Raw genomic sequence first — 115343 nt, 5'->3', positions numbered from 1 at the left:
TATCCCGTACCGGCGGGACATCCGGTTACACATGTATGTGGGGACGCTGTCCTTCGATCTGCTCCTCGGCGATGTCCACTCGCTCAAGGAGAAGCGCTCTCTCGTCCGCCCGATCGTCGCCGAGCTACGGCGGAAGTACGCGGTCAGCGTGGCGGAGACGGGCAACCAGGACCTTCATCGCAGGGCCGAGATCGGCCTCGCGGTGGTCTCCGGAGACACCGAGCACCTCACCGACGTACTGGACCGGTGCGAACGGTTCGTGGCCGCACGGCCGGAGGTGGAACTGCTCTCGGTACGGCGCAGGCTCCACACGGACGAAGACTGACGAAACAAGCAAGGCGAAGAAGGAGACGGACCAGTGGCCGACAACGCGCGTGCCAAGAAGCTGGCGGACCTCATCCGAGAGGTCGTGGCCCAGAAGCTGCAGCGCGGGATCAAGGACCCGCGGCTCGGCACCCATGTCACCATCACGGACACCCGGGTCACCGGGGACCTCCGGGAGGCGACCGTCTTCTACACGGTGTACGGGGACGACGAGGAGCGCGCGGCCGCGGCCGCGGGCCTGGAGAGCGCCAAGGGCGTGCTCCGCTCCGCGGTCGGCGCGGCGGCGGGCGTGAAGTTCACCCCGACCCTGACCTTCGTCGCGGACGCCCTGCCGGACACCGCCAAGACCATCGAGGACCTGCTCGACAAGGCACGGGCCTCCGACGCCAAGGTGCGTGAGGTCTCGGCGGGAGCCACCTTCGCCGGTGACGCGGACCCGTACAAGAAGCCGGGTGAAGAGGACGAGGACGAGGACGAGGGCGACACCGCCGAATGACCCAGAAGCTCCGGACGCCCGACGGGCTTGTCATCGTGGACAAGCCGTCGGGCTTCACTTCGCACGACGTGGTCGCCAAGATGCGGGGCATCGCGAAGACCCGTCGCGTCGGTCACGCCGGCACCCTCGATCCCATGGCGACGGGCGTGCTCGTCCTCGGTGTCGAGAGGGCGACCAAGCTCCTCGGGCACCTCGCGCTCACCGAGAAGGAGTACCTCGGTACGATCCGGCTCGGCCAGAACACGCTGACGGACGACGCCGAGGGCGACCTCACCTCCTCCACCGACGCCTCCCAGGTCACCCGGGAAGCCGTCGACGCCGGGATCGCCAAGCTCAGCGGCGCCATCATGCAGGTGCCGTCCAAGGTCAGCGCCATCAAGATCGACGGCGTGCGCTCCTACAAGCGCGCACGTGAGGGCGAGGAGTTCGAGATCCCGGCCCGTCCGGTGACGATCTCGTCGTTCACCGTGTACGACGTCCGGGACGCCGTGGCCGAGGACGGCACACCCGTCCTGGACCTGGTCGTCTCCGTGGTCTGCTCGTCCGGGACGTACATCCGGGCGCTCGCCCGCGACCTGGGTGCGGACCTGGGCGTCGGCGGGCATCTCACCGCCCTGCGCCGTACCCGTGTCGGCCCGTACAAGCTGGACAGCGCGCGCACCCTCGAACAGCTCCAGGAGGAGCTGACCGTGATGCCGATCGCGGAGGCCGCCACGGCCGCGTTCCCCCGCTGGGACGTGGACGACAGGCGGGCCCGGCTGCTGCTCAACGGCGTACGCCTGGAGATCCCCGAGGAGTACGCGGGGACGGGCGCCGTGGCCGTCTTCGACCCGGCGGGGCAGTTCCTGGCGCTGGTGGAGGAACAGAAGGGGAAGGCCAAGAGCCTCGCCGTGTTCGGCTGAGGCCCCGCGAAGCCCTTCGAAACCTCGCGAAGCCCTCCGAAGCCCGGGAGAGGCCCCTCGGCTTCGCGTGGCCCCTTCGGGTCCGGGGGAGCCCCTCGGCTCCGCGAGGGCCGGCGGGCCGGGCCGGGTGCTCGCTTCCGAGGGGGCCGTTTGCCCGCCTCCGAGGAAGTCGCTCGCCCGTCTCCGAAGTGGCCGCTCGCCCGTGGAGCGGCGGTCACGGGGCTTCGCGCCCGCCGCTCCATGGTCCCCCCTCGGTTCCCCCCACCCAAGGGTGTATCCATCCACCCTGCCCTGTTCACCCCTTCGGGCAGGCGCTCGGAGTGAATCGAGGGAGCGGAAGGGGGCGCGTTCACCACGCGATCTGTCCCGCTGATCACCTCGCGCCTACCGTCGGAGGAACGGAGCACGGCGGGGAGGTTCGAACATGGCGGGACGAGGCCCGCGGACCGGGGACGAGCAGCCACCGGACGCCGCCGACCACGCGCGGGACGAAGGCGTGGTGCGCATCTGCGATCTGGCCGGACGCCCGCGCGGCACCGGTTTCGTCGCCGACCACCACGGCACGGTGATCACCAGCCACGAGGCCGTCGACGGTCTGGCCCGCCTCGTCCTGCACGCTCCCGGCGACCGCAGCTGGGTGGTGGGCGCGGACGCCGTGACCCCGCTGCCCGCCGCCGATCTGGCACTGGTCCGCACCGAGGGTCTCGACCTCGACCCGCTCCCCGTCACCGTGCGGGACCGGGTCGGGACCGGCGCGTACGTCCGGATCGCCGCGGGCGGCTGGCGCGAGGCACGGGTGCTCGGCACCACCGCCGTGACGTACACGGCCACCGACCGTCTCCACCTGCTCGGCGAGGCGCTGGAGCTGGCGATCGGCACGGCGGGCGCGGACGCGCTCCGGCTCGGCGGCGGGGCGGCCGGGGGCCCGGTGCTGGACGTGTCGACCGGGGCGGTGGTCGGCGTCGTGGGCACCGCGCTGCACGGGGAGCACCCGGCGGCGCGGTTCGCCGTACCCCTGCGCACGCCCGGCGCGCGCGGACCGCTCGCCGCGCTGCTGGCCCGCAACGCGGCGACCGTGCCCGCGTACGGCACCGATCTCAATCAGGCCGGGGTGCTGGAGCTCACGGCGACCTCGGTCGGTTCGGACGGACCGGGTGCGCCCCCGTCCGGTGCCCGAGAGGAATCGTCCGCCATTGTCGAACGGACCGCCGTCGTCCGGGAGTTCGAGGCCTTCGCGAGCGGCCCGGCCTCCGTTCTCGGACTGGTCGGCCCGCCCGGCAGCGGTCGTACGACGGAACTGGCGGCCCTCGCCGCCCGCCGCACCGGCGGCGCCGAACCGGCCCCCACACTCTGGTTGCGTGGAGCCGACCTTCTCGCCACGGACACCTCCGTCGCCGACGCGGCGGCACGGGCACTGGAGCGGGCCGGACGGATCGTGGCGGCCTCGCGGGCGGGGGCGCCCGGCGACTCGGAGGTCCTGCCCCCCGGCGGGTACGGCGGAGAACTGGGCGACATCGCCCCGGAGCGCCTCGCCTCGCTGGCGCGGGACGCCGGCCGTCCGCTGCTGCTCCTCCTCGACGGCCCCGAGGAGATGCCGTCGGCCCTCGCCCACCGGCTGTCCGAGTGGACGGCGGGGACGGCCGAGTGGCTGTGCGGGAGCGGTGCGCGCCTCGTCGTCGCCTGCCGGCCGGAGTACTGGGAACAGGCGGGGACACACTTCCCGGCGGCGCTCCTGCACCGGGCCGCCGGTGACGGGCCGCAACCGTCGCCGCCGCCGTGCGTCCGGCTGGGCGATCTCACGGAGGAGGAGGCACGGCGCATCCGGGCGCGGGCCGGGATCCCCGAGGGCACGCTGGGGGGAGCGGACGCGCGGCATCCGCTGACCCTGCGCCTGCTGGCCGAGGTACGGGCCGCGCTGCCGGACGCCCCGGCCGGGCCGCTCGACCGGCACGACGTCCTCGGCGCCCATCTGGACCTGATGTGCCTGCGCGTCGCGGTCCGGCTCGCGGCCGCGAACGGATTGCGCGGCAGTGCCGTACGACGCCTCGCCGCTCAGGTCTCCGGCCGCGTGCACGAGGCCGCGCGGCGCTGTCTGGGGCCGGGGCAGGGCCAGTTGGACCGTGAGTCCTTCGAGGCCGTCTTCCCGTGGGGGCCCGCTCCGGGGCGCCGTTCCGCCCGGACCACCGGCTGGGCCTCCGCCGTCCTCACCGAGCGCCTCCTGGTCCCGGCGGGCAACGGCTACCGCTTCGCCCACGAAGAACTCGCCGACTGGATCCAGGGCACCCACCTGGACCTGGACGCGGCCCTGCACGCCCTGGTCCACCGGAGCCGTGACACGGCCCCGCCCGCCGGGGTCCGGGCACCGTCCCGGACCGGGACGGAAGCCGAGCGGGTACCCGCCCAGCGGACACCGTCGCCGGCCGGTCCGGGACCGGTGACCGGTCCGGGCGCGACGCGCCGTCGCCGGTCCCGTGGCCCCAGGCCCGCCGCCCCCACGCGGCCGCGCCTCGTTCCCGTCCCCCGGCACCGCATCGGACCGGTCGTCGAGGCCCTGCTCCTCCTGGCCCGTCAACAGGGCGTGGCAGCGCTGACCCCTCGACTCGAAGAACTGGTCCACACCCTGGACGCCCTCCTGCCGGACGCGCCGGTCCCACCGGAGGACCCCGTCTGGTGGGCCACGCGGCTCCTGGGCGACGTCATGGCGCGGCTGCCCGACGCGACCCCGTACACAGGGGTCCTCGCGCTGCTCGCCGAGCGGATCGTGCGGTGGCGGGCGGAGGGCCGGGGTGTTCCGGCGGAGTTCGGACCCGCCTTCTGGGAGACGCTGCCGCTGCCGCGGACGGAGCGGTTCGACCTGCTCAGGTGCCTGGTCGTCGCGGACGAGGCGCCGCCTCGGACGGGCCCGTACGACACGACCGCGGACGGCGCCGGAGCGATCGGCGGAGACCTGGCCGACGTGTCTCCTGCCGGTGTGGTTCCGTTCGACGTGGCTTCGGCCGACATGGTGCGGGCCGACGTGTCTCCGTTCGACGTGGCTTCGGCAGGCAGGGTGCGGGTCGGTAGCGCTCTCGTCGGCGCGGGCGCGTCGGACACGGGGTACAGGGGCGCGGCTGCGGGTGGCGCGGGCCCCTTCGACGAGACTCACGCCGACCGGACCGCCGCTCTTCGCCGCCCGTCGCAAGCCGCAGAGCCGCCGCAGGCCGCAGAGCCGCCGGAAGGCGACGGCACGCCGTCCGGCACCCGACCGCCGGTGGGGGCCGACGCGCTGGTGGGCACCACGCCAGGAGACGCCGGCGCACCGGTGGCCGCCGCGTCAGGAGGGGGCCGCACCCCGGCGCGCGCCTGGACGCCGGAAGGCGCCCGCACCCCCCGCTACCTGGACGCCGTGGCCCGGCTCCTCACCGTGGACCCCACCGGCGTGGCACCTCACCTCATCACCTGGTTCGACGACGACCGCCCCCTGCCCGCGACACCCCACGCGACCGTGGCCACGGCGGCGCAGGCCCTGCTGTACGCCCACCGGCGGCGCGCCCTGGACGACCTGGCGGAGGCGCTGGTGGACAGCGCGCACCGCCGGGCCGACGAACTGCTCGCCGCGCTCGCCGAGGAGGAGCCGTCGGCGGTGTGCCGGGCCGTCGACCGGTGGGCGCACGATCCCCGACCGGCCCGGCGGGTGGCGGCGGTGGCGTACGGCCTGCGCGCCGCGCCGCACATCCGCACCGAGGCCGATCGCGCCCTGCTGCGCTACGCGGCGCTCGCCCTGCTGGCCCGCCCCGCCGACTGCACCCTGCACGGCGGAGCGCTCGGCCTGCTCGTACGGGATCCGCGGAGCAGGGCCGCGTATCTGCCGCAGGCGCTGGAGCGGTTCGCCGCGGGCGACGCCCACCTGCCCGCCCGCGCTCTGGTCCCCGCCCTCGCCACGCACGCCGACGCGGTGGTCGCCGCGTTCCGGACCCGGCTGCGGCAGCCCGGCGCCGACCCGGCCGAGGCGCTGCGCACCCTCGCCGACGTCACCACGCCCGAGCTCGCCCACCGTGTCGCCGCGCTCGTGCGGGAGATGGTGGAGCTGCGCCCGGAGGCCGCCACGCACATGGCCGCCTACGTCGACCGCCGTCTCGCCCACGGGCCCGTCGCGCGCACGGCGCTCTTCCCGCTCGTCACGGGGCTGCTGATCGGCTGTCCGGCCCCGGTACGGACGGCCCTGGCGACCGTACTGGCCGCGCCGGGCGGCGCGGCCTCCCGGGAGCTGCGGCGCGAGCTGCTGGATCTGCTGCTCGCGCACGAGCGCGACCCGGCCGTGCTCGCCACCCTGCTGCGGGTCGCCGCGGAGGGCATGGCCCGCCGGGGCGAGGAACCCACCCGGGAGCTGGTGCACCGGACGGGGCGGCTGATGGTGCGCACCCCCGCCGGCGCCACCGGCTTCGACCGCGGCCTGGTCGAGCTGGCCCGCCAGGTGCCGGGATTCGCCCCCGTGGTGGCCCGCTGGCTGGCCGGCGCCCCCGACGAGTGGGCCGGGGTGGTCGGCCCCAGCACCCGCCGCATGATCGAGAATCTGGCCGGTGTGCGGGTCCCCGCCTGAGTCAGGCCTTGGTCAGGTTCTCGTGCTCCGCGTCACAGCTCGATGCCGATGCGAACCGGGAGCACGCGGCATGGCACCCTTAGAGCTGCGAATGAGGCAATCACGGACACGGGTTCGACAAGGAGCGGTCACAGTGCAGCGCTGGCGTGGCTTGGAGGACATCCCCCAGGACTGGGGGCGCAGCGTCGTCACCATCGGTTCCTATGACGGGGTGCACCGCGGGCACCAGCTGATCATCAGGCATGCGGTGGACCGGGCCCGGGAGCTGGGCGTTCCCTCCGTCGTGGTCACGTTCGACCCGCACCCGAGCGAGGTCGTCAGGCCGGGCAGCCATCCGCCGCTGCTCGCCCCGCACCACCGCCGCGCCGAGCTGATGGCCGAGCTGGGCGTCGACGCGCTGCTGATCCTCCCCTTCACGACCGAGTTCTCGAAGCTGTCGCCCGCCGACTTCGTGGCGAAGGTGCTGGTCGACAAGTTGCACGCCAAGGCGGTCGTGGAGGGCCCGAACTTCCGCTTCGGCCACAAGGCCGCCGGCAATGTCGACTTCCTGCGCGAGCAGGGCGAGACGTACGACTTCGAGGTCGAGGTGGTGGAGCTGTACGTGAGCGGCGCCGCCGGCGGCGGTGAGCCCTTCTCCTCGACCATGACCCGGCGGCTGGTCGCCGAGGGTGACGTGGAGGGCGCGCGCGAGATCCTGGGCCGCCCGCACCGCGTCGAGGGCATCGTGGTCCGCGGCGCCCAGCGTGGCCGCGAGCTCGGTTTCCCGACGGCCAACGTCGAGACCCTCCCGCACACCGCCATCCCCGCCGACGGCGTCTACGCCGGCTGGCTGCACGTCGGCGGCGAAGCGATGCCTGCGGCGATCTCCGTCGGCACGAACCCGCAGTTCGACGGGACCGAGCGCACGGTGGAGGCGTACGCCATCGACCGCGTCGGCCTCGACCTGTACGGCCTGCACGTAGCCGTCGACTTCCTCGCCTTCGTCCGCGGCCAGGCCCGATTCGAGTCCATCGAGGCGCTGCTGGAAGCCATCGCCGACGACGTGAAGCGGTCCCGGGAACTGATCGAGGCGTACGGGACGCTGTAGCCGTCCGGCACGCGGCGGCCGTGTGGTCGGCGCCTCGGGGCACCGTCGACCGCTGTTCCGTCGGGCCTCCCGGCCACAGCGCCGCGGCCCGTCACGGACGGGACCGTCCCTCACGTACCGGCCGGCGTCGTCGCCCCCGTCGCAGCCCAGTGGCACGCCACCTGTGCCCCTCCGCCGCCGCCCAGTACCGGCAGGTCCTGCCCGCGGCAGGCGTCCGCGACTCCGGCCCGTTCGGCCTCCCCGCCCGCCAGGATCTGGCAGCGCGCGTGGAAGCGGCAGCCCGAGGGGATCCGTGAGGGGTCCGGGGGCTCGCCCGTGAGTACGACCGGCGCGCCCGGCGCCTCCGGGAGAACGGACAACAGGGCCTGGGTGTACGGGTGTCGGGGCGACGTCAGGACCTCGGCGACCTCGCCCGTCTCCACGATCCGGCCGAGGTACATCACCGCGACCCGGTCGGCGATGTTCCACGCCAGACCCAGGTCGTGGGTGACCACCAGGGCGGACAGGCCGAGTTCGGCGCGCAGCCGCAGGAGCAGGGCGAGGATCTCGCCCCGTACCGACGCGTCGAGGGAGGCCACCGGCTCGTCGGCGACGATGAGTTCGGGCCGCAGGACGAGCGCGCCCGCGATGACGACGCGCTGACGCTGGCCCCCGGACAGTTCGTGCGGGTAGCGCAGGAAGAAACGCTCCGGCGGACGCAGGCCGGCCAGGGAGAGGGCCTCCGCGACCGCCGCCCGTTCGTCGCCCCCGTACCCGTGGATGCGCAGCCCCTCGGCCACCGCGTCGTACACCGTGTGCCGGGGGTTGAGCGAGCCGCTCGGATCCTGGAGGACCAGCTGGACCCGCTTGCGGTAGGCCTTCAGCGCGCGCGAGGAGTAGTCGAGCGGTGCGCCGTCGAAGGTGACACGACCGCCGGTGGGCGGGACCAGACCGAGAAGGGAACGGGCGAGCGTCGTCTTGCCGCAGCCGGACTCGCCGACCAGGGCGACGATCTCACCGCGGCGGATGTCGAGATCGACCCCGTCGACGGCGCGGGCGCGGGCGGCGCCGTGCCGTCCGGGGAACGAGACGCGCAGTCCCTCGGCGCTGAGCAGCGGCGACGCGGGCGCGGGCGAGGGCGCCGGTGTCGTGGCCGGTACGGGGGCCGGCGCGGGCGGGTTCGTCATGGCGTGCTCCTGACTGGCTCTGCCGCTCCGGCGGCCGTGTCCACGTGCACGCAGGCGGCCCACCGTCCCGCGCCCGCGTCCCGCAGCCCCTGGTCCTGGTCGGCGCACGAGTCCAGCGCCACCGCGCACCGGGGGTGGAACGTACAGCCGGAGGGGAGTGCGGACGGGTCCGGGGGATCGCCGGGCAGGCCGCGCGGCGCGAACCGCGAGGCGCTGTCCCCGATGCGCGGGAAGGCCGCGGACAGGGCCTTGCCGTAGGGGTGCCGGGCGTTGTCGTACACCTGCCGTGCGGGGCCCTCCTCGACGACGCGGCCCGCGTACATCACCGCGAGCCGGTCGCAGGTGTCGGCCAGGACCGCGAGGTCGTGACTGATCATGAGGAGGCCCAACTCCTGTTCGCTCACGAGTTGTTCGATCAGGCGGAGGATCTGCGCCTGGATCATCACGTCGAGCGCCGTGGTCGGTTCGTCGGCGATGACGAGCCGGGGGTCGCAGGCCAGCGCCATGGCGATCATGACGCGCTGGCGCTGCCCGCCGGAGAGCTCGTGCGGGTAGGCGTCCGCGCGGGCGGCGGGCAGCCCCACCTGTTCCAGCAGTTCGCCGGTCTTCCTCCTGGCACCCGCCGGGGTCGCCTTCCTGTGCAGCAGGATCGGCTCGGCGATCTGGTCGCCGATGCGGTGCACGGCGTTCAGCGAGTGCATCGCCCCCTGGAAGACGATCGAGGCGCCCGCCCAGCGGACCGCCCGCACCCGGCCCCACTTCATCGTCAGCACGTCCTCGCCGTCGAGCAGGATCTCCCCGCTCGTACGGGTGCCGGCGGGCAGCAGCCGCAGCAGCGCGAGGGCCAGCGTGGACTTGCCGCAGCCGGACTCGCCCGCGATGCCGAGCTTCTGTCCCGCGTCGAGCGAGAGGTCCACACCGCGTACGGCGGCCGCCCCGCCCGCGTACGTCACTTCGAGGTTCCTGACCTCCAGCAGGGGCCGGCGGGCGGGAGCGGTCACGGGAGTGCTCACCGGAGTGTTCAACGGGTCACCCCCAGCTTCGGGTTGAGGACCGACTCGACCGCGCGTCCGCACAGGGTGAACGCGAGCGCGACCACCGCGATCGCGATTCCCGGCGGTACCAGGTACCACCACTTGCCGGCGCTGACGGCGCCCGCCTCCCGCGCGTCCTGGAGCAGCCCGCCCCAGGACACGACCGTGGGATCGCCCAGACCGAGGAACGCCAGCGTTGCCTCGGCGAGGATCGCGGAGGAGATGATCAGGGTCGTCTGCGCCAGGACCAGCGGCATCACGTTGGGCAGCACGTGCCGCGACATGATGTGCCAGTGGCCGCCGCCGAGCGCCTTGGCCCGTTCGATGTAGGGCCGCGATTCGACGGCGAGGGTCTGCGCGCGGACCAGCCGGGCCGTCGTCGGCCAGGTGGTGACGCCGATGGCCAGGATGATCGTGCCGAGCGAGCGGGTCATCACGGTCGCCAGGGCGATCGCGAGGACCAGTGTCGGCATCACCAGGAACCAGTCGGTGATCCGCATCAGCACGGTCGCGTACCAGCCGCGGAAGTGGCCGGCGGTGATCCCGATGACGGCGCCGATCGCGACCGAGAGCACGGCGGCGAGCAGTCCCACCAGCAGGGAGACCCGGGCGCCCCACACCACGAGCCCGAGCAGATTGCGTCCGAACTGGTCGGTTCCCAGGGGGAATTGCGCGCTCGGGCTCTCCATCGGCCGGCCCGGCGCGTCGGTCACGCTCTGCACGTCGGAGCCGACGGTCAGCGGTGCTGTCAGGGCGATGAGGGCGAAGAGCGTGAGCGCGGCGAGCCCGAGGACGCCCGCCCGGTGGGTGCGGTACCGCCGCCAGAAGCGGACGGCCGAGTTGCGGCGGCGCTGCCTGGCGAGTGTGCGGGAGCTCTTCGCGCCCGGGGTGACGGCCTGTTCGGCCGCCGTGGATTCGGTTGTCATCGGCCCGTCCGACTCGGTCGTGGTCATCGGCCCACCCGTGGGTCCAGCAGCGGATAGATCAGGTCGGCCAGCGTGTTCATCACGACCACGGCCGCCGCGAAGACGAAGAACAGCCCCTGGACGAGCGGCAGATCGGGCACGCTCAGTGCCTGGTAGAACAGGCCGCCGAGGCCCGGCCAGGAGAAGACGGTCTCGACGAGGATCACACCCGCGACCGTCCGTCCGAGGTTGATGAAGATCAGCGTGACGGTCGGCAGCAGTGCGTTGGGCACGGCGTGGCGGCGCCGTACGAGATCGTCGCGCAGGCCCTTGGCCCGCGCCGTGGTCAGGTAGTCGCTGCCCATCTCGTCCAGCAGCGCGGAGCGGGTGACCAGCAGCGTCTGCCCGTACTCCACGGCGACCAGGGTCACCACCGGCAGGACCAGGTGGTGGGCGACGTCGAGGACGTACGCGAAGCCCTCCTTGCCCCCCGACTCCATGCCGCCGGTCGGGAACAGGCCGGGGACCGGGCCCATGCCCACCGAGAAGACGATGATGAGCAGCAGCCCGAGCCAGAAGGACGGGATCGAGTACAGCGTCAGCGCCAGACCGGTGTTGAGGCGGTCGCTCGTCCCGCCGTTGCGCCAGGCGGACCGGGTGCCGAGGAAGATGCCGAGCGCGGTGTAGAGGACGAACGCCGTGACGGTCAGGAGCAGGGTGTTCGGCAGCGCCTCGGTGATCTTGTCGATGACGGGCGTGCGGAACTGGTAGGAGGTGCCCAGGTCGCCGGTCAGCGCCTTGCCGCAGTAGTCCGTGAACTGCTCCCAGAGCGGCAGGTCGAGCCCGAACTCGGTTCGGTAGTGGGCCAGTTGCTCGGCCGACACCTGGCGACCGCCGGTCATGTACTTGACCGGGTCGCCGGGGATGAGCCGGAAGAGGAAGAAACTGGTGACGAGGACGGCGAGCAGCGAGACGGCCGCGCCGCCCAACTTGCCCGCCACATAACGCAGATAGGCGGTCGTGGTGCGCGCCCGTGGCCCGCGGACCGACGGTCCGGCGTCGGCCGGACCGTCGGTCGCCTCGACCAGCGAGGGTGTTGCCTCAGCGGTCATGAACTACTCATTCGCTCGTACGTCCATGGAGTGCCCCGGGGGGCGTGGGAGCGCGCTATTCGCGGTCCTCGGCCGTGGCACGGCGACGCATCGCGAAGAACGCCCCGGCGCCCACGAGGACGACCACGCCCGCGACGATGCCGATGATGACGCCCGTCGAGCTCGAACCGTCGGAGGACGCACCGGAGGAGCCCGCCGGAACCGCCGACCACCAGCTCCAGTAGCCGTCCTGGCCGTAGATGTTCCCGGCCGCCTTCGGCATCGTCTCGATCGACTTGATCTGGTCGGTGCGGTAGGCCTCCACCGCGTTCGGGTACGCCATGACGTTCATGTACCCGGTGTCGTACAGCCGCGACTCCATCTGCTTGACGATCTCCGCCCGCTTGGCGGTGTCGTACTCGGTGAGCTGCCGGCCGTACAGATCGTCGTACTTCTTGTCGCAGATGAAGTTGTCCGTCGCGCCGGTGTCCTTGGGGGTGGCGGGCAGCGCGGCACAGGTGTGGATCGACAGCACGAAGTCGGGGTCGGGGTTGACGGACCAGCCGTCGAAGGCCAGGTCGTACTTGCCCGCGAGCCACGGGTCCGTCACGTTGTCCAGGCATTCGAGCGTCACGCCGATGCCCAGCTTGCCGAACCACTCCTTCAGGTACTGTCCGACCGCCTTGTCGTTCGGGTCGGTGGCGTGACACAGCAGCCGGTAGTCGATCGGCCTGCCGTTCTTCTCCACGCGCTTGCCGGCGCCGTTCTTCTTGTATCCGGCCTGGTCGAGGAGCTGGGCCGCCTTCGCCGGGTCGTAGCCGAGGTTCTGGCTCGCCGACGGCTTCCAGTAGTACGTGGAGAAGCGCGGTGGGATGTACCCGGCGCCCTCGACGGCGTGACCCTGGAAGACCTTGTCGACGAGGGTGCTCCGGTCGATCGCCATGAACAGCGCCTGGCGCACCTTCTGGTCGCGCAGGGACTCGGCTCCGTCGCCGAAGTGGTCCCCGTTCGCGGCCTCGGCGCCCGGATTGGTGGCGAGGGCGTAGAAACGGCGGCCGGGGGCGTCGTTGACCTTGATGTTCGACTGGCTCTTGAGAGCGGCCGACTGAGCGGGCGTCAGACCGGAGACGAACGACACCTCGCCCTTCTGCAGGGCCGCGACGGCCGCGTCACCGTCCTTGTAGTACTTGAACACCAGCTCGTCGAACTTGGGTGCGCCTCGCCAGAAGGTCTTGTTGGGCTTCAGCCGCACATAGCTGTCGGGCTTGTAGTCCGTCAGGATGAACGGCCCGTTGCCGACGATCGGGAAGCTCTTGTCGTTGTTGAACTTGGAGAAGTCCCCGACCTTCTCCCAGACGTGCCGGGGCACGATCGGGACGTCGAGGGCGGCCATGGTGGCCTGCGGCTTCTTCAGCTCGATGACCAGCTTGGTGGGGCTCGGGGCGGTGACCTTCTTGAAGTTGCCGACGAAGCTGCCGTTCGCGGTGGCCGCGTTCGGGTCGGTCATCATCTTGGTGAAGGTCCACGCCGCGTCCTCGGCGGTGGCCTGTTTGCCGTCCGACCACTTGGAGTTGGAGCGGATCGTGTAGGTCCAGGTGAGCTTGTCGGCGGACGGCGCCCACTTGGTGGCGAGGCCCGGGATCGCGTGGTTGTCCGCCGGGTCGTAGTTGGTCAGGTACTCGTACATGAGCCGGTGGATGCTCGTGCTGACCAGGCGCGACGCCAGGAAGGGGCTCAGCGAGTCGACGCTCTGCGCGACCGCGACGGTGAGGACGTTCTTGCCCTCCTCGGCCCGGGCCTGCTGCGGGGCCGGATCGAGCGGGCTCGCGAGACCGGCGGTGAGCGTGAGGGCGGCGGCGCCCGCGGCGGCGAGGAGCCTGAGACGCGGGCGTCCTCCGGTGAGCTGATCTTGTCTGTTCATGGGTCGGTGACCTCGCGTCATCGCTCGCACGGGGATGGCTGGTTGAACTACTGGATCAGGGGTGAACAGGGGCGCCGGCGGGGTTGATGTGTGTGTCTATCAGCGGCGGTCTCCGCGAGTCAACGGCAGGTGGACCCCATGTGGCCTGCGGAAATAACGAGTTGGCGCGGATTATTCGCTCATTGGTTCAGACCGGTGAAGCCCCCCTGGCCAGGGGGTGGCGCTCCCTTCGGCCCCTGGACACACGAAGGCCCGCACCGTGGACGGACGGTGCGGGCCCTGGCGGGAACCGGCCCCTCGGAAGGGGCCGATCGGGTGATGGTCTCCGGCTACTGGCGAGGAGACGCGGGAGGCGGCGGGGGCGGTGTGTGGCCCTGATGGGGCGGATAGGGCTGACCGTCGTCGAAGGGCCGGCCCGCGGCGGACTGCCCTGGCTGCGGCTGCGGCTGCGGCTGCGGCGGGGGCGGCGGCGGGTACGCCTGGCCCGGCTGCGGCGGGGGGAGAGGCGGACCGGGCTGCTGGGCGTAGGGATCGCCCTGCTGGTACGGGGAGGGCCGACCGGGGTCCGGCTGCCCGTACTGCGGCGGTCCGGGAACCGGCGGCCCGGGGGGCGCCTGTCCGGGGGGCGTCTGTCCGCCCGGTACGGGTACGTCCAGCGGGTACGAGTACTGCGGCACGCCCGGCATCGGCACGCCCGGCATCGGCGGGGCGGCCACCGGCGGCGGGTTGCCGTCGTTCGTCCACAGGCCGTGCGACTGCTGGTGACGGACGATGTCCTCGGCGACCATCGCGGAGAGGTTGAAGTACGCCTCCCGCACCTTGGGCCGCATCATGTCGAGGTCGACCTCGGCGCCCGCGGCCAGATGCTCGTCGAACGGCACCACCACGACACCCCGGCAACGCGTCTCGAAATGGCTGACAATGTCCTCCACTTTGATCATCTTTCCGGTCTCGCGCACCCCGGAGATGACGGTGAGGGAACGCGAGACGAGATCCGCGTACCCGTGCGCCGACAGCCAGTCCAGCGTCGTGCTCGCGCTGCTCGCACCGTCGACGGACGGCGTGGAGATGATGATGAGCTGGTCGGCGAGGTCGAGCACCCCGCGCATGGCGCTGTAGAGCAGACCCGTGCCGGAGTCGGTCAGGATGATCGGGTACTGCTTGCCCAGCACGTCTATCGCGCGCCGGTAGTCCTCGTCGTTGAACGCCGTGGACACGGCCGGGTCGACGTCGTTGGCGATGATCTCCAGCCCGGACGAGGCCTGGGACGTGAACCGCCGGATGTCCATGTACGAGTTGAGGTAAGGGATCGCCTGCACGAGGTCGCGGATGGTGGCCCCGGTCTCCCGGCGTACCCGGCGCCCGAGCGTGCCCGCGTCCGGGTTGGCGTCGATCGCGAGGATCTTGTCCTGCCGCTCGGTGGCGAGCGTGGAGCCGAGGGCGGTGGTGGTGGTCGTCTTGCCGACACCGCCCTTGAGGCTGATGACCGCGATCCGGTAGCACGACAGGACCGGCGTACGGATCAGCTCCAGTTTCCGCTGGCGCTCGGCCTCCTCCTTCTTGCCGCCCAGCTTGAACCGGGACGAGCCGCCGCCGGGGCGCCCGCTCTTGGCCTTCTGCTTCTTGTTGTTGAGCAGACGGTCGGAGGACAGCTCCACCGCGGCGGTGTACCCGAGAGGCGCCGCCGAGGGATTCGTCGGCTGTCGCTGGTCGTGCCGGACGGGCTGCGGCCAAGCGGTCCCGCTCCGCGGATCCACGGGGGCCTGCTGGGGAGGGTGCTGCTGGTGCGGCTGCTGGTTCTGAGAGGGGTGCGGGGCCTCGGGCGACAGGCCCGGGTGAGGCTGGTACTGAGCCGGGATGTGCGGCTGCGCCGGGTGCGGTTGCTGCGCGGGGACGTGCGGCTGCGGTTGCGCCGGCGGCTGGGCGTGCGGGGGGAAGCCGTAGCCCGGCTGCGGGCCCGGGGCCTGCGGCGCGGGGGCATCCGGTCCCGGCGCCTGGGGTCCTGCCGCCCGGGGTGCCGGCTGCTGGGGAGCCGGGGCGGCCGTCTGGGGGAACCCGTAGCCGTCCTGCGGCACCGGCGGGCCTTGCTGCGGAAAGCCGTAACCGGCCTGAGGGGCCGGGGGGTTGGGCGTGGCGGGGGCCGGGACGCCGGGCTGGGGGAAGCCGTAGCCGTCCTGCGGCGCGGGCGGCTGGGGGACCGGAACACCGGTCTGCGGGACGCCGTAACCGGTCGGCGGAGCCGGTGGTGCCGGGACCGGGGCGGGCGCCGGCGGTACCGGGACCGGCGCGGGCGGTGCGGCCTGCGGGTCCCAGGCCGGGGGCGCGGACTGCGCGGTCGGCGGCTGGAACGGCGCTTGCGGCTGAGCCGGCGGCTGGCTCTGGGCGTGCTGGACCTGGGCGTGCTGGGGCTGGATCCCCGGCTGCCGGGGCGGCGCGGGAGGCTGGGCCCCGGCCACCGAGGGGTGCGGCTGCGCGGGTGGCTGCCCCTGCGCGGCCGGTGACTGCGGCGGCGGGGTCCCGGGCGCGGGCGGTGTCACCGGCCCGGGTGAGGGCCACTGTGGCGCGGGCGCCGGGGCGGCGGGCTGGTACGCGGGCGGCAGCGGCGGCAGCGCGCCCTGCGCCATCGGCGGGGGAGTCCAGGCGGGTGCCGCTTCGGACGCGCCCGCGGGTACGTCCACTCCGGCGTCCGGCGCCGGGCTCCCGGGCGGGGTGTCCGACGGGTCGGCATCCCCGGCCGTCGCGGCGTCCCGCGTTCCCGCGTCCATGTCTCCGGAGTCCCGCGACGGCGGATCCGCGGGCGCGGCGGCGTCGAGGCGCTCGGCCTCCGCGTCGTCGTCGGCCGCTTCGGCGTCGGCATCGGCGTGCGGGGCTCCGGTCGTTTCCGCCGGGGACTGTGGACCCGCGGCGTTCGGTCCGTCGGATCCGTCCCGTCCGTCCGAGTCGACGGCTCGGTCCGTCACGTCGGCCCCGGCTTCCGCGGGCTCGCGCTCCTGCCCGGAGACGGGCTCCACGGCGTCGGTATCGGCGTCGGCATCGGCGTCGGCATCGACACCGGCTTCGACATCGGTACCGGCATCAGCGCTCGCGGAGTCGCCGCTCCCGTCGCCGTCCTGCGCGGCTGCGGTCGCGTCCGTGCTCTCCGGCCGTGAGGGTGCGGCCTCGCTCACCACGGACGCACCGGAAGCCTCGGCCGATCCCGACCCCGACCCCGACCCCGATCCTGACCCCGACTCCGCACCCGGCACCGCCACCGGCGGCACCGGAGCGCTCAACTCGAAGTCGCCGCCCGCCGCGTCACCGCCGACCGGAGCGGCACCGGCCCGCTCCTCCTCGGGGACGGAGACCGCATCGCCACCCGCCCCCACCGCGACCGGGCCCCCGGCAGTGGCGACGTGTTCCCCCGCGGACCGCTCCGCGAACTCACGCTTGAGCGCGGCGGCGGAGAAACGCATCGTCGCGCCGCTCTCGATGTCACCGGTCGCGGCATCCTCCTGGCCGGCCGGTACGACCGGCGGCGACCAGGCGGCCTGCGGCATCGGCGCCGATGGCGCGGGGGGAACCTGGGCCGGCGGTCCCGGCGGTCCCGGCGGCAGCGGTGCTCCCTGCGGATCCGGCGGAGCGGGAACCGGAGCCTGCGACGCCTGTCCCGAACCTGCCGACGCGTTCTGCGTGTACCAGGCGGGCGGCGCGTAGTCGATGGTGAACTCGCCCGTCGCCTCGACTGCGGACTCCGCGTCGGACTGGTCATCGCCGGGTGTGGCCCAGCCCCCGCGGATCCCGTCCCGATCGCTGTTCACAGTTCCTCCTGGTGTGGTCGAGCACCCTTGATACCGAGCTGGGGCGACCGTTCTCTTCATCCGAATCTCTTGGCCGGACGCCGTCCGACGCCGTTCGACGCCGCCCGACGCGCCAGACCGTTCCGCAGGGCGCGGGCGTTTTGCCGGCGGGTCGGTCGACGGCGGGGTGTCGCGTCCAACCCCAGCCTAATCACCACGGGCGCCACGACGGCAGGCCCGTCCACCCCTCCGCACGGGCCCACTTCGTCACACCCTGCCCAGCAGCGGCGTACGCACGCGTCACAGGGCGAAACAAATCGGGCAATCCTGGTGAACAAGTCGGTTGCGAGAGGGGGTAATCGGACGGAAGCGCCCGAGCCCGGACCGGAAGTGCCGCAGCGCGGCCCGGGGTTGGGCCAGGGCCCGCCGAGACCGCGCCCGGTCAGTCCATTCTGCGCGGCGTACCGAACAGTCCGGTCTCGGCGTCCGTGGGCTGCGTCATCACGTACTGCCGGTCGCGGTCGGCGCACCACAGCGTGACACCGTCGGCGAGCGTCGGCAGCGAGTCCACGTCGCCCCGGGGCAGCGCCAGCGCCCGCCCGATCTCCGCGGCCTCGTCCGGCGAGACCCGCTGCACACCGACGAGCCGCGCCTGCCTCAGCAGTCGTGGGGCCACCGGGCTGAGGTACGGCAGCAGCGTCAGAATCGACTGCCAGGGGCCGGCCACCACCCGCCCGCGCGGCGGCCGCATTCCGCAGTCGCGCACCACCAGCACCGGGTTGCCCGCCGAGGCGCCCTGCGGCGGAACGCGCCCCACGTCGTGCACACTCATGCCGTTCTGCCCGCCGCCCATGGCGTGCACCATCTGCATCCAGGCCTGCGCCCGCCCCGTCTCCACGGCGACGCGCGCCCCGGTGGCCGCCGCCCGCAGCGCGAGCACCTGCGCCGTCCACAGCCCGCCGATCAGGACGACGTCGTACGGCGTCGGCCGGTTGAGGCCGAGCACGGCGGGCCCGCCCCCGGCGTCCACGCCGATGACGACCCCGTCGTCCCCGATCGGCAGCGCCAGCGAGTCCACCTGTTCCACGGACAGCACATGCCGTCCGTGCCGCGGCCCGATCAGACCGAACCCGCTGCGCAGCAGGCCGCGCGGACGCTCCGAGGCCGAGGCCCCCGCTACGTCGGGAGAGCCCGACGGGCCGACCCCGGAGGCTCCCGAATTCCCGTACGCCCCCGGTGCGGTGGCTCCGGATGAGGTCATGGACATCAGCGGACACCCCCGAGCGGCAGTGTGGCGAGCACACCCGGAAGCTGCTCGCGGTCGAGCCGGGTCAGTCCCGTGCCCGCCCGTCGCGCGGACTCCTCCAGCGAGCGCCGCGCCGCGACCAGTTCGTCGTCGCTGCGCCCGGTCACCCGTAGGTGTCCACAGAGCGACACGTCCTGACGCTCGCCGCGCCGCAGGGTGAGACTGAAGGTGGTGGCCAGTGCGGGCACGGCCGTGAGAAGGGCGACGAGTTGGGGGAGCGACGGCCCTCCGGAACCGCCCAACTGGGGCCAGCGACGCACCCAGTACGTTGTATGTCTGCGGTTGTCGCAGCGCCAACTGCGGCTGGACTCCTCCGTCCGCCGCGCCGGCAGGTCCGTCCGTCCGGCCTCCGCCGTCACCAGGGGGTTCGCGCACGCCGAGGTCGCCACCGCCGCGGTCAGCTCCTCCTCGTTCAGCAGCGTCGTACGGAATCCGGCTCCCGTGAGCCGGCTCGCGAGGTGGTCCGCCGTGCGAATGACGCACTTCTGCGCGCCGACGAGTCCGCCTCCGCGCGCGGCCACCGCCTCCGGGCACAGCTCCGGATCGAGCTTCAGCGCGATCCAGGTGATGCGCACGGCGGGCGCCCCGGTCTGCTCCTGCAACGGCGCGTAGTTGCTGACGGCCACGGACTGCTGGGGCAGGTGCAGGGCGGGCGCGGGCTGCGTGTGCAGCACGATCTGCGCCGACTCCAGGCGGACGCCGTCCACCTCCAGCGCGTCCCGCACCAGTCCCAGGGGCAGCGGCTGGCGGCTCCGCTCGGCACGCAGCGCGGTCGCGTCGGCCTCCACCTGAAGCACGGCGGTCACGAACGTGCCGTCCCCGATGACACCGACCGGACGCCGGTCGCGCGCGCTGTAGGCCGAGGTGCGCAGGCTGGGGTCGCACTCCACTGCCGGGGCGAGGCCGGGCTCCGTGCCCGGCCGTATCGGCGTACCGGCGGCGCGGCGTCGCCGGACACGCAACGCCCTTGCCGTCGCCAGCCATTCGGGCAGCGAACGACCCCGGCGGCGCACCAGGGCGAGCAGCACCAGCACGACCGCGAGGACGGCCGCGGGGACCAGGGCGAAGGGCGAGACGACCCATCCGACCAGCAGCGCGGCGGCGGCGATCTCCAGCAGGACGACTCGTTGCAACCGGAACGACCCGGACCGTCCGGCACGGACCCTGAGGTGCAACGAGCCGGTGGGGGGCCCGGGTTGCCCGGACCGGTCGGGTGTCCCCGGCGGCTGCGGCCGGGACGCGGAGGAGCCCCGCTCCCGCGACCGGTCGCGCGACCGGAACCGCGCTCCGGAAGCCATCACTTCATCCCCCCGTTTTCCTCACAACTCACTGGAACAACGCCACCGCACAAGGCTCTTGAGGCGCCGATACCCTACCCGCACCACCAGGGCGCTCCCGTACCAGGCATAGTAGGGGGCCGGTTCGGCAACGGAGGGCGGGGGACGGGACCCCCGAGCGCGGGCAGGGCGAGACACGGGGAGACACAGGCACACATGGCATCTCGGCGGGACCAGCTCAACGCCTACACCTTCGCGAAGCGCCGCATGCTCGCGTCCTTCGTCCAGTCGTCCCCGGACGGCTCGGAGGAGGGGGCGCCGCGCCCGTTGCGGGCCGTGCTGCCGGGCACCGTCGTCGGGGTCGTCATCCTGGCCGCGTTCGGGGCGTGGGGGATGTTCAAACCGACGGCCCCGCAGGGCTGGGACACCGTCGGCGAGAAGGTGATCATCGCCAGCGACTCCACCACCCGCTACGTGGTGCTCAGGACGGACGGCAAGGTACAGCTGCATCCGGTCCTCAACATGGCGTCCGCGAAACTCCTCCTCAAGACGGGCAAGGGCGAGGTCGTCACCGTCGACGAGTCCATCCTCGACAAGGGCACCATCCCGCGCGGTGTCACGATCGGCATCCCCTACGCGCCCGACCGCCTGCCCGCGGCCTCGGAGGCGGGCTCCGCGAAACGCTGGGCCGTCTGCGAACGCCCGAGCGCGGGCGGCAGGTCGATCCAGAAGGCCGCCTTCGTCCTCGCCTCCCGTGACACGGGCAGGACCGAGGGCGGCCGGCAGAAGCTGCGCGGCGGCGACCTGCTGTACGTCGTCGGACCGGACAGGACCCGCTACATCGTGGACGCGCACGGCAAGGCGTACGAGGTGGACAGGAACGACGAGTTCCTGCTGCGCACCCTCGTCGGCTCCGGCCGCGAACCCCAACGGGTGTCCAAGGAGTGGCTGGAGACCCTGCACCGCGGTGACCGCATCACCTTCCCGAAGGTCGAGGGGCGGGTCGGTGCCGACGCGGGCGCCGGGAGCGGTCTGCCCGCCGCCGCGGACAAGGTCGGCATGCTGCTCAAGGCTCCGAACGGCGACCGGGACCAGTACTACGTCGTCGAACCGGGCAAAGTGGCGCCCGTCTCGGACTTCACCGAGAAGCTGCTGCTCAGCAGCCCGGACCTGGGAAGCCTCAACCAGACCGACGCGCTCGACGTCCGGATCTCCGACTTCACCCCGGATTCCCGGGAGTTCGCCGCCGACCGCGACTGGCCGGCCGAGTCCCCGTCGGCCGTCAACGAGTCGGGCACCGGCCAGGGCGGCCGCGACACCGTCTGCAACGTCCTGCGCGGAGTCGACGAGGACGACGGCACGACGACCCTCAGCACCTGGGCGGGCACCGACTTCCCGGCTCCCCTCCCGACCGGCTCCACCAGCGCGTACGTCACCCCTGGCTCAGGTCAGCTCTACCGCCAGTTCCAGGGCGAGGAGACGAAGGCCGGCGGCGTCTTCCTGGTGACCGACACCGGCCTGCGCTACGCGATGCAGTCCAACGACGACAGCGCCACCGACGACGCGGGCATCGGCACCACCGCCAAGGAACGCAAGCAGTTGGAGCAGGAAGCCCAGTTGGCCCAGATCCGCCTGGGCTATTCCGGCGTGGATCCGGCGCCGGTCCCCGTCGCGTGGTCCCTGTTCCTGTCCACCGGCCCGCGTCTGTCGACGTCCGCGGCCCGCCAGCCGCAGGGCTCCTAGGACCTCGGGGGTCAGTCCATGACGTACGCGCCCGCCGTGAACCCCCCGCGCGCGGCGGCCCTCGTCGCCGCCACACTGATCGCCTGCACCGCCGCGACGGCTCTCGCGCCGGCCGCGGCCGCCGACTCGTCCACCGACCAGTGCACCTTCCCCAACAAGATGTACGCGGGCCGCCCCTGGGCCCTTCAGCGCGTCCTCCTGGACGAACTGTGGAGCCAGTCGAAGGGCGCGGGCGTGCGCGTGGCCGTCATCGACACGGGCGTGGACGTGCGCAACGAGCAGCTCACCCACGCCGTGGACACGGCCGCCGGCCGCAACTTCCTTCCGAAGAAGCTGAAGGACGACAACGGGGATCCGATCCCGCGCGGCAAGGAGAACGGCACGACGGACACGGTCGGCCACGGCACGCGCGTCGCGGGCATCATCGCGGCCAGGCCCGCCCCGAAGACCGGATTCGTGGGCCTGGCCCCAGAGGCGACGATCATCCCGATCGAACAGAACGACGCCGAGGGGCACGGCACCGCGGCGGAACTGGCGGCGGCCATCCGTTACGCGATCAAGGCCAGGGCCGGCGTCATCAACATCTCCCAGGACACCTCCAACGCCGTGGCCCCCGATCCCGATCTGGACCGGGCCGTGCAGGAGGCGCTGAACGCGCGCGTCGTGGTCGTCGCCTCCGCGGGCAACGACGGCCTGGGGGGCAACGTCAAGGAGACCTACCCGGCGTCGTACGACGGAGTCCTGGCCGTCGCGGCCTCCGACCGCAACAACGAACGTGCCTCCTTCTCGCAGTCCGGCGACTTCGTCGGCGTCGCCGCACCCGGTGTGGACATGATCTCCACCGTCCCCAAGGGCGGCCACTGCTCCGACAACGGCACCAGCTTCTCGGCCCCGTACGTGGCCGGGGTCGCGGCCCTGATCAAGGCCAAACACCCGGACTGGACCCCGCGCGAGATCGTGGCGCAGATCGAGCAGACCGCGGAACGCTCCGTGCCCGGCCGCGACCGGCTGGTCGGCTGGGGTGTCGTCGACCCGGTCCGCGCCCTGACCGAGGACGACCATCCCCCGCAGTCCCCCGATCCCGGGCAGCACCTTTCCCAGGCCGAGGCCCCCGTTCCCGCGGCCCTTCAGCTCGGCGAGACCCCGGACGAGCGCAACGCCCGTCTGGCGACGTACGTGGCGGTGGGCGCGGTCGTGCTGGTCGCGGGCCTGGGCGGAGGCGCGGTGGCCCTGCGGGACGCGCGCCGGCGCGGGCACCGGACGACGGGGACTGAGTAGAAGTACTCATGCCCCCGGGGCCGTTGCACCCATAGCCTCGCGTTGCGGGAGTGATCATCGGGGCGCGCCGGGCATGGTGAAGGAGGAGTGAAGCCTCGCACAGTAGTAGCAGAGCTGCTGCATAAGGCAGTTGGGGCTGTCACACGAATTGACTAGAGTGGTTGCGTTGCAGACAGGAACGCTCGGGGGCGCGGCATCCCGGAGCAGGCGACGACAACGGGGAGGGAAAGCATCGTGCTTCCTGCGGACATGGGTGGCAGTGGGGGCGCTGACCTGAGGCGTGGCATGGAGGCGCTGACGACCTTCAAGAAGCGTGTGGACGGCGTGCTCTCGAACTTCGAGGACTCACCGGGCAGCGCGACGAAGGTCGGGGCCCACAGCATCTCCCAGGCGTCGTTCTGCGGAACGGGCGACTTCGGTGAGGCCAAGGGCCTCCACACGCAGTACGAGCGCGTCCACGAACGTCTCACCTCGCTCTCCAAGTCCCTCGGGTTGCAGATCGAGGCGCTCCGGATCGCCGTGCACGGCGCGGACGTCGGCTTCGACAACCTCGAGGAAGAGCTCCGCCACCGCTTCTGGGAGATCCAGACGCAGGTCCGCCGTGACCAGGAACAGGCACAGCGCGAGAAGGCCGCGGCCGAGGCCGCGAAGCACGGCAAGCCCGAGGAGAAGCGTTCCGACGACACCAAGTCCGAGGCCGGGTACTGATGGGTGACGAGAAGAACAAGCCGGACCACAAGGTCGACCTGGAGCACGTGAACCAGCAGGTCGGCGTCATCGACGCGACCAACGCCGTGTCCGAGATGCTGAACCACACCTTCCTCGGTGGTGGTGTCCGCTTCTTCGGCAAGACCGACTTCGAGGGCCACGAGCTCAACGACATGGTCGACATGGTCGAGTCCGCGAACCCGGAGCACCTGGAGACCGCGGGCAAGGCCCTGTGGGACGCCCGGGACGCCATCAACGACGCCGCCGAGGAACTGAGCGGTCACATCGGCAGGGTCGACTGGGACGGCGAGGCCGGCAGCGCGTTCCGTACGTGGGGCGGCAACCTCGTCACCCACGCGCGTGACCTCGCCGGCTTCGCGGAGGTCGCGGGCACACAGATCACCGCGGCGGCCACGGGACTGGCGTCCGTACGCAAGTCCATGCCACCGCGCGACGCCCGGCCGGCCCCCAAGACGGTCGCCGACATCCCGGCACCCAAGCGGATCGAGGGCAACCACGAGTACACGGCGGCGGTGACGGCCGAGAACCACCGCCAAGAGGCGATCAACCAGATGAACCGGTTGTCGTCGTTCTACGCGGTCTCGGAGGAGACCCTGGCGGCCCAGGAGCCGCCGGTGTTCGAGCCGATGCCGGGGGTGGGGGTGCCGAAGCCGGACCCGCGGTCCATCAGCAGGGGCAGGGCGGACAGGGGTGGGGGAGACAGTTCGCTCCGGACGACGAGCGAGTCCGGCACCGTGCATCACACCGTCCCGGAGACGACGGTGGGCACCCGGCACCCGGCAGAGATCCCGCACTCCACCGGGCACGTGGACGACCCGGTTCCGTACCCGGTTTCGTACCCGGACCGGCCCGTCGGCACGGAGATCGACAGCGTCGGCACGCTGCCGCAGGACACTGCCCACCACGTGGCCGCAGTGCCTCCGTCGGCGACGGGGCCGGGCGGAAGCCCCGCGGGAAACGTCCCCGTCGTCGGTACCGGCGCGGTGGCCCCTCCCCTCGGCGGCCCGGTCGGGCGTGTCCCGGGATCGGGCGGAGGGAACGGAGCCAAGTCACCCCTCTCGGCACAGGGGCGCGTCGGGACGTCCCCCGGCGGGACGGGCAGGGCAGCCGGACGCGGCCCGCTGGGGCAGGTCGGACGTGCTGCGACCACCGGCCAGCCAGGAGCCCGGGGGATCGGCTCGTCCGCGGGCAAGCCGCCGATGGGGCGGAGCGTCACCGGCGGGATTCCGAGGACCGCGGGCACGGCAGGCGGACGAGCCGGCGGCACACCGGGCGGACGTCCGGGTGGCCCGGGAGCCACGAATGCCGGACGTGCCAACGGTGTTGTCGGCGGAAAGCCCAGCACGGGAACGACACCCGGAAAGCCGGGCTCCAGGCTGCCGCGCGGCACGGTCGTCGGTGGCAAGGGGGCGGCTGAATCACCCGTGTCCGAGGGCAGGCTCGGTCAACGTGGAGTGATCGGGGCTCCCGACCAGGCCGGCGCCGTGAGGCCCGGGCAGACACCTCGTAGATCCATGAACAACCCCGAAGGTGTGGTCGGTGCCCCCAAGGGCCGGACCGCTGCGACGAAGAACAAGGGATTCACTTCCGGTGGCACCGGCCTGGTGAGGGGTCCAGGGGGCGGACAAGCTCCCGGAAACGCTCGCGGCAAGGGCACATCGCGTAGTGAACGACCGAACGAGGACGAGGACGAGACCCGTTCGCGTGAGAGGCAGCGGCGCGACGTGCCGCCGACGACAGACTGACCGGATACGAGCGAGGACAGACAGAAGCATGGTGTCAGGGATCAGCCGAGACGGCAGGCGGACGGCTTCCTCCGCGGGGCGCAACGGGAGGCGGGTGTTCTCCGTGTGCGCGGCGCTGGGCGCGGTGGTCGTTGTGCCGGCCGGGCTGGCCCCGGGCGCGGCGGCCGACGACGTCCGGTCGAAGCAGTGGTATCTGGCGCCGATGAAGGCCTCCGAGATGTGGAAGGTGAGCGCGGGCGAGGGTGTGAAGGTCGCCGTGATCGACTCGGGCGTCAACCCCGGGACCCCTTCGCTCAAGGGACAAGTGCTCGTCGACGAAGTGCCGAAAGCCGTCTCGTACCACGTCACCCAGGACTACTCGGGCCACGGCACGAGCATGGCCGAGCTGATCGCCGGTACGGGTGCCGGAGGCGGTCTGAAAGGCCTGGCCCCGGGGGCGAGGATCGTGCCGTACCGGATCGTGACCGGCGACCTGAAGAGCGAGGCCGAGAGGATGAAGACCTCGACCTCGGCCATGGCGATCAGGGCCGCCGCCGACAGCGACGCCAAGATCATCAACATGTCGTACGGCAGTCCGGCCAGTGACCCGGATGAAGAGGCGGCCATCAAATATGCGCATTCCAAGGGCAAGCTGCTGATCGCGGGCACTGGCAACAACGCGGAGAAATTCAACCTGATCGGTTATCCGGCCGCCTATCCGTTCGTCGTCGGGGTCGCCGCCGCGGACAAGACCGGAAAGGTCGGCAAGTTCTCGGAGCACGGCAACTACGTCGATCTGGCGGCGCCGGGCCTCGATCTCCCCGTCTGGTGCGACAAGTCGTTCCGCTCGTACTGCACCGGAGCCGGCACCAGCGCGGCCACCGCCATCACCTCCGCCTCCGCCGCCCTCGTCTGGTCCGCCCACCCCGACTGGACGGCCAACCAGGTCCTCGGCAGTCTGATAGACACCGCGGGACGCGACTGGCCGAAGAACAAGCCGAGCAACTACCTCGGTTACGGCCTCATCCGGCCCCGGAAGGTGCTGGAGGACACCGGCATCGACCCCGGCCCGGCCAAGACCGACCCGCTCAGTTACGAGAACGGCGCGGGCGTCACCGGCGCCTCTCCCTCCGCGACCGCACCCGCCTCGTCCCAGCCCCCGAAATCCACCTCGGGCGACCGGACTTCGGCGGCGGGATCGAACACGGAGTCCTCCGGCGGCACCCCCTGGGGGGCTCTCGCCGGTGTCGCGGCCGTGCTGGTGATCGCGGGCGGCGCCTTCGCGGTGATCCGTTCACGGCGCCGCGCATGACCACCCCCGCACGTCCGGTTCCCGCTCGGGCGGTGACTCCCGGGCGCGAGTGCGGCGATCGGCACCTCACCACTTGGTGACGTGTGCGCAAGGAAGACGAACCACAACCCACGAAAGGGAGTGCGGACATGGCCGACGGCCGCAAGTTCGACGACGACCGGGTACAGAAGCTCCAGACGAACGTCCTGGACCGGTACGAGTCCATCAAGAAGCAACTCGCCGCCCTCCAGGGGACGATCGACATGATCGAGGCCAACTGGACCGGTGTCGGCGCCAACGCCTTCAACAAGAAGCAGACCGAGATCAACGACAACATGGCGCAGATCGGCCGGATGCTCGACCGGTTCCTCGAGAACCTGCACCTCACGAAGTCGGACAAGATCAAGCTCGAGGACGAACTGCACTCGACGATCTCCAACATCCAGGTGGACCTCGGCGGCAAGACCTCGGCGCTCAACAGCTACTGACGGCGCCCAGCCGCACCCTCCCCGGACCGCGAGGTCCGTCCGAAATCGTCAAGGAGATGAGGAAACATGTCCGGCGTCCACTACCAGGACCTTGCCGTCAAGTACGGCACCCTGGACGCGCTCACCACGGAACTCGGCAACCAGGCCAAGAAGCTCGAGGAAGACCTCGGGGCGCTCAAGCAGGCCGTTCTCGACGCGGCGGAAGGCTGGGGCGGCGAGGCCTACGACGCGTTTCAGGCGCAGTCGAAGGAGTGGGACAACCACGCCACCGCCGTGCACCAGGCGCTGCTGTCCATCTCGCAGAAGGTCCACCAGGCCGGCGGTGACTACCGGGGCGGCGACCTCAAGGGAGCCAGCTACTTCCAGTAGGACCCGACGGCAGGGACGACCGGGGTGGGCACGCACGGGAGGTGCCCACCCTGTTCCGTACCCCGGGCCCGGGCCCAGGCACCCGGCGAGGAAGGCGGAACACCCGCCCTCCTCGCCGCCCGCCCCGCCCGTTCAGGTCACCCGCGACCGGTCCGCGCCGCAGGTCAGTACGTCCCCTCAGGCACCAGCCCCGTCTGCACCAACGGCTTCCCCCGCCGGCGTGACACGAAGACGCCCCGCCCCGCGGGCATAGGCCGGGGCCGCACCCCGCCCAGGACGTCGCCCTCGCCCGGATCGCCGGCGAGCACCACACCCTGCGCGCCCAGCTCCTTCATCCGCTGCATGAAGGGCTCGTACGAGGCACGCCCCGCGCCCGCCGTGGAGCGGGCGATGATGAAGCGCACGCCGACGTCCCGCGCGAACGGCAGCAGTTCCGTCAGACCGCTCAGCGGGTTGCCGCTGGACGTGGAGACGAGGTCGTAGTCGTCGATGACGACGTACACCGTCGGCCCCCGCCACCAGCTCCGCTCCCGCAGCTGCTGCGCGGTGACCTCCGCCGTCGGGGTGCGGCGCTGCATCAAATCCACCAGCGCCGCCATGTGGTGATCCATCGCGTTGGACATCGGGATGTACTCGGCGAGATGGGTGGCCGGGGTGACGTCCAGCAGCGAGCGCCGGTTGTCGACGACGAAGAGCTTGCAGTCGTCGCCCGGATAGCGCGCGGTGAGCTGCTTGATCAGCAGCCGCAGCAGGTTCGACTTGCCGGACTCGCTCTCGCCGTAGACGAGGAAGAACGGGTCCTGCTCGAAGTCGACGTAGACGGGTTCGAGGTTGTCCTCGTCGAGCGCGAAGGCGACGCCCCGGCGCGGGAAGCTGTCGCCGGGCGGCAGCTGCTCCGCCGGGAACTCGCGGGGCAGCAGCCGGACTTCGGGCGCGCCGGGCTCCTGCCAGTGCCGGGAGACCTCCGCCGCCAGCGCGGCCGTCGCGTCGGCGAGGTCCGTGTCGGAGGTCAGGCCGTCGATCCGCGGGACGGCCCCCATGAAGTGCAGCTTCTGCGGCGCCTGACCGCGTCCGGGCACCCCGGTGGGGACGTTCGCGGCCACCTTGCGGTCCAGCTCGGAGTCCATGGTGTCACCGAGACGCAGCTCCAGGCGGTTCATCAGGTGGTCCTTGAGGTTCGCCCGGACCTCCATCGACCGGGACGCCGTCAGCACCAGGTGGATGCCGTAGCCGAGACCGCGCGCGGCGATGTCCAGGACGACGCCCTCCGCCGCCTCGTAGTCGCCGCGGAAGTTCCCCCAGCCGTCGATGACCAGGAAGACGTCCCCCCACGGCTGGTCGGTCACGGAGACCTCGCCGCGCGCCCGTTTCGTACGGAACTCCGCGATCGAGGAGATCCCGGAGGAGCGGAAGTACTCCTCGCGCCGGGTCATGACCCCGTACACCTCGGCGACCGTGCGCCGCACCTTCTCCGGGTCCAGACGCGAGGCGACCCCGCCGACGTGCGGGAGCCCGGCGACGGCGGCCAGACCGCCGCCGCCGAAGTCGAGACCGTAGAACTGCACCTCGTGCGGGGTGTGGGTGAGGGCGAAGGAGGCGATCAGCGAGCGCAGCAGCGTCGACTTGCCCGACTGCGGGCCGCCGATGATCTGCAGGTGGCCCGCCGCGCCCGAGAAGTCGACCCACAGCGGGTCGCGGCGCTGCTCGTACGGCTTGTCGACGAGCCCGGCGGGCACGACGAGCCGCCCCGCCCCCTCGTAGCCGGGCTGGGTGAGCCCGCGCCCGGGGACGGCGGCCAGTCCCGGCAGCAGTCCGTCCAGCGACGGCGGGCTGTCCAGCGGCGGCAGCCACACCTGGTGGGCGGCCGGTCCCTGCGCCTCCAGCCGGCGCACGATCACGTCGAGCACCGTGTCGGCGAGGGCGTCGTCCGTCTCCGGCGTCGCCGCCGGGCGCTGCCGGGGCACGGCCACGTACTGCACCGGTACCTCCGCGGCCGTGAACAGCACCGGCCGCCGGTCCACGGGCAGGGCTCCGCCGAGCGCGGCCTGCGCCGGACCCGTGCGGTACACCCCGGAGACGTACGCCGCCTTGAAGCGCACCATCTCGTCCGTGCCGAACTTCAGGAAGCCGGAACCGGGGACGTTCGGCAGTTCGTAGGCGTCGGGGACACCCAGCGCGGCACGGGACTCGGCGGCGGAGAACGTCCGCAGACCGACCCGGTACGAGAGATACGTCTCCAGACCGCGCAGCCGGCCCTCCTCCAGGCGCTGCGAGGCCAGCAGCAGGTGCACGCCGAGCGAGCGGCCGATGCGGCCGATCTGCACGAACATCTCGATGAAGTCGGGCTTGGCGGTGAGCAGTTCGCTGAACTCGTCGATCACCAGGACGAGTGAGGGGATCGGCTGGAGCGGGGCGCCCGCGGCGCGCGCCTTCTCGTAGTCGTGGATGTTCGCGTAGTTGCCCGCGTCGCGCAGCATCTCCTGGCGGCGGTTGAGCTCACCGCGGATGGAGTCGCCCATGCGGTCGACCAGCGTGAGGTCGTCCGCCAGGTTGGTGATGACGGCCGCGACGTGCGGCATCTGCGCCATGCCCGCGAAGGTGGCACCGCCCTTGAAGTCCGCGAGGACGAAGTTCAGCGTCTCGGAGGAGTGCGTCACCGCGAGGCCGAGCACCAGGGTGCGCAGCAGCTCCGACTTGCCGGAACCCGTCGCGCCCACGCACAGCCCGTGCGGACCCATGCCCTCCTGCGCGGCCTCCTTGAGGTCCAGCATCACGGGCCTGCCGTCCTCGCCGACACCGATCGGCACCCGCAGCCGCTCGGCCAGCGAACGCGGCCGCCAGGTGCGCTTGGTGTCCACCGAGGCGGCGTCGCCGAGGCTCAGCAGATCCGTGAACTCCAGGTTGGCGAGCAGCGGTTCGTCGTCGTCACCGCCCGAGGCCATGCGCAGCGGGGCCAGTTGCCGCGCCAGCGCCTCCGCGGACTCGTACGAGAGGGCGTCCGGCGTGCCCTCGTAGACGAGGCCGTGCCCCGACTCCAGGTGCAGCGCGTGCGGTTGCACGACGATGGAGAGGTCGCCGCGGGGTCCCGAGAGCTCGCCGGGCACGACCTCGACGACCGTCACCCCCTGAAGACCCTCCGGGGTGGCGAGGACGGAGTCCGGCGGCAGCGACAGGCCGTCGAGCACGACGACGATGTGCGGCTCGTCGGGGAGCGGGGTGGCGCCCGGGTGGAAGCGCGGACGCCCGGTCAGCCGGGTGGCCAGCAGATCCTCCAGCTCCCGGGTGTCGGTGCCGATCAGCCGGCGGCTGCCCGCGCCGTCCACCGCGCCGGCCGCCTGCGCGTGCGGCAGCCACTTCGCCCACTCCCACCGCGGCAGCTCGTCGCGCCCGGCCGCGACCACGATCATCAGGTCCTCGGGGGAGTGCAGCGAGGCCAGCGAGCCGGTCAGAGCGCGTGCCGAAGCCCGTACGGACCGCGGGTCGCCGCTGACCGTCACGTGGTAGAAGGCGCGCAGCGAGACCGCCATCGGCAGGGCGTCCAGGACACTGTGGGTGGCCACGAAACGCTGCATGGCCCCGGCCGTCAGCGGCTCCAGCTGGTCGACCGGCCCGGTGTCGGGGGAGACCAGCGGAGTCGCCAGCGACTGCGGACCGAGACCGATCCGCACCTGGGCGAAGTCCTCGTCACCCGGCCGCCGTTCCCACACCCGGCTGCCTTCGGCGACCAGCGCCCACAGCTGCTCGGGGGAGGGGTGCTGGTAGTACTGGGCGTCGCGCTGCGCCCGCGCCGTGTCCAGCGCGGCGCGCCGCGTCTGCGACAGATAGCTCAGGTAGTCGCGGCGCATGTCCGCCAACTGCCCCTGGGATCCACGGCGGAAGCGGACCACCATCGCGATGGACATGGCCACCGTCGACGCGATCATCACCATGCCCATGATCTTCATGAACGGCTGGCCGTTGGTGAAGAAGAAGACCACCGAGCCGCCCATGCCGAGCGTCGGCAGCAACTGCATCAGGACGCTCTCCTGGTGCCCGCGCGGAAGTTCCGGCGGTGGTTGCAGGACGACCTCGTCCGTGGGTACTTCGGACGGCAGCGCCCTGGGCGGGCGCTTGACGATGATTTGGCTCACTGCTCACCAATTCCCTTGCCGGCCCCAGGGTCTTCCGCCCGCCGCCCCGTGTCAGGCGGACGCAGGCCGCCGCGCGATCCTACTGACTTCCCGCCGAGGCCACAGGAGACGGGTGGGCGGTAAGGTGCCGGATGTTCGCGTGAGCACACGCGAACAGGGCCGGAGAACAAGGGCATTTCGCACGATGTGGAGGTGTGCGAGGCCTACGGCCCGGTCGCACGGGCCGCTTTCCGCCGCCTCGGCGCGCAGCCGGCCCGCCGCACGGAGCAAAGAGACGCAGGACCTTCACGCGACGGACGCGGAACCATCGCGGACACGGAACCAGCACGGACGCGGAACCATCGCGGACGCAGAGCCGACGCTGCCGCGGGACCACCGCGGAAGCGCGACCGCCGAAGACCCGGAACCGCCGAAGACCCGGAACCGCCGAAGACCCGGAACCACCACAGACGCAGGATCATCACTGAGGGGGAGCAGCAGGTGAGCATGACGGCCTCCGCGACAACCAACGGAGCCGGAGGGCAGGGTCCCGGAGCCCCCCAGGGGGCGGGCACCGGCCCGGGCTTCTGCCGGGTCACCATCGTCGCGCCCGACAGCCGGATCGACGTGGCCCTGCCCGACGACATCCCGGTAGCCGACATCTACCCGGAGATCCTGCGGCTCTCGCAGCAGAGCCCCGCCGAGGGCGCCCCGGTTGGCTACCACCTCGTACGCCGCGACGGAGCCGTCCTCGACAGCTCGCGCTCCTTCGCCGCCCAGCGGATCCTCGACGGCGAACTCCTCACCCTGCGCCCCTTCTCCGAGTCGCTGCCCCCCGCCGTCTTCGACGACGTCTCGGAAGCCGTCGCGTCCGCGGTGACCCGCGAACGCAGCCTGTGGAGCGGCGACCTGACACGGGCCGCGGGCCTCGTCGGCGGCGCCGTCCTGCCGACGCTGCTCGCCTTCGTCGCCTGGACCGCCGATCCCCGCCACGACATGCACAGCCTGCCCGGCGTCCTCGCGGGCGTCACCGGCGTGCTCCTGGTCGTCCTCGCGGCGATCCGGGCCCGGATCTACGACGACCGCGCCTCCGCGGTCGCGCTCGGGCTCGGCGCGCTGTCGAACGTGGGCGTCGCGGGCTCCGGGCTGCTCGCCGTCGCGGCCGGTGAGGGCATCGGCAAACTGCAGTTCCTGCTGGCCTGTGCCGCGGTGCTGGTCGCCTCGGTGATCCTGACGCTGTGCTCGCCGCGCGGTGACGGCCCCTTCGTCGCCTTCGTGTTCGCCTCGGGCATCGGGCTGGTCACCGTGTTCGTGGCCCTGCTCGTGCACTGGACGCCCACCGAGACCGCCGCGCTCTGCGCACCGGTCGCCGTGGGAGCCCTGGCCTTCCTGCCGGGCATGTCCATGCGGTTCGCCCGTATCCCGATCGGCTTCGACCCCCCGAACGCCACCCCGCGCAGCGCGTACGGCGCCGAGCCCGCCCCGCCGGAGCCGGTCGACGCCGACCGCATCGAGGCACAGACCCGCCGCGGCCACGAACTCCTCGTCGGCCTCGTCGGCGGGTGCGCGCTGCTCGCCGTCGGCGCCTGCGCGGTACTCGGTTTCTCCGACGACCTCTGGGGACAGCTGCTCGCCTTCGCGACCGGCGTCGCCCTCCTGATGCGCGCCCACCTCTTCCGCTACACCGCGCAGGTCGCCCCCGTGCTGGGCGCGGGCCTCGGCGCCCTCGTCCTGCTCGGCCTCGGCCTGGCGCTCCACCCGCCGCACGCCCTGGTGCGCGACGCCCTCGCCGGGGACCGCGCGGACCTGGACATCCGTACGATCTGGCTCGTCGCGGCGATCGCGGCGGCGGCCGCGCTGGTGACCGCCCTCGGCCTGATCCTTCCGCGCGGAGGCCTCACGCCGTTCTGGGGCCGCTTCCTGGAGATCGCCGAGAGCTTCGTGCTGCTCACCCTGATCCCGCTGGCACTCGCGGTCTTCGACGTCTACGGCACGGCCCGCTCCATGACGGGCTGACCTCCGGCCGACCGGCCACGCGCCACGGCGGCGACACGAAGAGGGCGGCCGCCCGTCGGCGACCGCCCTCTTCTCCCGTCTCCCGTCCGCCGCGGCCGGGCGGGCTACTCCGCGGTGAGCCCGCCGTCGTGCGGCGCCGGCTCCAGATCGAACTCGCCGTCCCGGGCCCCCAGCACGAAGGCCCGCCACTCCGCCTCCGTATAACGCAGGACCGTGCCCGGGTCGAGCGACGAACGCATGGCCACCGCACCCGCGGGCAGGTACGCGATCTCGACCCGCTCCTCGTGGTCCTCCGTACCGGGCGCGCTCTGCCACTCGGCGTCCGAGATGTCGAGCGCGTAGAGCTCGTCGCGCTCCCGCTCCTTGCGCGCCTTGACGTCCGCGTCCACCGGGGCCCCCGCGTCCACCGCGGCCCCCGCGTCCACCACGTTCACGTCCCTGTCCGCTGCTGCCTCGGCCATGTTCGGACGGCCCCTTCCCCACGTACGGTTGACCACTGCCGTCACCCTAGTGGCCGGACCGGCGCCGCCCGTGAGGTTCCGGGACCTGGCCGGACGCGTCCGGCCAGGCTGGTACGCTGTGTGACGGCCGTTTGTGTACGCACCCCCGGAGCCATCGCTCTGGAGGCCGCGCCCAGCGGATCCCCGCCTCCCGAGTAACGGAAGCTCCCCTGAGATGTGGACCAGGGGCACTCGGTGGCTACTCAGACACTACGAGGAGTACGCGTGTCGCTCGACGCCGCTACGAAGAAGCAGATCATCGGCGAGTTCGGCCAGAAGGAGGGCGACACCGGCTCCCCCGAGGTCCAGGTCGCCATGCTCTCCCGCCGGATCTCGGACCTGACCGAGCACCTCAAGACCCACAAGCACGACCACCACTCCCGTCGTGGTCTGCTGATCCTGGTCGGTCAGCGCCGCCGGCTGCTGCAGTACCTGGCCAAGAAGGACATCCAGCGCTTCCGTGCGCTGGTCGAGCGCCTGGGCATCCGCCGCGGTGCGGCCGGCGCCAAGTAAGACGCCGCGAAGGGAGCGGTTCCCACCTCTTGGGAGCCGCTCCTTTTGCTGTACGTGCCCTCTACGTGCGGAGTGTCACCGACGCTTTGTAGTGTGGTAGCACAACGCAATACGCACGACACGGCACGTACGACACAGCGTGACGACACCCCGCCCGCCGGGTGGGGACCGTCGCACCGCTACGAAAACGAACGAGGAGAAGCGCACCTCGCCGCCGCCGGTCCTCGGTAGTGGCCCCCGGGAGATTGCGACCCCGGGTGCTTCGATCGAAGACCGGCCCGCACCAGAAGGAGCGCTTCTCCGCCACCGTCCCCCTGCCACACGGGCAGGACGGGACGAAGACGAGGAGAAAACGCTAGTGGAGAACGAGACCCACTACGCCGAGGCCGTTATCGACAACGGTTCCTTCGGCACCCGCACCATCCGCTTCGAGACGGGCCGCCTGGCCAAGCAGGCCGCCGGTTCCGCCGTGGCGTACCTGGACGACGACACCATGGTGCTGTCGGCCACCACCGCTTCCAAGAAGCCCAAGGACCAGCTCGACTTCTTCCCCCTCACGGTGGACGTCGAGGAGCGGATGTACGCCGCCGGCAAGATCCCCGGCAGCTTCTTCCGCCGTGAGGGCCGGCCCTCCGAGGACGCGATCCTCACCTGCCGCCTGATCGACCGCCCGCTGCGCCCGTCCTTCAAGAAGGGCCTTCGCAACGAGATCCAGGTCGTCGCCACGATCATGGCGCTCAACCCCGACCACCTGTACGACGTCGTGGCGATCAACGCCGCCTCCGCGTCCACCCAGCTGGCCGGTCTGCCCTTCTCCGGCCCGGTCGGCGGCGTCCGCGTCGCGCTGATCAACGGCCAGTGGGTCGCGTTCCCGACGCACACCGAGCTCGAGGACGCCGTCTTCGACATGGTCGTCGCCGGTCGCGTCCTGGAGGACGGCGACGTCGCGATCATGATGGTCGAGGCCGAGGCCACCGACAAGACGATCACGCTCGTCCAGGGTGGCGCCGAGGCGCCGACCGAGGAGGTCGTGGCCTCCGGCCTCGACGCCGCGAAGCCCTTCATCAAGGTCCTGTGCAAGGCGCAGTCGGACCTCGCCGCGAAGGCCGCCAAGCCGACCGCCGAGTTCCCCGTCTTCCTCGACTACCAGGACGACGTCTTCGAGGCCCTGACCGCCGCGGTCAAGAGCGAGCTCGCCCAGGCGCTCACCATCGCCGGCAAGCAGGACCGCGAGGCCGAGCTGGACCGCGTCAAGGAGATCGCCGCCGAGAAGCTGCTCCCGCAGTTCGAGGGCCGCGAGAAGGAGATCTCCGCCGCGTACCGCGCGCTGACCAAGAAGCTGGTCCGCGAGCGCGTCATCAAGGACAAGGTCCGCATCGACGGCCGCGGCGTCACGGACATCCGTACGCTCGCCGCCGAGGTCGAGGCCATCCCGCGCGTGCACGGCTCGGCGCTGTTCGAGCGTGGCGAGACCCAGATCCTGGGCGTCACCACCCTCAACATGCTCCGTATGGAGCAGCAGCTGGACACCCTCTCCCCGGTGACCCGCAAGCGCTACATGCACAACTACAACTTCCCGCCCTACTCCGTCGGTGAGACGGGCCGCGTCGGCTCCCCGAAGCGCCGCGAGATCGGCCACGGCGCGCTCGCCGAGCGCGCGATCGTGCCGGTCCTGCCGACCCGCGAGGAGTTCCCCTACGCGATCCGTCAGGTGTCCGAGGCCCTCGGCTCCAACGGCTCGACGTCCATGGGCTCGGTCTGCGCCTCCACCATGTCGCTGCTGAACGCCGGTGTGCCGCTGAAGGCCCCCGTCGCCGGTATCGCCATGGGCCTGATCTCCCAGGAGATCGACGGCCAGACGCACTACGTCGCCCTCACCGACATCCTCGGTGCGGAGGACGCCTTCGGCGACATGGACTTCAAGGTCGCCGGCACCAAGGAGTTCGTCACCGCCCTCCAGCTCGACACCAAGCTGGACGGCATCCCGGCCTCCGTCCTGGCCGCGGCCCTCAAGCAGGCCCGCGACGCCCGCCTCCACATCCTCGACGTGATGATGGAAGCGATCGACACGCCGGACGAGATGTCCCCGAACGCCCCGCGGATCATCACCGTCAAGATCCCCGTGGACAAGATCGGTGAGGTCATCGGCCCCAAGGGCAAGATGATCAACCAGATCCAGGAGGACACCGGCGCCGAGATCACGATCGAGGACGACGGCACCATCTACATCGGTGCCGCCGACGGCCCGGCCGCCGAGGCCGCCCGCGCCACGATCAACGGCATCGCCAACCCGACCATGCCGGAGGTCGGCGAGCGCTACCTGGGCACCGTCGTGAAGACGACGACCTTCGGCGCGTTCGTGTCGCTGCTCCCGGGCAAGGACGGTCTGCTGCACATCTCGCAGATCCGCAAGCTCGCCGGCGGCAAGCGCGTGGAGAACGTCGAGGACGTCCTCGGTGTGGGCCAGAAGGTCCAGGTCGAGATCGCCGAGATCGACTCCCGCGGCAAGCTCTCCCTCATCCCCGTGATCGAGGGCGAAAGCGACGACGACAAGAAGGACGACACCGACCAGTGACGTCTCGTAGCTCCACGACGACGGCCCGCACCTCTTCCGAGGCGCGGGCCGTCGCCCGTACCCAAACCCTCATCAAGGGCGAGAACGGCATCGGTACGGTCCGCAAGACCACCCTCCCCGGCGGCCTGCGCATCGTCACCGAGACGCTGCCCTCCGTCCGCTCCGCGACCTTCGGGATCTGGGCCCATGTCGGCTCCCGTGACGAGACGCCGACGCTGAACGGCGCCACGCACTACCTGGAGCACCTGCTCTTCAAGGGCACGAGCCGCAGGTCCGCGCTGGACATCTCGTCCGCCATCGACGCGGTCGGCGGCGAGATGAACGCGTTCACGGCCAAGGAGTACACGTGCTACTACGCACGCGTGCTCGACACCGACCTCCCGCTCGCCATCGACGTGGTCTGTGACATGCTCACCGGCTCGCTGATCGAGCAGGCCGACGTGGACGCCGAGCGCGGTGTGATCCTCGAAGAGATCGCGATGACGGAGGACGACCCGGGCGACTGCGTGCACGACCTGTTCGCGCACACCATGCTCGGCGACACCCCCCTCGGCCGCCCGGTCCTCGGTACGGTCGACACGGTCAACGCCCTCGGCGCCGACCGCATCCGCCGCTTCTACAAGAAGCACTACGACCCGACCCATCTGGTCGTGGCCTGCGCGGGCAACGTCGACCACAACAAGGTCGTACGCCAGGTCCGCGCCGCCTTCGAGAAGGCGGGCGCCCTGCGGGAGACCGCCGCCGAGCCGATCGCCCCGCGCGACGGCCGCCGGGCCATCCGCACCGCCGGCCGCGTCGAACTGCTCGGCCGCAAGACCGAACAGGCCCATGTCGTGCTCGGCATGCCCGGCCTCGCCCGCACCGACGAGCGCCGCTGGGCCCTGGGCGTCCTCAACACCGCCCTCGGCGGCGGCATGTCCTCCCGCCTCTTCCAGGAGGTCCGCGAGAAGCGCGGTCTGGCCTACAGCGTGTACTCGTACACCTCGGGCTTCGCCGACTGCGGCCTCTTCGGGGTGTACGCGGGCTGCCGGCCGAGCCAGGTCCACGACGTGCTCAAGATCTGCCGTGACGAGCTCGACCACGTCGCCGAGCACGGACTGTCGGACGACGAGATCGGCCGCGCCGTCGGCCAGCTCCAGGGCTCCACCGTCCTCGGCCTCGAGGACACCGGCGCGCTGATGAACCGTATCGGCAAGAGCGAGCTGTGCTGGGGCGAGCAGATGTCCGTCGACGACATGCTCGCCCGGATAGCGTCGGTCACCCCGGACGAGGTCCGTGCGATCGCCCACGACATCCTGGGACAGCGGCCCTCGCTGTCGGTCATCGGTCCGCTCAAGGACAAGCAGGCGGCCCGTCTGCACGAAGCGGTCGCGTAAATCCCGTCTCTGTTAGGAACGAAGCAATGAGCAAGCTGCGCGTGGCGGTCCTCGGTGCCAAGGGCCGGATCGGGGCCGAGGCGGTACGAGCCGTCGAGGCCGCCGAGGACATGGAGCTGGTGGCCGCGCTGGGCCGGGGCGACCGGCTGGAGACGCTCGTCGAGGCGGGCGCCCAGGTCGCGGTCGAACTGACCACGCCGGACTCGGTGATGGGCAACCTCGACTTCTGTGTCCGCAACGGCATCCACGCGGTGGTCGGCACCACGGGCTGGACCGACGAACGCCTCGCCCAGCTCACCACGTCACTGGCCGAGTCGCCGGAGACCGGAGTGCTCATCGCCCCGAACTTCTCCATCGGCGCGGTCCTGACCATGAAGTTCGCCGAGATCGCCGCGCCGTACTTCGAGTCCGTCGAGGTCGTCGAGCTGCACCACCCGAACAAGGTGGACGCGCCCAGCGGCACCGCCACGCGCACCGCCCAGCTCGTCGCCGCGGCCCGGGAGCGAGCGGGCAGCGCCCCGCAGCCCGACGCCACGGCGACCGCTCTCGACGGCGCCCGCGGGGCGGACGTCGACGGCGTCCGGGTGCACTCGGTCCGGTTGCGCGGTCTGCTGGCCCACCAGGAGGTCCTGCTCGGCGGCGAGGGCGAGACCCTCACCGTCCGGCACGACTCCCTGCACCACAGCAGCTTCATGCCGGGCATCCTGCTCGGCGCGCGCCGCGTGGTGAGCACGCCGGGCCTCACCTTCGGCCTGGAACACTTCCTGGACCTCGGCTGAGCCGAGGGACGGGCACGGACGGACACGGATACCTGGCAGACATGCGCGCGAAGATCACCTACGCCGTCACGGCGGCCGCCCTGGTCGTCTATTTCGTCCTCGTCGGCAGCCGTGGCGTGCTGCTCATCCAGAACGGCACCCTGATCACCGTCACCTTCGGCATCGCGGTGCTGATCCTGCCGGTGATCGGAATCTGGTTCCTATGGAAGAACACCCAGTTCGTACGCAAGGCCAACCGGCTCGCCGCGGAGCTCGACGCCGAGGGCGGACTGCCGGTCGACGAGCTGCGGCGCACCGAGGGCGGCCGCATCGACCGCGACTCGGCCGACGAGGTCTTCGCCAGGCGCAAGGCCGAGACCGAGGACGCGCCCGACGACTGGCGCAGCTGGTTCCGCCTCGCCGTCGCCTATCACGACGCCCGGGACACCCCGCGCGCCCGCAAGGCGATGCAGCGGGCGATCGCCCTGCGCGAGGGCAGGCCCCCGGCGGAGGCCTGAGCCGCCGCCGCGGGCCCGAGCCAGCGGCCGCCGGGGCCTGGGGCTTCAGCGAGGTCCAGAGGCCGTGTCTCTGGCCTCGACCCGGGTCCGGGACTCCGCGGGTCCGGGACCCAGGCTCCGGCCCGGGTCCGAAACTCCGCGGGTCCGGGTCCGGGTCCGGGTCCGGGCTCGGGTCCGGGACCTCGCCGGTCCGGGCCTCGGCTCGGGTCCGGAACCGCGCTGGTCCTGACCTCGGCTCGGATCCGGAACGCCGACGCCTCCCGTGCGGCCCTCCCGTCGCGGGGATGCGGCGCGGGCGGCCGCGACACACGACGAAGGGGCCGGTCCGCACATGCGGACCGGCCCCTTCGTACGCGTTCGACAGGGGGCTCAGCCCAGCCGGTACTCGTCGGCCCAGACCTCGACGGCGTCCGCCGCCCGGTCGAAGGCCTCCGTGCGCGCCAGGAAATCGGAGTTGTGCGAGGTCAGCAGCGGCGGCAGGGCATCGGCCGCCCGGTCCCTGCGCACCAGGACGAGCGCCTGCCCCTGCACCGTACGGGGAAGCCCGAGCCAGCGCACCGGCTGCTGGACGGTGCGCACGGCCACGACCTGCTGCCAGGGCGCGGTACTGGTGGTCAGGAACCCCACGCGGCGCAGGCCCCGGGCACTCACCCAGACGCCCATCCGCAGCAGCCTCAAGGCGCTCAGGACCACCAGCACGGCGACGAGCAGACAGATCACGGCCGCGGAGCGGCTTCCGGCGAACGCGGTGATCACGGTGGCCACGAGCACATAGGACGCGAGCAGCAGAATCAGCGCGGCGAGGGCCACCCGCCACGGCCCGGGCCGGTAGGGGCGCCGCCATTGGTCGCGGTCGTCGAACGGCAGGGCGACATCGTCCGCCGCCTCGTCAAAGGCACGGTCCGCCGTCAGGAAGGGCAGGGGCACGACTGATCCTCACTCAATCCACGCATGGGCTGTGCCCGGTGAGGCTATCGAGCCGGGTCCCCGCTCACCACCCTCGGGGGTCCGGAAGAGTCAGCGGCCGTCCGACGCCTCGGAGTGCTGCGTGTGGGCGGGCGACGGATCCTGCGACAGGGCGGGCATGCCGAGGATCAGGGACCCGACGAGCCCGGCGACCAGGGTGAGCCCCGTGAGCCACCGTCCGGCTATCTGGCCGGCGGAGGCCCGCTCACGCGGTGGGGGAGTGACATTGCTGCGGAAGTTGTCGGCTTCGGCGATGAAGGCGAAGGGTACGGGCTCGCGCCGACGGAACATGGGAACTGCGTCTCCTCTGGAGCATCGAAGGAATCTCCTTCACCGATACAGACGTACGAACGCCCTCGTTGGTGCCCAGTTTCGCCGAATTCATTGCGGCAAGGACCGAACGCCCCGGTATCGGCGCCCCGTAGAGTGGCGGCGTCAAGAGCTGTGATGGGAAGGACCCCCCGAATCGTGACCGAAACCCCCGCCGACGATCTCAAGATCGACCTCCGCAGCGACGTCACCGTCGAGCTGGTCAAGCACTCCGCGGCCGACTCCGACGTGCTGTTCGCCGCCCGTGTCTCGACCGTCGGGGAGCAGTCCCTGGACGAGATGGGCAAGGACCCGGAGCGTTCGAAGGGGTTGATCAACTACCTGATGAGGGACCGGCACGGCAGCCCCTTCGAGCACAACTCGATGACGTTCTTCATCAGTGCCCCGATCTTCGTCTTCCGCGAGTTCATGCGGCACCGCGTGGGCTGGTCGTACAACGAGGAGTCCGGCCGGTACCGGGAGCTCCAGCCGGTCTTCTACGTCCCGGACACGTCGCGCAAGCTGGTCCAGCAGGGCCGTCCCGGGAAGTACGTGTTCGTCGAGGGCACCGACGAGCAGCGCGAGCTGGTCGCGGGCGCCATGGAGGAGTCGTACCTCGCGTCGTACCGCACCTACCAGGAGATGCTCGCCGCCGGTGTCGCCCGCGAGGTGGCCCGCGCCGTCCTCCCGGTCGGCCTCTTCTCGTCGATGTACGCCACCTGCAACGCGCGCTCCCTGATGCACTTCCTCGGTCTGCGCACGCAGCACGAGCTGGCCAAGGTCCCGTCCTTCCCGCAGCGGGAGATCGAGATGGTCGGCGAGAAGATGGAAGCCGAGTGGGCCGGGCTCATGCCGCTCACGTACGCGGCCTTCAACGCCAACGGTCGTGTGGCGCCGTAGGGCGCTCCCATGCGCCTTCCGGCACAGATGTACGGATCAGCCGAGCGAGGTGTCCGTATTGCGGCATTTCGAGAAGTTCATCTAGCCTGATCAAACGGACCCGGCACTGCTTGAACCCCCGAGCAGGCAGTGCCGGGCTCCGCATTTGTCATAGTTTGTCGTGTCCCCCGAGGGCAGACCCCATCCTGAGCAGCGAGTAGCGTGTTACCCATGGCTCCGACCTCCACTTCGCAGACCCCCTTCGGACGGGTCCTCACCGCCATGGTCACGCCCTTCACGGCGGACGGCGCACTCGACCTCGACGGTGCCCAGCGGCTCGCCACCCACCTGGTGGACGCGGGCAACGACGGCCTGATCGTCAACGGCACCACCGGCGAGTCGCCGACCACCAGCGACGCGGAGAAATCGGACCTCGTACGAGCCGTGCTGGCGGCGGTCGGCGACCGGGCCCACGTCGTCGCGGGCGTCGGGACCAACGACACCCACCACAGCATCGAGCTCGCGCGGGCCGCAGAGAAGGCCGGCGCGCACGGCCTGCTGACCGTCACGCCGTACTACAACAAGCCCCCGCAAGAGGGCCTGTACCGGCACTTCTCAGCCATCGCCGACGCGACCGAACTGCCTGTGATGCTCTACGACATCCCCGGCCGCAGCGGTGTACCGATCAGCACCGAGACGATCGTCCGCCTGGCCGCGCACCCGCGCATCGTCGCGAACAAGGACGCCAAGGGGGACCTCGGCCGGGCCAGCTGGGCCATCGCCCGCTCCGGCCTCGCCTGGTACTCGGGCGACGACATGCTGAACCTGCCGCTGCTCTCCGTGGGCGCGGTCGGCTTCGTCTCGGTCGTCGGCCACGTGGTCACGCCGGAACTGCGCGCCATGCTCGACGCCTATGTCGCGGGCGACGTGCAGAAGGCCACCGAGATCCACCAGAAGCTGCTTCCGGTCTTCACCGGCATGTTCCGCACCCAGGGCGTCATGACGACGAAGGCCGCGCTCACCCTCCAGGGTCTGCCCGCCGGACCGCTGCGCGCCCCGATGGTCGAACTGTCACCCGAGGAGACCGCCCAGCTCAAGATCGATCTTGCTGCCGGCGGGGTACAGCTCTAAGTACGGACTTCACAACTGAATACGCACGACAACGCAGGCCAGGGGCCTGCACCCCACACAAACAACAGCTACTGCACGAACGTCATGCACGCCACGTGCCTTGCCAGGTACGTGGCGTGTGTGGTGAGGAGAGTCTTTTGAGTCATCCGCATCCTGAACTCGGCCCGCCGCCCAAGCTTCCCCAGGGGGGCCTGCGGGTCACCCCGCTCGGCGGCCTCGGTGAAATCGGCCGGAACATGACCGTCTTCGAATACGGCGGCCGTCTGCTGATCGTCGACTGCGGAGTGCTCTTCCCCGAGGAGGAGCAGCCCGGAATCGACCTGATCCTGCCGGACTTCACGTCCATCAGGGACCGCCTCGACGACATCGAGGGCATCGTCCTCACGCATGGCCACGAGGACCACATCGGTGGTGTCCCGTTCCTCCTGCGTGAAAAGCCGGACATCCCGCTGATCGGCTCCAAGCTGACCCTCGCGCTGATCGAGGCGAAGCTCCAGGAGCACCGCATCCGCCCCTACACGCTCGAAGTCGCGGAGGGCCACCGCGAGCGCATCGGCCCCTTCGACTGCGAGTTCGTCGCGGTCAACCACTCCATCCCGGACGCCCTCGCGGTCGCCATCCGCACCCCCGCGGGCATGGCGGTGCACACCGGCGACTTCAAGATGGACCAGCTCCCGCTGGACGGCCGGCTCACGGACCTGCACGCGTTCGCACGCCTGAGCGAGGAAGGTATCGACCTTCTTCTCTCGGACTCCACGAACGCCGAGGTCCCCGGCTTCGTCCCGCCGGAGCGGGACATCTCGAACGTGCTGCGCCAGGTCTTCGCGGGCGCCAGCAAGCGCATCATCGTGGCGAGCTTCGCCAGCCATGTGCACCGCATCCAGCAGATCCTGGACGCGGCCCACGAGTACGGCCGCCGGGTCGCCTTCGTCGGCCGTTCGATGGTCCGCAACATGGGCATCGCCCGGGACCTGGGCTATCTGAAGGTCCCGCCGGGCCTGGTCGTCGACGTCAAGACGCTGGACGACCTGCCGGACCACGAGATCGTCCTCGTCTGCACCGGCTCGCAGGGCGAGCCGATGGCCGCGCTGTCCCGCATGGCCAACCGTGACCACCAGATCCGTATCGTCCAGGGCGACACGGTGATCCTGGCCTCGTCGCTCATCCCGGGCAACGAGAACGCGGTCTACCGCGTCATCAACGGCCTGACCCGCTGGGGCGCCAACGTCGTCCACAAGGGCAACGCCAAGGTGCACGTCTCCGGTCACGCCTCAGCCGGCGAGCTGCTGTACTTCTACAACATCTGCAAGCCGCGGAACCTGATGCCGGTCCACGGCGAATGGCGGCATCTGCGCGCCAACGCCGAGCTGGGCGCGCTCACCGGCGTGCCGCACGACCGCATCGTCATCGCCGAGGACGGCGTCGTCGTCGACCTCATCGGGGGCAAGGCGAAGATCGCCGGCAAGGTGCAGGCGGGTTACGTGTACGTCGACGGCCTCTCGGTCGGGGGCGTCGGCGAGCCCGCGCTCAAGGACCGCAAGATCCTCGGGGACGAGGGCATCATCTCGGTCTTCGTGGTGATGGACTCCAGTACGGGCAAGATCACCGGTGGTCCGCACGTGCACGCCCGCGGTTCGGGCATCGAGGACTCCGCGTTCACCGACGTCGTCCCGAGGGTCACCGAGGTTCTCGAACGCTCGGCCCAGGACGGCGTGGTCGAGCCCCACCAGATGCAGCAGCTCATCCGCCGCACGCTGGGCAAGTGGGTCTCGGACAACTACCGCCGGCGCCCGATGATCCTCCCGGTCGTCGTCGAGGTCTGACCCCCTCGCACACGCCAACCCGGAGCGGGGCGCCTCGATTTGCATCGGGGCGCCCCGCTCCAGTACGTTTACGGCTCCGCCTGAACGGGAACCCGGGGACGATCGTGTGCCTGGACCACCCCGAGCGGGGCGGAAATTCCGACTCAGAATCTCTGATAAAGTCGGAACCGCCGGAAAGGGAAACGCGAAAGCGGAAACCTGGAAAGCACCGAGGAAATCGGATACGGAAACGGTCTGATAGAGTCGGAAACGCAAGACCGAAGGGAAGCGCCCGGAGGAAAGCCCGAGAGGGTGAGTACAAAGGAAGCGTCCGTTCCTTGAGAACTCAACAGCGTGCCAAAAATCAACGCCAGATATGTTGATACCCCGTCTCCGGCCGATCGGCTGGGACGAGGTTCCTTTGAAAAAGTCCTGCCCCTTGGGGTAGGCGCACAGCGAGGACGCTGTGAACCGGGGGATTATTCCTCCCCTTGGTTCCGCTCTCGTGTGTGTCGTCCCGATTACGGGAAAACATTCACGGAGAGTTTGATCCTGGCTCAGGACGAACGCTGGCGGCGTGCTTAACACATGCAAGTCGAACGATGAAGCCCTTCGGGGTGGATTAGTGGCGAACGGGTGAGTAACACGTGGGCAATCTGCCCTTCACTCTGGGACAAGCCCTGGAAACGGGGTCTAATACCGGATAATACCTGCCTGGGCATCTGGGTGGGTTGAAAGCTCCGGCGGTGAAGGATGAGCCCGCGGCCTATCAGCTTGTTGGTGAGGTAGTGGCTCACCAAGGCGACGACGGGTAGCCGGCCTGAGAGGGCGACCGGCCACACTGGGACTGAGACACGGCCCAGACTCCTACGGGAGGCAGCAGTGGGGAATATTGCACAATGGGCGAAAGCCTGATGCAGCGACGCCGCGTGAGGGATGACGGCCTTCGGGTTGTAAACCTCTTTCAGCAGGGAAGAAGCGAAAGTGACGGTACCTGCAGAAGAAGCGCCGGCTAACTACGTGCCAGCAGCCGCGGTAATACGTAGGGCGCAAGCGTTGTCCGGAATTATTGGGCGTAAAGAGCTCGTAGGCGGCTTGTCACGTCGGTTGTGAAAGCCCGGGGCTTAACCCCGGGTCTGCAGTCGATACGGGCAGGCTAGAGTGTGGTAGGGGAGATCGGAATTCCTGGTGTAGCGGTGAAATGCGCAGATATCAGGAGGAACACCGGTGGCGAAGGCGGATCTCTGGGCCATTACTGACGCTGAGGAGCGAAAGCGTGGGGAGCGAACAGGATTAGATACCCTGGTAGTCCACGCCGTAAACGGTGGGAACTAGGTGTTGGCGACATTCCACGTCGTCGGTGCCGCAGCTAACGCATTAAGTTCCCCGCCTGGGGAGTACGGCCGCAAGGCTAAAACTCAAAGGAATTGACGGGGGCCCGCACAAGCAGCGGAGCATGTGGCTTAATTCGACGCAACGCGAAGAACCTTACCAAGGCTTGACATACACCGGAAAGCATTAGAGATAGTGCCCCCCTTGTGGTCGGTGTACAGGTGGTGCATGGCTGTCGTCAGCTCGTGTCGTGAGATGTTGGGTTAAGTCCCGCAACGAGCGCAACCCTTGTTCTGTGTTGCCAGCATGCCCTTCGGGGTGATGGGGACTCACAGGAGACTGCCGGGGTCAACTCGGAGGAAGGTGGGGACGACGTCAAGTCATCATGCCCCTTATGTCTTGGGCTGCACACGTGCTACAATGGCAGGTACAATGAGCTGCGAAGCCGTGAGGCGGAGCGAATCTCAAAAAGCCTGTCTCAGTTCGGATTGGGGTCTGCAACTCGACCCCATGAAGTCGGAGTTGCTAGTAATCGCAGATCAGCATTGCTGCGGTGAATACGTTCCCGGGCCTTGTACACACCGCCCGTCACGTCACGAAAGTCGGTAACACCCGAAGCCGGTGGCCCAACCCCTTGTGGGAGGGAGCTGTCGAAGGTGGGACTGGCGATTGGGACGAAGTCGTAACAAGGTAGCCGTACCGGAAGGTGCGGCTGGATCACCTCCTTTCTAAGGAGCATCTAGGCTGCCAGGCTTGCCTGGTGGTCCAGGGCCATTACGTCGGCAAATGTTCGACGGTGGTTGCTCATGGGTGGAACGTTGATTATTCGGCACTTTCAGTCATCTCAGGCTGCCAGTACTGTCCTTCGGGGCGTGGAAAGCTGATCTGAGTGGCGAGGGTGTCGGGCACGCTGTTGGGTGTCTGAAGGTACGGCCGATTGTTGGCTGCCTTCAGTGCCGGCCCCAGTGAACTCCGGTGTTAGCCGGGGGTGATGGGTGGTTGGTCGTTGTTTGAGAACTGCACAGTGGACGCGAGCATCTGTGGCCAAGTTTTTAAGGGCGCACGGTGGATGCCTTGGCACCAGGAACCGATGAAGGACGTGGGAGGCCACGATAGTCCCCGGGGAGTCGTCAACCAGGCTTTGATCCGGGGGTTTCCGAATGGGGAAACCCGGCAGTCGTCATGGGCTGTCACCCTTGCCTGAACACATAGGGCAAGTGGAGGGAACGCGGGGAAGTGAAACATCTCAGTACCCGCAGGAAGAGAAAACAACCGTGATTCCGGGAGTAGTGGCGAGCGAAACTGGATGAGGCCAAACCATATGCGTGTGAGACCCGGCAGGGGTTGCGTATGTGGGGTTGTGGGATTTCTCTTTCACGGTCTGCCGGCCGTGAGACGAGTCAGAAACCGTTGATGTAGGCGAAGGACATGCGAAAGGTCCGGCGTAGAGGGTAAGACCCCCGTAGTCGAAACATCAACGGCTCGTTTGAGAAACACCCAAGTAGCACGGGGCCCGAGAAATCCCGTGTGAATCTGGCGGGACCACCCGCTAAGCCTAAATATTCCCTGGTGACCGATAGCGGATAGTACCGTGAGGGAATGGTGAAAAGTACCGCGGGAGCGGAGTGAAATAGTACCTGAAACCGTGTGCCTACAAGCCGTGGGAGCGTCGGATACGTGCTTGCACGTATCTCGTGACTGCGTGCCTTTTGAAGAATGAGCCTGCGAGTTTGCGGTGTGTTGCGAGGTTAACCCGTGTGGGGAAGCCGTAGCGAAAGCGAGTCCGAATAGGGCGATTTAGTAGCGCGCTCAAGACCCGAAGCGGAGTGATCTAGCCATGGGCAGGTTGAAGCGGCTGTAAGAGGTCGTGGAGGACCGAACCCACCAGGGTTGAAAACCTGGGGGATGACCTGTGGTTAGGGGTGAAAGGCCAATCAAACTCCGTGATAGCTGGTTCTCCCCGAAATGCATTTAGGTGCAGCGTCGTGTGTTTCTTGCCGGAGGTAGAGCACTGGATAGGCGATGGGCCCTACCGGGTTACTGACCTTAGCCAAACTCCGAATGCCGGTAAGTGAGAGCGCGGCAGTGAGACTGTGGGGGATAAGCTCCATGGTCGAGAGGGAAACAGCCCAGAGCATCGACTAAGGCCCCTAAGCGTACGCTAAGTGGGAAAGGATGTGGAGTCGCACAGACAACCAGGAGGTTGGCTTAGAAGCAGCCACCCTTGAAAGAGTGCGTAATAGCTCACTGGTCTAGTGATTCCGCGCCGACAATGTAGCGGGGCTCAAGCGTACCGCCGAAGTCGTGTCATTGCAGCAATAGGGCCAACGCCTGCTGTGATGGGTAGGGGAGCGTCGTGTGCCGGGTGAAGCCGCGCCGGAAGGCAGTGGTGGACGGTTCACGAGTGAGAATGCAGGCATGAGTAGCGATACACACGTGAGAAACGTGTGCGCCGATTGACTAAGGGTTCCTGGGTCAAGCTGATCTGCCCAGGGTAAGTCGGGACCTAAGGCGAGGCCGACAGGCGTAGTCGATGGATAACCGGTTGATATTCCGGTACCCGCTGTGAAGCGTCAAACATTGAACCAGGCGATGCTAAGTCCGTGAAGCCGCCCTGGAGCCTTCGGGCAAAGGGGAGTGGTGGAGCCGACGGACCAGACCTGCAGTAGGTGAGTGATGGGGTGACGCAGGAAGGTAGTCCATCCCGGGCGGTGGTTGTCCCGGGGTAAGGGTGTAGGCCGTGTGATAGGCAAATCCGTCACACATCAAGGCTGAGACCTGATGCCGAGCCGATTGTGGTGAAGTGGATGATCCTATGCTGTCGAGAAAAGCCTCTAGCGAGTTTCATGGCGGCCCGTACCCTAAACCGACTCAGGTGGTCAGGTAGAGAATACCGAGGCGTTCGGGTGAACTATGGTTAAGGAACTCGGCAAAATGCCCCCGTAACTTCGGGAGAAGGGGGGCCATCTTTGGTGATCCGATTTACTCGGTGAGCTGGGGGTGGCCGCAGAGACCAGCGAGAAGCGACTGTTTACTAAAAACACAGGTCCGTGCGAAGCCGTAAGGCGATGTATACGGACTGACGCCTGCCCGGTGCTGGAACGTTAAGGGGACCGGTTAGTCAAACTTCGGTTTGGCGAAGCTGAGAACTTAAGCGCCAGTAAACGGCGGTGGTAACTATAACCATCCTAAGGTAGCGAAATTCCTTGTCGGGTAAGTTCCGACCTGCACGAATGGCGTAACGACTTCTCGACTGTCTCAACCATAGGCCCGGTGAAATTGCACTACGAGTAAAGATGCTCGTTTCGCGCAGCAGGACGGAAAGACCCCGGGACCTTTACTACAGTTTGATATTGGTGTTCGGTTCGGCTTGTGTAGGATAGGTGGGAGACTTTGAACTCTGAGCGCCAGCTCAGGGGGAGTCGTCGTTGAAATACCACTCTGGTCGTGCTGGATGTCTAACCTGGGTCCGTGATCCGGATCAGGGACAGTGTCTGATGGGTAGTTTAACTGGGGCGGTTGCCTCCTAAAGAGTAACGGAGGCGCCCAAAGGTTCCCTCAGCCTGGTTGGTAATCAGGTGTTGAGTGTAAGTGCACAAGGGAGCTTGACTGTGAGACCGACGGGTCGAGCAGGGACGAAAGTCGGGACTAGTGATCCGGCGGTGGCTTGTGGAAGCGCCGTCGCTCAACGGATAAAAGGTACCCCGGGGATAACAGGCTGATCTTCCCCAAGAGTCCATATCGACGGGATGGTTTGGCACCTCGATGTCGGCTCGTCGCATCCTGGGGCTGGAGTCGGTCCCAAGGGTTGGGCTGTTCGCCCATTAAAGCGGTACGCGAGCTGGGTTTAGAACGTCGTGAGACAGTTCGGTCCCTATCCGCTGTGCGCGTAGGAATATTGAGAAGGGCTGTCCCTAGTACGAGAGGACCGGGACGGACGAACCTCTGGTGTGCCAGTTGTCCTGCCAAGGGCATGGCTGGTTGGCTACGTTCGGGAGGGATAACCGCTGAAAGCATCTAAGCGGGAAGCCTGCTTCGAGATGAGTATTCCCACCCCCTTTGAGGGGTTAAGGCTCCCAGTAGACGACTGGGTTGATAGGCCGGATCTGGAAGGCGGGTAACCGCTGGAGGTGACCGGTACTAATAGGCCGAGGGCTTGTCCTCAGTTGCTCGCGTCCACTGTGTTGGTTCTGAAACCACGAACAACCGTCGTAGCTTTGCCACGGCTCCGGTTGACAGTTTCATAGTGTTTCGGTGGTCATAGCGTGAGGGAAACGCCCGGTTACATTCCGAACCCGGAAGCTAAGCCTCACAGCGCCGATGGTACTGCAGGGGGGACCCTGTGGGAGAGTAGGACGCCGCCGAACAAATTTTGAAAGAGCTGGTCCCCGAACTTCGGTTCAGGGACCAGCTCTTTTTTGTTGTGCGTCACTTTGCGTTCACTTTGCGCGACCAGCATCCGCTTCATGGGTACTGCTGCAATGCTCAGGGCCGCGGGCGTCAAAGCCGGTGACGAGGTCATCGTGTCGGCGTTCGGCAACGTCGAAGTCACGGAGGCCGTGACCCAGACCGGAGCCTCGGCCGTCTTCGCCGACATAGACCCGGCGACCTACTGCCTCGACGCCGGCGCGGTCGAGGCGGCCGTGACCGCACGGACCGCGGCCGTCGTCGTCGTCCACCGCTTCGGGCGGTCGGCCGACATGCCGCGACTGCGGGACGTCGGGCAGCGGCACGGACTCCTCATCCTCGAACTCGGCGAGTCCGAGGCCCCGTACGAGGACATCGCGCAACGCCGGGAACGAGCCGCCTACCTCGACGGGCGGCTGAACGGAGTGCGCACACCGGCCGGCGGCGACGGGCACACGTACCAGCAGTACGTGGTACGGGTGCCGGGCAACGGGCGGCCCGACCGGGACGCCTTCGCACGGGCCGTACGCGCCCGCGGAGTCGAGTGCCGGGTGCCGGTCAAGACACCGGTGCACCGCATGCCCGGATTCCGGCGGGACGTGTACCTCCCGGAGACCGAGCGGGCCGCCGACGAGACGCTGGCACTGCCCGTGGACGCCGCCCTGACGAAGCGGGAGATGCAGCGGATCGTCTCCGCCTGCAACGCGCTCGGCGGTCTCCTGCAGCCCGCCTTCTGATCCGACAGACTCCACACGGGTCAACAGGACTGGTTGGGAGCACGCTTCTGTTCGGGGTATGATCTATTTCGTTGCCGCGAGGGAAACCTCGGAAAAGGCGACCGGCCCCCCTAGCTCAGTCGGCAGAGCGTCTCCATGGTAAGGAGAAGGTCAACGGTTCGATTCCGTTGGGGGGCTCCACAGCAGAAAAGGCCTCGCCCTTCCGGGCGGGGCCTTTTTGCCGTCCCCATCAGGGACGGCACCGGCGAGGATCTCAGTCCACCTGCAGACCCGGCACACGCATCGCCAGAATCGCCATGTCGTCGGACGGGGCGTCGGAGGCGAAGCGTTCCACCGCGCGCATCACCCGCGCGGCCACCGCGCCCGCCGTCAGACCCGTGCACGTGGTGAGGACGTCCGTGAGACCGTCGTCGCCCAACATGCGGGTGCCCTCACGGCGTTCGGTGACGCCGTCCGTCACACACAGCAGGACGTCGCCCGGATCGAGGGTGACCGTCTGCTCGTAGAGCTCCAGGTCCTCCATGACGCCGAGCAGCGGCTGCGGTTCGGCTGCCGCCTCCACCGTGCCGTCCTGGCGCAGGCGGAGCGGGAGCGGATGGCCGGCGCAGACCACCTTCAGTACGGCGCTGCCGTCCTCCTGAGGCCACAACTCGCCGTACAGCAGCGTCAGGAAGCGGCTGCGGGCGCCCTCGTCGAGGATCGCCGAGTTCAGCCGCTCCAGGACCGCCGGGCCGCCGAAGCCCTCGCGGGCCAGCAACCGCAACGCGTGCCGGGCCAGGCCCGTGACCGCCGCCGCCTCCGGTCCCGTACCGCAGACGTCACCGATGGCGAAGCCGTAGGCACCGTCGCGGATGGGGAAGAGGTCGTAGAAGTCGCCGCCGACCTCGTTGCCCTCGCCGGCCGCGCGGTAGATGACCTCGACCTCCACGCCCTCGATGTGGGGGAGTTCCGGGGGCAGGAGGCTGCGCTGGAGGGACTGGCTGATCGCCGTGCGTTCCGAGTACAGGCGGGCGTTGTCGAGGGCCAGGGCGGCCCTGCGGGAGAGGTCCTCGGCCAGCTCCAGGATCTCCTGCCGGAAATGCTCGTCGGACGGCTTGCCGAGCGTCAGCATGCCGATGACCCGGTTGCGGGCCACCAGGGGCAGGACCACGGTCTCGCCGCCGACCGCCGCGGCCGTCGCCAGCGTCGTGCCGATACCGGAACTCACCGGTGAGCGGTCACCGAGGCCCAGACTGCGCATGGACGTGCGCAGCGCCGCCTGGTGGGCGGCCTCGGCGGGGGCCGGCCAGACGCGGGCGCCAGGGGTGGGCACCGGGTCTGGCGGGGCGATCTTCGACAGCAGCGCCTTGAGGCCGTCGATGCGTTCCTCGTCCTCGTGCAGCACGTAGGAGAGGTACGGGTCCGAAGCCTGGTCGGCGATCGTGTAGACGGCACACCAGGTGGCCAGGGTCGGCACGGTCATCTGGGCCATCAGGGCCAGGGTCTGGTCACGGTCGAGGGTTCCGGCGAGGAGGTCGGAGGCCTCCACGAGGAACGAGAGCGAGCCGCGGCGCAGGCGCTCCAGCTCGCCCAGGCGGGCCGACTCCACCGCCAGCGCGATCCGGTCCGCGGCGAACTGGAGGCGCAGCGCCTCCTCGTTGGAGTATCTGGCGGGAGATTCGGCGGCGACACCGAGAGAGCCCGTCAGTCGTCCCTCGACCTTCAGCGGGACCGTGACCACCGAGCGCATGCCGGTGCCGCCCAGCAGGGGTACGGCGCCGGGGACGACCATCAGGTCCTCGTGGACGGCCGGCATCCGGGCCGAACCGTAGCGGCCGGGGCCCGCCTCGACGGGGACACGGGCGAAGCGCTGGCGGGCGGAGGGCAGGCCCGTCGAGGCGCGTACCTCCAACTCCGTCTCGTCGTCGGTGGCGAGGAGCAGGAAGGCGGAGTCCCCGTCGAGCATGTCGCGGGCGCGCTCCACCGTGCGCTGGAGGAGGCCGTCGAGGTCGTCGGGGGCCGGAGAGCCGATGAAGACCTCGAAGGGGTCCGTGGCCTGGCCCTCGGAGCTGGTCGTCGTGTCCGTGGCGGAGGCGCGCAACGGGGTCTGCAGCACGGCGCGTTCGTGGTCGCGCACGAGGAGGCAGACGGTCGACGGCTCACCGCCCGTGTCACGGACCCGGAGGTGGGAGGCGTAGACGGGAGTGACCCGGCCGCTGGCGGCACGGATGCCGTAACTCCCCTCCCAGCGTGAGAGCTGGAGGGCCTCGACGATGCCGGTGCTGGTGCCCGGGGTGTGCGGCCAGGCCGCGAGGTCGGTCAGCGGTTTGCCCGTGACGTGCTCGGCTGCGTACCCGAAGAGGTCTTCCGCGTCCTCGTTCCACGCCGAGATGGAGCCGACGCGGTCGATCTGGACGACCGCGACACGCACCCGGCCGTCGGCGAGCGGAAGGAGTTCGGCGGGGAGCGACGGGCCCGCGGTGCGGGTGCCCACCGGGCGCTCGGGGAGGTCGAGCTGGAACCAGACCTGCTTGTGGGTGGGCGAGTACTCGACGCCCCAGTGGCCGGCCAGCGCCGCGCAGAGCTGGAGTCCGCGGCCGCCCTCGCGGTCGGGGCTGCCCATGTTCACCGCCGACGCCTGGAGTGGAATCTCACGTTCTGGGTAGCGGTCCGCCACCTCGATGCGTACGCCCTCGTCGCTGCGCAGACACAGGACGTCGGCGGAGGTGCCCGCGTGCACGACGGCATTGGTGACCAGCTCGCTGGTCAGGACCACGGCATCGTCGACGATGTCGGCGAAGCCCCAGCCCTGGAGGGTGTCGCGGACGAAGGAACGGGCGGTCGCGACCGAACGTCCCACGGGGTCGAAGCTGGCGGCCGCGCGCGCGGTGATCACAGAACTCCTTGTCCGGTTGTCGGCGTGCAGAGGTGCTGGGCCGGCCTGCGCCCGCTGGGGCAGCGCCTGGTTCCCTGTCGGCCGAGGATCCTGGGGCGATCCCCCAGGATGCAGTCCGGTGGTCATGGTGCGGTGCCCCTCCGATGCCTGCCCGCTCGTTCTCGTGCCACCGCCCAGGCCGGACGGACCGGTGTGGCTGGACAGCCGCATGCAAGGTTACTTACCTTCGCGGTCCATGCGGATGCCGGTCACCAGTGTTTCCGCCCGGAGAGGGCCCATGTTTCCCTCCGGAGGGTCCTGTGGTCCACGTCCGGACCGTGTGCGGACGATGTGCGAAGCTGCCGAACTGTTATGGCCTGGTTCAGCAGGGGTGAAACACTGGGAAGGCTCCAGTGGGGAGGTCCCGGCAGGCCGCGGGTCTTCCGGTTCGCCGAGCAGCAGTATCCCAGTACGCCGAGCAGTAATGGTCGACCCTTGCGGGAGGGACACAGTGGAGTCTGGCGCAGCGACGCGGGGCACTAAGACGCGCGCAAAAGACGGACAGTCCCTGAACAACCAGCGCGCACCGCGCAACGGCACCACCGAGGTGGACTCGGCGGCCCTGAACAGGCTGCTGGCCGCCCTGGTGTCGATGCGGGACGGCAATTTCCGCAAGCGCCTCACGGTCTCCGGTGACGGCGTGATGTCGGAGATCGCCGCGGTCTTCAACGAGGTGGCCGATCGCAACCTGCATCTGACGGGTGAGCTGTCGCGGGTGCGGCGGATGGTCGGGCGTGAGGGCAAACTCACGGAGCGGCTGGAGACAGGCGCCTGCGAGGGTTCCTGGGCGGCGGCGATCGACGCGTCGAACGCGCTCGTCGACGATCTCGTGCGGCCTGTCTCCGAGGTCGGCCGGGTGCTGTCCGCCGTGGCGGAGGGCGACCTGTCGCCCCGCATGGAGCTGCGGGCGCAGGCGGCTGACGGCAACGGTCATCCGCTGCGCGGGGAGTTCCTCAAGGTCGGACGCACGGTCAACAACCTGGTCGACCAGTTGTCGACGTTCACCGACGAGGTCACCCGGGTGGCCAGCGAGGTGGGCACCGAGGGCAAGCTGGGCGGACAGGCCCGGGTGCGCGGTATGTCCGGTTCGTGGAAGGACCTCACGGATTCGGTCAACACGATGGCGTACCGGCTGACGGCTCAGGTGCGTGACATCGCTCTCGTGACGACGGCGGTCGCCAAGGGTGACTTGTCCCGGAAGGTCACGGTTCACGTGGCCGGTGAGATGCTCGAACTGAAGAACACCGTCAACACGATGGTGGACCAGCTCTCGTCGTTCTCCTCCGAGGTGACGAGGGTCGCGCGCGAGGTGGGCACGGAGGGCGAACTCGGCGGTCAGGCGCAGGTGCCCGGTGTGGCCGGCGTGTGGAAGGACCTCACCGATTCGGTGAACCTCATGGCCGGCAACCTCACGGCCCAGGTGCGCGGGATCGCGCAGGTGACGACGGCCGTCGCGAACGGTGACCTGTCGCAGAAGGTGACCGTCTCCGCACGCGGCGAGGTCGCGCAGCTCGCCGAGACGATCAACCAGATGACCGAGACGCTGCGGACGTTCGCGGACGAGGTCACACGCGTGGCCAACGAGGTCGGCGGCGAGGGACGGCTCGGCGGTCAGGCGAACGTGCCGGGCGCGGCGGGTACGTGGAAGGACCTGACGGACTCCGTCAACACGGTCTTCCGGAACCTCACGACCCAGGTGCGGGACATCGCCGCGGTGACCACGGCCGTGGCCAACGGCGACCTGTCGCAGAAGGTCAGTGTCGAGGTCGCGGGCGAGATGCTGGAGCTGAAGAACACCGTCAACACGATGGTGGACCAGCTGTCGTCCTTCGGTGACGAGGTCACGCGCGTGGCGCGGGAGATCGGTGTCGAGGGTGAACTGGGCGGTCAGGCGCAGGTGCCGGGCGCGGCGGGCACGTGGAAGGACCTGACGGACTCGGTCAACACGGCGTTCAGGAACCTGACCGGTCAGGTCCGCAACATCGCGCAGGTGACGACGGCGGTCGCCAGCGGTGACCTGTCGCAGAAGGTCAGTGTCGAGGTCGCGGGCGAGATGCTGGAGCTGAAGAACACCGTCAACACGATGGTGGACCAGCTGTCGTCCTTCGCCGATCAGGTGACGCGGATGGCCCGGGACGTGGGTACCGAGGGCCGGCTCGGCGGTCAGGCCCGGGTGGACGGCGTGTCCGGTACGTGGAAGGAACTGACCGACTCCGTCAACTTCATGGCGGGGAACCTCACCTCGCAGGTGCGGCAGATCGCCCAGGTCACCACGGCGGTGGCGCGGGGTGACCTGTCGCAGAAGATCGACGTGGACGCGCGCGGCGAGATCCTGGAGCTGAAGAACACCATCAACACGATGGTCGACCAGCTCTCCGCCTTCGCGGACCAGGTGACGCGGGTGGCCCGTGAGGTGGGTACGGAGGGCCGGCTCGGCGGGCAGGCCCAGGTGCCGGGTGTCGCGGGCGTGTGGCGCGACCTGACGGACTCCGTGAACGGCATGGCGGGCAACCTGACCGCACAGGTCCGCAACATCGCGCAGGTCGCGACGGCGGTGGCGCGGGGTGACCTGTCGCAGAAGATCGACGTGGACGCGCGCGGCGAGATCCTGGAGCTGAAGAACACCCTCAACACGATGGTGGACCAGCTCTCGAACTTCGCCGAGCAGGTGACGCGGGTGGCCCGTGAGGTGGGTACGGAGGGCCGGCTCGGCGGACAGGCCGAGGTGCAGGGAGTCTCCGGCACCTGGAAGGACCTCACGCAGTCCGTGAACTTCATGGCGAACAACCTGACCATCCAGGTGCGCAACATCGCCGAAGTGACCACGGCCGTCGCCATGGGTGACCTGTCCAAGAAGATCACCGTCGACGCCAAGGGCGAGATCCTCGAACTGGTCACCACTGTCAACACGATGGTCGACCAGCTGTCGTCGTTCGCCGAGCAGGTGACCCGGGTGGCCCGCGAGGTGGGCACCGAGGGCCAGTTGGGCGGTCAGGCGCGGGTGCCCGGGGTCACGGGCATCTGGAAGGACCTGAGCGACAACGTCAACCTGATGGCCTACAACCTGACCATGCAGGTGCGGAACATCTCGCAGGTGGCGGCGGCCGTCGCCAACGGCGACCTGACCCGGACGGTGACGATCAAGGCGAGCGGTGAGGTCGCGCAGCTCGCCGACACCTTCAACACCATGGTGAAGACGCTGAGTTCGTTCGCCGAGCAGGTCACCAAGGTGGCCCGTGAGGTGGGTACGGACGGCATCCTCGGTGGTCAGGCGCACGTTCCGGGAGTCGCCGGTACGTGGAAGGACCTCACCGAGTCGGTGAACGGGATGGCGTCCAACCTGACCGGTCAGGTGCGCAACATCGCGATGGTCACGACCGCCATCGCCAAGGGCGATCTGACCAAGAAGATCGACATCGACGCGCGCGGCGAGATCCTGGAGCTCAAGACCACCATCAACACGATGGTCGACCAGCTGTCGTCCTTCGCGGAGGAGGTCACCCGGGTCGCCCGGGAGGTGGGCACGGAAGGGCAGTTGGGCGGTCAGGCGCGGGTCCGGGACGTCGACGGGACGTGGCGCGACCTCACCGAGTCGGTGAACGAGATGGCCGGGAACCTGACCCGGCAGGTGCGCGCCATCGCGCGCGTGGCGACCGCGGTGACCCGCGGCGACCTGAACCTGAAGATCGACGTGGACGCCTCGGGCGAGATCCAGGAACTCCAGGACTACATCAACAAGATGATCGCCAATCTGCGCGACACCACCATCGCCAACAAGGAACAGGACTGGCTCAAGGGCAACCTGGCGCGTATCTCGGCGCTCATGCAGGGGCGCCGGGACCTCGACGACGTCGCCTCGCTGATCATGAGCGAGCTGACGCCGGTGGTCTCCGCGCAGCACGGCGCGTTCTTCCTGTCGATGCCGCTGGTCGACGGGAGGGACGCGAGCGCCGAGGACGAGGAGGCGTACGAGCTGCGCATGCTCGGGTCGTACGGCTATTCGATGGGCTCGATGCCGACGTCGTTCCGGCCCGGTGAGGCGCTGATCGGGACGGCCGCCCAGGAGAAGCGAACGATCCTGGTGGAGAACGCGCCGAGCGGCTATCTGAAGATCTCCTCCGGGCTCGGTGAGGCGCCTCCGGCGCAGGTCATCGTGCTCCCGGTGCTCTTCGAGGGGACCGTGCTCGGTGTCATCGAGCTGGCCTCCTTCACGCCGTTCACGCAGATCCAGAAGGACTTCCTGAACCAGATCGCCGAGATGATCGCGACGAGCGTCAACACCATCTCCGTCAACACCAAGACGGAGGTGCTGCTCAAGCAGTCGCAGGAGCTGACCGAGCAGCTGCGGGAGCGGTCGGCGGAACTGGAGAACCGGCAGAAGGCCCTTCAGGACTCCAACGCGGAACTGGAGGAGAAGGCCGAGCTGTTGGCCCAGCAGAACCGCGACATCGAGGTCAAGAACACGGAGATCGAGGAGGCACGGCAGGTCCTGGAGGAACGCGCCGAACAGCTCGCGGTCTCCATGCGGTACAAGAGCGAGTTCCTCGCGAACATGTCGCACGAGCTGCGGACGCCGCTCAACTCCCTGCTGATCCTGGCCAAGTTGCTCGCCGACAACGCGGAGTCGAACCTCACCCCGAAGCAGGTCGAGTTCGCCGAGACGATCCACGGCGCGGGTTCCGACCTGCTCCAGCTGATCAACGACATCCTGGACCTGTCGAAGGTCGAGGCCGGGAAGATGGACGTGTCGCCGACACGTATCGCGCTGGTGCAGCTCGTCGACTACGTGGAGGCGACGTTCCGTCCGCTGACCGCGGAGAAGGGCCTCGACTTCTCGGTCCGTGTGTCGCCGGAACTGCCCGCCACGCTGCACACCGACGAACAGCGGCTCCTCCAGGTGCTGCGCAACCTGCTGTCCAACGCGGTGAAGTTCACCGACTCCGGAGCGGTCGAATTGGTGATCCGGCCCGCCGGCGCCGATGTGCCGGTGGCCATCCGGGAGCAGCTGCTGGAAGCGGGTTCGCTGCGGGACGCCGACGCCGATCTGATCGCGTTCTCCGTGACCGACACGGGTATCGGGATCGCCGCCAGCAAGATGCGGGTGATCTTCGAGGCCTTCAAGCAGGCGGACGGCACGACGAGCAGGAAGTACGGCGGTACGGGTCTGGGGCTGTCCATCTCGCGGGAGATCGCGCGTCTGCTGGGCGGTGAGATCCACGCGCAGAGCGAGCCGGGACGCGGTTCGACGTTCACGCTCTACCTGCCGCTGCACCCGAGCGAACTGCCCCCGCAGGGCTACGGGCAGCTGGCGCCCACCCTGGGGGCGGGGGAACTCCTCGCGTCCGAGGCGGAGTTGTCCGGGGCGGGCATCGAGACGCCGGCCGAGGTGAAGTCGTACCAGGAGGCCCAGAACGGGCCCGCGGCGCTCTTCAGGAGGCGCCGCAGGGCGCTGCCGGTGGCCGAGTCGCGTCCCGGGCTGACGGCGCAGCCGAACGGGGCCGGCGGGCCCGCCCAGGAGCAGTGGCCGGTCGCGGCGCAGCAGGAGACGGCGTCGCAGTCGCGCGGAGGCATCCGGTTCGAGGGCGAGAAGGTGCTGATCGTCGACGACGACATCCGCAACGTGTTCGCGCTCACCAGCGTCCTGGAGCAGCACGGTCTCTCGGTGCTCTACGCCGAGAACGGCCGCGAGGGCATCGAGGTCCTGGAGCAGCACGACGATGTGACGGTCGTCCTGATGGACATCATGATGCCCGAGATGGACGGCTACGCGACGACCACGGCGATTCGCCGGATGCCGCAGTTCGCCGGGCTGCCGATCATCGCGCTCACGGCGAAGGCGATGAAGGGCGACCGGGAGAAGGCCATCGAGTCCGGGGCTTCCGACTACGTCACCAAGCCGGTCGATCCCGATCACCTGCTCTCCGTGATGGAGCAGTGGATGCGCGGGGAGTGAACAGGGTGCGGATCGCTGTACGGTGTCCGCGTCCGGGATGCCGCGGTGTGCGCGTCGGCGGCTCGGCGCGGCCCGCCCGACGTCGGACAACCGGCCCTGGGCGAAGCCGTGTAGAAGCGCGGGATTCGGGGAACCTTCTGGTCTCCCGCTACGTTTCTGATAGGTGCACAGTGACATCGCGGTGACAGGGTGTGGCGACAGGCGGGGTGCGGCTACCATGACCGGCACAAGGACGGACGGCGCAAGGGAGCCGTCCCCTGGGGCGGCGCCCGGTGCACTGCCGGGACGAGGAGGGCGGGCCATGGTGCAGAAGGCCAAGATCCTCCTGGTCGATGACCGGCCGGAGAATCTGCTGGCGCTGGAGGCGATTCTCTCCGCGCTCGATCAGACACTGGTGCGGGCATCGTCCGGGGAGGAAGCGCTCAAAGCACTGCTCACGGACGACTTCGCGGTCATTCTGCTGGACGTGCAGATGCCGGGTATGGACGGTTTCGAAACCGCCGCGCACATCAAGCGGCGAGAACGGACCCGGGACATCCCGATCATCTTCCTCACCGCGATCAACCACGGTCCGCATCACACCTTCCGGGGGTACGCGGCGGGTGCGGTGGACTACATCTCGAAGCCGTTCGACCCGTGGGTGCTGCGCGCGAAGGTCTCGGTCTTCGTCGAGCTCTACATGAAGAACTGCCAACTGCGTGAACAGGCCGCGCTGCTGCGGCTCCAGCTGGAGGGCGGGGGCAAGGCGGCGCTCGGCACGGCCAAGGAGCCGGCCGGTCTCCTCGCCGAACTCTCGGCGCGGCTCGCGGCCGTTGAGGAACAGGCCGAGGCACTGTCCAAGCAGCTCGACGACGACTCGGCGGACGCGGCGGCGGTGGCGACCGCCGCTCATCTCGAACGCAAGCTCACCGGACTGCGCCGGGCTCTGGACGCGTTGGAGCCGGGCACGGGCAGCGGGGCACCGTCGGTTCCCTCGCAGAACTGACCTCCGGTCCCGCGCCGGGTGTGTCGCGGACCGGACTCCGGTTCCGCGAAGGGTGACGAGCGATGAGCCGGCCGCGGAGCAGCCGTCCCGGGCGTGATCGTTCCGGGGCAGCCGCGCGCGGTGATCCGGCGTCAGTTCCGGGCCCCGGCAAGGGCGACACGATCGGGTGAAGCTGTGGGCACACGTGTCCCTTGTCGTCTCCACCGGTAACCTCACACACATGGCCTCACGTCAGTCCGCAGCCAAGAAGCCGCCCGCGAAGAAGGCGGCCGCTCCGACGAAGGCTGCGGTGGGGAAGGCCCCCGCGAAAAAGGCGGTCGCCAGGAAGGCGCCCGCCAAGAAGGCCGCGGCGAAGAAGCCCGTACCCGCGCCGGCGCCCAGTCCGACCGCGGGTGTGTACCGGCTCGTACGGGCCGTGTGGCTGGGCCTCGCGCACGCCGTCGGGGCGATGTTCCGTGGCATAGGGCGGGGCGCGAAGGGGCTCGACCCGGCGCATCGCAAGGACGGTCTCGCGCTCCTGCTGCTCGCCCTCGCGCTGATCGTCGCGGCGGGCACGTGGTCGAATCTGCGCGGGCCCGTCGGCGACCTCGTCGAGATGCTGGTGACCGGTGCCTTCGGCCGGCTCGACCTGCTCGTCCCGATACTCCTCGCCGTCATCGCCGTCCGTTTCATCCGGCACCCCGAGAGGCCCGAGGCCAACGGGCGCATCGTGATCGGGCTGTCCGCGCTCGTCATCGGCGTGCTCGGACAGGTCCACATCGCCTGCGGGTCGCCCGCCCGCAGCGACGGCATGCAGGCGATAAGGGACGCCGGCGGCCTCATCGGCTGGGGTGCCTCCACCCCGCTCACCTACACCATGGGCGACGTCCTCGCCGTACCGCTCCTGGTCCTGCTCACGGTCTTCGGCCTGCTGGTCGTCACGGCCACGCCCGTCAACGCGATCCCGCAGCGTCTTCGGCTGCTCGGACAGCGGCTCGGCCTCGTCCCGGGAGACCCCGACGAGGCGCTCCTCGGCGACGACGACGAGCGCTACGACGAACAGTGGCGCGAGGCACTCCCCGCGCGCTCCCGCAGACGCCCGGGCGGCCCCGACGAGTACGACCCCGAGAGCGCCGAGGAAGAGGCGCTCACCAAGCGCCGCGGCCGCCCCCGGCGGGCTGCCGCGCGGCAGTACGACCCGAACCGGCCGATGGACGCCGTGGACGTCGCCGCGGCGGCCGCCGCCGCGCTCGACGGTGCCGTGATGCACGGCATGCCGCCCTCTCCACTGGTCGCCGACCTGACACAGGGCGTCACCGCGGAACGCGACGGGTACGAGGAGACGACCCCGGTTCCCGCCGCCCGCGCCAAGGCCGTCCCGGGAGCCAAGCGGCCCAGGCAGGAGTCCCTGGCCGTCGACTCCGTCGTGCCCGACCTCACCAAGGCCGCGCCCGACGCGCCGCGAGACCTGCCCCCGCGCGCCGAGCAGCTCCAGCTCTCCGGCGACATCACGTACTCCCTGCCCTCGCTCGACCTCCTGGAGCGCGGCGGCCCCGGCAAGACCCGCAGCGCCGCCAACGACGCGGTGGTCGCCTCGCTCCAGAACGTGTTCATGGAGTTCAAGGTCGACGCGGCCGTCACCGGCTTCACCCGCGGCCCGACGGTCACCCGCTACGAGGTGGAACTCGGTCCGGCCGTGAAGGTCGAGCGGATCACCGCGCTCACCAAGAACATCGCGTACGCCGTCGCCAGCCCCGACGTCCGGATCATCAGCCCGATCCCCGGCAAGTCGGCGGTCGGCATCGAGATCCCGAACACCGACCGCGAGATGGTCAACCTCGGCGACGTGCTGCGCCTCGCGGACGCTGCCGAGGACGACCATCCGATGCTGGTCGCGCTCGGCAAGGACGTCGAGGGCGGCTATGTCATGGCCAACCTGGCGAAGATGCCGCACGTCCTGGTGGCCGGAGCCACCGGTTCCGGCAAGTCCTCGTGCATCAACTGCCTGATCACGTCCGTGATGGTCCGCGCGACCCCCGAGGACGTCAGGATGGTCCTCGTGGACCCCAAGCGGGTCGAGTTGACCGCGTACGAGGGCATCCCGCACCTGATCACGCCGATCATCACCAACCCGAAGCGGGCCGCCGAGGCGCTGCAGTGGGTCGTGCGGGAGATGGACCTGCGTTACGACGACCTCGCGGCGTTCGGGTACCGGCACATCGACGACTTCAACCAGGCCATCCGCGACGGCAAACTGAAGACCCCCGAGGGCAGCGAGCGGGAGCTGAAGACCTACCCGTATCTGCTGGTGATCGTCGACGAGCTGGCCGACCTGATGATGGTCGCGCCCCGGGACGTCGAGGACTCCATCGTGCGCATCACCCAGCTCGCGCGCGCGGCCGGCATCCACCTCGTGCTCGCCACCCAGCGGCCGTCCGTGGACGTGGTCACCGGTCTGATCAAGGCGAACGTGCCCTCCAGGCTCGCGTTCGCCACCTCCTCCCTCGCCGACTCGCGGGTCATCCTGGACCAGCCCGGCGCCGAGAAGCTGATCGGCAAGGGCGACGGGCTGTTCCTGCCGATGGGCGCCAACAAACCGACCCGCATGCAGGGCGCCTTCGTCACCGAGGACGAGGTCGCCGCGATCGTGCGGCACTGCAAGGACCAGATGGCGCCGGTCTTCCGGGACGACGTCACGGTCGGCACCAAACAGAAGAAGGAGATCGACGAGGACATCGGTGACGACCTCGACCTGCTGTGCGCCGCGGCGGAGCTGGTCGTCACGTCGCAGTTCGGGTCCACCTCGATGCTCCAGCGCAAGCTGCGGGTCGGCTTCGCCAAGGCGGGACGGCTGATGGACCTCATGGAGTCGCGCGGCATCGTGGGGCCGAGTGAGGGATCCAAGGCACGTGACGTCCTGGTGAAGGGCGACGAGCTCGACGGCGTCCTCGCAGTGATGCGCGGGGAGGCCGGAGCGTAGAGCCCGCGGCCCGGGAAACCGGGACGCATCGGTCACCGGACCAGGGGGTACACGACATGTTGATATTCGAACGTGACTCACCCGTAAGGAGCCGAAGGGCAACCGTTTCCCTTCGGCGTACGTCAAGTTGAGCGAGGGGGCGGGTACATGCCCCACATCAGGATGACCGGCCATTCTGATGGCGTACAAAGACCCACCGCCCGGTTGCCCCGCCCTTTTGTACCCCCCCTAAACTGAACCTCCAGCACAGGTGGCTACACGCTCGAAAGGCGCCCCCGTGTCCATCGACAACTCCCCTGACGGCAACATCCCCGAAGACGAGCGCCCGTTCGAAGAGCACCATGAAGAAGGTCCCTCGGTCGGCCGTGCTCTGCAGCAGGCCCGCATCGAGGCCGGACTGACCGTCGACGACGTCAGCAACGCGACCCGGGTCCGTATCGCCATCGTGCACGCGATCGAACAGGACGACTTCAGCCCCTGTGGCGGTGACGTCTACGCGCGCGGTCACATCCGGACCCTGGCCCGCGCCGTACAGCTCGACCCGGTCCCTCTGCTGGCCCGCTACGACGCCGAACACGGTGGGCGTCCCGCACCGACCCCGGCCGCCCCGCTCTTCGAGGCGGAACGTATCCGTCCGGAGCGTCGCGGGCCGAACTGGACCGCGGCCATGGTCGCGGCGATCGTCGCCGTGATCGGCTTCGTCGGGTTCACCGCGATCAAGGGCAGCTCGGACGACGGCACGAAGTCGAATGTCGCCGAGGGCTCCACGCCCACCACCGGCAAGTCGCCCGTCTCGGCCAGTCCCAAGATCAGCAAGCCCGCCGACCCGAAGCCCGAGCCTTCCGACAGCGCCATCGCGGCCGCCCCGCAGGACAAGGTGACCGTCCAGGTCAGTGCCCCCGACGGGCGCAGCTGGATCTCCGCCAAGGACCACAACGGCCGGCTGCTCTTCGACGGCCTGCTCAAGCAGGGCGAGTCGCAGACCTTCCAGGACAAGTCGAAGATCGACCTCGTCCTCGGCGACGCGGGCGCGATCCAGCTGTACGTGAACGGCAAGAAGATCGACGACCAGTTCCAGTCGGGGCAGGTCGAGCGGCTGACCTACACCAAGGGCGATCCCGTCGTCGGTTAACGGGCCCGAGGTACAGGCGTGGACGGGGTTGGCCAAGATCGGCCAACCCCGTCGACGTGGGCTGTCAGTGAGACAAAGTAGTCTTGAGCCCATGCCTGAACGCCGTACCGTCGCACTCGTCACCCTTGGCTGCGCCCGTAACGAGGTGGACTCGGAGGAGCTCGCAGGCCGCTTGGAGGCGGACGGCTGGCAACTCGTGGAGGACGCCGAGGACGCGGACGTCGCCGTCGTCAACACCTGTGGCTTCGTCGAGGCCGCCAAGAAGGACTCCGTCGACGCCCTCCTCGAAGCCAATGACCTCAAGGGTCAGGGCAGAACCCAGGCCGTGGTCGCGGTGGGCTGCATGGCCGAGCGGTACGGCAAGGAGCTCGCCCAGGCCCTTCCCGAAGCCGACGGCGTGCTCGGCTTCGACGACTACGCGGACATCTCCGACCGCCTCCAGACCATCCTGAACGGCGGGATCCACGCCTCGCACACCCCGCGCGACCGGCGCAAGCTGCTGCCGATCAGCCCGGCCGAGCGGCAGAGCGCCGGCGAGGAAGTGGCCCTTCCCGGCCACGGCGCCCCCTCGGACCTGCCGGAGGGCGTGGCCCCGGTCTCCGGCCCCCGCGCGCCGCTGCGCCGCCGCCTGGACGGTTCGCCGGTCGCCTCGGTGAAGCTCGCCTCCGGCTGCGACCGGCGATGCTCCTTCTGCGCCATCCCGTCCTTCCGCGGCTCCTTCATCTCCCGGCGCCCCAGCGACGTACTGAACGAGACCCGCTGGCTGGCCGAGCAGGGCGTCAAGGAGGTCATGCTGGTCTCCGAGAACAACACCTCGTACGGCAAGGACCTCGGCGACATCCGTCTGCTGGAGACGATGCTTCCCGAGCTGGCCGAGATCGACGGCATCGAGCGGGTGCGGGTCAGCTATCTGCAGCCCGCCGAGATGCGCCCCGGCCTCATCGACGTCCTGACCTCGACGCCGAACATCGCGCCCTACTTCGACCTGTCCTTCCAGCACTCCGCCCCCGACGTGCTGCGCTCGATGCGCCGCTTCGGCGACACCGACCGCTTCCTGGAGCTGCTCGACACGATCCGCTCCAAGGCCCCGCAGGCCGGCGTGCGGTCGAACTTCATCGTGGGCTTCCCCGGGGAGAGCGAGGCCGACCTCGCGGAGCTGGAGCGGTTCCTCACCCATGCGCGTCTCGACGCGATCGGTGTCTTCGGGTACTCCGACGAGGACGGCACGGAAGCGGCGACGTACGACAACAAGCTGGACGAGGACGTCGTCGCCGAGCGCCTCGCGCGGGTGTCCCGGCTGGCCGAGGAGCTGGTCGCGCAGCGCGCGGAGGAACGCGTCGGCGAGACCGTGCAGGTGCTGGTGGAGTCCCTCGACGACGAGGACGGCGCGTACGGCCGCGCCGCCCACCAGGCGCCCGAGACGGACGGACAGGTGCTGTTCACGAGCGGCGAAGGTCTGACCGTGGGCCTTATCGTCGAAGCCAAGGTGGTCGGCACGGAAGGTGTCGACCTGGTGGCCGAACCGCTCCTGGGTTCGCTCCCCGTTACCGAGGAGGCGGGCAGATGACCGGAGTCCCGGCATCCGCGGCGGGCGGCTCCCCCAGCGCGAAAGGCGCGGCGGGCGCTCCCGGCGTTCCGGGGGACTCCAAGCCGGCGCGGGGCGGGAAGCTGGGCGCTGCGGCCGTCAACCAGGCCAGCCTCTGGAACATCGCGAACATCCTGACCATGATCCGGCTGGTCCTGGTGCCCGGCTTCGTGGCACTGATGCTGGCCGACGGCGGGTACGACCCCGTCTGGCGTGCCTGGGCCTGGGCGGCTTTCGCCGTCGCCATGATCACCGACATCTTCGACGGACACCTGGCGCGCACGTACGACCTGGTCACGGACTTCGGGAAGATCGCCGACCCCATCGCGGACAAGGCGATCATGGGCTCGGCGCTGATCTGCCTCTCCTATCTGGGTGATCTTCCGTGGTGGGTGACGGGCGTGATCCTCGGGCGTGAGCTCGGTGTCACCCTGCTGCGCTTCGTGGTGATCCGGTACGGCGTCATTCCGGCCAGTCGCGGCGGCAAGCTGAAGACCCTGGCGCAGGGCACGGCGGTCGGCATGTACGTCCTCGCGCTGACGGGGGGACTGGCCACCCTCAGGTTCTGGGTGATGGCCGTCGCGGTCGTCCTGACCGTCGTCACCGGGCTCGACTACGTGAGGCAGGCCATGGTGCTGCGCAGGAGTGGAATCGCCGCACGGCAGGCGGCCGCCGCGGAGGCCGAGCGGTGAGTCCTGAGGCCGCCGAGGTCCTGCGACTACTCACGGTGAGGGGCGAGACGCTCGCCGTGGCCGAGTCGCTGACCGGCGGTCTGGTGGCCGCGGAGATCACCGCGACGCCCGGCGCCTCCCGCGCCTTCCGGGGCTCCGTGACCGCGTACGCCACCGAGCTCAAGCACCGGCTGCTGGGCGTCGACGCCACCCTGCTGGCCGAGCGGGGGGCGGTGGATCCGCAGGTCGCGGCCCAGATGGCGGCCGGAGTGCGCAAGGCTCTCGGCGCGGACTGGGGGATCGCGACCACCGGTGTCGCGGGTCCCGAGCCCCAGGACGGACAGCCGGTCGGCACGGTCTTCGTGGCCGTCGACGGCCCCTCCGAAGCGACGTTTCCCGCCATCGAGAGCGGGAAAGTGATCCGGCTGCGGTTGAACGGTGACCGGGCGGAAATCCGTATGGAGAGTGTACGCAGCGTACTCGCACTGCTCCTGAGGGAGCTCGCGGGCGAACAGACCGGGAATGGGCGGGCACAGGATACGGAACAGAACGGGGGGACTTGATGTTTGCAGCCCTGAGTGAACACGACATCGCTCCCCGCACGGCCGCGGCGCGAGGCGGTACGGTGGGGCGTGAAGGATGCGGCTACGCGGTCCGAGGAGGGAGCCACCGATGATTCTGCTCCGTCGCCTGCTGGGTGACGTGCTGCGTCGGCAGCGCCAGCGCCAGGGCCGTACTCTGCGCGAAGTCTCCTCGTCCGCCCGAGTTTCACTCGGCTATCTCTCCGAGGTGGAGCGGGGGCAGAAGGAGGCATCCTCCGAGCTGCTCTCCGCCATCTGCGACGCGCTGGACGTACGGATGTCCGAGCTCATGCGGGAAGTGAGTGACGAACTCGCTCTCGCCGAGCTGGCACAGTCTGCAGCGGCCACCGACCCGGTGCCTGCACCGGTGCGCCGTCCGATGCTGAATTCCGTGTCGGTCACCGGTGTGCCACCGGAACGGGTCACGATCAAAGCGCCAGCCGAGGCGGTCGACGTCGTCGCCGCCTGACGCTCACGAGTTCGCGCTCATGAGCTGAGCACGCTTGCACGAAGGCCCCGGCCGGGGTTGTTCCAGGGAGATCTGGAGCAGGTCAGGCCGGGGCCTTCGTTTTTCTTCGAGTGACCCGAATTGTGCGTTTATGTCATGGTTAGTGGGCTGTGCTGTATCGAGTCGTGCCAGGAGAGTCGGAGGATTCGGATGTACGTCGTGAAGAGCCCGTTGGCGGACGCGGACCTGAAGACGGTGTCCGAGGCTTTGCAGGGAGCGCTGGTCGACCTGGTGGACCTGTCGCTCGTGGCGAAGCAGATCCACTGGAACGTCGTCGGACCGCGCTTCCGTTCGGTCCACCTCCAGCTCGACGAGGTCGTGGACACCGCGCGGCTGCACTCCGACACCGTGGCCGAGCGCGCCTCGACGCTGGGTGTCCCGCCCGACGGGCGGGCCCGGACCGTGGCCGCGGACAGCGGCATCGGCACGACCCCGGACGGCTGGGTCAAGGACACCGACGCCGTGGGGGCGCTCGTCGACGCGCTGGGCGCCGTGATCACCCGGATGCGGGCGCGGGTGGGGTCGACCGGCGAGGCGGATCCGGTGACCCAGGACATCTTCATCCAGATCACCGCCGATCTGGAGAAGCACCACTGGATGTTCCAGGCGGAGAACGGATGAGTGGGGGCGGACGCGAACGGCTCCGCATGTGCCCAGGGTGCGCCTCTGTGCCGTTGGTGCGCCCTGTTCATCTGTAAGGGCGCGGGTCTAGCTTCGGGCTGGAGGTGGGCACCATGGCAGGGCGGATAGCGCGCTGGGGGGCGGCGCTGGTGCTCGGTGCGCTGTGGTGGTGGGGGGCGCTCCGGCTCGCGCTGGTGCCCGACGCGGGTGCGCTGGAAGGGGCGGTCGTCGCCGGCGGGTGGGGGCTGAGCCTGCTGCCGGTGCACTGCGTGCCCAAGCCGGAGATCACGCGTGCCGCCGCCGGCGCGCGGGCGGAACGGGAGCGCGGGAGGTGGCGGCGCGGGGCTACCACGGCATCGCGACGCCGCCGTTCGGGCGGAGGATCTGACCCGTCGTGAACGCCGAGGCGTCGCAGGCGAGGTGCAGCACCGCGTGGGCGACGTCCTCGGCCTCGCCGACCCGGCCCAACGGCGACAGACGTGCCATGACCGCCTCGGTGCGTGCCTGCGCCTCCCCGTGGCGGTCGGTCATCGGCGTACGTGTCCAGCCGGGCGCGACGGCGTTGACGCGGATGCCGTGCGGGCCGATCTCGGTGGCCAGCGTCTTCGTCAACTGCACGACGGCCGCCTTCGCGGCGCCGTAGCAGAGGAGCCCGCGCCCACCGGTGTCCACGGCGCCCGACGCCATGGTGACGATGCTGCCGCGGATGTTCTGCTCGATCATGAGGAGTGCCGCTTCCTGGCAGGAGTGGAGCACTCCCTTGAAGTTGACGGCCAGGACCCGGTCGAGGTCCTCGTCGCGCGTGTCCAGCACCTCGCTGCTGTGCATGATCCCGGCCACCGCCGCCATGACGTCGAGGCGTGGGCAGGACCTGACGGCCCGGCGGAGCCGCTCGCGGTCGGTGACGTCGAGGGTGTGATCGTGGGCCGCGCCGCCGCTGTCCCTGATGAGGGTGACCGTCTCGCGCAGGCCCTTGGTGTCCACATCCGCGCAGTGGACGGTGGCTCCCGCCTCCGCGAGCAGGACGGCCGACGCGCGCCCGATGCCGCCGGCGGCGCCGGTGACGAATGCGGTGCGTCCGGTGAGGTCGTACGCCTTCACGGCCATGAAGGGACGGTACGAGGGTTTCTGACGGTCCGTCAATTGGTCGGGCGTGAGGTCCTCGTACGGTGTTCGGTGGCGCCCGGTGTCCGGGGCGGGCCCGGTGGCGGGGTGGAGTCCGGTGTCCGGGTGGGGGCGGGTGTCCGGGTGTCCCGGCGGGGCCCCTGTGCCGGGGCCGGGCCGGGTGCGAGGGGGAAGCCGGGTGTCGGGGTGGGGCCCGACTGGCAGGCCGGGCACCAGTACGTGGGGCGTTCACGGGAGCCGTCGCCCTGGTCGGCACGCCGGATCGGGGCGCCGCAGCGCAGACAGGGACGGGGCGCCCGGCCGTACACGAAGAGGTTCTGGTCGTGGCGGCCCGTGGTGCTGCGGACCGGGCGCTCACGGTTGGCCTCCAGCAGCCTCTTGGCGAGGACGGGCAGCAGCGGCGTGCGGTCGGCGGGGAGCTCACCGACGGGGAGCCAGGGGGTGACACCGAGGAGGAAGCAGAGCTCGCTCTTGTACACATTGCCGATTCCGGCGAGGTTGCGCTGGTCGAGCAGTGCCTCGCCCAGGGAGCGGGTGGGGTCGTCGAGGAGGTTCGCCAGGGCCTGGGCGGGGTTCCAGTCGGGGCCGAGAAGGTCGGGTCCGAGATGGCCGACGGCCCGGTTCTCGTCGGTGGTGCGCAGCAGTTCCAGGACGGGCAGCCGGTACCCGACGGCCGTACGGTCGGCGGTGCCGAGAATGGCGCGGATCTGGTGGGCCGGACCGCCGCTCCAGCGCCGGCCGGGCGCGTAGACCTTCCAGGAACCGTCCATCCGCAGATGCGAGTGGAGGGTCAGACCACCCTCGATCCGGGTGAGGAGGTGTTTGCCACGCGGGGTGACGTCCAGGACGGTGCGACCGGTGAGGTCGGCGGTGGCGAACCGGGGGACCCTCAGGTCGGAGCGGGTCAGCACCTTGCCCGCGAGGGCGATGTGCAGCCGTCTCGCGGCCTGCCAGACGGTGTCTCCTTCAGGCATGCGTTCCAGGGTGGCACGGGTGTGGGCGGGATGCTCGGGTGTGGATGTGAGGCGGGATGCTCGGGTGCGGGTGCGGGTGCGGGTGCGGGTGCGGGTGCGGGTGCCGGTGCGGGTGTGCGGCGGGTCGGTGGTGGTCAGGCGCGCAGGCGCAGTCCGCGGGGGGTCGCGATGAAGCCCGCTCCTTCCAGAAGGGTGCCGATGGGGGAGGTCAGGGCGGAGGCGCCGTTCACGCGCTCCACCGTGACCGTGCCGAGGGAGCCCGCGCGGGCGGCTGCGGAGAGGGCCTCGGCCGCCGCGCCCAGCCGCGCGTCGTCCGTGACCGCGCCGTCGGGATCGGAGGGCCAGGCCAGCAGTGTCTTGCCGCCGCGCTCCATGTAGAGGGTCAGCTCGCCGTCGACGAGCACGACCAGGGAGCCCGCTTTGCGTCCCGGCTTGTGGCCGGCGCCGGTGGGCGGCTCGGGCCAGGCGAGGGCCGCGCCGTACGCGTTCGCGGGGTCGGCGGCCGCCAGGACGACCCCCTGGACGGTCGGGCGGTCGTACGGGCGGATGCGGTTCGGGGGCTGGAAGGCGGCGGGGTCGACCGCGGGGTGGGCGGAGGGCGTCGCGAAGGCGGCGTCGGCCGAGAAGCCGTGGTCGTCGGACGCGGCGAAACCCGCGCCGTCCGGGAAGTCGGAGAAGCCGGACAGACCGGAGAAGTCGGGGGAGCCCGCCGGGTCGAGGCCGTCCGGGGAGGCGGGGGCGCTCGCACGGTCGCGGCTTCCGGCCGCGTCGGGGGTGCGCGGGCGGCCGCGGTCGCCGGGGAAGCCGGGAGCGCGCCGCCGCGATCCACCCGGACCCGGGAAGCCGTTCGGGTCGGCGAAACCGCCGGCGCCGGGGAAGCCGCTCGGACCCGGGACACCGGGCGGGACGTCCGGGGCGGCCAGGGCTTCGCCGCGGTCCCGTGCGTTAGCCGCCGCGCGCAGCCGGTCGACCGCGCCGTCCATCGCGAACTGGGCGGCGCCGAGCCCCTCCACCACATAACCGCGGCGCGCCTGGCCACTGTCCTCGAAGGCGGACAGGATGCGGTACACGGCGGAGAAACCGCCCTCGACACCCTCCGCCGCGACCGCGCCCCGCGTCACCACCCCGTGCCGGTCGAGCAGGGTGCGGGCCAGGGCGTGGGCGCGCACGGTGGCGTCGGTCTCGCGCGCGGGGAGCAGCGACCAGCGGCCGGCCACGGTCGGGGGGCCGGTACGGGACTGGGGGCGGGCGCCACCGGTCAGGGAGCCGTAACGCCCGCGCGGGACCGTGCGCTTGGCCCGGTGGGCCGTGGAGCCGGCGGTGCGGCCCGAGCCGAGGAGGGCGCGCATCGGCGCGAGTGTGTCGTTCGTGAGCCGTCCGGACCACGCCAGGTCCCAGATCGCGTCGGCGAGTTGGGGGTCCGTGGCGTCGGGGTGCGTGGTGGCGCGGACCCGGTCGGTGATCTGACGGAAGAACAGGCCGTAACCCCCGGAGAGGGCGTCCAGGACCGACTGGTGCAGCGCGGTCGGTTCCAGGGGGTGGGGGGACGGCAGGAGCAGCGGGGCCGCGTCCGCGAGATACAGCGACACCCAGCCGTCCTTGCCGGGCAGCGCCCCTGCGCCCGCCCAGACCACCTCGCCGGCGGCGGTGAGCTCGTCGAGCAGCGCGGGAGCGTATCCGGAGACCCGGGAGGGCAATACCAGCTTCTCCAGGGCGGAGGCGGGCACCGAGGCACCCTGCAACTGCTCCACGGCGCGCACCAGTCCGTCGATGCCGCGCAGTCCGTGCCCACCGCCGACGTGCTGCCACTGCGGCAGGAACTGTGCGAGCGCGGCGGGCGGTACGGGCTCCAGCTCGTGGCGCAGGGCCGCGAGGGAACGGCGCCGCAGTCTGCGCAGTACGGCGGCGTCGCACCACTCCTGCCCGATGCCCGCCGGATGGAACTCGCCCTGCACGACACGGCCGTTCGCGGCGAGGCGTTGCAGCGCTCCGTCCGTCACGGCCGTGCCCAGGCCGAAGCGGGCGGCGGCCGTGGTGGACGTGAACGGGCCGTGGGTGCGGGCGTGGCGTGCGAGAAGGTCGCCGAGCGGATCCTTGACCGGCTCGGTGAAGGCCTCCGGGACGCCGACGGGCAGGGCCGTGCCCAGTGCGTCGCGCAGACGGCCGGCGTCCTCGATCGCCGCCCAGTGGTCGGCGCCGGCGATCCGGACCCGGATGGCGCGGCGGGCCGCCGCCAGCTCACCGGCCCATTGCGGCTCGGCGCCCCGCTCGGCCAACTCGGCCTCGGTGAGCGGTCCCAGCAGGCGCAGCAGGTCCGCGACGCCCTCGGGGTCCTTGACCCGCCGGTCCTCGGTGAGCCACTGGAGCTCGCGCTCCAACTCGGTCAGCACCTCGGCGTCGAGCAGTTCGCGCAGTTCGGCCTGGCCGAGGAGTTCCGCCAGCAGACGGGAGTCCAGCGACAGCGCGGCGGCCCGGCGCTCGGCGAGCGGCGAGTCGCCCTCGTACAGGAACTGGGCGACGTAGCCGAACAGGAGTGAGCGGGCGAAGGGGGACGGCTCGGGTGTCGTGACTTCGACGAGCCGCACCTTGCGGGACTCGATGTCGCCCATCAGTTCCGTGAGGCCGGGGACGTCGAAAACGTCCTGGAGACACTCGCGGACCGCTTCCAGGACGATCGGGAAGGACCCGAACTCGCTCGCCACCTGGAGCAGTTGGGCCGCGCGCTGACGCTGCTGCCACAGCGGGGTGCGCTTTCCCGGGCTGCGGCGCGGCAGCAGCAGCGCGCGGGCGGCGCACTCGCGGAAGCGGGCCGCGAAGAGCGCGGAGCCGCCGACCTGGTCGGTGACGATCTGGTTGACCTCGCCCTTGTCGAAGGCGACGTCCGACGCGCCCACGGGCGCCTGCTCGGAGTCGTACTCCGTGCCCGTCCTCGTGGGTTCCTGGTCGAGCAGGTCCAGGCCCATCAGATCGGCGTCGGGCAGACGCAGCACGATGCCGTCGTCGGCGTGCATCACCTGGGCGTCCATGCCGTAGCGCTCGGAGAGCCGGGCACCGAGCGCGAGGGCCCAGGGGGCGTGCACCTGGGCACCGAAAGGCGAGTGCACGACCACCCGCCAGTCACCGAGCTCGTCGCGGAACCGCTCGACGACGATCGTGCGGTCGTCCGGGATGTGACCGCACGCCTCGCGCTGTTCGGCGAGGTACGACAGCACGTTGTCGGCGGCCCACGCGTCGAGTCCCGCGGCGAGCAGCCGGAGCCGGGCGTCGTCCTTGGGCAGCGAGCCGACCTCGCGGAGGAACGCGCCGACCGCGCGGCCCAGTTCGAGCGGGCGGCCGAGCTGGTCGCCCTTCCAGAAGGGGAGCCTGCCCGGGACACCCGGTGCGGGAGAGACCAGGACGCGGTCGCGGGTGATGTCCTCGATGCGCCAGGAACTCGTGCCGAGGGTGAAGACGTCCCCGACGCGGGACTCGTAGACCATCTCCTCGTCGAGCTCGCCGACCCGGCCGCCGCCCTTCTTGGGGTCGGCCCCCGCGAGGAAGACCCCGAAGAGCCCCCGGTCGGGGATGGTGCCGCCGGAGGTGACGGCGAGACGCTGCGCCCCCGGGCGGCCGGTGACCGTACCGGCGACACGGTCCCAGACCACGCGGGGACGGAGCTCGGCGAAGGCGTCGGAGGGATAGCGGCCCGCGAGCATGTCGAGCACGGCGGTGAAGGCCGACTCGGGCAGCGAGGCGAAGGGGGCGGCACGCCGGACGGTGGCGAGCAGGTCGTCGACCTGCCAGGTGTCGAGGGCGGTCATGGCGACGAGCTGCTGGGCGAGCACGTCCAAAGGGTTGGCGGGAACCCTGAGGGACTCGATGGAACCGGTGCGCATCCGCTCGGTGACGACCGCCGCCTGGACGAGGTCCCCGCGGTACTTGGGGAAGACGACACCGGTGGAGACCGCGCCGACCTGATGGCCGGCCCGGCCCACGCGCTGCAGGCCGGAGGCGACGGACGGCGGGGACTCGACCTGGATCACCAGGTCCACCGCGCCCATGTCGATGCCGAGCTCCAGGCTGGAGGTGGCGACCACGGCGGGCAGGCGCCCCGCCTTGAGGTCCTCCTCGACCTGGGCCCGCTGCTCCTTGGAGACGGAGCCGTGATGGGCGCGGGCGATGACCGGGGGAGCCCCCTGGGCCGCGCCGGAGCCCCCCATGAGCTGGGCCGGGGCGTGGGCCTCCTCCAGGGGCTCCCCGGTCGCCCGCTCGTACGCGATCTCGTTGAGCCGGTTGCAGAGGCGCTCCGCCAGGCGTCGGGAGTTGGCGAACACGATCGTGGAGCGGTGGGACTGGACGAGGTCGGTGATCCGCTCCTCCACATGCGGCCAGATCGACGGCTTCTCCGCGCCCTCCTTGCCGTCGGCGACCGGGGAACCGGCCAGCTCGCCCAGGTCCTCCACCGGGACGACCACCGACAGGTCGAACTCCTTGCCCGAGGGCGGCTGGACGATCTCCACCTTGCGGCGGGGGGAGAGATAGCGCGCCACTTCGTCGACCGGACGGACCGTGGCGGAGAGGCCGATGCGGCGCGCGGGCCGCGGCAGCAGCTCGTCGAGGCGCTCCAGGGTGAGCGCCAGATGGGCTCCGCGCTTCGTGCCGGCGACCGCGTGCACCTCGTCCAGGATCACCGTCTCGATGCCCGTCAGCGCGTCCCGGGTCGCCGACGTCAGCATCAGGAACAGCGACTCGGGAGTCGTGATCAGGATGTCCGGCGGGCGGGTGGCCAGCGCGCGGCGCTCGGCTGCCGGGGTGTCACCGGAGCGGATGCCCACCTTCACCTCGGGCTCGGGAAGGCCCCGGCGCACCGACTCCTGGCGGATGCCGGTCAGCGGGCTGCGCAGATTCCGCTCGACGTCGACCGCGAGGGCCTTGAGCGGTGACACGTACAGCACCCGGCAGCGCTTCCTGGGGTCGGCCGGCGGCGGCGCGGAGGCCAGCTGGTCGAGCGCGGCGAGGAAGGCGGCCAGGGTCTTGCCCGAGCCGGTCGGGGCGACCACCAGCACGTCCGAGCCCTCACCGATGGCTTTCCACGCCCCGGCCTGGGCCGCGGTGGGCGCGGAGAACGCCCCCGTGAACCAGCCGCGGGTCGCGGGGGAGAAGCCGTCGAGGGCTCGGTGTGCGGAGCTGACCATGCGTCCATCCTGCACCTCGCCACTGACAATCGCCCTGACCTGCGCGGATGCGGAAGCCAAGGGTGTGGCGAGGGGCGTGGCGAGGGGGTGCCGTGCGGGGTGTGGCGAGAGGCGCGGCGCGGGTGCGCGGGATGGTCGGCGTCCGGTCGTGGCGTCGCGGAGAATGAGGAGATGGCGGGTTCGGGACAGGAGAGGGCACGACACTGGCAGTACGCGGAACTGCCGGGTGTCGACCTGTTGCGCGCCCGCTTCGTCGAGAAGGTCTTCGTGCGGCACACCCACGAGAACTTCGTGATCGCCGCCATCGCCGACGGCGTCGAGGTCTTCCACCACGGCGGAGCCGACCAGTACGCGGGCCCGGGCACCCTCGCGCTGGTCAACCCCGACACCACGCACACGGGCCGGGCGGGCGTCCCCGAGGGCTGGCGGTACGGGGCGGTGTACCCGTCCCCCGGGCTGATGGCCGAGATCGCCGCCGAGACCACCACGATCCGAGGCACCCCCGGATTCACCCGCCCGGTGCTCGACGACCCGTACTCCGTGAGCCTGGTCCACGAGGTGCTCCGGGCCGCCGAGGAGGGCAACGGGCTCGCCGCCGACACCCTGCTGAGGGTCGCCGTGACCCGACTGCTCCGTCTGAACGGGGGCCCGCTGCCACAGCGCGCCGTACTCACCGCCGGTTCCCGCGTCGCCGCTCGCGCGCGTGCCGTGCTGGAGGAGCGGATGGCCGAGCCCCCGACCCTTGAGCGGCTCGCCACCGGCCTCGGCACCAGCCCGTTCGCCCTGCTGCGCGCCTTCCGTGACACCTACGGCATGCCGCCGCACACCTGGCTCACCGACGCCCGGGTCCGCAGGGCACGCCGGCTCCTGGACACCGGTTCCGCGCCCGCGGAGGCGGCCGTCGCCGTCGGTTTCACCGACCAGCCCCATCTGAACCGCCACTTCACCCGGATCGTGGGTGTGCCCCCGGGCGCCTACCAGCGTGAGCGCAAGAACGTACAAGACGCCGAGCGGGGGCCGTACCTACTGTCCGGGGTGTGGCAGAACAGACAGCTCACGCAGCGACACACGGGAAAGGAGACGGCGGAAAACCCGACGCCGTCGTCGTCCGGGACGCCCTGGGAGTCGGGATCGCCGTCGGACTGTCCGGTTTCGCCTTCGGGGTGACCTCGGCGGGCGGCGGACTCACGGTGGCGCAGACCTGTGCGCTCAGCCTCCTGGTGTTCACCGGCGCCTCGCAGTTCGCGCTCGTGGGCGCTCTCGCGAGCGGCGGCAACCCGCTCACCGCGGCCGCCGGCGCCTTCTTCCTCGGTGTGCGCAACGCCTTCTACGGACTGCGTCTGTCGCAGTTGCTGGCCCTCCCGCGCGCGGTGCGTCCGTTCGCCGCGCAGTGGGTGATCGACGAGACCACGGCCGTGGCGCTGGCCCAGCCGACCCGCCGCAGCGTCCGGATCGGCTTCACCGTCACCGGGCTCAGCCTCTACACGCTGTGGAACCTGACCACGCTCCTGGGCGCCGTCGGGGCCGACGCCATCGGGGACACCGACGCGTGGGGGCTGGACGCCGCCGGACCCGCCGTCTTCCTCGCGCTGCTCGCACCGATGCTGAAGACCACTATGGAGCGCGCGGTCGCCGTCGCCGCGGTCGTCCTGGGGCTCGGTCTGCTCTCCGTGCTGCCCGCGGGAGTCCCGGTGCTGGTGGCGGCGCTGGCCGCTCCCGCGGCCCTCTACGTGGAGGGCCGCCGGCGTCCGGGGAGCGGCGGCCGTCCGGGGACCGGCCACGGCGCACCGGGGGAGGGCCGTTGACCATCTGGATCGCGATCGGTGTGACCGCTGTGGGCTGCTACGTCGTCAAACTCACCGGGCTGCTCGTTCCGGCGGGCGTCCTGGAGCGTCCGCTCGTCAGGCGGCTCGCCGCCCTGTTGCCCGTCGCCCTGCTGGCTGCGCTCACGGCGCAGCAGACCTTCGCCGACGGGCGCCTCCTGGTCGTGGACGCGAAGGCCGCCGGACTCGCCGCGGCCGCCGTGGCACTGCTGCTGCGCGCGCCCTTCCTGCTCGTGGTCGGCGCCGCGGTGGTCGTGACGGCGGGAGTACGGGCGATGACCGGCTGACGGCGCCCGCGACGACCGGCTGACGGCGCGGACGACGACCGGTGGCACCTGAGGCGGGCTGCTTCTGGGGCCCCGGCGCCCGCGACGGCCGGCGGACCGAACCCGCGACCCGCGGGGCCCGGGTCAGCCGATGGACCGACCGTGGGCCCGCAGGGTGCGCAGTGCCTCGATCGTCACCATGGGCCGGCACTCCAGGGCGGTCCCCGGTGCCCAGGCCCGCCAGCGGATCGGCCAGCCGCCGTCCTCCCGCTGCTCGTCCGCGAGGAAGTCGAGCGAGCGGGCCATCTCCTCGTCGGTGAACCACGCGCGCGCGAGCGAGCCCGGCGTCTTCGCGTAGTCGTACGGGAAGTGGTGCTCGCCCGGCGCGTAGCCGGAGGCCACCGGGAACGCGTCGAGGCGCTCCGGGTCCAGTACGGCGAGCCGTTGCTCGCGCACCAGCCGGCCGAGCCGGTCGGCGGCGGCCTCCGCGCGCGGGCGGTCGGGCGCCGAGTCCAGGAAGGCCACGGCCGCCTCGACCTCGTAGGGATGGGACTTCCCCAGGGAGTCGACCGCCTGCCAGCAGAAGTCGGTGGCCCGGAAGAGCCAGGCGTGCCACACCTCGTTGCGGTGCAGCAGGCCCACCACGGGCCCGGTGGCCAGCAGTTCGCTCGGCGGATCGTCGACGACCGGCACGAACGGGGCGTGGGGATATCCGCGCTGACCGGGACCGATCGCCGGCAGCGCGCCGTCCGCCGTCGAGACGGAGGTCAGATAGCGGCACACGCGGTCCACGCGCTGTCCGCCGCAGCGCCCGATCGAGTCGAGTACGCGCAGGGCGTGCGCCGTGTGCAGTGGCTGGCTGACCGGGCCGCGCAGATCGGGTTCGAGCGCGTGACCGTATCCTTCGTCCTCGTTGCGGTAGGCGGCCAGGGCGGTCTCGACCGCGTCGGCGCCGCCGTCGTCGCCGTTCAGGAAGTGGTACACGAAGCGGCGCTGCTCCAGCACGCGCGCCGTGAGCCAGACGAAGTGCTCGGCGCGCGAGAGCGGGGTGTGCGTCGGGGGCGTCGGGGGGAGTGGGGAAGCTCCGGTTTCGGCCATGCCTCAGACCGTAGGACGGAAAGCGGTCTCGGCAAGGGGTCCCGGCCGGGACCCACTCTCAGGGGCGGGATACTGGTGTCATGCGGTTGACGGTCTTCTGGGAGCGGATGGCGGAGCACTTCGGTGCGGGGTACGCCGACACCTTCGCGCGCGATCATGTGATGGCGGAGCTCGGCGGCCGGACGGTGCGCGAGGCCCTGGACGCGGGCTGGGAGGCCAAGGACGTGTGGCGCGTGGTGTGCGCGACCATGAACGTTCCGTACGAGAACCGCTGACGGGACGGGAACTTCCGGGCGAAAGCCGCTGACCGGTCACGAAGGTCCGGGGCCGGGCACTGATTGTCGGTGGCGTGGGCGAGACTTGCACCGTGGCCCCGACAGACGAGACCGCGCAGGTCGACCAGCAGGCATCACCGTTCGGCACGACGCCGCCCACTACGCCGCCCACGCCGCCTCCCGGCGGGGACGCCGCGGCGCGGGGCTCCAGCATGCCGCGTTGGCTGCCGCGCGCGATGGTGCTCGCGCTCACCCTCATCGCCGTCTTCCAGCTGGGCAGTTGGGCGTTCCACCAGCTGATAGGCCTGTTGATCAACATCCTCATCGCGTTCTTCCTGGCGCTCGCGATCGAGCCCGCGGTGAGCTGGATGGCCTCGTACGGCATGCGCCGGGGGATGGCCACCTTCCTCGTCTTCTTCGGTCTGCTGATCGTGACCGCCGGATTCGTCGCCCTGCTCGGCTCGATGCTCGCGGGCCAGATCATCAAGATGGTGGAGGGCTTCCCCGAGTACCTGGACTCGGTGATCAACTGGATCAACTCCACGTTCCACACCGACCTGAGACGGGTGGACGTCCAGGAGAGCCTGGTCCACTCCAACTGGCTGCGGAAGTACGTGCAGAACAGTGCGACCGGTGTCCTGGACGTGTCCGCGCAGGTGCTCGGGGGTCTGTTCAAGCTGCTGACCATCACGCTGTTCTCGTTCTACTTCGCGGCCGACGGGCCGCGGCTGCGGCGCGCGCTGTGCTCCGTGCTGCCGCCCGCGCGGCAGGCCGAGGTGCTGCGGGCGTGGGAGATCGCGGTCGACAAGACCGGCGGCTATCTGTACTCGCGCGGTCTGATGGCGCTGATCTCCGGCATCGCGCACTACATCCTGCTGGAGTCCCTGGGGGTGCCCTACGCGCCCGTGCTCGCCGTCTGGGTGGGCCTGGTCTCGCAGTTCATCCCCACCATCGGCACGTATCTCGCGGGTGCGCTGCCGATGCTGATCGCCTTCACGGTCGATCCCTGGTACGCGCTCTGGGTGCTGGTCTTCGTCGTGATCTACCAGCAGTTCGAGAACTACGTGCTGCAGCCGAAACTGACCTCCAAGACCGTCGACATCCACCCCGCGGTCGCCTTCGGGTCGGTCATCGCGGGCACCGCGCTTCTCGGCGCCGTCGGTGCCCTGATCGCGATTCCCGCGGTCGCCACCCTGCAGGCCTTCCTGGGCGCCTACGTGAAGCGGTACGACGTCACGGACGACCCCCGGGTGCACGGGCGGCGGATCAGGAGATCCAGCCCCCTCCGCGCGCGACTGCGCGGGCTGTTCGGCGGATGAGGCCCTTCGGGGGTGAGGCCCGCCAGGACCGTCCCGTGACCCGCGGCGAGGCGGGTCTCACCAGGTGAGGACCGCCCAGGCCGCGGCGCCCAGGACCGTCGCCGTCCAGCAGCCGACCGCCGCGTGCATGATCCGTAGCCGCGTCCGGTCGCTCCACGCGGTACGTGACAGGAGATGGGCCAGTGCGGGCAGGACCAGCACCGCGTGCAGGCTCACGCCGTGCAGGGGCTTGAGCGGGGCCGGCGAGTGATAAGCCGCCTCCTGGTGGCCGGTACGGGTGAGGACGACACCGCGCGCGATCATCGCGGCCCCCGACAGCAGGGCGACGAGCAGGATCGCGAACCCGGAGCGCAGCGCGAGCGGCATCCCCGTGGGGCCCGCGGGCCGGTGCCGGAAGGAGGCGACGGCGAACACGGTGAGCAGCACCACCAGGACCCCGCCGCCCACGGCGAGCGTCATCGACACCGCCGTGTCGAAGCCGGTCTCCATGTTGAGGTGCGAGGGCACCCGGCGCCACGCCTGAAGGGTGATTCCGCCGACCTCCACGACACAGTCCGCGGCGAACACGACGAGCAGGACGGTGCGCAGGCGTGTTCCCACGCGCAGGTACGAGGTGACCCAGGTGAGCGCGATCAGGGTCAGTCCGAAGGAGAGGCCGAACGTCACGGGCTTGCGCCAGGAAACGGGACCGTCCCAGGGACCGCCGTCCACGGCGAGGACGACGAGGTGCGCCAGCCCGGAGAACGTCAGCACGGCACCGGTGCCGTGGCAGAGGCGCTCGGAGGGACGTGCCGCGCGCCACGCGGCACGGACACCCCTGTCCTCCCCGTCGTCCCTGCCGCCCGGACGCGGCGCCGGGACGGTGGCCGGTGGGGTGGGGCGGGCGGGCGTGTGTGTTCCGCCGGGGTGCTCCGCGCGGCTCTCCGGATGGTCCATGGGTTCAGCTTCGACGAACCGGAGCACGGGGGCGTCGTACGGCCGAAGACTCCCGCCGTACGCCGCGGAGAGTACGTGCGCGGGGCGTGCGGGGCGTACGGGGCGTACAGGGCGTGCGGGATGTGCGGGACGTGTGGGACGTCCGGGACTCGGGCTTGGCGGAGACGAATGACGCGGAGGACGCGGAAGATGTGGATGGCGCGGAGGGTGTGGCGGACGCGGAGGGCGCGGAGATCACGGGGCGGGCCGTCGGCCCCGCGACCCTGCCGGAAGCCGGGCCCCGTCCCGCACTCCCGGCAAGCGGCCGCCGCTCGCCCACGCGCAGGTGGCCGGCCCCGGCGACGCGCCCGCGTCGCCCGGACAGGGTTCGGCGCCGGGATCCGGCGGCTGTCCGACCGTGACCGTAGTCTCGGAGGTGCCGCGTGGTGCGCTTGACACCAAAATCGAACATCCATTCTTATGGAATCTCCGGCGGGGCTCATGGCGGGGATTCCGGCAGGGCTTTCGTGGAGATGTGCCCGAGTTATCCACAGGTCGGGCGGGCGTCGGGGCGCATTGTCAGTGGCAGGCGTTAGCGTCTTTGACGTGAAGCGATCGACTCAAGCAAATCGGGTGGAACCCATGGCAGGTACTGACCGCGAGAAGGCGCTCGACGCCGCGCTCGCACAGATTGAACGGCAATTCGGCAAGGGCGCGGTGATGCGCCTGGGCGAGCGCCCGAACGAGCCCATCGAGGTCATCCCCACCGGGTCGACCGCGCTCGACGTGGCCCTCGGTGTCGGCGGCCTGCCGCGCGGCCGGGTGGTGGAGGTGTACGGCCCGGAGTCCTCCGGCAAGACGACGCTGACGCTGCACGCGGTGGCGAACGCGCAGAAGGCCGGCGGCCAGGTGGCCTTCGTGGACGCCGAGCACGCCCTCGACCCCGAGTACGCGAAGAAGCTCGGCGTCGACATCGACAACCTGATCCTGTCCCAGCCGGACAACGGCGAGCAGGCTCTGGAAATCGTGGACATGCTCGTGCGCTCCGGCGCGCTCGACCTCATCGTCATCGACTCCGTCGCCGCCCTGGTGCCGCGCGCGGAGATCGAGGGCGAGATGGGCGACTCCCACGTGGGTCTGCAGGCCCGTCTGATGAGCCAGGCCCTGCGCAAGATCACCAGCGCGCTCAACCAGTCGAAGACCACCGCGATCTTCATCAACCAGCTCCGCGAGAAGATCGGCGTGATGTTCGGTTCGCCGGAGACCACGACGGGTGGCCGGGCGCTGAAGTTCTACGCCTCGGTGCGTCTCGACATCCGTCGCATCGAGACGCTGAAGGACGGCACGGACGCGGTCGGCAACCGCACCCGCGTCAAGGTCGTCAAGAACAAGGTCGCGCCCCCCTTCAAGCAGGCCGAGTTCGACATCCTCTACGGGCACGGCATCAGCCGCGAGGGCGGCCTGATCGACATGGGCGTGGAGCACGGCTTCGTGCGCAAGGCCGGCGCCTGGTACACGTACGAGGGCGACCAGCTCGGCCAGGGCAAGGAGAACGCGCGCAACTTCCTGAAGGACAACCCCGATCTCGCGAACGAGATCGAGAGGAAGATCAAGGAGAAGCTGGGCGTCGGCGTGAGGCCGGCGGAGCCCACCGCCGAGCCGGGCGCGGACGCGGCGGCCCCGACCGCCCCGACCGCCCCGGACGAGACCGCGAAGGCGGTACCGGCCCCGGCGGTCAAGACCACCAAGTCCAAGGCCGCGGCGGCCAAGAGCTAGTCCATGACGCGACGAACCGACTGGGCCGAGTACGCCGACCCCGCGCCACCGGAGGGGCGGGGGCACGGGGGACGCGGTGATTCGGTCGGAGACGGTGCAAGTGCCCACGGCGGGGCGTACGGCTCCGACGGGTTCCTCGGCGGGGAACCCGACGGACCGGACGGCGGGGGCCGTTGGAGCGAAGGCTCCCGCGGCCGTCCCGGGCGCGGCGGCACGGACGGTCCGGCGGGCTCCGGCGACGGTCCGGCGGACCCGCGCGGTGCGTCGGCCGACGGTTCACGCCGTGGCGGTGCCGGGCGGCGCGGCGACGGAGGGCCGCGCGGTGGACGAGGGCGTCGGAGGAACGGCGGTTTCGGTGAGCCGTCCGGCGACCCACAGGATGGAGGCACTCCTACCTCGTCGAGGGCCGAGAAGGGGGAGCCCCCAGGGGACCCGGCTGAGCGGGCGCGGGCGATCTGTCTGCGCCTGCTCACCGGGACCCCGCGTACGCGCAAACAGCTCGCGGACGCGCTGCGCAAGCGTGAGATCCCCGACGAGGTGGCGGACGAGGTCCTGTCACGGTTCGAGGAGGTCGGCCTGATCAACGACGGCGCCTTCGCGGACGCCTGGGTGGAGTCCCGGCACCACGGCCGGGGTCTGGCCCGGCGGGCCCTCGCGCGGGAGCTGCGGACCAAGGGCGTGGACTCGACGCTCATCGACGAGGCCGTCGGACAGCTCGACTCCGAGCAGGAGGAGACGACGGCGCGTGAACTCGTCGCCCGCAAGCTGCGTTCCACGCGTGGCCTCGACCGCGACAAGCGGCTGCGCCGTCTCGCGGGCATGCTCGCCCGCAAGGGCTACTCCGAAGGCATGGCCCTGCGGGTGGTCCGCCAGGCATTGGAGGAAGAGGGTGAGGACACGGAGGGGCTCGGGGACGAGGGGTTCTGACCCGGCCGGGTGGCGGGCACGGGGTTCCGGCACGGCGGGGATTCCGGGCGCGGGACTCCGGTCCTGCAGGGATACCGGCCCTACGGGATTCCGGGCACGCGGTCGCGAACAGGAGCCAGGTGTGAACAGAAGTCAGCGGTAAGGGGCGGCACGCCACAGTGAGCGCCCCCGACAGCGGAGGGCACCCACCACGGCGGAACCACCTGAATCACTGGAACCATCGGAACCACCAGAACCACAAGGACTACCGGGGCGGTGCCGTCACCGGTAGACCGGCCGCCCTCCACGCCTGGAATCCTCCGACCAGATCGGTCGCCCCGCGCAGCCCCAGCCGGCGCAGGGACACGGCAGCGAGGCTGGAGGCGTATCCCTCGTTGCAGATCACCACGACCCGCAGATCGTGGCTGGTGGCCTCGGGGACGCGGTGGCTGCCCCGAGGGTCGAGCCGCCACTCCAGTTCGTTGCGTTCGATGACGAGGGCACCGGGGATCAGCCCGTCGCGGTCACGCAGGGCGGCGTACCGGATGTCGACGAGAAGGGCACCGTCCGCCCGCGCGGCGTCGTACGCCTCCTCGGCCTCCACCCGGTCGAGTTCCGAGCGGGCCTCCTCCAGCAACGCGTCGATGCCCAGCGGGCCCCGGGCGTGGTCGCTCGGATCGCTCACTGCCAGTCCTCCGGTCGTTCGACCTGTTCGAGACGGAGGATCTGCCCGGTACGGCTGTAGCGGCGGATCCGGGGGAGCGGTGGGTAGTACGCGTGGACGGAGATCGCGTGCTCCTCGGCGGAGACGTTGAGCACCTCGTGCACATGGTGGTGGCCGAAGGTACGGCCCCGGCCGGTCGGCAGCCGCCGCTCGCGGTCGACACCCTCCGTCAGTTCGAGGGTCTTCCAGCCGTCGGTGGGCAGTCGTGCGGCGAGCGAGTACTCCCTCAGCTCACCGGCCGCGGTGACGAAGGCACCGACCGAGTCCGCGTGGTCGTGCCAGCCGGTTCCGGTGCCGGGGGGCCAGCCGATGAGCCAGGCCTCGCTGCCGCCCGGGCCCTCCAGGCGGACCCAGGTACGGCCCTGGGGGTCGAGCGGAAGTGAGGCGACCAACTCGGTGTCGGCGGCGGCGCGGCGCACGAAGTCGAGCAGGTCGGCCTGCGAGGGAGCTTGTGGGGGCGCTGAGACAGAGGGGGACACAGACACTTGTACCGTCCTGGGGTTCGCGTGGGGCGCGCGGCAGCAATAAGGGCGCGCACGGGGAGAGGGGGAGCGAATTCAGCAGGACGGTCGACACACGCAGCCCGCATAGCGGATGAGGTCCATATGGACCCTCCGCCACAGGCGCACACAGGTGTCGGTCACGATCCGGAGTACACCATGGCGGTTCGGACCGGTCAACTCACTGTCACTATGTGGACCCACCGGTCACCCCGGGTGGCCCGACGGATTTCGGGCCGGCGGGACACCGGCCGACGAGTGCGGCGGGCGCGGACGAACTCGGTCCGCGGGCTCACCGGTGACGGTGACGCGGAAGAACCGGAGGTCCGGGCGGCCCTGGCGGCCGGCCGCACGCCCGCGCGTTCGACCCACGGGCAGCCGGGGGCCACCCCCGAGGCGGCCCGGCCCGGCGGCCACGCGGACGGGCTTTCGCGGCGTACACCTCGTCACTGCGTGCGATCCCTCACGTGTGCGGTGCGTCACGGTGGGTGCGTCACGGTGGTGCGGACCGGGCCCGGGAGCGTGTCCGCGAGATGTCGCGGGGGACCGCCGCGACCCATGGGCGCAGGGGCTGTCACGGACGTCGCGGGTGTCACCGGCGCCGTGGGTGCGGCGGGTGTCACGGACGCGGCGGGTGCCGTGGGTGGCACCGACGCGTGGGTGCGGCGGGAGGCACCGGCGCCATGGGTGTCAGACCGTCAGGTTCCGGCGGGTGCGGGCGAGTTCGGTTTCGGGCGGCGCCGCGGCAGGGCGGCCCGGTCGTCAGCCCGCGCGCACCGTGTTGTCCGCCCTCGCCTCCCGCTCCGACTCGGCCGCCACCCCGGGCGGACCGCCCAGCGCCGTCTCGGCCGCCGCGTACAGGTCGGCCGGGCGCACTCCGCTCAACGCGGTCACCAGATGGCCGTCGGGGCGCACCAGCAGCACACTGTGCGCGGCCGCGCCGGGGTAGCTCTCGGCCACCAGGAGTTCGGCGGGGTGGGGCAGCGCGGTCACGGCGGCCGCGAGCCGGGGCATGATCCCGGCCGTCACCCAGTGCTTCCGCTCCCACACCCCCGTACCGGGCGCGATCAGTACGACCAGCAGGACACCGCGTCCGAGCCGGTCCCGCAGCGGTACGAACGTGCCGTCCTCCGCGGTCACCCGTACGTCGACGACCGGCGCACCGGGCGCCGTGTCCACCGGGGTCTCCGACTCGGAGGGGCGAGGCGCCAGCGGTGAGTCCGCGTACGTCCCGGGCCTGCCCAGCGGGCCGCGTCCCAGGTGCCCGTCCGTCAGCATGACGTCGTGGCCGCGGGCCGAGCCGGGCACGTACGCCCGCAGCCCGCCGCCGCCGCGCAGCAGCGGAAGCGCCTGGTCGGCGGCGCGCAGCCGGGCGGCGACGACGGCGCGCCGCTCCACCTGATAGCTGTCGAGCAGCGCCTCGTGCGGGCCGTGGTGCCAGGCCACCGCCAGCTTCCAGGCGAGGTTGTCGGCGTCCCGCAGGCCCTCGTCCAGGCCCTGGGTGCCGAGTGCGCCGAGCAGGTGGGCGGCGTCGCCGGCCAGGAACACCCGGCCGGACCGCCACCGGCGCGCGAGGCGGTGATGGACGGTGTGGACGCCGGTGTCGAGCAGTTCGTAGGGGGGTGTGGGGCCGCCGCTCCAGCCCGCGAGGGTCTCCCGGACGCGCGTCACCAGCAGGTCGGGGGTGACCAGGTCCTTGCCGGGCGGCAGCAGCCAGTCCAGACGCCACACGTCGTCGGCGAGGGGGCGGGCCGTCACCTCGCCGGCCGAGGGGCCCGAGGTCCGCCACGGTGGCATGCGGTGCAGCAACGCTTCGCCCGGCCAGGGCAGTTCCGTGCGCAGAGCCGCCACGGCGTGCCGTTCGACGGCCGTGCGCCCGGGGAAGCGGATGTCCTGGAGCTTGCGCACGGTCGAGCGCGGACCGTCGCAGCCGACCAGGTAACTGCCCCGCCACCAGGTGCCGTTGGAGCCACGGGTGTGCGCGGTGACGCCCGAGGTCTCCTGTTCGACGGAGACGAGGCGGCTGTTGACGGCGAGTTTGATCAGCCGCTCGTGGGCGATGGCCTCGCGCAGGGCGGTCGTCAGGGTGTGCTGGGTGAGATGCAGGGGGGCGGACAGCTCGGCGTCCGTGAAGTCCGGCGCACCCCCCTTCGAGCCCTGCGCGCTCCCCTTCAGGGCGCGCGCGCTCCCTTTCGCGCCGTGCACGCCGTACGCGGTGCCGCTTCCGGTCTCGCGTGCCGTGCTTCCGGAAACCTCCGGATCCGCGTCGAGGTCCAGCGCGCCGGCGAACGATCCCGCCGCGTCGAACCTGATCTCGCGCATCACCTGCTTGCGCCGCATCGACCGCCATCCGGCCCAACGGAACCCGGCGCCGGCGAGCGGGAGGCCGGTCAGCCGCTCGACGAGCGCGGCGGTGTCCTCGCGCAGTACCACCGTCCGCGCGAGCCGTTGTTCGTCCTTGCCGGGCCCCTCGTCGAGCACCACGGACGGGACTTCCTGGCGGGCCAGCGCCAGGGAGAGGGCAAGGCCCACGGGCCCCGCTCCGGCAATGATCACCGGGTCCACGGCGCGCGGCCTCCCGCCCGGAGCGGCGTCTTCGGGGACGTGAGGGAAAGGGCAGTTGGAGCGGGGTGCACGATCACAGAACGTATGCAACCCATTGCCGCTGCTTGCGTCAAGTGACGGGGGCGGTGGTGATCATGCCGTTGCCCCCGTTCGCACCGGTCCGGGATGAGGCCGCGTCAGACGGTGACGCCGCCGCCCGCGCCGGCCGCCTCCGTGCCCGCGACCGCGGCCGGCGGAACCGTCGCGCCCGTCGACTTCTTGCCGCGCCGCAGCCTTCCCTCCAGCCAGCTCGCGAAGCTCGTGAGGCCGAAGTTGAGCGCGATGAAGACCAGGGCCACGACGGTGAAGCTGGCGATGGTGTTCGCGCCGTAGTACGCGCTCATCGGGCCGACGGAGGCGAGCAGCTCGGGGAAGGTGAGGACCGCGCCGCCGATCGCGGTGTCCTTCACGATCACGACGAGCTGGCTGACGATCGCCGGAAGCATCGCGGTGACCGCCTGCGGCAGCAGGATGAACCGCATGACCTGGTTCTTGCGCAGACCGACGGCCATGGCCGCCTCGGACTGCCCCTTGGGCAGTGACAGGATGCCCGCGCGGACGATCTCCGCGAGCACCGAGGAGTTGTAGAGCACCAGTCCCGTGACGACCGCGTAGAACGGACGGTCGTCCGAGCTGATGTCCGTGTACGAGGAGTACGCGGCGACGGCGAAGATCATGAGGACCAGCACCGGGATGGCGCGGAAGAACTCCACGACCGAGGCCGCCGGGACGCGTATCCAGACATGGTCGGAGAGCCGGGCGATACCGAACACGGCGCCGAGCGGCAGGGCGATGACCATGGACAGGGCCGCGGCCTTTAGGGTGTTCTTCAGCCCCGGCCAGAGATAGGTGCTCCAGGCCTCGCCGTGGACGAAGGGCTTCCACTTCTCCCAGGCGAGCTGGTCCTTGTCGTCGAGGCTGGTGAACACCCACCACAGCACGGCCGCGAAGGCGACCAGGAACAGCGCCGAGTAGAGGAGGTTGCGCCGCTTGGCACGGGGGCCCTGGGCGTCGTACAGGACGGACGTCATCGCTTCACCGCCACCTTCTTGCCCACCCAGCCGAGGAGAAGGCCGGTCGGCAGCGTCAGACATATGAACCCGAAGGCGAAGACGGCCGAGACCGCGCCGAGTTGGGCCTCGTTCTCGATCATGGACTTCATCAGGGTGGCCGCTTCGGCGACGCCGATCGCGGCCGCCACCGTGGTGTTCTTGGTCAGGGCGATCAGCACGTTCGTCAGCGGGCCGACGACCGAACGGAAAGCCTGCGGCAGCACTATCAGTGTCAGCACCTGGGTGAAGTTCAGACCGATCGCGCGGGCCGCCTCCGCCTGGCCGACGGGCACGGTGTTGATGCCGGAACGCAGCGCCTCGCAGACGAACGCCGAGGTGTAGGCGATCAGACCGACCACGGCGAGCCGGAAGTTGATGGTGTCGAAGTTGTCCGAGCCGAGAGTGACGTTCAGGGTCTGGTTGAGGCCCAGCGACGTGAACAGGATGATCACGGTCAGCGGGATGTTCCGCACGGTGTTCACATAGGCGGTGCCGAAACCGCGCATGAGGGGCACCGGGCCGACCCGCATGGCGGCCAGCATCGTTCCCCAGATCAGGGAGCCGACGGCTGAGAGGACGGTGAGTTTCACCGTCACCCAGAAGGCTCCCAGCAGGTCGTAACCTTGAAGAAAGTCGAACACGATCTCCCGCGCTTCCGCGTGTGGTGGTGCCCGGGTGCGCCGCCCCCGAGGGCGGCGCACCGGCGGGCCCTACATCAGCTGACGATGTTGCCGATCTTCGGCGCAGGCTCGTTCTTGTACTGCGCCGGGCCGAAGTTGGCCGTCACGGCCTTCTCCCAGGAACCGTCGGAGACCATGGACTCCAGAGCCGTGTTGATCTTGGCCTTGAGGGCGCTGCCCTTCTTGACGCCGATGCCGTAGTTCTCGTTGGACATCTTGAAGCCGCCGAGCTTGAACCTGCCCTTGAAGGTCGCCTGCGAGGCGTAGCCGGCGAGGATCGAGTCGTCCGTGGTCAGGGCGTCGATCGCCTTGTTCTGCAGACCGGTCAGACAGGCCGAGTACGTCGGGTACTTCTGGAGCTGGGCCTTGGGCGCGAGCTTGTCGTGCACGTTCTGCGCCGAGGTCGAACCGGTCACCGAGCACAGCTTCTTGCTGTTGAGGTCCGACGGCGACTTGATCGTGTCGTCGTCGGCACGGATCAGGACGTCCTGGTGCGCGAGCAGGTAGGGGCCGGCGAAGTCGACCTTCTGCTGGCGCTCCGGGGTGATCGAGTAGGAGGCGGCGATGAAGTCGACGTCACCGCGCGAGAGCGCGTTCTCGCGGTCGGCGCTCTTCGTCTCCTTCCACTTGATCTGGTCGGCGGCGTAGCCCAGCTTCTTGGCCACGTACGTGGCCACGTCGACGTCGAAGCCCGAATAGCCCTGGGGCGTCTTCTGCCCGATGCCCGGCTGGTCGAACTTGATGCCGATGGTGATCTCCTTGCCGCCGCCGGAGGAGTCGCCGTCCTTCTTGTCGTCCGAACCGCAGGCCGTGGCGGTCACGGCGAGCGAGAGCACGACGGCCGCGGCGGCCGTGACCTTACGGAGCTTCATGGTGAACATCCTTTGCGTGGGGAGGAGTTGCAGGTCTTCAGGCAGGGTCTTCGGGCAGGGTCTTCAGGCAGGGACCCCGGACAGGGCCGTCAGGCGAAGGCTTCGGTGAGGACCGTCGGTCCGGCGGCGGACTTCGGTGAGGAAGCGGCGCGGGCCGTCAGTGGTGGAGGATCTTCGACAGGAAGTCCTTGGCGCGGTCGCTGCGCGGATTGCTGAAGAACTGGTCCGGCACAGCCTCTTCGACGATGCGGCCGTCGGACATGAAGACGACCCTGTTGGCAGCCGAACGAGCGAAGCCCATCTCGTGGGTGACGACGACCATGGTCATGCCGTCGCGCGCGAGTTGCTGCATGACCTCGAGCACCTCATTGATCATCTCGGGGTCGAGCGCCGAGGTCGGCTCGTCGAAGAGCATGACCTTGGGGTCCATCGCCAGCGCCCGCGCGATCGCGACACGCTGCTGCTGGCCGCCCGAGAGCTGGGCGGGGTACTTGTCGGCCTGCGTGCCCACGCCCACCCGGTCGAGCAGCGCGCGGGCCTTCTCCTCGGCCGCCTTCTTGTCGGCCCTGCGGACCTTGATCTGCCCCAGCATCACGTTCTGGAGCACCGTCTTGTGCGCGAAGAGGTTGAAGGACTGGAAGACCATGCCCACGTCGGCGCGCAACCGGGCGAGCGCCTTGCCCTCCTCGGGCAGCGGCTTGCCGTCGATCGTGATGTCGCCCGAATCGATCGTCTCCAGGCGGTTGATGGTGCGGCACAGGGTGGACTTCCCGGACCCGGAGGGCCCGATGACCACGACGACCTCGCCACGGGCGATCGTCAGGTCGATGTCCTGGAGCACGTGCAACGCGCCGAAGTGCTTGTTGACGCTCTTCAGGACGACCAGGTCCTCGGTCGCGGCCACGGCATCCTTGGCCACCGATACTTCGGTCATCGCTCTGGGGCTCCGTCCTCCTCGGTTTCGGAGGACAGTAGTGAGCCCGTGCGACCAGCGTCATTACATCTGAGGGGAACTTGAGCATCACGATCGGATAGCAATCGGACACGTGTCGTAGCCGCACGCGGACGCCCGGTGCGTGCCGGTGCGCGGCAGGGTACCGGCTGGGTAACGGAAACCCTCCGCAACCGGAACCCCCTTGACGCCGTCCTTGTCCATCGGCGTGACTTCCAGGGGGCACGCGCGTGCCCCCTGGTTGTACAAACCGAGACTGTTTGAAGTTGTACGAGTTGAGGCCGTACGCGGCTGTTCCGGCCGCGACGGCGGGAACGAAGGACACGAACGAAACGACCGTGCGAACGAAGTGCCGTACGCGCCAAGAACCGGGGCGGACGACCGATGGACCGGAGGGGGCCGGAATGAGACTGCTGCTCGTCGAGGACGACAACCACGTCGCCGCCGCCCTGTCCGCGGTGCTGGCACGTCACGGCTTCGAGGTCACGCACGCCCGCAGCGGCGAGGAGGCTCTCCAGGCCCTGGTCCCCGAGAGCGACGGCTTCGGCGTCGTCCTGCTCGACCTGGGCCTGCCCGACCAGGACGGCTACGAGGTCTGCGGCAAGATCCGCAAACGCACCAGCACCCCGGTGATCATGGTCACGGCCCGCTCCGACGTGCGCTCCCGCATCCACGGCCTCAACCTCGGCGCCGACGACTACGTCGTGAAGCCGTACGACACCGGTGAACTGCTCGCCCGTATCCACGCCGTCAGCCGCCGCAGCGCCCCCGACGAGACGGGGGCCGCCGGTGACGGCGCCCTGCGGCTCGGCCAGGTCCGCATCGAACTGCCCACCCGCCAGGTCAGCGTGGGCGGTTCGGTCGTCCAGCTGACCCGCAAGGAGTTCGACCTGCTCGCGTTGCTCGCCCAGCGGCCCGGAGTGGTCTTCCGGCGGGAACAGATCATCAGCGAGGTCTGGCGCACCAGTTGGGAGGGGACCGGGCGCACCCTGGAGGTGCACGTCGCGTCCCTGCGCTCCAAACTGCGGATGCCGGCGCTGATCGAGACCGTGCGCGGTGTGGGGTACCGCCTCGTCGCCCCCACGTCGTAGCGTGCACCGTGCGCACCCGCCTGCTTCCCCTGCTCATCGTCCTGATGGCCGCCGTGCTGCTCGCGCTCGGCATCCCGCTCGCCGGGAGCGTCGCGGCCGCCGAGCAGCAGCGCGTGGTGGTCGACCGCATCGACGACACGGCGCGTTTCGCCGCCCTGGCGCAGTTCGTCACCGACCAGCCGACGGGTCCCCGGGTGAACGCCGTCGACGAGCGCCGGCAGACCCTGATCAAGGAACTCGCCGCGTACTACGACGTGTACGGCATCCGCACGGGCGTCTTCTACCGCAACCTCGCCGTCATGGCCAACGCGCCGGAGACCCTGTACCTGCCCGCGGACGGGGAGGGCCGCGAGGCCTTCAACGAGGCGCTCCTCGGCCGCCGCAGCCACGACCCGGAGCAGGTCTGGCCCTGGCAGCGCCACCGGCTCGTCGTGGCGTCGCCGGTCATCCGGGACGGTGACGTCATCGCCGTCGTCGTCACCGACTCGCCCACCGGGCAGATGCGTTCGAAGATCCTGCACGGCTGGCTGATCATCGGCGCGGGCGAGATCGCCGCGATGCTCCTCGCCCTCGGCGCGGCGCTGCGGCTGACCGGCTGGGTGCTCAGGCCGGTGCGCGTCCTCGACGCCACCACCCACGACATCGCGACCGGACGCCTGAAGTCCCGGGTGGCGGCGGCCGGTGGACCGCCCGAACTCAGGCGTCTGGCACGGTCGTTCAACGAGATGGCGGACAACGTCGAGGACGTCCTGGAGCAGCAGCGGGCCTTCGTCGCCGACGCCTCGCACCAACTGCGCAACCCGCTCTCGGCGTTGCTGCTGCGCATCGAACTGCTCGCCCTCGAACTGCCGGAGGGCAACGAGGAGATCGCGTCCGTACGCACCGAGGGCAAGCGGCTCGCCGAGGTCCTGGACGACCTGCTCGACCTCGCGCTCGCCGAGCACGCCGAGGCGGACCTGCGGCTCACCGACATCGGCGAGCTGACGGCCGAGCGCGTCGCCTCCTGGTCACCCCTCGCGGACAGCGTGGGCGTACGGCTGACCGGCATCTGCCCGGCCACCACCGCCTGGGCCGACCCGGTCACGCTGTCCAGCGCCCTGGACGCGGTGATAGACAACGCCCTGAAGTTCACGCCGGAGGGGGAGAGCGTCGAGGTGGAGGTCTCCTCGAACGGCGAGGTCTCGAAGGTCGTCGTCACCGACCGCGGGCCGGGCCTGAGCGACGAGGAACTCGCCCGCATCGGCGACCGCTTCTGGCGCAGCGCCGGCCACCAGAACATCAAGGGCTCCGGCCTCGGCCTGTCCATCTCGGGGGTCCTGCTCTCGGCCGGCGGCGGCTCCCTCTCCTACACCCGTCACGAGCCGCGGGGGCTGAAGGTCACGGTGACCGTGCCGAGGTCCGAACCGGCGTCCTGACGCCCGCCGGATTCCGGCCGGGAGACCTTCCCGGACCGGTGTCACCGCGGCCTACGGCTTGACCGAGCGGTAGTAGCGCCGGGCGCCCTCGTGGAGGGGCAGCGGGTCCGTGTAGATGGCCGTGCGCAGGTCCACCAGCTGGGCCGCGTGCACCTGGGAGCCGATGCGGTCACGGCTGTTGATCACCGTACGGGTGAGTTCCTCCGTCAGCCGCGGGTCCGAGTCCTCCCGGGTGATCAGGAAGTTCGCCACCGCCAGCGTCTGCACGGAACCGCCCTGCTGCGCGGCGGGGTAGGCGTCGGCGGGCATCACGGCGGCCCGGTAGTAGCGGGAGGCGCCACCCTGCGCGTGCAGCTTGGCGACCAGGTCGCTGCCGATCGGCACCAGCCTGATGGCGAAGTCGTCCGAGAGCTTCTGTACGGCGCTGGTGGGCAGGCCGCCCGACCAGAAGAAGGCGTCGATCCTGTGGTGTTCGAGCAGGTCGGGCATGGTTCCGATGCCGTCGGAGGAGGGCTTGATGTCCTTCTTCGGATCGAGGCCGGCCGCCTGGAGCACATGCTCCGCTATCAGCCGTACCCCGGAACCGTCCGGCCCGACGGCGACCTTCCTGCCCCGCAGGTCGGCCACCGACCTGACGGACGAGGAGCGCGGGACCACCAGGTGCACGTAGTCGTCGTAGAGCCGCGCGCAGCCGCGCAGCCGGCCCGCGCCCGGCTTGTCCTCCAGCAGGTACGTCTCCACGGCGTCGGCCGCCGCGATGGTGAAGTCGGCCTGTCCCGTCGCCACACGGCGCACGTTCTCCTGCGAGCCGTCACTGTTCTTCAGACGTACGTCCAGGCGTGGCATGTCCTTGGCGATCGCGCCCTGCAGGAGCACGCCGTACTTCTGGTAGACCCCCGTGGGCGTGCCCGTACTGAAAGTGATCGATCCGCCCGGCGACTCCTCGCCCAGCGGCAGCAGCCACCAGAGCAGCAGCCCGACCACCGCGAACGCGGCCGCCGAGCCGAACAGCGCGCGGCGCCTGCCGATGCGGGGGAGTGCCTGGAACATGCGCGCGATCCTGCCAGCCCGGGGACCCTCCTGGCCAGGGCGGGACGGACGGGGGGAGGCGCGGCGGGTCGGTAGGGTCGGACGATGCAGTCCTCTTCATCCGCGCCGACCCCCGATCCGGCGTCCGCGGGGTCCCCGGCCTCCCCGGCGTCCGCGGGGTCCCCGGCCTCCCCGGCGTCCGCCGCCTCTCCGGGCGCCGAGACCTCTCCGGGCTCGCCGGGCTCGCCGGGCTCTCCGGGCTCGCCGGGCTCTCCGGGCTCGCCGGGCGCCGAGGCGTCGCCGGGCTCTCCGCGGTCCTCGGCCGGCTCACCCTCGGTTGTTCCCTCGCCCGCCGAACTGGTCCGCGCGTTCCACCGCGCCTTCGGACTCGCCACCCGCAGCACTCCGGCGGAGGTCTCCCCGGCGCTGGCCGCCCACCGGGGTGAGCTGCTCGCCGAGGAGGCCGCCGAAGTGGCCGAGGTCTCGGTCACGGGACCGCTGGACCGGCTGGCGCACGAGCTGGCCGACGTGGTGTATGTGGCGTACGGCACCGCACTCGTCCACGGCATCGACCTCGACCAGGTGATCGCCGAGATCCACCGGTCCAACATGACGAAGCTGGGGCCGGACGGCCAGGTCTCCCGCCGTGCCGACGGCAAGGTCCTCAAGGGGGAGCACTACCGCGCGCCGGACGTGACGGCGGTGCTGCGCGGGCAGGGGTGGCGGGGCGCGGACACCTGAGCCCCCTGCCCGGCCCGGACCGCGCTCAGTCCGGGACGGCCGTCTGCCGGCGTACGCCGTCCTCGCGCTCCGTCTCCGCCTCCGGTGCTGTTCTCTCCCGGGCCTCCGGGAGGCGCCCGGTGACGCGCACCGGCCCCGGGCCGCCGCCGAACCGGGCGGTGAGGCGTGCAGCCAGCGGCTGCGTGTAACGGGCCGTGAGCGGGCCGAGCACGACCAGGATCAGCACGTACGCGGTGGCCAGCGGCCCCAGTGACGGCTCTATGCCGGCGGTGACCGCGAGTCCGGCGATGACGATGGAGAACTCGCCGCGCGCGACCAGCGCACCGCCCGCCCGCAGGCGGCCCTTGACGGAGATACCGGCCCGCCGCGCGGCCCAGTACCCGGTCACGATCTTCGTCAGCGCCGTCACCACTGCCAGCGCCAGGGCGGGCAGCAGCACGGGCGGAATGCTCGCCGGGTCGGTGTGCAGCCCGAAGAAGACGAAGAACATGGCCGCGAACAGGTCCCGCAGGGGGCTCAGCAGCGTGTGCGCCCCCTCCGCGACCTCCCCGGACAGCGCGATGCCGACCAGGAACGCCCCGACCGCGGCCGACACCTGAAGCTGCTGCGCGAGGCCCGCGACGAGGATCGTCAGACCCAGCACGACCAGCAGGAGTTTCTCGGGGTCGTCGCTGGAGACGAAGCGGGAGATGACGCGGCCGTAGCGGACGGCCACGAACAGGACGAGTCCCGCGGCCCCCAGCGCGATCGCCAGCGTCACGCTCCCGGCGGCCAGTCCCACCCCGGCCACCAGCGCGGTGACGATGGGCAGGTAGACCGCCATCGCCAGGTCCTCCAGGACCAGGATGCTCAGGATCACCGGTGTCTCCCGGTTGCCGACCCGCCCCAGGTCGCCCAGCACCTTGGCGATCACCCCGGACGACGAGATCCAGGTGACGCCCGCCAGGACCACGGCGGCCACCGGACCCCAGCCCAGCAGGAGCGCCGCGACGGCGCCCGGCAGCGCGTTGAGCGTGAAGTCGACCAGCCCCGACGGATAGTGGGCCTTGAGGTTCGAGACCAGATCGCTCGCCGTGTACTCCAGGCCCAGCATCAGCAGCAACAGGATGACGCCGATCTCGGCGCCCGTGGCGACGAACTCCTCGCTCGCGCCGAGCGGGAGCAGCCCGCCCTCGCCGAAGGCGAGACCGGCCAGCAGATAGAGCGGGATGGGGGAGAACCGCAGCCGGGCCGCGGCCCGGCCGAGCAGGCCGAGACAGAGGATGATGGCGCCGAACTCGATCAGCAGTACCGCAGAGTGCACGCGCTCACTCCCGTCCGAGTATCGTCGCGGCGCCGTCGACGCCCTCACGGGTCCCGACGACGATCAGGATGTCCCCGCCCGCCAGCCGGAAGTCCGGAGTGGGGGAGGGGATCGCCTCGGCACGCCGCAGCACCGCCACGATCGAGGCACCGGTCTCGGTGCGCATCCGGGTCTCGCCCAGCACCCGCCCGTTCCACCACGACGCCGCGGCGATCTCGACGCGCTCGGCGATCAGCCCCAGGTCGGTGGTGTACAGCAGACTCGGGCTGTGCGGGGACGGCTTCAGGGCGTTGATCAGCGAGGCCGCCTCACCGCTCGACAGCCGCAGCGACTGCGCGCAGGAGTCGGGGTCGTCGGCCTGGTACACGCTGACCGTGCGGGCGCCGTCGCGGTGCGCCACCACGGACAGGTGGCGCTGTTCACGGGTCACGAGGTCGTACTGCACCCCGATACCCGGCAGTGGCGTCGCCCGCAGGCGTGGAGCCGACATGATTCTCCCCTTGCTCGTCGCTGGTCGTCCTGGTTCCGCTCGTCGTCGCGGCCGGGTGCTTCGCGGCCCGGCCGGGTGCGACACAGCCGGGCGCGTCACGTCCGTCCGCGTCGGGGTTTCCCGCGTCGCGGACGGACGCGCGGAGGCGGTCCGGCCGAGGGTGGTCGCGCCGGATCACCGTGCGCGTCGGCACGGTGCGGCCCGCGAAAAAGCCCACCCAAAACGGTCATGCTGCCATCTCGCCGTACCGTTGCGACATGGGTGCTGGCACGGATGGACAGGGCCGCCCGGCTGTTGCGAGGCTGTTGGGGGCGGTGGCACGGACGCGGACCGGGAAGGACGGAGTGCCCGCCGCGGGGCGGGCGAAGGCGGCCGGGCGGAAACCGGCCGGAAGGGACGGACAGAGGAACGTGTCGCTGTTCCGGCGGATCTTCCTGCTGAACGCCGTGGGTCTGACCGTGGCGACCGCACTGCTGCTGGGACCGGTCACCGTCTCGACGCCGATCCTCCCCGGCGAGGCACTCGTCGTCGTGCTCGGGCTCGCGCTGATGCTCGTCCTCAACGCGTTCGTCCTGCGGATCGGCCTCGCCCCGCTGCAACGGCTGGGCCGGGCCATGGCCACCGCCGACCTCACCCACCCCGGAGCGCGGGCGCCCGTCACCGGGCCGGCCGAGGTGGCCGAGCTGATCACCACGTACAACACCATGCTCGACCGGCTGGAGACCGAGCGCGCCACCAGTTCGGCCCGCGCGCTGTCCGCGCAGGAGGGCGAGCGACGGCGCGTCTCCCAGGAACTCCATGACGAGGTCGGCCAGACCCTGACCGCCGTCCTGCTCCAGCTCAGACGGGTCGCCGACCGGGTGCCCGGGGAGCTGAGGGAGGAGGTGAGCCAGGCGCAGGAGGCCACCCGCGGCAGCCTGGACGAGATCCGCCGTATCGCCCGCCGGCTGCGCCCGGGTGTGCTGGAGGAGCTCGGACTGCACAGCGCGCTGCGCTCCCTCGCGGGCGAGTTCACCACCCACGGGCTGTCCGTGACCCACCACCTCGACGCCGACGTGCCGCCGCTGAACGACGAGGCCGAACTCGTGGTCTACCGGGTGGCGCAGGAGGGGCTGACCAACACGGTCCGGCACGCGGGCGCCGACCGCGCCGAACTCCGGCTGCGGCGCGTCACGGACGGCGTCGAACTCCTCGTACGGGACAACGGCAGGGGACCGGGCCGCGCGCGCGAGGGAGCGGGCATCACGGGGATGCGCGAGCGGGCGCTGCTGGTCGGCGCCGCGTTCTCGCTCGGGCCCGCACCCGGCCGGGGCACCGACGTACGGCTGCGCATCACGACGACCGGCGGGTGGTCGCCGCAGCAGCGTCCGGGCGCCACCACCGCCGCAGACACCGCCACCGACACCGGCACCGGCACAGACACAGACACCGCCACCGCTTCCGAGGGAGACCGATGATGTCCGCGCCCGCCGGGAGGCCCACGCGAGTCCTGCTCGCCGACGACCACACACTCGTGCGCCGCGGCGTGCGGCTCATCCTCGACGGGGAACCCGATCTGAGCGTGGTGGCGGAGGCCGGGGACGGTGCCGAGGCCGTCGCCCTGGCCCGCGAGACGGAGGTGGACCTCGCCGTGCTCGACGTCGCCATGCCTCGTATGACCGGCCTGCAGGCGGCCCGCGAACTCTCCCGGCGCCTGCCCGACCTGCGCATCCTCATCCTCACGATGTACGACAACGAGCAGTACTTCTTCGAGGCGCTCAAGGCCGGTGCCTGCGGTTACGTCCTGAAGTCGGTCGCCGACCGGGACCTGGTCGAGGCGTGCCGGGCGGCGATGCGCGACGAGCCGTTCATCTATCCCGGCGCCGAGACCGCGATCGTACGGACGTACCTCGAACGTCTGCGCCGTGGCGAAGGGCTGCCCGCGCGAGCCGTCACCGACCGTGAGGAGGAGGTGCTGAAACTGGTCGCCGAGGGGCACACCACGAAGGAGATCGGCGAGCTGCTCTTCATCAGCGCCAAGACCGTGGAGAGCCACCGGGCGAACCTCCTGCAGAAACTCGGTATGCGCGACCGCCTGGAACTCACGCGGTACGCGATCCGCGCGGGGCTCATCGAGCCGTGATCGTGTGATCGTGTGGTGATCGGCTTGGGTGTCGAGCGGCTTGGGTGCCGTGCGGGATGGGTGCCGTCCGCCTTCGGTCCCACCTCGGGCGGACTCCGGCCGGGCTTCGGCCAGATCTTCGGCCGGTCTTCGATCGGTCTCCGGCCCGACTTCGGTCAGTCGAGGGGACGCATGTCGCCCCCGTACACCGTGCGGTAGTCCGGTACGACGATCCGGCCGGCCGGGGACGAACGGCGCACCTGGGCGACGAACCCGTCCAGGTCCATCGACGGGTCGCGGCGCGGGGGAGCGGTCAGGGGCTCCTCGAAGTTGTCCCAGTGCACGGGCACGACGACGTCGGGCCGGTCCAGGGCGCGCAGCAGCCGGGGCACGTAGTCGTGGGTGGCGGTGCCGGCCGGCACCGCGACCATGGCGAGATCGGGGCGCAGCCCCCGCGCCGCCCGTTCGCAGAAGTCGCTGGCGCCCATCAGGAACGCCGACGGGCCTGCGCTCCCCGCCGTCACCTGGAAGGCGAGCGTGTCGCCCTCGGGCAGGTCCGAGATGGTCCTCGGCGGTGTCGCGGGCGGCGCGTGGAGCGTGCCCGGGGCGAAGTAGGAGTACTTCTTGTTGCGGCTGTGCAGACTCGCCACGACCTCCACGGTGACCCCGCCGCCGAAGTCCAGGACCTCGCCGCCCTTCACCACGGAGATCTGCCCCGGGTCGACGCCGAACGCGACCAGCAGGTGGTACGTCGTCTCGGTGCCGACGACGCGGGCGCCGGTGGTCCTGGCGATGTGCGGCACATCGGCGAGGTGGTCCCAGTGGGCGTGGCTGACCAGGACGAGTTCGGGGTGCCCCACGTGTTCGCGTACCAGCCCGGGATCGGTGCGCAGCTCCGTGCCGGCGTCGAAGGCGCCGTCGAACAGGCCGGTCCTGAAGCGCGTGAGGTACGGGTCGAAGAGCACGGTCCGGCCGTCGACGTCGATGCGCCAGCCGGCGGTGCCGAACCAGCGGAAGGAAGCCGCGACCGACGGTGCTGGTGCTGGTGCTGGTGTCGAGGCCGACGCCGCTGCCGGTCTCGATACGGGCGTGGGCACTGCCGAGGGCGTGGCCGTCGAACCGGCGGCCGTGGCGGCCGTGGCGGGCAGGAGCGGGGCGGCCGTGCCGAGCGCGGCGCCTCGCAGCACCGTACGGCGGCCGAGCAGGAGGGAGCGCCGGGGGTTCTCGTTGTCGCGCATGGCGTCAGGAGATCAGGGGCCGGCCGCCCCCGTCCAAGATCAATCCCATAACCTGCCGATACGTGGGCGCATATGAGGCCTGGTCACAGCCCCGCGTCCCGCAGGAAGTCGACGGCGATCCTGGCCGCGGCGCCGATCGCCGCGTCCACCTCCGGCCCGGTGACGGTGAGTTCGCGGGTCCGGGCGAAGACGGAGACCGCGTAACACCGGCCGTCGGGGTACCCGACGACGCCCGCCTCCATGTGCAGCCCCGGCAGCGTCCCGGTCTTGGCCGCGATCACCGTGTCGCCGGGAAACCCGGACGCCAGCCGGTGGCGGAACACCTGACGTGACATCAAGTCGCGTACCTGGGCGCAGGCTTCCGGTGAGGCTGCCTCGTCGCGCCAGATGAGACGCAGCAGTTCGGTCGTCTCGCGGGGCGTGCCGGCGTTGGTCCGCAGGGGGTCCAGGACCGCCATCCGCCGCTTGCGGTCCTCCGGCAGGGCCGGGTACCGGACGGCGAACTCCCGTTCGTCGCACGCCTCGACGTCGGCGAGCATCGACTCCAGGGCGTCCCGCGGTCCTCCCACGACGCGGGTCCGGGTGAGCCCCAGCTCCTGCGTGAGCAGCCGTACGGTGTCCAGGCCCACCCGGTCGAGCAGCAGGTCCGCCGCCGAGTTGTCGCTGACCGACATCGCGAAGAACGCCAGGTCGCGCAGCGACAGTTCGACATCGTCCGCGCAGCCCGCCGTGCCCCAGCCGCCGAGCCGGTCGGCCGCCGTCACCCGGACCCGCTCCCGGGGGTCGAGCTGCCCGGCCGCCACCTGCCGGGCGAACTCCAGGACCAGCAGCACCTTGAACACCGAGGCGAGTACGACGGGTTCGTCGGCGCCGACGGCCACCTCGCGCGCGCGGGGCTCCGTGAGGCCGGCCGTCCCGGGCTCGCCGGGGTCCGCCCGCCCGGCCCCGGCGGGAGCCGTCCGCCCGGCCCCGGCGGGAATCGTCGTGCCGGCCCCGACGGGAACCGCGTGCAGGAGGCCCACCGCGCCCGCGTCCGCGAAAACCGCGCGGATCCGTTCCTCGGCCATCGGTTCGCCCGCCCCCTCGCGTAAGGTCCATCGTCGTGGATCTCTTGCGCCACCTGCGTCTGTTCGTCACCGTAGCCGAGGAACTGCACTTCAGCCGGGCCGCCGACCGGCTGGGCATGGCTCAGCCGCCGCTCAGTCAGGCGGTGCGCCGACTGGAGAGGGAGCTCGGAGCCGAGCTGTTCGACCGGTCCCGCCGGCGGATCCGGCTGACCGCCGCCGGGGCGCTCCTGTGGGACGAGGCCCGTGAACTCCTCGCCCGCGAGGACCGGTTGCGGATGCTGGCCCGGCGCGCGGGGGACGGCGGCCTGGGCACCCTGCGCGCGGGTGTGCCGCCCGACACCGCGGCCGCCGTGCTGACCGCGCTGCTCGCCGCCTGCGCCGAGCGCGCCCCGGGGCTCGGCGTCGATCTGCGGGAGGTCACCACCGGCGAACAGGTCACGCTGCTCGCCTCCGGCGGACTCGACGTCGGACTGGTGCACCGTCCCGCCGACACCTCCGGGCTGCTCCTCGGTCCGGAAGTCTCGGTGGACCTCGGTGTCGTCCTGCCCCGCACCTCGCCGCTGGCCCGGCGCCCGGAGGTGGCGCTCGGTGAGCTGTCCGGCCACGACCTGGTGCTCTTCCCGCGGGCCCACGCCCCGGACCGGTACGACCAGATCCTCGACGTCTGCCGCGCCGCGGGCTTCCTACCGGGGCGCGTACGGCACGCCTCCAGCTCCGAGTTCCTGCTGGCCCTGGTGACGGCGGGGCACGGCGTCGCCTTCGACCCGGGGCCGGTCGCCCGCAAGGAGCCCCGGGTCGCCTGGCGGGCCCTGACGGGACGCCCCCTCACCCAGCGCCTGAGCGGCGCGTGGCCGGCCGGACGCACCGCCCATCCGGCCGCCCGGACCTTCGCGGAACTCGCCGCGGAGGTGCTGGCCGGAGACCGCGCCGCGGCCCCGAGGCGCACCGGCGAGTCCGGCTCCGCCGCCGGACCACCCCGCCCGTGGTCGGTCGTGTACGGCTAGCGCGGCGGGCGGCCAACGGGGTGCTGGGCGGCCACCCGGGATGGTGGGTCGTGTGGTGCGGGCGGTGAGGCCATGCGCGGCCGGCACGGCGCCCTGCCGATGCCCGATGCCCGATGCCCGATCTCCGATCTCCGATGCCCGATCTCCGATGCCCGATCTCCGGCGTCCGACGTCCGACGTCCGAGGGGCACCCTCCCGGCGGACGTCGGGACCCCTTTCCCCGCGCCGCCCGTGTCGGCCCACACCGGAGACTCCGGGGCCGGGACGACGTACTCCCGGCACCGCCTACCCTTGTCGCATGACCAGCAGCGACCGGAGCCACGCGGTGGACGTTCAGGATGCGAAGACCTACGAGGTGCGCACCTACGGGTGCCAGATGAACGTCCACGACTCCGAACGGCTCTCGGGGCTCCTCGAAGGCGCGGGCTACGTGCGGGCGCCCGAGGGGTCCGACGGCGACGCGGACGTCGTCGTCTTCAACACCTGCGCGGTCCGGGAGAACGCCGACAACAAGCTCTACGGCAACCTCGGCCGCCTCGCCCCGATGAAGACGAAGCGCCCCGGGATGCAGATCGCGGTCGGCGGCTGTCTGGCGCAGAAGGACCGCGACACCATCGTGAAGAAGGCGCCCTGGGTGGACGTCGTCTTCGGTACGCACAACATCGGCAAGCTGCCCGTCCTCCTGGAGCGCGCCCGCGTCCAGGAAGAGGCGCAGATCGAGATCGCCGAGTCGCTCGAGGCGTTCCCCTCGACGCTGCCGACCCGCCGCGAGAGCGCGTACGCGGCCTGGGTGTCGATCTCCGTCGGCTGCAACAACACCTGCACCTTCTGCATCGTCCCGGCTCTGCGCGGCAAGGAGAAGGACCGCAGGACGGGCGACATCCTCGCCGAGATCGAGGCGCTGGTCGGCGAGGGCGTCTCCGAGATCACGCTGCTCGGGCAGAACGTGAACGCGTACGGCAGCGACATCGGCGACCGGGAGGCCTTCAGCAAGCTGCTGCGCGCCTGCGGGCGGATCGAGGGCCTGGAACGGGTCCGGTTCACCTCCCCGCACCCCCGCGACTTCACCGACGACGTGATCGCGGCCATGGCGGAGACACCGAACGTGATGCCGCAGCTGCACATGCCGATGCAGTCCGGTTCGGACACCGTCCTGAAGGCGATGCGCCGCTCGTACCGGCAGGACCGATTCCTCGGAATCATCGACAAGGTGCGCGCCTCCATCCCGCACGCGGCGATCACCACCGACATCATCGTGGGCTTCCCCGGCGAGACCGAGGAAGACTTCGAACAGACGATGCACGCCGTCCGCGAGGCCCGCTTCTCCGCCGCCTTCACGTTCCAGTACTCCAAGCGCCCCGGCACCCCGGCGGCCACGATGGAGGGGCAGATCCCCAAGGAGGTCGTCCAGGCGCGCTACGAGCGTCTCGTCGCCCTCCAGGAGGAGATCTCCTGGGACGAGAACAAGAAGCAGGTCGGACGCACCCTGGAGCTGATGGTCGCCGAGGGCGAGGGCCGCAAGGACGGCGCCACGCACCGCCTCTCCGGCCGCGCCCCCGACAACCGCCTGGTCCACTTCACCAAGCCCGACCAGGACGTGCGCCCCGGTGACGTCGTCACCGTCGAGATCACCTACGCCGCCCCGCACCACCTGCTCGCCGAGGGCGCCGTCCTCGACGTGCGCCGCACGCGCGCGGGGGACGCCTGGGACAAGCGCAACGCGGCTCGGGCGGCGAAGCCCGCCGGCGTGATGCTGGGGCTGCCGAAGATCGGTGCCCCCGAGCCCCTTCCCGTCATGACGGGCAGCGGCTGCGGCTGCGACTGACCCCGCTCGCGCGGCGAAGGGCTACGCTGCCGATCATGCTTGTAGCCGCCGCAGCCTGCCCCTGTCCGCCGCTGCTCGTGCCCGAGGTCGCCGCCGGGGCGGCGCCCGAACTGGCCGCCGCGCGAGACGCGTGCGCGGACGCGCTCGGCGTGCTCGCCGCCTCGCGGCCCGACCTGCTGGTCGTCGTGGGCCCCGCCGAGGACGGTGGGCACGGGGCTTATGCCGAGGGGACACCGGGGTCGTTCCGCGGGTTCGGCGTGGACCTCGGCGTACGCCTCGGGCGGGGTGGCGGCACGCCTCCGGCGCCCCCGCAGCGCACGCTTCCGTCCTCGCTCGCCGTCGCCGCCTGGCTCCTGGAGCGCACGGACTGGTCCGACACCCCCGTGAGGGGTCTCGCCGTTCCGGAGCCGTTCACGGCCGAGCGGTGCCGCAGCGCGGGGGCGGAGGCCGCCGGACAGGCCGCGCGGGTGGCCCTCCTGGTGATGGGAGACGGCAGCGCGTGCCGGACGCTGAAGGCGCCCGGCTATCTCGACGAGCGCGCGGTGGCCTTCGACGCGGAGGTCGCCCGGGCGCTGGGGGCGGCCGACGTGGCGGCGCTGCGGGCGCTGGACGCCGGGCTCGCCCGCGAGCTGAAGGTCTCCGGACGCGCCCCCTGGCAGGTCCTCGCCGGAGCGGCCGAGGACGCGGAGCTGGGCGGTGCCCTGTTGTACGAGGACGCGCCGTACGGGGTGGGGTACGTGGTGGCGGCCTGGTCGTAGCGCCCGTACCGACCGGGACGCCTGTCCGGTACATGGCGGACGGCCGGGACGCCTGTCCGGACACGGCGGACGGCCGGGAGCGCCGGGTGCTCCGCGGCCGTCCGTCGGTGTGTGCCGTTCAGAACGTGGGGGGCGGTGGGGGCGCGTCCGGCGGGGGCATGGTGCCGTCGTCCTTGTGCGCGAGTCGGTCCATGGCGCCCTTCGCCTTGCCCGTGCCCGTCTGGATCTTGTCGCTGTACTTGCCCTTGGTCTTCTCGTCGACCACCTTGGCGGCCTTGTCGAGACCGTGGGTCACCTTGTCCCCGTGCTGCTGCGCGAGGTCCGAGACCTTGTCCTTGGCAGGAGCCAGCTTGGCTTTCAGATTGTCCAGGAGACTCATGGTCCACCTTCCCTCGCGGGACAGTTACTTACGGGCGCTCTCACCGGCCCCGTTGTCGGCGGCCTTCTCGGCGGTCTGCTGCTGAGGGATCTCCACGTCGTCCGAGGACGCGGCTCCCGCGGCCCCCGTCGCCGCGACCGCCACCTCGACCTCGCGGTCGTTCCCGTCGCTCTCGTCCGTCCTCTCGCCGTTCTCGCTCACGGACGATCCCTTCGGCCCTTCCGCCCTTTCCACCTCTTCTGCCCGATCCGCCGACTCGGCCACGCCGCCGTCGGTGTCGGTCGTGGCGGACGCGACCGCGACGTCGGACTTCGTGACGCCGGCGTCGGACCCGGCACCGGTCCCGGCCGTCCGTTCACCGGCGGGCACCTCGGCGGGTGACGCCTCCTCCGCAGCTTTCGGCCTCCTGAGAAGTCGTGCAAAAACGCCCATATCCACTCCATACGTTACTCGTGAGGGCGAAATTCCGCGTCACCCGGTGCGTCCCATCGCGCCGCCCGGGGCGCCGGTCCTCGAAAACCGGCGGCCGGAACCTCGCAACAGGCAACGACCCCGAACCTGTGGCGTCACGCGGCTCGTCGGAGGAGGGGTCCCGGGTTTGCGAGACTGGGGCGGTGAGCAGCGCACCCCCCGCCCCCCGAGTCATCGCCGTCGTCGGACCGACCGCGGCAGGAAAGTCCGATCTGGGCGTTTTCCTCGCCCGCCGTCTCGGAGGCGAGGTCGTCAACGCCGACTCCATGCAGTTGTACCGAGGGATGGACATCGGCACCGCCAAGCTGACGCCGGAGGAGCGGGCCGCGGTTCCGCACCACCTGCTGGACATCTGGGACGTGACCGTCACGGCCAGCGTCGCCGAGTACCAGCGGCTCGCCCGCGCCCGCATCGACGCCCTGCTCGCCGAGGGCCGCTGGCCGATCCTGGTGGGCGGCTCCGGGCTGTACGTGCGCGGCGCCGTCGACAACCTGGAGTTCCCCGGCACCGACCCCGAGGTGCGCGCCCGCCTGGAGGAGGAACTCGGACTGCGCGGTTCGGGCGCTCTGCACGCGCGACTGGCCGTGGCCGACCCCGGCGCCGCCCAGGCGATCCTGCCCAGCAACGGCCGCCGCATCGTGCGCGCGCTGGAGGTCATCGAGATCACCGGCAAGCCCTTCACGGCCAATCTCCCCGGCCACGACTCGGTGTACGACACCCTCCAGATCGGTGTGGACGTCACGCGTCCCGAGCTCGACGAACGCATCGCGCGGCGTGTCGACCGGATGTGGGAGGCCGGACTCGTCGACGAGGTCCGGGAGCTGGAGGCGCGAGGGCTGCGCGAGGGGCGCACGGCGTCGCGCGCGCTCGGGTACCAGCAGGTGCTCGCGGCGCTCGCCGGGGAGTGCACCGACGCCGAGGCGCGCGCCGAGACCGTACGCGCCACCAAACGCTTCGCGCGCCGTCAGGATTCGTGGTTCCGGCGTGATCCCCGGGTGCACTGGCTCAGCGGCGCCGCGGCGGACCTCGCGGAACTTCCACAGCTCGCGCTGACGTTGGTCGAACGACCGGTCACAGCCTGATCACGTCATGGCATCGGGACGCTCCGGCCGCCATCGGGGCCTCCGGCGCCGTGCCATCATCGAGCTTCGATCGACAATGTGGAGTCCGAGTTGGGAGGGCGCGTGGCGATGGAGGCCGGCCCTCGCAACACCGCACAGGACGCGGAGCAGGACACCGCGCAGGAGCTGCCGGAGCCGCGGCGGCCGCAGGGCCTCGACGGCGACCGGACAGGTCTCGACGGGGAACGGCTGGGCCACGACGAGCGGCCGGGCTCCGACGGTGATCCACTGATCTCCGACGGACCCGAGGAGTCTCCCGGCGGCGTCACCGCCGACGGACCGGGCCCGGACGAGATGTCCCCGGGACCCGAGGTCGAGGTCGAGCTGCGTCCGCAGCGCCGGCTGCGCATCTGGCAGCTCGCGCCGATCGTCGTCCTGGCCGCGACGGGCTCACTGATGTTCGCGTTCCCGCTGGCCTTCGAGTTCGGCGACGGCGGTGCCGTGGTCGCCATGCTCGGCCTGCTGATCTGCCTGTGCGCCGCCGGCTGGGGCATGATGGCCGCCCGCCGCGTGGGCTACGCCCTGCCGGGTTTCCCCGCGCGCGGCTCCGGCCGCCGGCTGGACTGGCGCGTCGTGCTCGCGTACGTCGTGGTGGTCGCCGCGGTGGCGGTGCTCGCCGTGGGGCGCGTGGCCCGACTGCGCTGAGCCGGACCGCGCCGAGCCCGACTGCGCCGAGCCGGACTGCGCCGAGCCGGACTGCGCCGAGCCGGACCGCGCCGAGCCCGACCGCGCCGAGCCCGCCGGGGCGGGCGTCCGTCGTGGACGCGGTGCCGGACCGGACCGGCCGGGCCCGACCCCGTACGATCGAGGGATGAGCACGCGGATCGCCTTCCTCAAGGGTCACGGGACCGAGAACGACTTCGTGATCGTCCCCGACCCGGAGAACGCCGTCGACCTGCCCCCGGCCGCCGTGGCCGCCCTGTGCGACCGCCGCGCGGGCATCGGCGGCGACGGTCTGCTGCACGTCGTACGGTCCGCCGCGCACCCCGAGGCGGCGGAGATGGCCGCCGAGGCGGAGTGGTTCATGGACTACCGCAACGGCGACGGTTCGGTCGCGGAGATGTGCGGCAACGGAGTCCGTGTGTTCGCGCACTACCTCCAGCGGGCCGGACATGTGGCCGAGGGGGATATCACGATCGCCACGCGCGCCGGTGTGAAGAGCGTGCACCTCGCCAAGAACGGGGACGTCACCGTCGGCATGGGCAGGGCGGTCCTCCCGGCGGGGGACGTCACCGTGAGCGTCGGCGCGCACAGCTGGCCCGCGCGCAACGTGAACATGGGCAACCCGCACGCCGTCGCCTTCGTGGACGACCTCGGCCAGGCCGGCACCCTGTTCACACCGCCGCCCGTCACGCCGGCGTCCGCCTACCCGGACGGGGTCAACGTCGAGTTCGTGGTCGACCGGGGCCCGCGCCACGTCGCCCTGCGCGTCCACGAACGCGGCTCCGGAGAGACCCGTTCGTGCGGCACGGGCGCCTGCGCGGTGGCCGTCGCCACGGCCCGCCGCGACGGCGCCGACCCGGCCGTCACCGGAACCCCGGTGACGTACACCGTCGACGTGCCCGGCGGACGCCTGGTGATCACCGAGCACCCCGACGGCGGGATCGAGATGACCGGCCCCGCGGTGATCGTCGCCGAGGGCGACATCGACGCGGAGTGGCTGGCCGCCGTCCGGCTCTGAGCGGACACCTCGCCGCGGAAGCCGCCGCACGCCCCTGGATGTGCCCCGACCGTCCGACACGGCGTCACGGATCCTCGCCCGGTCCACCGTCACAAGGCCTGGTCCGACGCGGTGTCACCCGCCTTCGGCCGACCCGGCCTCGCATCGTCCGGCCCCGCCCGGAACCCGGAAACGGCAAACCTCTGAACCTTCGCTCGAATGGGTGATCCGTTTCACGCTGGGCGAGAGGTGGTCAGCCGGGCGTGGTGGGCTCGGTAGCATCAAGCACCGGCCCGGACGGGGGATCGACGCCAACCCCTGAGCCGTGTACGCCATGGGCACCCCGTCCGCCGGTCTACGCAGCCGGAGGTGCCCATGAGTGCGGAGGCGACGAATCCCGCGACGCCAGGCCCTGCAACGCCCTCCCCCCAGCGCTCGGTTCCGCTGGAACAGGGGGGAGCCCCAGCACGCAGGAAGGGCCGCGCGCGGATCGACCTGCGCCGCCTCGGCCGGGCCGCGCTGCTCGGCCCGACCGCCCGCGACCGGCTGCCCGACGCGATCGGCCACGTCGCGGAGGCCCACCGCGCCCACCACACCGACGCGGACATGGAACCGCTGCGCAGGGCGTACGTGCTGGCGGAGTCCTCGCACCGGGGCCAGATGCGCAAGAGCGGCGAGCCGTACATCACCCACCCGCTCGCGGTGACCCTGATCCTCGCCGAACTCGGCGCCGAGACAACGACGTTGACCGCCTCCCTGCTCCACGACACCGTCGAGGACACGGAGGTGACGCTTGATCAGGTGCGCTCCGAGTTCGGTGACGAGGTCTGCTATCTCGTCGACGGCGTCACCAAGTTGGAGAAGGTCGACTACGGAGCAGCCGCCGAACCCGAGACCTTCCGCAAGATGCTGGTCGCGACCGGCAACGACGTCCGCGTGATGTCGATCAAACTCGCCGACCGGCTGCACAACATGCGGACCCTCGGCGTGATGCGCCCCGAGAAACAGGCCCGGATCGCCAAGGTGACCAGGGACGTCCTGATCCCGCTCGCCGAACGCCTCGGTGTCCAGGCGCTGAAGACCGAACTGGAGGACCTGGTCTTCGCGATCCTGCACCCCGAGGAGTACGAGCACACCAGGGAGCTGATCGTCGACAACGCGGCGCGCGTCGGCGACCCGCTCGCGGAGATCGCCGTAGAGGTACGCGGTGTCCTGCGCGACGCCGGGATCCAGGCCGAAGTCCTCATCAGGCCGCGGCACTTCGTGTCCGTGCACCGCGTGTCGCGCAAGCGCGGGCCCATGCGCGGCGCGGACTTCGGGCGGCTCCTGGTGCTCGTGAACGAGGACGCCGACTGCTACGGCGTCCTCGGTGAACTGCACACCTGTCTCACGCCCGTGGTGTCGGAGTTCAAGGACTTCATCGCGGTCCCCAAGTTCAACCTGTACCAGTCGCTGCACACGGCCGTGGCGAGCGGTGACGGCCAGGTGGCCGAAGTCCTCATCCGTACCCACCAGATGCACAAGGTCGCCGAGGCCGGCGTCATCGCCCTCGGCAACCCCTACACCGCTCCCGCGGAGGAGCAGCCGGACGGCGAGGGCGAACGGGCGGCGGACGGCGAGCGGGTCGACCCCACCCGCCCCGGCTGGCTCTCCCGCCTCCTCGACTGGCAGCAGGGCGCCCCGGACCCGGACACGTTCTGGTCCACCCTGCGCGAGGACCTCGCCCAGGACCGCGAGATCACCGTCTTCCGGGCCGACGGCGGCTCGTTGGGCCTGCCCGAGGGCGCCAGTTGCGTGGACGCCGCGTACGCCCAGTACGGCGACGACGCGCACGCCTGTATCGGCGCCCGTGTCAACGGACGGCTCGCGACGCTCAGCACGGTGCTGAAGGACGGCGACACCGTGCAGCTCCTGATGGGACAGGACCCCGCTTCGGAACCCTCCAGGGAGTGGCTGGAGCACGCCCACACGCCCGCCGCCCGGATCGCCATCCAGCGCTGGCTGGCCGCGCACCCCTCACCCCGCGACACGGAGCCCGCCGAGGCACCCGCCGCGGCCCCCAGACCGCCCGCCGAGGCACCCGCGGCCCGACCCGCCGCCGCGAACGCCGTCGTCGAACAGCCGGGCGCCTCCGTACGCCTCGCGGGCTGCTGCACCCCCGTACCGCCCGACCGGGTGACCGGCTTCGCCGTACGCGGAGGGGTGGTGACCGTGCACCGGGTCGAGTGCGCCGGAGTGGCGCGCATGAAGGGCGCCGGACGCGCGGAGGTCGAAGTGAGCTGGGGCGACACCACCGAGTGCCGCGTCACGCTGGTCGCCGAGTCCTTCGGGCGCCCCCACCTGCTCGCCGACCTCACCGAAGCCATCGCCCTGGAGGGCGCCGCGATCGTCTCCGCGACCGTCGAACCCCCCAGCCAGCAGCGCGTACGTCACACCTACACGCTCCAACTCCCCGACGCGGCCCGTCTCCCCGGGCTGATGCGGGCGATGCGGAACGTGCCGGGCGTGTACGACGTGAACAGGGCGCAGCACGCCGCTGCCGCCGCGCAGTAGCACACGTGCTGCCGCCGCGCATTAGCACACGTTCGGGTGGGCCCGGAGCGCGTCTCCGGCGCGGGAGGGACGACCGCTGGTAGCCGTGGTCCATGCTGCTCACCCCCCGCTCCAGGACCGACCGCCCCAGCACGTCCGGCACCCCCGACGCCCCGACCATCGGCCCCACCGCACCCGGCGTCACACCCCGAGGCCCGAGGAGCCCCCGCGTCAGGGCGGCACTGCTCGCCTCCGCCGTCTCCGTCTGCCTCGTCGCCGCGAGCGCCCCGTCCCCGGCGACGCCCCTGGGCATCGGCGACCGCCTCTTCCCCCACCTGGGCAATCCCGGGTACGACGTGAAGTCGTACGACCTCTCCTTCGCCTACACCGGCAAGAACACGGAACCACTGGCGGCCGTCACCACCATCGACGCGGTGACGTCGCGGCGACTCGACCGTGTCAATCTCGACCACGCGCACGGCACGGTGGGATCGGTCGAGGTCAACGGGTCACCGGCGGCGTTCACGAACGCCGGTGAGGACCTGGTGGTGACCCCCGCGCAACCGGTGCCCGCCGGCGGCTGGATGCGGATCACCGTGCGGCACCACAGCGATCCGGTGGCCCGCGGCGACCAGGACGGCGGCTGGGTGCGGACCAAGGACGGACTCGCCATGGCCAACCAGGCCGACGCGGGCCACCTCGTCTTCCCGTGCAACGACCACCCCTCCGACAAGGCGATGTTCACCATCCGCGTCACCGCGCCCGAGGGATACACGGCCGTGGCCAACGGACTGCCGGCCGGGGTGGTCCGCGCGTCCGGGGCCACCACCTGGACGTACCGCACGCAGCACCCCATGGCCACCGAGCTGACCCAGGTCTCCATCGGCCGCTCCACGGTCCTGCACCGCACGGGCCCGCACGGCCTGCCGGTGCGCGACGTCGTGCCCACCAAGGACCGCGAACGGCTCGAACCGTGGCTCAGGAAGACCCCCGACCAGATCGCCTGGATGGAGAGCAAGGTCGGCCGGTACCCCTTCGAGACGTACGGCCTGCTGATGGCGCAGGCGACCACCGGCTTCGAACTCGAGACCCAGACGCTGTCGCTGTTCGAGCGGGAGCTCTTCACCCAGCCCGCCTACCCCAAGTGGTACGTCGAGTCGATCATGGTGCACGAGCTGTCGCACCAGTGGTTCGGCGACAGCGTCACTCCGCGTGAGTGGTCCGACCTGTGGCTCAACGAAGGGCACGCCACCTGGTACGAGGCCCTGTACGCGCAGGAGAGGGGGAAACGGCCCATGGAGACCCGGATGAAGGCGGCCTACCGCGCGTCCGACACCGGGCGGGCCGCCGGCGGCCCGCCCGCCGCGCCGAAGGGGCCCAGGCCGGGCCAGAAGATCAGCATCTTCCGGCCGAACGTCTACGACGGCGCCGCGCTCGTCCTGTACGCGCTGCGCCAGGAGATCGGACAGCCCGCCTTCGAACGCCTGGAGCGGGCCTGGGTGGCCGTCCACCGCGACGGAACGGCCTCGACCGCGGACTTCGAACGGCTCGCCTCCAGCATCGGCAACCGCGACCTGAGCGGGTTCTTCCAGGCCTGGCTGTACGGGAGGACGACGCCCCCGATGCCCGGGCACCCGGACTGGCGGAGCGACGCCCCGAAGGCCCGCGAGGGCACCCGGTAACTCGCATGACGAGACGGGCCGTGCCGTGCGACCATCTCCAGGTCGGCGGCGCGGCCCCCGCGGGGGGTCGGCCCGGTGGAATCCGGGAATCTCCCGGAGGCCCCGGACGTTGTTCCCACAGACGGGCGTGGTCCGTCGCCGAACCGGTGTCGCCAGTGACGCTCCGGTGCCCCCATCGACGTAAGGATCCAATGACCTCCTCTTCTTCCCCTTCCCAGGACGCGCAGAGCCTCGCGCAGAACTATCCCGAAGGTCTTCGGGCCGATGCCCTGATGGAAGAGGACGTCGCCTGGAGCCACGAGATCGACGGAGAGCGGGACGGCGACCAGTTCGACCGCTCCGAGCGCGCGGCCCTGCGCCGCGTCGCCGGACTCTCCACCGAACTCGAGGACGTCACCGAGGTCGAGTACCGACAGCTCCGCCTGGAGCGCGTCGTACTCGTCGGTGTCTGGACCTCGGGAACCATCCAGGACGCGGACAACTCGCTCGCCGAGCTGGCCGCCCTGGCGGAGACCGCGGGCGCGCTCGTGCTCGACGGTGTCGTCCAGCGCCGCGACAAGCCCGACGCGGCCACGTACATCGGATCCGGCAAGGCCAACGAGCTGCGGGACATCGTCCTGGAGACCGGCGCCGACACCGTGATCTGCGACGGCGAGCTGAGCCCCGGCCAGCTGATCCACCTGGAGGACGTGGTCAAGGTCAAGGTCATCGACCGTACGGCCCTGATCCTCGACATCTTCGCCCAGCACGCCAAGTCCCGGGAGGGCAAGGCACAGGTCGCGCTCGCGCAGATGCAGTACATGCTGCCGAGACTGCGCGGCTGGGGTCAGTCGCTGTCCCGCCAGATGGGCGGCGGCAAGGGCGGCGGCCTCGCCACCCGTGGTCCCGGTGAGACGAAGATCGAGACGGACCGGCGACGGATCCGCGAGAAGATGGCGAAGATGCGCCGGGAGATCGCGGAGATGAAGACCGGCCGCGAGATCAAGCGCCAGGAGCGGCGCAGGAACAAGGTGCCCTCGGTCGCCATCGCCGGTTACACCAACGCCGGCAAGTCCTCCCTGCTCAACCGCCTGACCGG

The 115343-nt window shown here is 70.9% G+C and carries 84 protein-coding genes, 1 tRNA gene, 3 rRNA genes and 1 pseudogene (1 of these 89 cut by a window edge); 56 read left to right on the top strand and 33 right to left on the bottom strand.

The annotated features are described in order from the left end of the window. Window positions 1-31 precede the first annotated feature (31 nt). From GFH48_RS12105 to GFH48_RS12085, 5 genes are all read left to right on the top strand, one after another. Complete coding sequence (locus GFH48_RS12105; protein ID WP_153288273.1) at window positions 32-325, top strand: DUF503 domain-containing protein; 294 nt, start codon at window positions 32-34, stop codon at window positions 323-325. Window positions 326-358: 33 nt separating this feature from the next. After that, window positions 359-820 (top strand): 30S ribosome-binding factor RbfA, encoded by a 462-nt coding sequence (gene rbfA, locus GFH48_RS12100; RefSeq protein ID WP_153288272.1) that lies wholly within the window; start codon window positions 359-361, stop codon window positions 818-820. Then, a complete protein-coding gene (truB, locus tag GFH48_RS12095; protein WP_153288271.1) occupies window positions 817-1722 on the top strand; it encodes a tRNA pseudouridine(55) synthase TruB in 906 nt (301 codons plus the stop codon). The genes rbfA and truB overlap by 4 nt, the downstream gene beginning before the upstream one ends. 424 nt (window positions 1723-2146) lie before the next feature. Then, window positions 2147-6301 (top strand): ATP-binding protein, encoded by a 4155-nt coding sequence (locus GFH48_RS12090; RefSeq protein ID WP_228120535.1) that lies wholly within the window; start codon window positions 2147-2149, stop codon window positions 6299-6301. A gap of 133 nt (window positions 6302-6434) precedes the next feature. Continuing rightward, on the top strand, window positions 6435-7388 hold the full coding sequence (locus tag GFH48_RS12085; RefSeq protein ID WP_153288270.1) for a bifunctional riboflavin kinase/FAD synthetase: 954 nt from the start codon (window positions 6435-6437) through the stop codon (window positions 7386-7388). A gap of 110 nt (window positions 7389-7498) precedes the next feature. Here GFH48_RS12085 and GFH48_RS12080 read toward each other — a convergent pair whose 3' ends face one another. From GFH48_RS12080 to eccE, 8 genes are all read right to left on the bottom strand, one after another. Then, on the bottom strand, window positions 7499-8554 hold the full coding sequence (locus GFH48_RS12080) for an ABC transporter ATP-binding protein (RefSeq protein ID WP_153288269.1): 1056 nt from the start codon (window positions 8552-8554) through the stop codon (window positions 7499-7501). Then, a complete protein-coding gene (locus GFH48_RS12075) occupies window positions 8551-9567 on the bottom strand; it encodes an ABC transporter ATP-binding protein (protein WP_228120533.1) in 1017 nt (338 codons plus the stop codon). Before GFH48_RS12075 ends, GFH48_RS12080 begins: the two co-directional genes overlap by 4 nt. 8 nt (window positions 9568-9575) lie before the next feature. Further along, window positions 9576-10514 (bottom strand): ABC transporter permease, encoded by a 939-nt coding sequence (locus tag GFH48_RS12070; protein ID WP_153292873.1) that lies wholly within the window; start codon window positions 10512-10514, stop codon window positions 9576-9578. 23 nt (window positions 10515-10537) lie between these two features. Further along, window positions 10538-11605, bottom strand: a complete 1068-nt coding sequence (locus GFH48_RS12065) for an ABC transporter permease (protein WP_194280564.1) — start codon at window positions 11603-11605, stop codon at window positions 10538-10540. 55 nt (window positions 11606-11660) lie between these two features. Continuing rightward, window positions 11661-13505: an ABC transporter substrate-binding protein gene (locus GFH48_RS12060; RefSeq protein WP_153288268.1), complete on the bottom strand. Its 1845-nt coding sequence runs from the start codon at window positions 13503-13505 to the stop codon at window positions 11661-11663. A 329-nt stretch (window positions 13506-13834) separates the two neighbouring features. After that, a complete protein-coding gene (locus tag GFH48_RS12055) occupies window positions 13835-17302 on the bottom strand; it encodes an SCO5717 family growth-regulating ATPase (protein ID WP_194280563.1) in 3468 nt (1155 codons plus the stop codon). 421 nt (window positions 17303-17723) lie between these two features. After that, entirely contained in the window at window positions 17724-18548 is an 825-nt protein-coding gene (locus GFH48_RS12050) for a hypothetical protein (RefSeq protein WP_153288266.1), read from the bottom strand. After that, window positions 18548-19885, bottom strand: coding sequence for a type VII secretion protein EccE (eccE, locus tag GFH48_RS12045; RefSeq protein ID WP_153288265.1), 1338 nt, complete (start codon window positions 19883-19885; stop codon window positions 18548-18550). The genes GFH48_RS12050 and eccE overlap by 1 nt, the downstream gene beginning before the upstream one ends. A 195-nt stretch (window positions 19886-20080) precedes the next feature. Between eccE and eccB the strand changes: the two genes are divergently transcribed. From eccB to GFH48_RS12010, 7 genes are all read left to right on the top strand, one after another. Continuing rightward, a complete protein-coding gene (gene eccB, locus GFH48_RS12040) occupies window positions 20081-21607 on the top strand; it encodes a type VII secretion protein EccB (protein ID WP_153288264.1) in 1527 nt (508 codons plus the stop codon). 18 nt (window positions 21608-21625) lie between these two features. Continuing rightward, window positions 21626-22885, top strand: a complete 1260-nt coding sequence (gene mycP / locus GFH48_RS12035) for a type VII secretion-associated serine protease mycosin (RefSeq protein ID WP_153288263.1) — start codon at window positions 21626-21628, stop codon at window positions 22883-22885. Between the two features lie 234 nt (window positions 22886-23119). Further along, a complete protein-coding gene (locus GFH48_RS12030) occupies window positions 23120-23593 on the top strand; it encodes a hypothetical protein (RefSeq protein WP_322746987.1) in 474 nt (157 codons plus the stop codon). Beyond that, window positions 23593-25359, top strand: coding sequence for a WXG100 family type VII secretion target (locus tag GFH48_RS12025; RefSeq protein ID WP_153288262.1), 1767 nt, complete (start codon window positions 23593-23595; stop codon window positions 25357-25359). The genes GFH48_RS12030 and GFH48_RS12025 overlap by 1 nt, the downstream gene beginning before the upstream one ends. A 28-nt stretch (window positions 25360-25387) precedes the next feature. Continuing rightward, on the top strand, window positions 25388-26650 hold the full coding sequence (locus tag GFH48_RS12020; protein ID WP_153288261.1) for a S8 family serine peptidase: 1263 nt from the start codon (window positions 25388-25390) through the stop codon (window positions 26648-26650). A gap of 128 nt (window positions 26651-26778) precedes the next feature. Then, complete coding sequence (locus tag GFH48_RS12015; protein ID WP_153288260.1) at window positions 26779-27117, top strand: WXG100 family type VII secretion target; 339 nt, start codon at window positions 26779-26781, stop codon at window positions 27115-27117. Window positions 27118-27183: 66 nt separating this feature from the next. Next, a complete protein-coding gene (locus tag GFH48_RS12010; RefSeq protein WP_148010778.1) occupies window positions 27184-27486 on the top strand; it encodes a WXG100 family type VII secretion target in 303 nt (100 codons plus the stop codon). A gap of 164 nt (window positions 27487-27650) precedes the next feature. Here the strand turns inward: GFH48_RS12010 and eccCa are convergent, their stop codons facing one another. Then, the gene (gene eccCa / locus GFH48_RS12005) at window positions 27651-31616 is read right to left on the bottom strand and encodes a type VII secretion protein EccCa (RefSeq protein ID WP_153288259.1); all 3966 of its coding nucleotides are present in this window, start codon (window positions 31614-31616) and stop codon (window positions 27651-27653) included. A gap of 486 nt (window positions 31617-32102) precedes the next feature. On the opposite strand from eccCa, the gene eccD reads away from it, so the two are divergent. Then, window positions 32103-33611, top strand: coding sequence for a type VII secretion integral membrane protein EccD (eccD, locus tag GFH48_RS12000; protein ID WP_407698708.1), 1509 nt, complete (start codon window positions 32103-32105; stop codon window positions 33609-33611). 104 nt (window positions 33612-33715) lie between these two features. Here the strand turns inward: eccD and GFH48_RS11995 are convergent, their stop codons facing one another. After that, complete coding sequence (locus GFH48_RS11995) at window positions 33716-34072, bottom strand: DUF397 domain-containing protein (RefSeq protein ID WP_228120532.1); 357 nt, start codon at window positions 34070-34072, stop codon at window positions 33716-33718. A 264-nt stretch (window positions 34073-34336) separates the two neighbouring features. Between GFH48_RS11995 and rpsO the strand changes: the two genes are divergently transcribed. The 5 genes from rpsO (at window position 34337) to GFH48_RS11970 (ending at window position 39851) form a co-directional block, all read left to right on the top strand. Further along, window positions 34337-34624 (top strand): 30S ribosomal protein S15, encoded by a 288-nt coding sequence (gene rpsO, locus GFH48_RS11990; protein ID WP_153288257.1) that lies wholly within the window; start codon window positions 34337-34339, stop codon window positions 34622-34624. A gap of 358 nt (window positions 34625-34982) precedes the next feature. Then, complete coding sequence (locus GFH48_RS11985; RefSeq protein ID WP_153288256.1) at window positions 34983-37199, top strand: polyribonucleotide nucleotidyltransferase; 2217 nt, start codon at window positions 34983-34985, stop codon at window positions 37197-37199. Then, window positions 37196-38575 (top strand): M16 family metallopeptidase, encoded by a 1380-nt coding sequence (locus tag GFH48_RS11980; protein ID WP_153288255.1) that lies wholly within the window; start codon window positions 37196-37198, stop codon window positions 38573-38575. Before GFH48_RS11985 ends, GFH48_RS11980 begins: the two co-directional genes overlap by 4 nt. A 26-nt stretch (window positions 38576-38601) precedes the next feature. Then, window positions 38602-39354, top strand: a complete 753-nt coding sequence (dapB, locus tag GFH48_RS11975; RefSeq protein ID WP_153288254.1) for a 4-hydroxy-tetrahydrodipicolinate reductase — start codon at window positions 38602-38604, stop codon at window positions 39352-39354. 41 nt (window positions 39355-39395) lie between these two features. Then, window positions 39396-39851 carry a tetratricopeptide repeat protein gene (locus GFH48_RS11970; protein ID WP_153288253.1) on the top strand — a complete coding sequence of 152 codons (456 nt, stop codon included), beginning with the start codon at window positions 39396-39398 and terminating at the stop codon, window positions 39849-39851. A gap of 369 nt (window positions 39852-40220) precedes the next feature. On the opposite strand, the gene GFH48_RS11965 is transcribed toward GFH48_RS11970, so the two are convergent. Both GFH48_RS11965 and GFH48_RS11960 read right to left on the bottom strand, forming a co-directional pair. Beyond that, entirely contained in the window at window positions 40221-40778 is a 558-nt protein-coding gene (locus GFH48_RS11965; RefSeq protein WP_153288252.1) for a hypothetical protein, read from the bottom strand. A gap of 90 nt (window positions 40779-40868) precedes the next feature. Next, entirely contained in the window at window positions 40869-41108 is a 240-nt protein-coding gene (locus GFH48_RS11960; RefSeq protein ID WP_153288251.1) for a hypothetical protein, read from the bottom strand. Between the two features lie 177 nt (window positions 41109-41285). Between GFH48_RS11960 and thyX the strand changes: the two genes are divergently transcribed. The 8 genes from thyX to GFH48_RS11920 all read left to right on the top strand — a co-directional run bounded on the left by thyX (window position 41286) and on the right by GFH48_RS11920 (window position 51594). Further along, window positions 41286-42026 (top strand): FAD-dependent thymidylate synthase, encoded by a 741-nt coding sequence (gene thyX, locus GFH48_RS11955; protein WP_153288250.1) that lies wholly within the window; start codon window positions 41286-41288, stop codon window positions 42024-42026. Window positions 42027-42236: 210 nt separating this feature from the next. After that, entirely contained in the window at window positions 42237-43136 is a 900-nt protein-coding gene (dapA, locus tag GFH48_RS11950; RefSeq protein WP_153288249.1) for a 4-hydroxy-tetrahydrodipicolinate synthase, read from the top strand. A gap of 137 nt (window positions 43137-43273) precedes the next feature. Further along, on the top strand, window positions 43274-44959 hold the full coding sequence (locus GFH48_RS11945) for a ribonuclease J (protein WP_153288248.1): 1686 nt from the start codon (window positions 43274-43276) through the stop codon (window positions 44957-44959). 513 nt (window positions 44960-45472) lie between these two features. After that, window positions 45473-46998 (top strand): 16S ribosomal RNA (locus GFH48_RS11940). Window positions 46999-47312: 314 nt separating this feature from the next. Beyond that, window positions 47313-50434 (top strand): 23S ribosomal RNA (locus tag GFH48_RS11935). 86 nt (window positions 50435-50520) lie between these two features. Next, window positions 50521-50637, top strand: a 5S ribosomal RNA gene (gene rrf / locus GFH48_RS11930). The 16S, 23S and 5S rRNA genes sit together here, the layout of an rRNA operon. Window positions 50638-50751: 114 nt before the next feature. Then, complete coding sequence (locus GFH48_RS11925; protein WP_153292868.1) at window positions 50752-51414, top strand: DegT/DnrJ/EryC1/StrS family aminotransferase; 663 nt, start codon at window positions 50752-50754, stop codon at window positions 51412-51414. A gap of 104 nt (window positions 51415-51518) precedes the next feature. Then, window positions 51519-51594 (top strand) — tRNA-Thr (locus GFH48_RS11920). Window positions 51595-51667: 73 nt separating this feature from the next. On the opposite strand, the gene GFH48_RS11915 is transcribed toward GFH48_RS11920, so the two are convergent. Further along, a complete protein-coding gene (locus GFH48_RS11915; protein ID WP_153288247.1) occupies window positions 51668-54415 on the bottom strand; it encodes a SpoIIE family protein phosphatase in 2748 nt (915 codons plus the stop codon). A gap of 364 nt (window positions 54416-54779) precedes the next feature. Between GFH48_RS11915 and GFH48_RS11910 the strand changes: the two genes are divergently transcribed. The 9 genes from GFH48_RS11910 (at window position 54780) to GFH48_RS11870 (ending at window position 69323) form a co-directional block, all read left to right on the top strand. After that, on the top strand, window positions 54780-60281 hold the full coding sequence (locus GFH48_RS11910) for a HAMP domain-containing protein (protein WP_153288246.1): 5502 nt from the start codon (window positions 54780-54782) through the stop codon (window positions 60279-60281). Between the two features lie 301 nt (window positions 60282-60582). Next, window positions 60583-61266, top strand: coding sequence for a response regulator (locus tag GFH48_RS11905; RefSeq protein ID WP_153288245.1), 684 nt, complete (start codon window positions 60583-60585; stop codon window positions 61264-61266). A 220-nt stretch (window positions 61267-61486) separates the two neighbouring features. After that, window positions 61487-64225 carry a DNA translocase FtsK gene (locus GFH48_RS11900; protein WP_153288244.1) on the top strand — a complete coding sequence of 913 codons (2739 nt, stop codon included), beginning with the start codon at window positions 61487-61489 and terminating at the stop codon, window positions 64223-64225. Window positions 64226-64502: 277 nt separating this feature from the next. After that, the gene (locus GFH48_RS11895; RefSeq protein ID WP_153288243.1) at window positions 64503-65357 is read left to right on the top strand and encodes a helix-turn-helix domain-containing protein; all 855 of its coding nucleotides are present in this window, start codon (window positions 64503-64505) and stop codon (window positions 65355-65357) included. A gap of 91 nt (window positions 65358-65448) precedes the next feature. Then, entirely contained in the window at window positions 65449-66924 is a 1476-nt protein-coding gene (rimO, locus tag GFH48_RS11890) for a 30S ribosomal protein S12 methylthiotransferase RimO (RefSeq protein WP_153288242.1), read from the top strand. After that, complete coding sequence (gene pgsA / locus GFH48_RS11885) at window positions 66921-67634, top strand: CDP-diacylglycerol--glycerol-3-phosphate 3-phosphatidyltransferase (protein WP_153288241.1); 714 nt, start codon at window positions 66921-66923, stop codon at window positions 67632-67634. Before rimO ends, pgsA begins: the two co-directional genes overlap by 4 nt. Beyond that, complete coding sequence (locus GFH48_RS11880) at window positions 67631-68176, top strand: CinA family protein (RefSeq protein WP_153288240.1); 546 nt, start codon at window positions 67631-67633, stop codon at window positions 68174-68176. The genes pgsA and GFH48_RS11880 overlap by 4 nt, the downstream gene beginning before the upstream one ends. Window positions 68177-68285: 109 nt before the next feature. Next, window positions 68286-68663, top strand: a complete 378-nt coding sequence (locus GFH48_RS11875; RefSeq protein ID WP_148010798.1) for a helix-turn-helix domain-containing protein — start codon at window positions 68286-68288, stop codon at window positions 68661-68663. A gap of 189 nt (window positions 68664-68852) precedes the next feature. Further along, window positions 68853-69323, top strand: a complete 471-nt coding sequence (locus GFH48_RS11870; protein WP_153288239.1) for a Dps family protein — start codon at window positions 68853-68855, stop codon at window positions 69321-69323. Window positions 69324-69668: 345 nt separating this feature from the next. Here the strand turns inward: GFH48_RS11870 and GFH48_RS11865 are convergent, their stop codons facing one another. From GFH48_RS11865 to GFH48_RS11855, 3 genes and pseudogenes are all read right to left on the bottom strand, one after another. After that, the gene (locus GFH48_RS11865; RefSeq protein WP_153288238.1) at window positions 69669-70430 is read right to left on the bottom strand and encodes an SDR family NAD(P)-dependent oxidoreductase; all 762 of its coding nucleotides are present in this window, start codon (window positions 70428-70430) and stop codon (window positions 69669-69671) included. 191 nt (window positions 70431-70621) lie between these two features. Beyond that, window positions 70622-71422, bottom strand: a pseudogene (locus GFH48_RS11860) (Fpg/Nei family DNA glycosylase); the annotation flags it as partial. A gap of 134 nt (window positions 71423-71556) precedes the next feature. After that, complete coding sequence (locus GFH48_RS11855; protein ID WP_153288236.1) at window positions 71557-76596, bottom strand: ATP-dependent helicase; 5040 nt, start codon at window positions 76594-76596, stop codon at window positions 71557-71559. Between the two features lie 171 nt (window positions 76597-76767). On the opposite strand from GFH48_RS11855, the gene GFH48_RS11850 reads away from it, so the two are divergent. Genes GFH48_RS11850 through GFH48_RS11840 form a run of 3 tightly spaced genes read left to right on the top strand, consistent with a single transcriptional unit; the run spans window position 76768 to window position 78706 of the window. Continuing rightward, a complete protein-coding gene (locus GFH48_RS11850; protein WP_228120528.1) occupies window positions 76768-77763 on the top strand; it encodes an AraC family transcriptional regulator in 996 nt (331 codons plus the stop codon). Further along, window positions 77715-78401, top strand: coding sequence for an AzlC family ABC transporter permease (locus tag GFH48_RS11845; RefSeq protein ID WP_228121315.1), 687 nt, complete (start codon window positions 77715-77717; stop codon window positions 78399-78401). Before GFH48_RS11850 ends, GFH48_RS11845 begins: the two co-directional genes overlap by 49 nt. Next, window positions 78398-78706: an AzlD domain-containing protein gene (locus GFH48_RS11840; RefSeq protein WP_153288234.1), complete on the top strand. Its 309-nt coding sequence runs from the start codon at window positions 78398-78400 to the stop codon at window positions 78704-78706. The genes GFH48_RS11845 and GFH48_RS11840 overlap by 4 nt, the downstream gene beginning before the upstream one ends. 123 nt (window positions 78707-78829) lie before the next feature. On the opposite strand, the gene GFH48_RS11835 is transcribed toward GFH48_RS11840, so the two are convergent. Further along, window positions 78830-79783: a hypothetical protein gene (locus tag GFH48_RS11835; RefSeq protein WP_153288233.1), complete on the bottom strand. Its 954-nt coding sequence runs from the start codon at window positions 79781-79783 to the stop codon at window positions 78830-78832. A gap of 80 nt (window positions 79784-79863) precedes the next feature. On the opposite strand from GFH48_RS11835, the gene GFH48_RS11830 reads away from it, so the two are divergent. Further along, a complete protein-coding gene (locus GFH48_RS11830; protein ID WP_153288232.1) occupies window positions 79864-80058 on the top strand; it encodes a DUF3046 domain-containing protein in 195 nt (64 codons plus the stop codon). Window positions 80059-80150: 92 nt separating this feature from the next. Then, entirely contained in the window at window positions 80151-81377 is a 1227-nt protein-coding gene (locus GFH48_RS11825) for an AI-2E family transporter (RefSeq protein ID WP_153288231.1), read from the top strand. Between the two features lie 57 nt (window positions 81378-81434). Here the strand turns inward: GFH48_RS11825 and GFH48_RS11820 are convergent, their stop codons facing one another. Next, window positions 81435-82313, bottom strand: coding sequence for a hypothetical protein (locus GFH48_RS11820; RefSeq protein WP_228120526.1), 879 nt, complete (start codon window positions 82311-82313; stop codon window positions 81435-81437). Between the two features lie 621 nt (window positions 82314-82934). On the opposite strand from GFH48_RS11820, the gene recA reads away from it, so the two are divergent. After that, entirely contained in the window at window positions 82935-84068 is a 1134-nt protein-coding gene (gene recA / locus GFH48_RS11815) for a recombinase RecA (protein ID WP_153288230.1), read from the top strand. 3 nt (window positions 84069-84071) lie between these two features. Next, window positions 84072-84995, top strand: a complete 924-nt coding sequence (gene recX / locus GFH48_RS11810; protein ID WP_153288229.1) for a recombination regulator RecX — start codon at window positions 84072-84074, stop codon at window positions 84993-84995. A 244-nt stretch (window positions 84996-85239) separates the two neighbouring features. Here recX and GFH48_RS11805 read toward each other — a convergent pair whose 3' ends face one another. The 8 genes from GFH48_RS11805 to GFH48_RS11775 all read right to left on the bottom strand — a co-directional run bounded on the left by GFH48_RS11805 (window position 85240) and on the right by GFH48_RS11775 (window position 92340). Then, window positions 85240-85659, bottom strand: a complete 420-nt coding sequence (locus tag GFH48_RS11805; protein ID WP_194280561.1) for a rhodanese-like domain-containing protein — start codon at window positions 85657-85659, stop codon at window positions 85240-85242. Continuing rightward, a complete protein-coding gene (locus GFH48_RS11800) occupies window positions 85656-86183 on the bottom strand; it encodes a cupin domain-containing protein (RefSeq protein WP_153288227.1) in 528 nt (175 codons plus the stop codon). The genes GFH48_RS11805 and GFH48_RS11800 overlap by 4 nt, the downstream gene beginning before the upstream one ends. A 72-nt stretch (window positions 86184-86255) precedes the next feature. Further along, window positions 86256-86327, bottom strand: a complete 72-nt coding sequence (locus tag GFH48_RS39905) for a putative leader peptide (RefSeq protein WP_322747027.1) — start codon at window positions 86325-86327, stop codon at window positions 86256-86258. Between the two features lie 633 nt (window positions 86328-86960). After that, window positions 86961-88763 (bottom strand): FAD-dependent monooxygenase, encoded by a 1803-nt coding sequence (locus GFH48_RS11795; protein WP_153288226.1) that lies wholly within the window; start codon window positions 88761-88763, stop codon window positions 86961-86963. A 176-nt stretch (window positions 88764-88939) separates the two neighbouring features. Then, the gene (locus GFH48_RS11790; RefSeq protein WP_153288225.1) at window positions 88940-89833 is read right to left on the bottom strand and encodes an amino acid ABC transporter permease; all 894 of its coding nucleotides are present in this window, start codon (window positions 89831-89833) and stop codon (window positions 88940-88942) included. Further along, on the bottom strand, window positions 89830-90495 hold the full coding sequence (locus GFH48_RS11785) for an amino acid ABC transporter permease (RefSeq protein WP_153288224.1): 666 nt from the start codon (window positions 90493-90495) through the stop codon (window positions 89830-89832). Before GFH48_RS11785 ends, GFH48_RS11790 begins: the two co-directional genes overlap by 4 nt. 74 nt (window positions 90496-90569) lie before the next feature. Then, window positions 90570-91406 carry a glutamate ABC transporter substrate-binding protein gene (locus GFH48_RS11780; protein WP_153288223.1) on the bottom strand — a complete coding sequence of 279 codons (837 nt, stop codon included), beginning with the start codon at window positions 91404-91406 and terminating at the stop codon, window positions 90570-90572. A gap of 157 nt (window positions 91407-91563) precedes the next feature. Beyond that, window positions 91564-92340 (bottom strand): amino acid ABC transporter ATP-binding protein, encoded by a 777-nt coding sequence (locus GFH48_RS11775; protein ID WP_153288222.1) that lies wholly within the window; start codon window positions 92338-92340, stop codon window positions 91564-91566. A gap of 422 nt (window positions 92341-92762) precedes the next feature. On the opposite strand from GFH48_RS11775, the gene GFH48_RS11770 reads away from it, so the two are divergent. Both GFH48_RS11770 and GFH48_RS11765 read left to right on the top strand, forming a co-directional pair. After that, a complete protein-coding gene (locus GFH48_RS11770; RefSeq protein WP_153288221.1) occupies window positions 92763-93449 on the top strand; it encodes a response regulator transcription factor in 687 nt (228 codons plus the stop codon). 8 nt (window positions 93450-93457) lie between these two features. After that, window positions 93458-94864, top strand: coding sequence for a sensor histidine kinase (locus GFH48_RS11765; RefSeq protein ID WP_153288220.1), 1407 nt, complete (start codon window positions 93458-93460; stop codon window positions 94862-94864). A 51-nt stretch (window positions 94865-94915) separates the two neighbouring features. Here GFH48_RS11765 and GFH48_RS11760 read toward each other — a convergent pair whose 3' ends face one another. Beyond that, entirely contained in the window at window positions 94916-95914 is a 999-nt protein-coding gene (locus GFH48_RS11760; protein WP_153288219.1) for a TAXI family TRAP transporter solute-binding subunit, read from the bottom strand. 336 nt (window positions 95915-96250) lie between these two features. Here GFH48_RS11760 and GFH48_RS11755 point away from each other — a divergent pair, with 336 nt between their 5' ends. Beyond that, the gene (locus tag GFH48_RS11755; RefSeq protein WP_153292866.1) at window positions 96251-96634 is read left to right on the top strand and encodes a pyrophosphohydrolase domain-containing protein; all 384 of its coding nucleotides are present in this window, start codon (window positions 96251-96253) and stop codon (window positions 96632-96634) included. Between the two features lie 25 nt (window positions 96635-96659). Here GFH48_RS11755 and GFH48_RS11750 read toward each other — a convergent pair whose 3' ends face one another. Together GFH48_RS11750 and GFH48_RS11745 are read right to left on the bottom strand one after the other, a co-directional pair. Continuing rightward, a complete protein-coding gene (locus GFH48_RS11750; RefSeq protein ID WP_153288218.1) occupies window positions 96660-97937 on the bottom strand; it encodes a cation:proton antiporter in 1278 nt (425 codons plus the stop codon). 4 nt (window positions 97938-97941) lie between these two features. Then, the gene (locus tag GFH48_RS11745) at window positions 97942-98427 is read right to left on the bottom strand and encodes a cation:proton antiporter regulatory subunit (protein ID WP_153288217.1); all 486 of its coding nucleotides are present in this window, start codon (window positions 98425-98427) and stop codon (window positions 97942-97944) included. A 410-nt stretch (window positions 98428-98837) separates the two neighbouring features. Here GFH48_RS11745 and GFH48_RS11740 point away from each other — a divergent pair, with 410 nt between their 5' ends. Together GFH48_RS11740 and GFH48_RS11735 are read left to right on the top strand one after the other, a co-directional pair. Next, complete coding sequence (locus GFH48_RS11740; RefSeq protein ID WP_228121314.1) at window positions 98838-99884, top strand: sensor histidine kinase; 1047 nt, start codon at window positions 98838-98840, stop codon at window positions 99882-99884. Continuing rightward, window positions 99884-100549, top strand: a complete 666-nt coding sequence (locus GFH48_RS11735) for a response regulator (protein ID WP_153288215.1) — start codon at window positions 99884-99886, stop codon at window positions 100547-100549. Before GFH48_RS11740 ends, GFH48_RS11735 begins: the two co-directional genes overlap by 1 nt. 155 nt (window positions 100550-100704) lie before the next feature. Here GFH48_RS11735 and GFH48_RS11730 read toward each other — a convergent pair whose 3' ends face one another. Both GFH48_RS11730 and GFH48_RS11725 read right to left on the bottom strand, forming a co-directional pair. Further along, window positions 100705-101766 carry an MBL fold metallo-hydrolase gene (locus GFH48_RS11730; protein ID WP_153288214.1) on the bottom strand — a complete coding sequence of 354 codons (1062 nt, stop codon included), beginning with the start codon at window positions 101764-101766 and terminating at the stop codon, window positions 100705-100707. 83 nt (window positions 101767-101849) lie between these two features. After that, window positions 101850-102833, bottom strand: coding sequence for a serine hydrolase (locus GFH48_RS11725; protein ID WP_153288213.1), 984 nt, complete (start codon window positions 102831-102833; stop codon window positions 101850-101852). A 35-nt stretch (window positions 102834-102868) separates the two neighbouring features. Here GFH48_RS11725 and GFH48_RS11720 point away from each other — a divergent pair, with 35 nt between their 5' ends. The 3 genes from GFH48_RS11720 to GFH48_RS11710 all read left to right on the top strand — a co-directional run bounded on the left by GFH48_RS11720 (window position 102869) and on the right by GFH48_RS11710 (window position 106420). After that, on the top strand, window positions 102869-103837 hold the full coding sequence (locus GFH48_RS11720) for a LysR family transcriptional regulator (protein ID WP_153288212.1): 969 nt from the start codon (window positions 102869-102871) through the stop codon (window positions 103835-103837). A 298-nt stretch (window positions 103838-104135) separates the two neighbouring features. Beyond that, window positions 104136-105662 (top strand): tRNA (N6-isopentenyl adenosine(37)-C2)-methylthiotransferase MiaB, encoded by a 1527-nt coding sequence (miaB, locus tag GFH48_RS11715; protein ID WP_153288211.1) that lies wholly within the window; start codon window positions 104136-104138, stop codon window positions 105660-105662. A 35-nt stretch (window positions 105663-105697) separates the two neighbouring features. Beyond that, window positions 105698-106420 carry a class III extradiol dioxygenase subunit B-like domain-containing protein gene (locus tag GFH48_RS11710; RefSeq protein WP_153288210.1) on the top strand — a complete coding sequence of 241 codons (723 nt, stop codon included), beginning with the start codon at window positions 105698-105700 and terminating at the stop codon, window positions 106418-106420. 118 nt (window positions 106421-106538) lie between these two features. On the opposite strand, the gene GFH48_RS11705 is transcribed toward GFH48_RS11710, so the two are convergent. Both GFH48_RS11705 and GFH48_RS39085 read right to left on the bottom strand, forming a co-directional pair. Further along, window positions 106539-106799, bottom strand: a complete 261-nt coding sequence (locus tag GFH48_RS11705) for an antitoxin (protein WP_153288209.1) — start codon at window positions 106797-106799, stop codon at window positions 106539-106541. A 24-nt stretch (window positions 106800-106823) separates the two neighbouring features. Continuing rightward, window positions 106824-107000, bottom strand: a complete 177-nt coding sequence (locus GFH48_RS39085) for a gliding motility protein (protein WP_228120524.1) — start codon at window positions 106998-107000, stop codon at window positions 106824-106826. A 413-nt stretch (window positions 107001-107413) separates the two neighbouring features. Between GFH48_RS39085 and miaA the strand changes: the two genes are divergently transcribed. The 6 genes from miaA to hflX form a co-directional block, all read left to right on the top strand. Then, window positions 107414-108352, top strand: coding sequence for a tRNA (adenosine(37)-N6)-dimethylallyltransferase MiaA (gene miaA, locus GFH48_RS11695; protein ID WP_153288207.1), 939 nt, complete (start codon window positions 107414-107416; stop codon window positions 108350-108352). Window positions 108353-108460: 108 nt separating this feature from the next. Continuing rightward, complete coding sequence (locus GFH48_RS11690) at window positions 108461-109036, top strand: hypothetical protein (RefSeq protein WP_153292865.1); 576 nt, start codon at window positions 108461-108463, stop codon at window positions 109034-109036. Between the two features lie 166 nt (window positions 109037-109202). Next, a complete protein-coding gene (dapF, locus tag GFH48_RS11685; RefSeq protein WP_153288206.1) occupies window positions 109203-110072 on the top strand; it encodes a diaminopimelate epimerase in 870 nt (289 codons plus the stop codon). Between the two features lie 354 nt (window positions 110073-110426). Continuing rightward, complete coding sequence (locus tag GFH48_RS11680) at window positions 110427-112604, top strand: RelA/SpoT family protein (RefSeq protein WP_153288205.1); 2178 nt, start codon at window positions 110427-110429, stop codon at window positions 112602-112604. Window positions 112605-112696: 92 nt separating this feature from the next. After that, window positions 112697-114265, top strand: a complete 1569-nt coding sequence (locus GFH48_RS11675; RefSeq protein ID WP_153288204.1) for a M1 family metallopeptidase — start codon at window positions 112697-112699, stop codon at window positions 114263-114265. A gap of 191 nt (window positions 114266-114456) precedes the next feature. Beyond that, on the top strand, window positions 114457-115343 hold the 5' portion of the coding sequence (gene hflX / locus GFH48_RS11670; RefSeq protein WP_153288203.1) for a GTPase HflX. It continues 607 nt past the right edge of the window; 887 of the gene's 1494 nt are visible here — the first part of the coding sequence; the start codon lies at window positions 114457-114459; its stop codon lies beyond the right edge, outside the window.

Origin of the sequence: Streptomyces fagopyri (genome assembly GCF_009498275.1) — a bacterium.
GTDB lineage: Bacteria > Actinomycetota > Actinomycetes > Streptomycetales > Streptomycetaceae > Streptomyces > Streptomyces fagopyri.
This window is presented reverse-complemented; position numbering and strand designations above follow the sequence as displayed.

Coding starts and splice junctions, on each gene's coding strand:
- GFH48_RS12105 (WP_153288273.1), top strand. CDS start 32: ATGTATGTGGGGACGCTGTCCTTCGATCTGCTCCTCGGCGATGTCCAC.
- truB (WP_153288271.1), top strand. CDS start 817: ATGACCCAGAAGCTCCGGACGCCCGACGGGCTTGTCATCGTGGACAAG.
- GFH48_RS12090 (WP_228120535.1), top strand. CDS start 2,147: ATGGCGGGACGAGGCCCGCGGACCGGGGACGAGCAGCCACCGGACGCC.
- GFH48_RS12080 (WP_153288269.1), bottom strand. CDS start 8,554: ATGACGAACCCGCCCGCGCCGGCCCCCGTACCGGCCACGACACCGGCG.
- GFH48_RS12070 (WP_153292873.1), bottom strand. CDS start 10,514: ATGACAACCGAATCCACGGCGGCCGAACAGGCCGTCACCCCGGGCGCG.
- GFH48_RS12065 (WP_194280564.1), bottom strand. CDS start 11,605: ATGACCGCTGAGGCAACACCCTCGCTGGTCGAGGCGACCGACGGTCCG.
- GFH48_RS12060 (WP_153288268.1), bottom strand. CDS start 13,505: ATGAACAGACAAGATCAGCTCACCGGAGGACGCCCGCGTCTCAGGCTC.
- GFH48_RS12050 (WP_153288266.1), bottom strand. CDS start 18,548: ATGTCCATGACCTCATCCGGAGCCACCGCACCGGGGGCGTACGGGAAT.
- eccE (WP_153288265.1), bottom strand. CDS start 19,885: ATGGCTTCCGGAGCGCGGTTCCGGTCGCGCGACCGGTCGCGGGAGCGG.
- eccB (WP_153288264.1), top strand. CDS start 20,081: ATGGCATCTCGGCGGGACCAGCTCAACGCCTACACCTTCGCGAAGCGC.
- mycP (WP_153288263.1), top strand. CDS start 21,626: ATGACGTACGCGCCCGCCGTGAACCCCCCGCGCGCGGCGGCCCTCGTC.
- GFH48_RS12025 (WP_153288262.1), top strand. CDS start 23,593: ATGGGTGACGAGAAGAACAAGCCGGACCACAAGGTCGACCTGGAGCAC.
- GFH48_RS12020 (WP_153288261.1), top strand. CDS start 25,388: ATGGTGTCAGGGATCAGCCGAGACGGCAGGCGGACGGCTTCCTCCGCG.
- GFH48_RS12015 (WP_153288260.1), top strand. CDS start 26,779: ATGGCCGACGGCCGCAAGTTCGACGACGACCGGGTACAGAAGCTCCAG.
- GFH48_RS12010 (WP_148010778.1), top strand. CDS start 27,184: ATGTCCGGCGTCCACTACCAGGACCTTGCCGTCAAGTACGGCACCCTG.
- eccD (WP_407698708.1), top strand. CDS start 32,103: ATGACGGCCTCCGCGACAACCAACGGAGCCGGAGGGCAGGGTCCCGGA.
- GFH48_RS11995 (WP_228120532.1), bottom strand. CDS start 34,072: ATGGCCGAGGCAGCAGCGGACAGGGACGTGAACGTGGTGGACGCGGGG.
- dapB (WP_153288254.1), top strand. CDS start 38,602: ATGAGCAAGCTGCGCGTGGCGGTCCTCGGTGCCAAGGGCCGGATCGGG.
- GFH48_RS11970 (WP_153288253.1), top strand. CDS start 39,396: ATGCGCGCGAAGATCACCTACGCCGTCACGGCGGCCGCCCTGGTCGTC.
- GFH48_RS11960 (WP_153288251.1), bottom strand. CDS start 41,108: ATGTTCCGTCGGCGCGAGCCCGTACCCTTCGCCTTCATCGCCGAAGCC.
- dapA (WP_153288249.1), top strand. CDS start 42,237: ATGGCTCCGACCTCCACTTCGCAGACCCCCTTCGGACGGGTCCTCACC.
- GFH48_RS11925 (WP_153292868.1), top strand. CDS start 50,752: ATGCTCAGGGCCGCGGGCGTCAAAGCCGGTGACGAGGTCATCGTGTCG.
- GFH48_RS11915 (WP_153288247.1), bottom strand. CDS start 54,415: ATGACCACCGGACTGCATCCTGGGGGATCGCCCCAGGATCCTCGGCCG.
- GFH48_RS11905 (WP_153288245.1), top strand. CDS start 60,583: ATGGTGCAGAAGGCCAAGATCCTCCTGGTCGATGACCGGCCGGAGAAT.
- GFH48_RS11900 (WP_153288244.1), top strand. CDS start 61,487: ATGGCCTCACGTCAGTCCGCAGCCAAGAAGCCGCCCGCGAAGAAGGCG.
- rimO (WP_153288242.1), top strand. CDS start 65,449: ATGCCTGAACGCCGTACCGTCGCACTCGTCACCCTTGGCTGCGCCCGT.
- pgsA (WP_153288241.1), top strand. CDS start 66,921: ATGACCGGAGTCCCGGCATCCGCGGCGGGCGGCTCCCCCAGCGCGAAA.
- GFH48_RS11875 (WP_148010798.1), top strand. CDS start 68,286: ATGATTCTGCTCCGTCGCCTGCTGGGTGACGTGCTGCGTCGGCAGCGC.
- GFH48_RS11870 (WP_153288239.1), top strand. CDS start 68,853: ATGTACGTCGTGAAGAGCCCGTTGGCGGACGCGGACCTGAAGACGGTG.
- GFH48_RS11865 (WP_153288238.1), bottom strand. CDS start 70,430: ATGGCCGTGAAGGCGTACGACCTCACCGGACGCACCGCATTCGTCACC.
- GFH48_RS11855 (WP_153288236.1), bottom strand. CDS start 76,596: ATGGTCAGCTCCGCACACCGAGCCCTCGACGGCTTCTCCCCCGCGACC.
- GFH48_RS11850 (WP_228120528.1), top strand. CDS start 76,768: ATGGCGGGTTCGGGACAGGAGAGGGCACGACACTGGCAGTACGCGGAA.
- GFH48_RS11835 (WP_153288233.1), bottom strand. CDS start 79,783: ATGGCCGAAACCGGAGCTTCCCCACTCCCCCCGACGCCCCCGACGCAC.
- GFH48_RS11830 (WP_153288232.1), top strand. CDS start 79,864: ATGCGGTTGACGGTCTTCTGGGAGCGGATGGCGGAGCACTTCGGTGCG.
- GFH48_RS11820 (WP_228120526.1), bottom strand. CDS start 82,313: ATGGACCATCCGGAGAGCCGCGCGGAGCACCCCGGCGGAACACACACG.
- recA (WP_153288230.1), top strand. CDS start 82,935: ATGGCAGGTACTGACCGCGAGAAGGCGCTCGACGCCGCGCTCGCACAG.
- recX (WP_153288229.1), top strand. CDS start 84,072: ATGACGCGACGAACCGACTGGGCCGAGTACGCCGACCCCGCGCCACCG.
- GFH48_RS11790 (WP_153288225.1), bottom strand. CDS start 89,833: ATGACGTCCGTCCTGTACGACGCCCAGGGCCCCCGTGCCAAGCGGCGC.
- GFH48_RS11780 (WP_153288223.1), bottom strand. CDS start 91,406: ATGAAGCTCCGTAAGGTCACGGCCGCCGCGGCCGTCGTGCTCTCGCTC.
- GFH48_RS11775 (WP_153288222.1), bottom strand. CDS start 92,340: ATGACCGAAGTATCGGTGGCCAAGGATGCCGTGGCCGCGACCGAGGAC.
- GFH48_RS11770 (WP_153288221.1), top strand. CDS start 92,763: ATGAGACTGCTGCTCGTCGAGGACGACAACCACGTCGCCGCCGCCCTG.
- GFH48_RS11760 (WP_153288219.1), bottom strand. CDS start 95,914: ATGTTCCAGGCACTCCCCCGCATCGGCAGGCGCCGCGCGCTGTTCGGC.
- GFH48_RS11745 (WP_153288217.1), bottom strand. CDS start 98,427: ATGTCGGCTCCACGCCTGCGGGCGACGCCACTGCCGGGTATCGGGGTG.
- GFH48_RS11735 (WP_153288215.1), top strand. CDS start 99,884: ATGTCCGCGCCCGCCGGGAGGCCCACGCGAGTCCTGCTCGCCGACGAC.
- GFH48_RS11730 (WP_153288214.1), bottom strand. CDS start 101,766: ATGCGCGACAACGAGAACCCCCGGCGCTCCCTCCTGCTCGGCCGCCGT.
- GFH48_RS11725 (WP_153288213.1), bottom strand. CDS start 102,833: ATGGCCGAGGAACGGATCCGCGCGGTTTTCGCGGACGCGGGCGCGGTG.
- miaB (WP_153288211.1), top strand. CDS start 104,136: ATGACCAGCAGCGACCGGAGCCACGCGGTGGACGTTCAGGATGCGAAG.
- GFH48_RS11710 (WP_153288210.1), top strand. CDS start 105,698: ATGCTTGTAGCCGCCGCAGCCTGCCCCTGTCCGCCGCTGCTCGTGCCC.
- GFH48_RS11705 (WP_153288209.1), bottom strand. CDS start 106,799: ATGAGTCTCCTGGACAATCTGAAAGCCAAGCTGGCTCCTGCCAAGGAC.
- GFH48_RS11690 (WP_153292865.1), top strand. CDS start 108,461: ATGGAGGCCGGCCCTCGCAACACCGCACAGGACGCGGAGCAGGACACC.
- dapF (WP_153288206.1), top strand. CDS start 109,203: ATGAGCACGCGGATCGCCTTCCTCAAGGGTCACGGGACCGAGAACGAC.
- GFH48_RS11680 (WP_153288205.1), top strand. CDS start 110,427: ATGAGTGCGGAGGCGACGAATCCCGCGACGCCAGGCCCTGCAACGCCC.
- GFH48_RS11675 (WP_153288204.1), top strand. CDS start 112,697: ATGCTGCTCACCCCCCGCTCCAGGACCGACCGCCCCAGCACGTCCGGC.